Below are 93110 nucleotides of genomic sequence, written 5' to 3'. Positions count from 1 at the left end.
ACATTAGTTAGGGCGGTAGTAGAAGTACGGGCGACAGCACCAGGAATATTGGCAACGGCATAGTGGAGAACACCGTGTTTTTCATAGACAGGTTCATCGTGTGTTGTCACACGGTCAGCTGTCTCGATAACACCACCTTGGTCAACGGCAACATCAACGATGACAGAGCCTGGACGCATTTGTTTGACCATCTCATCTGTCACCAATTTTGGCGCTTTGGCACCAGGGATGAGAACCGCACCAATCACTACATCAGCATCTCTTACACTTGCTTCGATGTTAAATGAATTGGACATAAGAGTCTGGATTTGGTTTCCAAAGACCTCTTCTAGGACTGAGAGACGTTTGGCACTGATATCAAGAATGGTCACTTGAGCACCGAGTCCCAAGGCGATGCGGGCAGCATGTGTACCAACGACACCACCACCGATGATGGTTACTTTCCCTTTTGGAACACCCGGTACACCACCAAGTAGGACACCAGAACCACCAGCTTGCTTAGTAAGGAAGTGAGCTCCGATTTGAACAGCCATACGACCTGCAACCTCACTCATAGGAACGAGGAGCGGTAGTTGTCCTTGATTGTCACGAACAGTTTCATAAGCAATTCCTGTTGTTTTGGCTGCTAACATAGCTTCTGCTAATTCTGGCGCAGCGGCCATGTGCAAGTAGGTGAAGAGAAGAAGATCGTCGCGCAAATAACCATATTCAGAAGCTAGTGGTTCTTTTACTTTCACGACTAACTCGGCAGCCCATGCTTCAGCAGCAGTAGCGACAATCTCAGCTCCTTGCTTTTGATAGTCCGCATCAGTAAATCCTGAACCGAGACCAGCATTTGTTTCGATGAGGACACGATGTCCACGACTGACTAAACTGTGGACGCCAGCAGGAGTGAGGGCAACACGGTTTTCATTATTTTTAATTTCTTTTGGGATTCCGATTAACATAGAGATAACCTACCTTTCAATTGACGGTCTTGTTTTAGTTGTCACATTCCAGTTCATAAATCAAAAATGTGATGGTTTTATTGTATATGAAACCGCTTCAAAAATCAAGAAAAACTTGTCATCCAAATTTATTTATGCTAGACTAGTGAGAATCAAGCTCTAATGGAGGGAAAAGTATGGAATCAATATTTGTGAAATTTGCTCAGTATCCATCTATAGAAACGGAGCGTTTATTGCTCCGACCTGTAACCTTGGACGATGCAGAAGCTATGTTTGAGTATGCCTCAGACAGAGAAAATACACGCTATACTTTTCCAACAAATCAAAGCTTAGAAGAAACCAAGAACAACATCGCTCAGTTCTACTTGGCTAATCCCTTGGGACGGTGGGGAATCGAACTAAAAAGCAATGGTCAGTTTATTGGAACTATTGATTTGCACAAGATTGATCCTGTTCTTAAGAAGGCAGCTATTGGCTACATTATCAACCAAAAGTATTGGAATCAAGGATTGACGACAGAAGCCAATCGTGCCGTGATTGAGCTGGCTTTTGAGAAGATTGGAATGAACAAGTTGACCGCACTTCACGATAAGGACAATCCTGCATCTGGAAAGGTCATGGAGAAATCAGGCATGCGTTTTTCACATGCAGAACCATATGCTTGTATGGACCAGCATGAAGAAGGCCGAATCGTTACAAGAGTTCATTATGTCTTTACTAAAGAAGACTATTTTGCAAATAAGTAAGCAGTTGAAAAGATTTTTCAGCTGTTTTTTTCTTTCTCTTACGAATAATTTAAGAGAGGAGAAAATATGGAAGCAATTATCGAGAAAATCAAAGAGTATAAAATCATCGTCATCTGTACTGGTTTGGGCCTGCTTGTTGGCGGATTTTTCCTACTAAAACCAGCTCCACAAACACCTGTCAAAGAAACGAATTTGCAGGCAGAAGTTGCAGCTGTTTCCAAGGATTCATTGACTGAAAAGGAAGTCAAGAAGGAAGAAAAGGATGAATCTCCTGAACAAGATCTAATCACAGTAGATGTCAAGGGTGCTGTTAAATCGCCAGGGATTTATGATTTGCCTGTAGGTAGTCGGGTCAATGATGCCGTTCAGAAGGCTGGTGGCTTGACAGAGGAGGCAGACAACAAGTCGCTCAATCTAGCTCAGAAAGTCAGTGACGAGGCTCTTGTCTATGTTCCAAGCAAGGGAGAAGAAGCAGCTAGTCAGCAGGCTGCCTCTGGAACGACTCCTTCGACAAGTAAAGAAAAGAAGGTCAACCTCAATAAAGCTAGTCTGGAAGAACTAAAGCAGGTCAAAGGCTTGGGGGGAAAACGAGCCCAGGATATTATAGACCATCGTGAGGCAAATGGCAAATTCAAGTCGGTAGATGAATTAAAGAAAGTCTCTGGTATTGGCGCTAAGACCGTAGAAAAGTTAAAAGACTATGTTACAGTGGATTAAGAATTTCCCTATCCCCCTAATCTATCTGAGTTTTCTGTTACTCTGGCTTTACTATGCTATTTTCTCAGCCTCCTATCTCGCACTACTAGGTTTTGTTTTTCTGTTAGTATGCCTCTTTTTCCAATTTCCTTGGAAATCTGCTGGAAAAGTTTTAGCTATTTGTGGAGTTTTTGGATTTTGGTTTCTGTTTCAAACTTGGCAACAGACACAAGCTAGTCAGAACCTAGTGGATTCTGTTGAGAGGGTACGGATTTTGCCTGACACTATTAAGGTCAATGGAGATAGTCTGTCCTTTCGGGGCAAGGCTGAGGGTCACACCTTCCAAGTTTACTATAAACTCCAGTCCGAGGAAGAGAAAGAGCTCTTTCAGACCTTAACAGACCTTCATGAGATTGAACTAGAAGGAAAAGTTTCGGAGCCTGAAGAGCAGAGAAATTTTGGTGGATTTGACTACCAAGCCTACCTGAAGACTCAAGGGATTCACCAGACACTGACTATCAAGAGCATCCAGTCACTTAAGAAGATTAGCAGTTGGGATATAGGAGAAAATCTGTCTAGTATACGTCGAAAGGCTGTAGTTTGGATCAAGACGCACTTTCCAGACTCTATGCGCAACTACATGACGGGGCTCTTGCTGGGACATTTGGACACGGACTTTGAGGAGATGAATGAACTTTATTCTAGTCTTGGTATTATCCACCTCTTTGCCTTGTCGGGTATGCAGGTGGGCTTCTTTATGGATGGTTTTAAGAAACTTTTATTGCGCCTGGGATTAACTCAAGAAAAGTTGAAGTGGCTAACTTATCCCTTTTCTCTTATCTATGCAGGTTTGACAGGATTTTCAGCTTCGGTCATTCGCAGTCTCTTGCAAAAGTTACTGGCCCAACATGGTGTTAAGGGTTTGGATAATTTTGCCCTAACGGTCCTTGTCCTCTTTATCATCATGTCTAACTTTTTCCTAACTGCAGGAGGAGTCTTGTCCTGCGCTTATGCTTTTATCTTGACCATGACTAGCAAAGAAGGGGAGGGACTCAAGGCTGTTGGCAGAGAAAGTCTGGTCATTTCTTTGGGAATATTGCCTATTCTATCCTTCTATTTTGCAGAATTTCAGCCCTGGTCTATCCTTTTGACCTTTGTCTTTTCCTTTCTGTTTGATGTGGTCTTCTTGCCACTTTTGTCCATCTTATTCATTCTGTCTTTTGTTTACCCAGTCACTCAGTTTAACTTTATTTTTGAGTGGTTGGAGAACATCATTCGCTTGGTATCACAGCTGGCAAGTAGGCCTCTAGTTTTTGGTCAACCCAATGCGTGGTTTTTGATTCTCCTCTTAGTTTCATTAGCCTTGCTATATGATATGAGGAAAAACATTAAAAGACTAGCAGTATTCAGTCTCTTTATTGTGGGGCTCTTTTTCTTGACCAAGTATTCACTGGAAAATGAAATCACCATGCTGGATGTGGGGCAAGGAGAAAGTATTTTTCTACGGGATGTAACTGGGAAAACCATTCTCATAGATGTGGGTGGCAAGGCAGAATCTGATAAGAAAATTGAGGATTGGCAAGAAAAAGTGACGACCAGCAATGCCCAGCGCACCTTAATTCCCTATTTAAAAAGTCGAGGAGTAGCCAAGATTGACCAGCTGGTTTTGACCAACACAGACAAGGAACATGTTGGAGATTTGCTGGAGGTGGCAAAGGCTTTTTATGTAGGAGAAATTATAGTGTCAAAAGGCAGTCTGAAACAGAAGGAATTTGTAGCGGAACTACAAGCGACTCAAACCAAGGTGCGCAGTGTGGCAGCAGGGGAGAACTTGCCGATTTTTGGCGGTTACTTAGAAGTCCTATCTCCAGGGAAGATTGGAGATGGGGAGCGTGATGGTTCCCTGGTTCTTTATGGAAAACTCTTGGATAAACACTTTCTCTTCACAGGAAATTTGAAAGAGAAGGGAGAGAAGGACTTGCTGAAGCATTATCCAGACCTAGAGGTGGATGTCTTGAAAGTAGGCCAGCATGGTTCTAAAACCTCATCAAATCCAGCTTTCCTAGAAAAAGTCAAACCAGAAATTACTCTCATTTCAGTTGGAAAGAGCAATCGTGAGAAACTCCCCCATCAGGAAACCTTGACACGACTAGAAACCATCAAGAGTAAGATTTACCGAACCGATCAGCATGGAGCTATTCGCTTTAAAGGATGGAATAGTTGGCGAATTGAAACGGTTCGATAAGATAGACAAAGTTTTTAAAAAATTGACTTTTTATCTTGACAAGGGATAGAAAACTTGGTATCATATAAAAGTTGAGAAAAGCAGAAGTGAGAGCTTCTCGCCTTGTGACATCAAGTTGCCTGGCCCTACGGATGAAAAGTTTCTAAGAAACGCTATCATAACGTGCGGGCTTGTATTATTACGAGTCCGCTATTGTTTTTCTCTAATAATAAAAAAGAGGTGAAAACCATAGCAAAGCAAGACTTATTCATCAATGATGAAATTCGTGTACGTGAAGTTCGCTTGATCGGTCTTGAGGGAGAACAGCTAGGCATCAAGCCACTCAGCGAAGCGCAAGCATTGGCTGATAGTGCAAATGTTGACTTAGTATTGATTCAACCCCAAGCAAAACCACCTGTTGCTAAAATTATGGACTACGGTAAGTTCAAATTTGAGTATCAGAAAAAGCAAAAAGAACAACGTAAAAAACAAAGTGTTGTTACTGTGAAAGAAGTTCGTCTGAGTCCAACTATTGACAAGGGTGACTTTGACACAAAACTTCGCAATGCACGCAAGTTCCTTGAAAAAGGAAATAAAGTTAAGGTATCCATTCGCTTTAAAGGGCGTATGATCACCCATAAAGAGATTGGTGCAAAAGTTTTAGCCGAGTTTGCTGAAGCAACACAAGATATTGCGATCATCGAACAACGAGCTAAGATGGATGGACGCCAAATGTTCATGCAGTTGGCGCCAGCAACTGACAAAAAATAATTGTCAGAAAGTTAAATAAAGGAGAAAAAATCATGCCAAAACAAAAAACACACCGCGCATCAGCTAAACGTTTCAAACGTACAGGTTCTGGTGGACTTAAACGTTTCCGTGCTTACACTTCTCACCGTTTCCACGGAAAAACTAAGAAACAACGTCGTCATCTTCGTAAAGCATCTATGGTGAATTCAGGAGATTTCAAACGTATCAAAGCGATGCTTACTCGCTTGAAATAATAGCCTAACAGTAAGTAAACAATTCTAGGAAATATTTGGAGGAAATAAAACATGGCACGTGTTAAAGGTGGCGTTGTATCACGCAAACGTCGTAAACGTATTCTTAAATTAGCAAAAGGTTACTATGGAGCTAAACACATCTTGTTCCGTACTGCAAAAGAACAAGTAATGAACTCTTACTACTATGCATACCGTGACCGTCGTCAGAAAAAACGTGACTTCCGTAAATTGTGGATCACTCGTATCAATGCGGCAGCTCGTTTGAACGGACTTTCATACTCACAATTGATGCATGGTTTGAAATTGGCTGAAATCGAAGTTAACCGTAAAATGCTTGCTGACTTGGCTGTTAACGATGCAGCAGCTTTCACAGCTCTTGCAGATGCAGCTAAAGCAAAACTTGGTAAATAATGACAAACTGTTTCATTCTTACTCTCGTGATTTTTACCGCAAGAGTAGGGTGAAACTTTTTTATTTTCCTTAAACGATTTTCTATTTTAAAGAGTAAATGACAGATTTTTTCAAAGAAAATAGGATATTTCCTGTATAATAGGAATATCTAAAAAAGATTTGGAGTTAGAAGAAGATGATAGTAGGTATTGATTTAGGAACGACTAATTCATTAGTAGGGGTATACCAAGATGGCCAGGTCAAGCTGATTCCCAATGCTTTTGGTGAGTATTTGACTCCATCTGTTGTGGCTTTAGATGACAATGATGAGATTATAGTTGGAAAAATTGCCAAGGAACGCTTGGTGACCCACCCAGATAAGACGGTTTCTCAGTTCAAGCGTTTTATGGGGACCAAGCATGAGTTGACGCTAGGAAATCGAGCATATAAGGCTGAAGAATTAAGCTCTTTTATCATTCGAAAGTTGGTAGACGATGCAGAGACCTATCTTGGAGAAAAGGTCGAGGAAGTGATTGTAAGTGTACCAGCCTATTTCAACGATGCTCAACGCTATGCGACCAAACTAGCAGGGAAATTTGCAGGAGTTCAGATTGATCGGATTATCAATGAACCTTCCGCAGCGGCTCTTGCTAAAAGATCTATGGTAAACCAAGAAGATCAATCTTTTATTGTAGTCGATTTTGGTGGTGGAACTCTAGACATTTCAGTTGTGGAGCTTTTTGATAATATCGTCGAAATCGTGTCGATTGCAGGGGACAATCGTTTGGGAGGAGAAGACTTCACTACGGCTATTACTGAGGAATTTTTAGTCTCCAATCAATTAACCAAGGATACGATTTCCCGAGAATTTTATAGCAAAATTCTGGTACAGGCTGAAAAGATAAAGCTAGAACTCAATGATAAAGAAGAAGTGAAGATGACGGTTCTGGACCAAGAACAGGAATACACTTTAGACTTGAGCTACCAACGATTTTATGAGCTTTGTCAACCTCTGCTAGCCCGTGTTAAGGCTGTTTTAGACCGTGCCTTGATGGATGCACGTTATAGCTATGTATCATCTGATAACTTTGTTCTTGTGGGGGGGACTTCGAAACTCCGCTTGGTTCAAGACTTTTTATCCTACTGTATCAATCAAGTGGTGCAGGTTTCGGATGATCCTGATCGGATGATTGCGAGAGGTTGTGCCCTTTTAGCAGGAATAAAAGAACGGCAGGGTGAGATACGAGATTTATTACTGTCTGATATTTGTCCTTTTACACTGGGGATTGAGATAGTTGGAGACCGTTTTTCGCCGATTATTGAGCGAAATTCTACCCTACCTGCTTCACGCATCGAACAGTACTATACGGCTGAGTTGGGACAGAGTCAAGTCAAGATAAAGGTCTATCAAGGTGAGATGATGAAGGCATCACAAAACCTGTTTCTAGGAGAATTAGAAGTTCCCGTCCCTGTTAATACTAGAGTAAATGAAAGTTTCACAGTTCGATTTACCTATGATTTAAATGGAATTTTGGATGTCGAAGTGAAAATTGATTCAACACAGGAAGTCTTTAGTCATGTTATTCTCCAAGATAGTGTTACTCTGACAGAAAAGGAAATCAAGGCTAAGCAAGCAGAGTTGACTCGCTATAAGATCAACGCTCAAGAAACAGAGGTTTATCGTTTCTTGATTGAAAAAGCGAATCGCGTGTACAGTATGCTCTTGGGGAGAAGAAGAGATGAGCTAATGGCTGAAACTAGACGATTTGAAGAAGAGGTCAGCCAAGCATCTATGTATCATTTGCCAAAACTCTATCAATCATTTTCAAACTATCTAGACTTCCTAGAGCGAGGACTATAAAAGAGGAGACCTTATGAATATATGGGAAACTTTAGGGATAGAGCCAACGACTGACGTCAAGCTTATTAGAAGGCGTTATGCTGAATTGGTTCGGCTCTATCACCCAGAAGACCAACCAGAAATTTACCAAGAAATTGTTGAAGCTTACCAAAAAGCCTTGACTTATGCGAGGTCTAGAAACACAAGACCAGAAAATAGTCTAAGAAAAGCGAGTGACCCTCAAGAAGCTACTGAACTTGAAGAAGAGGCGAATGAAAAGTCTAACTCTAGTCTCAACTTTGAAACCTTGACTGAAGAAACGAAGACTGAGAACGAAGAGTCTGAAACATCTAGTCTTGATTTCAGTGATTATCAGCAATTGACTGATAAAACCAGCGATTCCTTTAACTTTGAAACCTTTAAATCAGAAGAGAATGAGCAAAAGTCCCCCCTTGACTTTAGTGACTACGATGAGGAAGTTCAGCTAAATGGAGATTCTGAAGAAAGAGCTACGAATATCCTCAACTTTGAAACGTTTGGTGATGAAGAGAACTGTGGGCAAGAAGGAACAACAAGGCCTACTCTTGACTTTAGTGGTTATAATGAAGGAACCTATCTGATCCGAAATGCGATTGAAAGTATTGTTGGAAATGACGGTTATAACCAAGAGGAACAAGAGCATCTATGGCGTCAGTTCTTTCATCAGTATCAATATGATATGGACATTGTTCAATCCGTTTTAGAGGAAATGGACGTTTATATTTTTAACAAACCGGAGCAATTCTCTATCCTCATTCCCTTGCTGGAAGACTATATACCTGACTTCCGACACTGGGGCTATTACTATAAACTGAAGTATTGGAAAGTTAAAAGAGCTATAGCAGAAGAGGAAGGCAGTTCGCTTGAAAACGCCTATGAAGCCACTGAGGAATTCTATTATTCTTATCAACTTTGCCAAGAAATTCTCCAAGATTCTAACAAAGCAAATCAATTGAGCTCTTGGATAGATTTTTTCAAGCACCCCTATCTGAGCTTTATGGTCTTAGATCAAGTAAATCAAAATCGTCAGATAATCAAGAGTGTGCCCGTTTTAACCTATATTCTTGAAAAAAACCGACAAGTCATATTTGAAGAGGATTATCCACTCTTGAATGACTTGGATGATTACTTAGAGGAAGTAAAAGGGGAGCTGGGAGAAAACGTTGACTTTAGTCATTACACTCTAGATAACCCGGAAGAAGTAGAGGCAGCCTTCTATGAGTTGCTCCATGCTCACTATGAAGACGAGTATAAACTTTTACGTGATTGGCAATATCTTTTTGAATCAGTTAAAGATCACACTCTCCTACTTGATTTGTTAGAAAAGGTGGACGTCTATCCTTTAACCAATGCGAAAGTGTTAGCCCTTGTTTTCCAATTTGTGGAGCGTTACAGTGATGAGGAATCAAATCCTTACCTGAAAAAACTTCATTTCTGGAAGAGTATCCATTCTTATCCTTCAGTAGTAGAGGAGTACGCACTAGATAAAAAAGAAAATTTTGATTACTGGTACAATGAAGGTTATCTCTATATGGATAAGCTCACTAAGAGCGATGAAGATATCAATGATTGGGAGAAGTGGAGAAGCTACTTTAAAGGAAGACCACGCATTCTAACGATTTTGCTTCAACAGATCTATAAGGAGTACCATCGTTTTACAGATGGCGAGCTCCTAAGATATGTTTTAGCTCCTTTTCCTACTTCTAAAATGGCTCCCCAAATGATGACGGAGGAGACAGACCAGAAACTAGAAGAGATGACAGTTTATGCTTATGAACTTAGTCATCCAAAGGCTAAGCACTCTTATTTGGATTGGAAAAAAAGACAGGTATTTAATAATAAGTTTCTTCAGATTTTCTCTGGCCTCTTTACGATTGCGAGTTTGCTACTCAGTATTATAGAGCGACCTGGTTATAATTCATGGGTTCATGCTGGTATGTTTTCACTCTTTTACGTCTATATGCTAAAATTGAGGAAAACACCGATTGAGGAAGGAGTGACTGCTAGAGGAGAAAAACGGAAATTCTACTACAGCCCCCATCCATGGTTCCTACTAATCTTGCTATTGACCCTCGTCATTCCATCCTTACCGTTTGGTCTCATTGGTGCCCTTATGTTCATTACATTTTTCAGCTTCATCGATGGTTTCCAAGTGAGTCAGGGGCTGAAATGGGATTATTCTTTGGATAAGCTGATTCCTATCGGTATCTTTCTTTCTGCTGGTTTTCTTTCTGCTTTGGTAAATCGAAGCCAGACTATTTCAGGAGTTGCCATAGCTTACTTCCATATTTTTGCAATCCTTGTGATTTGCTTGTCTTTTACAAGATTTAGTCCTGGATTTCCACCATCTCTGAAGAAAATTTTCATACCAGCAATCTTGGGGCTCCTACTCTTTCAAACGTTGCCCTACATTCACAGCCGTTTAGATAACTTTGATCCAACTATTCTACGAAATGAAACACTGGCTATAACTGTTATCCTCTTGTTAAATGGAATTGCCTTGTCTTATTTTACAAAGGAACAAGGCTTCATGATTGGTGTGAAGAAGGTTTTTATGATTTATGGCTTGCAGATCTTTATTTTCCTAAGAAGACTGTTCCGGATCCTATTTGCACCAAATTCAGTTTTCGGTAATAACTATCATTACAAAGACTTACTACTCATGAACAGCGAATTTACGTTCTACTTCCTTGAGGGGCTTTTTATCCTTATCCTGCTTTTCCTTATTCGCAATATACGCAAGGAAAATCGTAAAAGTGCTGCTTAGAATGAAAGCTTAGAGAAGAGGACTCTAGTTCAAGTTTCTAGTAAATTTTCCTGAATAAAGGTATAATAGAACTATTAAAATGAAAGAGGTAATGAAAATGGCTTCAAAAATGCTACACACTTGCTTGCGAGTAGAAAACCTTGAAAAATCAATAGCTTTTTATCAAGATGCTTTTGGATTTAAAGAATTGCGTCGCAGAGATTTTCCAGATCATGCTTTCACCATTGTCTATCTAGGACTTGAGGGTGATGACTACGAGTTGGAATTGACCTATAACTATGACCACGGCCCTTATGTGGTAGGAGACGGCTTTGCCCATATCGCTCTCAGCACACCTGACCTTGAGGCTCTTCATCAAGAACATAGTTCCAAGGGCTATGAAGTAACAGAACCAAAAGGTTTGCCTGGAAATCCACCAAACTATTATTTTGTCAAGGATCCAGACGGCTATAAGGTCGAAGTCATTCGTGAAAAATAATCCCAGGAAGTCAGGTAGAACGTTCGTTTTCTACTTGACTTTTTTTCCTTGAAAGAGTATACTAATACAAATTTAACCTTTAAGGGGAGTCCAGAGAGACTCACAAGGTGTCAGATAAAAGAATAGTACAATTTTCTAGAGGAGACTTTTTGAGTGTGCTCTATCGTTTTGTACGATTTTAACTGAGGCCTTGCTAATGCAAGGCCTTTTCTTTATCTGGTCCCCTTAAATTTAAGGAGGAAAAGTCATGAATCCCACATGTAAGAAGCGTTTGAGTGTCATTCGTTTGGAAACCATGAAGGTGGTCGCACAAGAGGAAATTGCGCCAGCAATCTTTGAATTAGTCCTAGAAGGGGAAATGGTTGAAGCCATGCGAGCAGGTCAATTTCTCCATCTGCGTGTGCCTGATGATGCCCATCTCTTGCGCCGCCCCATTTCGATTTCGTCTATTGATAGGGTAAGAAAGCAATGCCACCTCATTTATCGTATTGAAGGAGCTGGGACAGCCATTTTTTCAACCTTAAGTCAGGGGGATACTCTTGATGTGATGGGACCTCAGGGGAATGGTTTTGACTTGTCTGATTTAGACAATCAGAGCCAAGTTCTCCTCGTTGGTGGGGGATTGGTGTTCCGCCCTTGCTTGAGGTGGCCAAGGAATTGCATGCGCGTGGAGTGATAGTAGTGACAGTCCTCGGTTTTGCGACTAAGGATGCTGTTATTCTCGAAACCGAATTGGCCCAATATGGTCAGGTCTTTGTAACGACAGATGATGGTTCTTATGGCATCAAGGGAAATGTGTCAGTCGTCATCAATGACTTAGACATTCAATTTGATGCTGTTTACTCCTGTGGGGCTCCTGGAATGATGAAGTACATCAATCAAAAATTTTATAATCACCCAAGAGCCTATCTATCTCTGGAATCCCGTATGGCTTGTGGGATGGGGGCTTGCTATGCCTGTGTTCTAAAAGTGCCAGAAAGTGAGACGGTTAGCCAACGCGTCTGTGAAGATGGTCCTGTTTTCCGCACAGGAACAGTTGTATTATAAGGAGAAAGTCATGACTACAAATCGCTTACAAGTTTCTCTACCAGGCTTGGACTTGAAAAATCCCATCATACCAGCATCAGGCTGTTTTGGTTTTGGCCAAGAGTATGCCAAGTACTACGATTTAGACCTTTTAGGCTCCATTATGATCAAGGCAACGACACTTGAACCGCGTTTTGGCAATCCAACTCCCAGAGTTGCAGAGACACCTGCCGGTATGCTCAATGCAATCGGTCTGCAAAATCCTGGTTTAGAAGCTGTTTTAGCTGAGAAGTTGCCTTGGCTGGAAAGAGAGTATCCTACGCTTCCCATCATCGCAAATGTTGCAGGCTTTTCAAAACAAGAGTACGCTGCCGTTTCTCGAGGAATTTCCAAGGCAGCAAATGTAAAAGCTATCGAGCTCAATATCTCTTGTCCGAATGTGGATCACGGCAATCATGGACTTTTGATTGGGCAAGATCCTGACTTGGCTTATGAAGTGGTAAAAGCGGCTGTGGAAGCCTCTGATGTGCCAGTTTATGTCAAGTTAACCCCTAGTGTAACGGATGTTGTCACCATCGCCAAAGCCGCAGAAGATGCAGGAGCAAGTGGCCTAACCATGATCAATACTCTAGTCGGTATGCGATTTGACCTAAAAACCAGAAAGCCGATCTTAGCAAATGGAACAGGTGGGATGTCTGGTCCAGCAGTTTTTCCAGTAGCCCTCAAACTCATCCGACAAGTGGCTCAAACAACAGACCTGCCCATTATTGGAATGGGGGGAGTGGATTCGGCTGAAGCAGCGCTAGAAATGTATCTGGCTGGGGCATCTGCCATCGGAGTTGGAACAGCCAACTTTACCAATCCATACGCCTGTCCTGATATCATCGAATATCTACCAAAAGTCATGGATAAATATGGCATTAGCAGTTTGGAAGAATTAGGCAAGGAAGTCAAAGCCAGTCTGAGATAAGCTAGTCTTTCCTTATCGTCAACAAGACATAGAATCTTCATCAATTTGTAATATTTCCGTCGGTTAACTATGTTACAATAGGGATTATAAAACGTTATTGGAGCATTTAAATGAAACGATGGAAAGTGGCCCTAGTAAGTGCTGGCTTGTTGGGGTGTTTTTTTACTGTAGTAGAGACAGCAAAAGCAGAAGAGGGAACTTGGCAAGGAAAGACCTACCTCAAAGCAGATGGGAAACCAGCAACAAACCAATGGATCTTTGACCAAACGCAACAGGCTTGGTTTTATTTAACAGCTGATGGAAATCGAGCTGAGAACGGCTGGCTGACAGTTGGTGGTAAGGATTACTATTTTAACGAGACCGGAAAATTAGTCACAAAAACATGGGTTGGCCAGTACTATGTGACTGAAAGTGGTGCTAGGGTCAAGAATCAATGGGTGTTTGACCAAGAAAAACAATCCTGGTATTATCTCAAGTCGGATGGTCAAAAAGCTCAAAATGAGTGGATTCAACAAGGTCAGGAAAAATATTACCTTAAAGAAGGCGGGAAAATGGCCAAAGATGAGTGGATCACTCAAGGGGAGAATCAATACTACATCAATTCACAAGGTAAAATGCTAAAAAATGCTTGGCTTGGTAAGAACTATATATCAGAAAATGGTAATAAGGTTAAACAAGCCTGGATTTATGATGACAACTATAGCAGTTGGTTCTACCTTCAACAAGATGGTACCTATGCTGAAAATGGCTGGTTAACTATAGATGGGAAGGACTACCATTTCAAATCAGGCGGTTATCTTTCTACTGAGCGCTGGATTGATCGTTTCTATGTTGCGAAGAGTGGAGCTAAATTGAAATCGGAATGGATCTTTGATAAGAATTATGATTCTTGGTTTTACTTGAAAGCAGACGGAACCTATGCCGAAAAAGGCTGGGAAACGATCAAAGAAAAAGATTACCATTTCAAATCAGGCGGTTATCTTTCTACCGAGCGCTGGATTGACCGCTTCTATGTTGCTAAAAGTGGAGCTAAACTGAAATCGGAATGGCTCTTTGATAAGAATTACGATTCTTGGTTTTACTTGAAGGCTGACGGAACCTATGCTGAAAAAGGTTGGCAAACCATCAAAGGCAAGGATTACCATTTCAAATCTGGTGGCTACCTCTCTACGGAAACGTGGATTGACCGCAGTTATGTGACGAGTAGTGGAGCAAAAGCTGGCAAAGGGTGGCTCTTTGACAAGAATTATAACTCTTGGTTCTATATCAACTCTGATGGAAATTATGCCAATAAAGAATGGCTCTGGGATAATGGTTACTACTATCTCAAATCTGGTGGTTATATGGCTGCAAGTGAGTGGGTGTGGTACAAGAACAATTGGTTCTACCTCAAGTCAAATGGAAAGATGGCTGAGAAAGAATTAATCTACGATTCATCCGACCAATCATGGTACTACCTTAAATCAGGCGGTTATATGGCAAGAAATGAAACTGTGGATGGTCATACCTTGGATGCTTCTGGTAGATGGCATGTCGCGGATAAAACCAAATATTACAAAGTTAAACCCATCACAGCCTATGTCTATAGTGCATCTGGAGAAATCTTGAGTTACATTAACCAAGGAAGCATTGTTTCACTGGATAGTTCGACTCGAAAAGGTGGCCGACTTGCAGTTTCGATTTCTGGCTTGTCTGGCTATATGAATCAAAGTGATTTGACAGCAGTGGATGAAGGAAGCGAGTTTATCCCTCATTATACTAGTGATGGGAAATTCCTCTATCATGAACTCTCTCCTTATACGAGTATCAAAGTAGCTCCACACACATCTGCTATGGTTATTGGTAAGAAGTACTACTCAACTGATGGAGAGCACTTTGATGGCTTTACCATTAAAAATCCTTTCCTTTATAAAAACTTGAGAGAACCAAGTAATTATAGCGCAGCTGAGTTGGATAAACTGTATTCGCTGATGAACTTGCAGGATAGTCCTCTAGCAGGTAAAGGAGCGACTTTCAAAGAAGCTGAGGAACGCTACGGTGTCAATGCCCTTTACTTGATGGCGCATAGTGCTCTTGAAAGTGCTTGGGGTCGCAGTCAAATTGCCAGAGATAAGAACAACTTCTTTGGTATTGCTGCTTATGATACTAGCCCATATCTCTCAGCCAAGAGTTTTGATAATGTGGATAAAGGAATCCTCGGAGCGGCCAAGTGGATTCGTGAGAATTACATTGACTATGGCAGAGACCACCTTGGAAATAAAGCAACTGGAATGAATGTTCGCTATGCTTCTGATCCATACTGGGGTGAGAAGATAGCCAGCATCATGATGACTATCAACAGCAAACTTGGTGGGAAAGACTAATCAAAAGAACTCAACGGTAACTACTGAAAAGTGGTTATCGTTTTTGTTTTGGACATTGGAGGAGAAATAGTATAATAACAGTCTCTTTAGTCTTGAACAATTAACAAAATGATAGTAAAATGTAAGAGGAGATATTAATCTAATTACTATATAAAAAGGAGGTTTTTATGAAAAAGCTACTATCCTTCTCCATTGCCTTACTTTCAATCACAACACTAGTTGCTTGTTCTGGACATAAGGCGGAATCAAAGGTCCCAGAAGAAAAAATTGAACAGAAGCAAATCAAGTTTGATGAGAAGTTGTTTAAAGAAGCTGGACTTTTGCCTTTTAAAAATGAAAAGCAGCTAGAACTTGGGGAATTGGATTCTAAATCACGCGCAACGGGTGCTCATATTCAACTTAAGGACAGTGATGAGCCAACTGAGAAGAGAGAGTCCAAGTTGACTTATGATCCAGTTGGATGGCACAATTATAAATTCTTTTATGGTGATGGTAAAAAAGAAGCTTGGTTGATGAGTAGAGGTCATCTGATTGGCTACCAGTTTAGTGGATTAAACGATGAAAAAAGGAATCTGGTTCCTATGACTAACTGGCTCAATGCTGGAAATTATTCTGGAACAGATGACCAAAACCAAAGTAGCATGCTTTATTATGAAAATCGATTGGACTCTTGGTTGGCCAATCATCCGAACTACTATCTTGACTACAAGGTGACCCCAATCTATCAGAAAGATGAATTGATTCCGAGACAAATTGAATTGCAGTATGTGGGAATAGATGAAAATGGCAAACTCTTGGAAATCAAATTGGGTGGTAGTAAAGAAAAGATTGATCAGTATTCAGTGACGCATGTTGTTTTAGACAATGTTTCAGCTAATGCGGAAATCAATTACTTGGATGGTACGGCTAAAAATACAGTTGAAAACAAAGAAGAAAAAGCTAAAAAAGAAGCTGAAGAAAAGGCTAAGAAGGAAGCTGAGGAAAAAGCCAAGAAAGAAGAACAGGAAAAAGCTCGTCAAGCCGCACAAGAACAGGAAGAAAGCCAAGAATCAAACTCGCAATCAACAAATTCAGGTGGCTACTTTAGAGATAGAAACGGAAGATGGCACAGACCAAATGGTAAATTCGCTTCCAAGAAAGAAATTAGAGAAGCCGGATTACAGTGGTAGGAAGAATTTAGTAGATATACAGTCAAAAAGCCGTTGGAAAACGGTTTTTTGTTATAATTAAATGAAGAATGTAGCATTAAAGGAGAACATCATGACATTTGAAGAAATCCTGCCTGGATTAAAGGCCAAGAAAAAATATGTACGAACTGGTTGGGGAGGGGCTGAAAACTATGTCCAACTTTTTGACACCATTGAACAAAACGGGATTGCACTTGAAGTGACGCCTTATTTCCTCATCAACGTGTCAGGAGAAGGGGAAGGTTTTTCCATGTGGAGCCCGACACCTTGTGATGTTTTGGCGACGGATTGGGTAGAAGTGCATGACTAGACGTGTATTGATTACGGGAGTAAGTTCTGGGATTGGTCTGGCTCAAGCTCGTCTATTTTTAGAAAAAGGTTATCAAGTTTACGGGGTGGATCAGGGTGAAAAGCCTGACTTGCAAGGTGACTTTCACTTTTTACAGAGAGATTTGACCTTGGACTTGGCACCTATTTTTGACTGGTGTCCTTATGTGGATGTTTTGTGCAATACTGCAGGAGTTTTGGATGAATACAAACCACTTTTGGAACAATCAGCCCAGGAAATTCAAGAGATTTTTGAAATCAACTACATAACTCCTGTTGAGCTGACTCGACATTATTTGATACAAATGCTGGAAAATAAAAAAGGGATCATCATCAATATGTGCTCGATTGCTTCGAGCCTAGCAGGTGGTGGTGGTCATGCCTATACCTCGTCTAAGCACGCCTTAGCTGGTTTTACCAAGCAGTTGGCTCTAGACTATGCTGAAGCTGGGATTCAGGTCTTTGGTATCGCTCCAGGTGCTGTCAAGACAGCTATGACCGCTGCGGACTTTGAACCAGGTGGCTTGGCGGACTGGGTGGCTAGTGAAACACCCATCAAACGCTGGATTGAGCCAGAGGAAGTAGCAGAAATTAGCCTTTTCTTAGCAAGTGGAAAAGCGAGCGCCATGCAAGGACAAATCTTGACAATAGATGGTGGTTGGTCGTTAAAGTAGGAGGAGTTGGATGGAAATCAAAAAACACTTTGGAGTCTATGCTGTTTGCTTTGAAAATGGGAAATTACTCTGCATTGAAAAAACGAGAGGCCCTTATCAACATCGTTATGATCTACCCGGTGGTAGTCAGCAACTTGGTGAAGGATTGACAGAAACGCTGATTAGAGAAGTTATGGAAGAGACGGGATATAAGCTAAAGGGTTACGCTAATCCTAGGATTTATGATGTGCTGGTTCAAGAAGAAGGGCAAGACTTTGCAGTACATCATATCATGGCCTTTTATGATATTGAGATAAACGAGAAGGAAGCTCAAGTTACGATTTCGGATGCTGTATCTGATGGTGCGAATGATTCACTCGGATATATTTGGATGGATATTCAGAAAATCACAGAAGAAAATGCATCACCATTAGTCTTGAAGGTTAAAGCAGAGTTATTGGGATTTCCAGAATTAGATATGACAAGCTATAGAAATTGGAAAGTGAAGTAAGGGGATAATGGAACTATTTAAAACATGGAAGAAAAATATGGTTCTCTATGGTCTTAAATCTCAAATCGGAACTGTCTACCAAAACAGTGATAGGACAACAAGCTTTTATGATGTTGGGAATTTTCTATACCTAGCAGGGGAGTTGAATTCCAGATTTTGGGAAGATTTTGTTAGAAAATATGGTTTAGATTATAAGATTATTATTTCAGAAAATACTAATTGGCAAGATTTTCTGCATCGGAAGGTGGAGCTAAATTCTTTTACTCGCTATTCTTTTAAAGATAAGGCAAATTTTCAAGTTGAATTTCTAAATGATCTAGTTACTCATTTAGAGGAAGGTTACAATATTGTGCCTATTGATAATCATATTTATAACTGCTTTTCTGAGGAAGAATGGTCACAAGATTTACAGGGGGATTTTGAGTCCTATCAGGATTTTGTTTTAAAAGGTGGATTTGGCTTTGTGGTTTTTAAAAATAGTGAACTGATTGCTGGGATTTCCTCAGGGTTAGTTTACCGTGGAGCAGTTGAAGTGGAAGTTGCAACTAGACCAAACGAACAAGGAAATGGCTTTGCTAAGAAGCTTGGTGCTGCAATGATTCTAGAGAGTTTAAATAGAGATATGTTTCCTCTTTGGGATGCTCATAACGAGGCTTCCAAAAAAGTAGCAGAATTTTTAGGATATGAGTTAGTTGAACCTTATGAAGCTTTTGAACTAGAGGAAAGTTTCATATAATGATATTTGACATTGTATCTTTTAAGACGAGGTGAATGGCTATGAAAAACCAGTTAGCTCTTAGTGGCGAGAAAATCGCTGAAAAAGTTTACCCACAACTATTTCATCAGGTTGGTATGATTCGTGGGGAATATTTGTTGAGAGAGCTTAATCAAAACATCCTATTAGCAAGTTGCCAGCAATTTGTAAAAGATTATCTAGATACCATTTGCTCCTTGTACTCAGATGAAGAGGTTTGGTATCGTTTCTCAGAGTTAACAAATACAGAAGCTAATTGTTTAGAGGGGACTAAAGAGCATTTTGATGAAAATCATCCCTTGTTTGGATATAGAGGGATAAGGCGTTTGCTGGCGTGTCCGAATGAATTTCAGGCTGAGTCAAATGTCGTTACAGAAGTTTATCAAACAAATCCCAATTTGTCTGTTATTTTTCCTTTTGTCAATGATGCTGACCAATTAAAACAAGCTATTAGAGTATTGCGTGAGCATGGTTTTACTGGAAAAGTCGGCACAATGATTGAGTTACCGTCAGCTTATTTTGACTTGGACAGGATACTGGAAACTGGTATTTCAAAGATTATAGCTGGAATGAATGATTTGACTTCTTTTGTTTTTGCGACTGTGAGAAACAGTCAATGGCATGATATGGAAAGCCCAATAATGTTAGATATGCTAAGACAGATGCAGGATAAAGCAAGGATGAAAAAGATTGACTTTGCTGTAGCAGGCTATCTGAATGCTTCTTTCATACAAAAAATGAATCAGATGGGTATCAAATGCATTATCCACTATAGTTCTATTCCGGAGATTTTTGATTTAGAGATTGACCATCCAGACCACCTCAAACGTGTAAAAGAAGTAAGTAAAAAATTACAAAGGAGTACCCATGACACCGCAAGAAATGTGGAATGCCTATAAGCAAATTAACCCCTCAATTGGAGATGAGATAGATGCCTGGGCTTTTGGAGTGGAAGCCGATACCTTGGCAGGTTTGGTTTTAAAAGGCGAAAAGACAGCAACTGCCTCAGCCTACGACCTCTATGCAATAGAAGACGAACCTCTTCCACAAAAAGGGACCTTCGATGTCATTTTAGATAGTCAAAATCAGGCTGTCTGCATTGTTGAAATTACAAAGGTTTCCGTTCAATCTTTCAATCAAGTTTCCGCTGACCATGCCTTTAAGGAAGGTGAGGGAGACAAGTCTTTGGCCTACTGGCGTCAGGTTCATGAGGACTTTTTCACCGAGTGTCTGAATGAAGCAGGCCTGACTTTTACGCCTGACAGCAAGGTCGTGTTGGAAGAATTTCGCAAGGTCTACCCACTGTAGACTGCAGAAGGAAGAAAGTTTTGGAAATCGCCGTCCAATCCTTTTTTCTTAGGCAAAACATGATATAATAAGTTTGTTTGAAGAAGAGCAGCAACTCTTAAACTTAGAATAGGAGAAAACTATGCAAGCAGTTGAACATTTTATTACGCAATTTGTTCCTGAACATTATGATTTATTTTTAGACTTGAGTCGTGAGACCAAGACCTTTTCTGGGAAGGTAACAATCACTGGTCAAGCACAGAGTGATCGTATTTCCCTGCACCAAAAAGACTTGGAAATCGCTTCTGTAGAAGTTGCGGGTCAAGCTCGTCCATTTACAGTTGACCATGACAATGAAGCCCTTCATATCGAATTGGCTGAGGCTGGTCAAGTTGAATTGGTCATCGCTTTTTCAGGAAAAATCACAGACAATATGACAGGGATTTACCCTTCTTACTACACAGTTGATGGTGTCAAGAAGGAGGTCTTGTCTACCCAGTTCGAGAGTCATTTCGCGCGCGAAGCCTTCCCATGTGTGGATGAGCCTGAAGCAAAAGCAACTTTTGACCTTTCCCTACGTTTTGACCAAGCAGAAGGTGAATTGGCCTTGTCAAACATGCCTGAAATCGATGCTGAAAACCGCAAGGAAACAGGCATCTGGAAGTTTGAGACAACACCTCGTATGTCTTCTTACTTGTTAGCCTTTGTTGCAGGTGACTTGCAAGGGGTGACCGCTAAAACTAAAAATGGTACCCTCGTAGGTGTCTACTCAACCAAAGCTCACCCATTATCCAACCTTGATTTCTCACTGGACATCGCCGTTCGCTCTATCGAGTTTTACGAAGATTACTATGGAGTTAAGTATCCAATTCCTCAATCACTTCACATCGCCCTTCCTGACTTCTCAGCTGGTGCTATGGAAAACTGGGGTCTTGTGACCTACCGTGAAGTTTACTTAGTTGTGGATGAGAACTCAACCTTTGCTAGCCGTCAACAAGTTGCCCTAGTTGTAGCACATGAGCTTGCCCACCAATGGTTTGGAAACCTCGTGACTATGAAATGGTGGGATGACCTTTGGCTTAATGAAAGCTTCGCTAACATGATGGAATACGTCTGTGTGGATGCCATCGAGCCAAGCTGGAATATCTTTGAAGATTTCCAAACAGGTGGAGTACCTCTTGCTCTTGAACGTGATGCGACGGATGGCGTACAGTCTGTTCACGTCGAAGTCAAACATCCAGATGAAATCAATACGCTCTTTGACGGTGCTATCGTCTATGCTAAAGGAAGCCGCCTCATGCATATGCTTCGCCGTTGGCTAGGTGATGCTGATTTCGCTAAAGGCTTGCATGCTTACTTTGAAAAGCACCAGTACAGCAACACCGTCGGTCGTGACCTTTGGAATGCTCTCGGACAAGCGTCAGGCCGTGATGTTGCAGCCTTCATGGATTCTTGGTTGGAACAGCCTGGATATCCAGTTCTCACTGTCAAAGTTGAAAATGATGTCTTGAAGATTTCACAAAAACAATTCTTCATCGGTGAGCACGAAGACAAGAACCGTCTCTGGGTGGTGCCACTCAACAGCAACTGGAAAGGTCTGCCAGACACACTCGAAACTGAAAGTATCGAAATCCCTGGCTATGCAGCTCTTCTTGCGGAGAACAAAACAGCTCTTCGTCTCAACACGGAAAATACAGCCCACTACATTACAGACTACCAAGGAGACTTGTTAGAAGCAGTATTGACTGACCTTGTTGACCTGGATAATACCAGCAAACTGCAAATCGTCCAAGAACGTCGTTTGCTTGCTGAAGCAGGGCACATTTCTTATGCGGACTTGCTCCCAGTCCTTGATAAACTTGCTAAGGAAGAGTCATACCTTGTGGTTTCAGCTATTTCTCAAGTGATTTCAGCTCTCGAGCGCTTTATCGATGAAGGAACGGATGCTGAAACAGCCTTCAAAGCACTAGTTGCTAAATTGGCGCGTCACAACTATGACCGTCTTGGTTTTGAAGTTAAAGATGGAGAATCAGATGAGGACGAATTGGTTCGTCAGTTGGCCGTTTCTATGATGATTCGCTCAAATGATGCAGAAGCTAGTCAAGCCGCTAGCCAAATCTTCTCGGCTCACAAGGAGAATCTTGCAGGACTACCAGCAGCTATTCGCTCACAAGTTCTGATCAATGAGATGAAACATCATGAGACTAAAGACTTGTTAGCACTTTATCTTAATACTTATACTCACGCAACAGATGCTGTCTTTAAACGTCAGTTGGCAGCAGCTCTTGCATATAGTAAAGATGTGGACAATATCCAAACCTTGATTGCTGCTTGGAAGGACAAATTTGTGGTCAAACCACAAGACTTGTCTGCTTGGTACTTCCAGTTCTTAAACCATCAAGCAACTCAAGAAACTGTTTGGGTATGGGCGCGCGAAAACTGGGATTGGATTAAGGCAGCTCTTGGAGGAGATATGAGCTTTGATAGCTTTGTTATCCTTCCTGCTCATGTATTTAAGACAGAACAACGCTTGACGGAATACAAGGAATTCTTTGAGCCACAACTTTCTGACCTTGCTCTTAGCCGTAATATCGGTATGGGAATCAAGGAAATTGCAGCGCGTGTTGACTTGATTAAGCGTGAAAAAGCTTCAGTAGAAGCTGTTGTAGCCCAATATGGCAAAGCTTAATTCGTTCGAAATGTAAACCAAAACTCAACTTTCTATCTGAAAAGAAGAGAGAGTTGAGTTTTTTTTAAGGCAATTTTGGTATAATAATCATAACAAGGAGGAGTTTCTGATGATAAAAATCTTATTAGTAGAAGATGACCTGGGCCTGTCAAATTCAGTATTTGACTTTTTAGACGATTTTGCAGATGTCATGCAGGTTTTTGATGGAGAAGAAGGTCTCTACGAAGCTGAAAGTGGCGTCTATGACTTGATTTTGCTGGATTTGATGTTGCCGGAAAAAAATGGTTTCCAAGTCTTGAAAGAATTACGTGAAAAGGGGATTACGACACCAGTTCTGATTATGACTGCAAAGGAAAGCTTGGATGACAAGGGACATGGTTTTGAGCTTGGAGCGGATGACTACCTCACCAAACCTTTCTACCTAGAAGAACTTAAAATGCGGATCCAAGCCCTTCTCAAACGTTCAGGTAAATTTAATGAAAACACTTTGACCTATGGGGGCATTGTCGTCAACCTTTCTACAAATGAAGTCAAAGTGGAAGATACACCTGTGGAACTACTCGGGAAAGAGTTTGAGTTATTGGTTTACTTTCTTCAAAATCAAAATGTTATTCTTCCTAAGACGCAAATTTTTGACCGTCTATGGGGATTTGATAGCGATACGACGATTTCCGTTGTAGAAGTCTATGTCTCAAAAGTTCGTAAGAAATTGAAGGGAACAGCCTTTGCTGAGAATCTTCAAACTTTGCGTAGTGTCGGGTATATTTTAAAAGATGTTCAATAAACTAAAAAAAACATGGTATGCAGATGATTTCAGCTATTTCCTTCGAAACTTCGGAGTGTTCACGCTGATCTTCTCTGCTATGACCTTGATTATCCTCCAGGTCATGCACTCGAGTCTCTACACTTCTGTAGATGAAAAACTCCAAGCTCTTAGTAGCAGTCCCCAAGCGGTTATCCAGTTAGCCCTGAATCGGGCAACTGAGGAAGTCAAGGATATTCAACCAGCAACAGCGGATGCCAGCAAGGCTGAAGTCAAACCCAATGTCAGCTCCAATACGGAAGTCTTGCTCTTTGACAAGGATTTTAACCAACTCTTATTGGGGAATCGATTTTTAGGCTTGGATAAGATCAAACTGAACAAGCAAGAGTTGAATCATATTCGCCAAATCCAAGTTGTCAATAGCTACGGTCAGGAAGAAACCTATCGGATGATCTTGATGGAAACCAATTCTTCCTCTGTCTCAAGTAACGTCAAATATGCGGCGGTTTTAATCAATACCAGCCAGCTCGAGCAAATCAGTCAAAACCACGAGCATTTAATTGTTGTGGTCATGGCTAGTTTCTGGCTCCTGTCTTTAATTGCCAGTGTTTACTTGGCACGTGTCAGTGTCAAACCCTTACTGGAAAGTATGCAAAAGCAGAAATCCTTTGTTGAAAATGCAAGTCACGAACTGAGAACGCCTTTGGCCGTTTTACAAAATCGTTTAGAAAATCTCTTTCGAAAACCAGAGGCAACGATTATGGAATCCAGCGAAAGTATCGCTTCGAGTCTTGAAGAAGTTCGCAACATGCGCTTCCTCACGACCAATCTTCTCAACCTTGCACGTCGCGATGATGGAATTAAACCAGAAATAGCAGAAGTATCACCACAGTTCTTTAAGACGACCTTTGCTAACTATGAGTTGATTGCTTCTGAAAATGATCGTATTTTTGAGTATGAAAATCGGATTTATCGTCCCTTCATGACTGATCAGTTGCTCCTAAAACAGCTCATGACCATCTTATTTGACAATGCCATCAAGTATACAGAAGAAGATGGGAAAATTGAGTTTGTAGTTCATGCTACAGATCGTCACCTCTATCTAACAGTAACGGATAATGGAATTGGGATCTCAGCTGCTGACAAGAAGAAAATCTTTGACCGATTTTATCGTGTAGACAAGGCGAGAACCCGTCAGAAAGGTGGCTTTGGTCTTGGACTATCTTTGGCCAAGCAGATCGTAGATGCCTTGCGAGGAACGATTACCGTTAAAGATAACAAGCCTAGAGGAACAATTTTTGAAGTTAAGATTGCTATTCAATCTCCTTCAAAACGTAAGAATAAATAAAAAAGACAGTTATAGAACTGTCTTTTTTGATAACAAGAAAAGAGGTTAGTAGTAGTACCAACCTTTATTTTGAAAATTTTCGTTTCATTATCTTTCGTTGAAGTTGTAAAAGGGCGAAACTAAGCCCCATTGCAGCGATAAAGGATAAAGCTGTATTCAATTTTATAGCTAAAAAGATAAAACTAAAAAGTGCCATAAAAATACAGAAACAAGCGATATTTACAAAAAATAAAATCTCTTTTAGGTTAGGGCCGACTGGGGCTTCAGGTGTGTAATCTTGGTAAAGCGGAGTTTGTTTCGATTCGGGAGCTTGTTCAAACTCATAAGCTTCTAATTTTCTTGCGGACATGATTCTCTCCTTAACAGTACATAACTATTTTATCATTTTTTATGCAGAGAATTATTACAGGATTGTTACAAAACTACTAAAGTCCCTTTTCATTTAGAAAGGATAGCTGATTTTTGAGAAATGTGGTATAATTTTTCTTATGGAAAAGATTATCATTACAGCAACTGCTGAAAGTATTGAACAAGTTGAACAACTACTCGAAGCTGGCGTAGATCGTATCTACGTCGGTGAGAAAGATTTTGGCCTTCGTCTGCCAACGACCTTTAGTCATGACCAATTGCGTGAAATTGCTAAGTTGGTTCATGAAGCAGATAAGGAATTGATTGTTGCGGTCAATGCCCTCATGCACCAAGATATGATGGACCGTATCAAGCCTTTCCTTGATTTCTTGGAGGAAATCAAGACAGACTATATTACTGTTGGAGATGCAGGCGTTTTTTACGTAGTTAACCGCGATGGCTATTCCTTTAAGACTATCTACGATGCTTCAACCATGGTGACAAGCAGTCGTCAGATTAACTTTTGGGGACAAAAGGCTGGCGCATCTGAGGCTGTTTTGGCGCGTGAAATCCCATCTGCTGAGCTATTCAAGATGCCTGAGATTTTGGAAATTCCTGCTGAAGTGTTGGTTTATGGAGCTAGCGTAATCCACCATTCTAAGCGTCCGCTCTTACAAAACTACTATAACTTTACGCATATCGATGATGAAAAGACGCGTAAACGTGACCTCTTCTTAGCAGAGCCGAGTGACCCAGAAAGCCATTATTCCATCTTCGAAGACAATCATGGTACCCACATCTTTGCCAACAATGACCTTGATTTGATGACCAAATTGACAGAATTGGTGGAGCATGGTTTTACTCACTGGAAACTTGAGGGACTTTATACACCAGGTCAGAATTTTGTAGAAATTGCCAAACTCTTTATCCAAGCTCGTAGCTTGATCCAAGAAGGGAATTTCAGCCATGACCAAGCCTTCTTGTTAGATGAGGAAGTGCGCAAGTTACACCCTAAAAACCGTTTCCTCGACACAGGATTCTATGATTACGATCCTGATATGGTTAAATAGAACACGAAAACCCGAAATAAAAATGTTCGGGTTTTTCAAGTGTATTCATGAAATAAAAACGGATACATGTTATAATAAAAGTAGCTCTTTAATGGAGGTGTTTAAGTGGAGAATCTGAAAAAGATGGCAGGTATCAAGGCTGCTGAGTTTGTCAAGAATGGTATGGTTGTCGGACTGGGAACTGGCTCTACTGCCTACTATTTCGTAGAGGAAGTAGGCCGTCGGATCAAGGAAGAAGGTTTGCAGATTACTGCTGTAACGACTTCTAGTGTGACCAGTAAACAGGCTGAAGGACTTAACATCCCACTCAAGTCGATTGATCAAGTGGATTTTGTCGATGTGACGGTTGACGGGGCGGATGAAGTAGATAGCCAGTTTAACGGAATCAAAGGCGGAGGTGGTGCCCTTCTGATGGAGAAGGTTGTGGCGACGCCCTCAAAAGAATACATTTGGGTGGTAGATGAAAGCAAACTGGTAGAAAAACTAGGTGCTTTTAAATTGCCTGTGGAAGTGGTTCAGTATGGGGCAGAACAGGTCTTTCGTCAGTTTAAGCGAGCTGGCTACAAACCAAGTTTCCGTGAAAAAGACGGCCAACGTTTTGTGACTGATATGCAGAACTTTATCATAGACCTAGCCTTGGATGTCATTGAAGATCCAATTGCCTTCGGGGAAGAATTGGATCATGTCGTTGGTGTCGTAGAGCACGGCTTGTTCAACCAAATGGTGGATAAGGTCATCGTAGCAGGACGAGATGGTGTTCAGATTTTAACTGCAACAAAAGCAAGATAACTAAAATAATAAGGAGACAGACTATGTCAAAATTTAATCGTATTCACTTGGTGGTACTGGATTCTGTGGGAATCGGTGCTGCACCTGATGCCAATAACTTTGTCAATGCAGGGGTTCCAGATGGAGCTTCTGACACACTGGGACACATTTCAAAAACAGTTGGTTTGAATGTGCCAAACATGGCTAAAATTGGTCTTGGAAATATTCCTCGAGAAACGCCGCTGAAGACTGTACCATCTGAAAGCAACCCAACAGGTTATGTAACGAAATTGGAAGAAGTATCTCTTGGTAAGGACACAATGACTGGTCACTGGGAAATCATGGGCCTTAACATTACAGAGCCTTTCGATACTTTCTGGAACGGATTCCCAGAAGAAATCTTGACAAAAATCGAAGAATTTTCCGGACGTAAGGTCATTCGTGAAGCCAACAAACCTTACTCAGGAACAGCTGTTATCGATGATTTCGGACCACGTCAAATGGAAACAGGGGAGTTGATTATCTATACTTCAGCTGATCCTGTTTTGCAGATTGCTGCCCACGAAGATATCATTCCTTTGGATGAATTGTACCGTATCTGTGAATACGCTCGTTCGATTACCCTTGAGCGTCCTGCCCTTCTAGGTCGTATCATTGCCCGTCCGTATGTTGGTGAACCAGGTAATTTCACTCGTACAGCAAACCGTCGTGACTTGGCTGTATCTCCATTTGCACCAACCGTTTTGGATAAATTGAACGAAGCAGGTATCGATACGTATGCTGTTGGTAAAATCAACGATATCTTTAACGGTGCGGGTATTAACCATGACATGGGCCACAACAAGTCAAACAGCCACGGAATTGATACATTATTGAAGACCATGGGACTTGCTGAATTTGAAAAAGGATTCTCCTTCACAAACTTGGTTGACTTTGATGCCCTTTATGGCCACCGTCGTGATGCTCATGGTTACCGTGATTGCTTGCATGAGTTTGATGAACGCTTGCCTGAAATTATCGCTGCTATGAGAGAGGACGATCTTCTCTTGATTACTGCGGACCATGGAAATGACCCAACCTATGCTGGAACTGATCACACTCGTGAATATATTCCATTGTTGGCCTATAGCCCTGCCTTTACAGGAAATGGTGTCATTCCAGTTGGACATTTTGCAGATATCTCAGCGACAGTCGCGGATAACTTTGGTGTTGAAACCGCCATGATTGGAGAAAGTTTCTTAGATAAATTGGTATAAGATGACGCGCTATGCTTTATTGGTAAGGGGCATTAATGTCGGTGGGAAAAATAAAGTTGTCATGGCGCAACTTCGTCAAGAACTGACAGAGTTGGGACTGGAAAAGGTTGAAACCTACATCAACAGTGGCAACATTTTCTTTACTTCGACAGCTCCCAAAGCCCAATTGGTTGAAAAGTTAGAGACTTTCTTTGAAGTCCACTATCCATTTATTCAGAGCTTTTCTTTACTGAGTCTTGAGGACTTTGAAGAGGAACTTGAAAATCTGCCTGAATGGTGGACCAAAGATTTGGCACGAAAGGATGTGCTCTTCTACACGGAGAGCTTGGATGTGGATCAAGTCATCGAGAAAGTGAACAGTTTGGAACTGAAAGATGAAGTGGTTCATTTTGGAAGACTTGGGATTTTCTGGGGGAAATTCTCTGAGGAATCCTACTATGCAACTGCCTATCATAAGTACTTGCTCAAGATGCCTTTTTATCGCAACATCACCATTCGCAATGCAAAAACTTTTGACAAAATCGGTCAAATGCTAAAAAATAATAAAGGAGACACAGAATGACATTTTTAGATAAGATCAAAGAAACAGCTACTTTCCTGAAAGACAAGGGAATCCAAGCGCCTGAGTTCGGTCTAATCCTTGGATCAGGACTTGGAGAATTGGCGGAAGAAATCGAAAATCCAGTTGTAGTAGATTATGCAGACATTCCAAACTGGGGCCGTTCGACAGTAGTTGGTCACGCTGGAAAATTGGTATATGGTGAACTTGCAGGCCGCAAGGTCTTGGCTCTTCAAGGTCGTTTTCATTTCTACGAAGGAAATCCTCTGGAAGTCGTGACTTTCCCAGTTCGTGTGATGAAAGTTCTCGGATGTGAAGGTGTTATTGTAACCAATGCAGCTGGTGGTATTGGCTATGGACCTGGTACCTTGATGGCAATCTCAGACCATATCAATATGACGGGACAAAACCCATTGATGGGTGAAAACTTGGATGATTTTGGTCCACGTTTCCCTGATATGTCTAAAGCCTACACACCGGAATACCGTGCAACTGCCCATGAAGTGGCTAAAAAACTCGGTATCAAGCTTGATGAAGGTGTCTATATCGGTGTTACCGGTCCGACTTATGAAACACCTGCAGAAATTCGTGCCTATAAGACATTGGGAGCAGATGCAGTTGGTATGTCTACTGTTCCTGAAGTGATTGTGGCAGCCCACTCAGGCTTGAAAGTCCTTGGTATTTCATGTATTACTAACCATGCTGCAGGCTTCCAAGAAGAACTCAATCATGAAGAGGTTGTAGAAGTGACTGAACGTGTCAAAGGTGACTTCAAAGGCTTGCTTAAAGCGATTCTTGCTGAATTGTAATGTCATGAGAGTTCACTTTATTTTTCATGAGACATTTGAGGTTCCAGGCGCATATCTAAAATGGGCTCTAGAACGAGGTCATCACATTACATCAACAAAGGTTTATGAAAAAGAACCTCTTCCTGAAACAATTGACGGGATTGATTTTCTGATTGTTATGGGTGGTCCTCAATCACCTGATGAGGATAGAGAAAACTTCCCATACTATGACCCTAAGGCTGAGCTTGCTTTTATGAAAGAAGCGATTGCTGCGGATATCTATATTGTTGGTGTCTGTCTTGGTGCGCAGCTCCTGTCTGTTGCCTATGGCGCGGAGTATGAGCACAGTCCTGAGCGCGAGATCGGTGTTTATCCTGTGACATTGACGATGCAAGGCCTAACAGATCCTCATGTCAGCTTGCTCGGAAAAAACATAGAAACCGGCCACTGGCATGGTGATATGCCAGGGCTGATAGAGGATGCTGTTGTTCTTGCGACGAGTCAAGGTTGTCCACGTCAGATTATTCGCTTCAGTCCGAAACATTATGCCTTTCAGGCTCATTTGGAATTTGATCCAGACGCAGTAGAACTTTTAATTACTGCGGATGGTGAGGAGAAATTAAGAGAGCAAAGTGAAAAGTTGCCTTTTGTTCAAACACCAGAAGAATTACGTGGAAACGATTATTCTGAAATGAATGCAAAACTGTATGCATTTTTAGATTCATTGGTAAACTAGGAACTACAGAAATCCAGAGTATCTGAGTTATAGTCAAACTCGGGCTAACTATTCTGCAAAATATTTAAATTTAAAATCAAGAAAGAAAGGAATTGAACCCACCCTAAAAGCAGTGGGAAAAAGATAGTTGGTCTAGCGAGCATCGCTCACTGCACCCAACTCCTATTTTCCCTTCGCTTTTTGACGGGTTTGGTATCTTATATTATGTCTATCCATATTGCTGCTAAGCAGGGTGAAATTGCTGATAAAATTCTTCTTCCCGGGGATCCTCTTCGTGCGAAATTTATTGCGGAGAATTTCCTTGAAGATGCTGTTTGTTTTAACGAAGTGCGTAACATGTTTGGTTACACTGGTACTTACAAGGGTCACCGTGTATCGGTCATGGGAACTGGGATGGGGATGCCATCCATTTCGATTTATGCGCGTGAGTTGATTGTGGACTACGGTGTAAAGAAATTGATCCGCGTGGGAACTGCTGGTTCTTTGAATGAAGATGTCCACGTCCGTGAATTGGTTTTGGCGCAAGCAGCTGCAACCAACTCAAACATCATCCGCAACGACTGGCCACAGTATGATTTCCCACAAATCGCTAGCTTTGATTTGCTAGACAAGGCCTACCATATCGCTAAAGATCTTGGTATGACCACCCACGTTGGGAACGTTTTGTCATCAGATGTCTTTTACTCAAACTACTTTGAAAAGAACATTGAGCTTGGTAAATGGGGAGTTAAAGCTGTAGAAATGGAAGCAGCAGCTCTTTACTATCTTGCTGCCCAACACCATGTTGATGCGCTAGCTATCATGACTATTTCTGATAGCTTGGTTAATCCAGATGAAGACACCACTGCAGAAGAACGCCAAAATACCTTCACCGATATGATGAAGGTTGGTTTGGAAACCTTGATTGCAGAGTAAAATGTAAGAGAAAATCCTGATTTCAAGTGAGATCAGGATTTTTTCATAGATGCGATTTTTTCTGGGTCTGGTGTAACGCGGAGGGTCTTTTGTCCTGTGTAGGTTACAAAGCCAGGTTTTCCACCAGTTGGTTTGTTGAGTTTTTTCACTTCAATCATATCCACCTGCACGAGATTTGACAAGCGCCCTTTGGAGAAATAGGCAGCCAGTTCTGCCGCATCTGTTTTAACTTCATCAGATGGGTCAAGATTTCCTGATATGACGACATGGCTTCCAGGGATGTCCTTGGCATGGAACCAAAGTTCCTCCTTGCGGGCCATTTTAAAGGTTAGTTCCTCGTTTTGAAGATTGTTTCGACCGACATAGATAATGGTCTTCCCATCGCTTGCCAGATACTGTTCTGGTTTTTTGCGTTTCTGGATTTTTTCGCGTTGTCTTCTACGGATAAAACCGGTTTGGATCAATTCCTCACGGATTTCAGCGATTTCCTCCAGCCCAGCTTGGTTGAGAACCGTTTCCACGCTTTCCAGATAGAGAATGGTAGCCTTGGTTTCCTCAATCAGCTCAGTAAGGTATTTGACAGCTTCTTTGAGTTTCTGGTAACGTTTAAAATAGCGTTGAGCATTCTGGCTGGGAGTCAAGGCCTTATCAAGCGCAATGGTGATAGGTTGATTGGTGTAGTAGTTGTCCAAGGTAACCTGATCTTGGTCATTAGGCACTTGGTGGAGGAAGGTTGTCAACAATTCCCCTTTTTGGCGAAATTCCTCAGCATTGTCTGTTGCCAGTAACTCTTTTTCTTGTTTTTTCAGCTTATGTCGATTTTTCTGAAGTTCATTTTCAACACGACGAATCAGTTCACTGGCTTGCTGTTTGACACGGTCCCGTTCAGCCTTGTCCTTATAGTAGGTGTCAAGCAAGTCAGAAAGACTGGAAAAAGGCTCTCCTAAATGATTGGCAAACGGAACTGGACTGAAGGAAGTCTCTGTTAAGCATGGTTTGGTTTTTTGACTGAAAAAGTTACGGAAAGTGGACAGTTTATCATGAACCAATAGGCTTTCCAGTTCGTTTGCCGTATCACGACCTAAACCTTGAAAGAGACTTTGAAGATTTCTTGCTGTTAGTTCTTGGGTTTGCAGAATTTCAAAGAGCTTTTCATCCTTGACAGTAAAAGGATTGAGAGACTCGGTGCTTGGCGGAGCAATATAGGTCGATCCTGGTAGCAAGGTGCGGTAGCTATTTTGTGAAAAGCCAACGTGTTTGATGACTTCAAGGATTTTATGGCTACTTTTATCGACTAGTAGAATATTGCTGTGTTTGCCCATAATCTCGATAATCAAGGTAGCCTGAATGTGGTCCCCAATCTCGTTTTTATTGGAAACGGTGATTTCCACAATACGATCATTTTCCACTTGCTCAATCGACTCAATCAGGGCACCCTGCAAATACTTTCTCAAAACCATGATAAAAGTCGAAGGTTGGGCTGGATTTTCAAAAGTCGCTTGGGTCAGCTGGATGCGCCCAAAAACGGGATGGGCAGAGAGGAGCAGGCGATGACTTTGGCGATTGCTGCGGATTTGCAAGACCAACTCTTGTTCAAAAGGCTGATTGATTTTCTGAATGCGACCATTGACCAACTCGCTTCGCAATTCCTCAACCATGTGGTGTAAAAAAAATCCGTCAAATGACATCGTTCTCTCCTTGTGATTGTATTCCATAGTATTATATCAAAAAGGTAGAATAAAATCATGGAAATGTGGTATAATAAAGCCAAGTAAAGAGAATCGAGAAGTACATGTATATTGAAATGGTAGATGAAACTGGTCAAGTTTCACAAGAAATCTTGCACCAAACCCAAGAAATTTTGGAATTTGCAGCCCAAAAAATAGGAAAAGAAGACAAGGAGATGGCAGTTACTTTTGTGACCAACGAGCGTAGCCACGAACTCAATCTGGAGTACCGTGATACCGATCGTCCGACAGATGTTATCAGCCTTGAGTATAAACCAGAGTTGGACATTGCCTTTGACGAAGAGGATTTGCTTGAAAATCCAGAATTAGCAGAGATGATGTCTGAATTTGATGCTTATATTGGGGAACTGTTCATCTCTATCGATAAAGCGCATGAGCAGGCTGAGGAATACGGTCACAGCTTTGAGCGTGAAATGGGCTTCTTGGCAGTACACGGCTTTTTACACATTAACGGCTACGATCACTACACTCCGGAAGAAGAAGCGGAGATGTTCGGTTTACAAGAAGAAATTTTGACAGCCTATGGACTCACAAGACAATAAACGAAAATGGAAAAATCGTGACCTTGTATCCAGTTTAGAATTTGCTCTTACAGGAATTCTGACTGCTTTCAAGGAAGAACGCAATATGCGAAAACATGCAGTGACGGCTCTAGTAGTCATCCTTGCAGGTTTTGTTTTTCAGGTGTCACGAATTGAATGGCTCTTTCTCCTAATGAGCATTTTCTTGGTAGTAGCGTTTGAAATTATTAACTCTGCTATTGAAAATGTTGTGGATTTAGCCAGTCACTATCACTTTTCCATGCTGGCTAAAAATGCCAAGGACATGGCAGCAGGAGCCGTGCTAGTAGTCTCTCTTTTTGCTGCAGTGACAGGTGCACTTATCTTTCTCCCACGCATTTGGGATTTATTATTTTAAACTATAAGAGGAAATTATGACATTTAAATCAGGCTTTGTAGCCATTTTAGGGCGTCCCAATGTTGGGAAGTCAACTTTTTTAAATCACGTCATGGGGCAAAAGATTGCCATTATGAGTGACAAGGCGCAGACAACGCGCAATAAAATCATGGGGATTTACACCACAGATAAGGAGCAAATCGTCTTTATCGACACACCAGGGATTCACAAGCCTAAAACAGCCCTTGGAGATTTCATGGTGGAATCTGCCTACAGTACCCTTCGTGAAGTGGATACTGTTCTATTCATGGTGCCAGCTGATGAGCCACGTGGTAAGGGCGACGACATGATTATCGAGCGTCTGAAAGCTGCCAAGGTTCCTGTGATTCTGGTGGTGAATAAGATTGACAAGGTTCATCCAGACCAGCTTTTGGCTCAGATTGATGACTTCCGTAACCAGATGGACTTTAAGGAAATTGTTCCTATCTCAGCCCTTCAGGGAAATAACGTTTCTCGACTAATCGATATTTTGAGTGAAAATCTAGAGGAAGGTTTCCAGTATTTCCCAGCTGATCAAATCACAGATCATCCTGAGCGTTTCTTGGTTTCAGAAATGATTCGTGAGAAGGTTCTTCATTTGACACGTGAAGAGATTCCACACTCAGTTGCCGTAGTGGTTGACTCTATGAAACGGGATGAAGAGACAGACAAGGTTCACATCCGTGCAACCATCATGGTGGAGCGAGATAGCCAAAAAGGCATTATCATCGGAAAAGGTGGCGCTATGCTCAAGAAAATTGGGACTATGGCCCGTCGTGATATCGAACTCATGCTAGGGGATAAGGTTTTCCTAGAAACTTGGGTCAAGGTCAAGAAAAACTGGCGTGATAAAAAGCTAGATTTGGCTGACTTTGGCTATAATGAGAAAGAATACTAAGTAGAGGTGGGCGCATGCCTGCTTCTTGTTTTTACAGAAGGAGGACTTATGCCTGAATTACCTGAGGTTGAAACGGTTCGTCGTGGCTTAGAAAAATTGATCTTGGGAAAGAAGATTTCTAGCCTAGAGATTCGTTATCCCAAGATGATTAAGACAGATTTGGACGAATTTCAAAGGGAAGTGCCTGGACAAGTAATTGAGTTCATAGGGCGCCGTGGAAAATATCTACTTTTTTACCTAACAGACAAAGTCTTGATTTCGCATCTACGGATGGAGGGCAAGTATTTTTACTATCTGGATCAGGTTCCTGAACGCAAGCATGCTCATATTTTCTTCCAGTTTGAGGATGGTGGTACGCTTGTTTACGAGGATGTACGCAAGTTTGGTACGATGGAACTCTTGGCGCCAGACCTTTTGGATGCCTACTTTATTTCTAAGAAACTAGGCCCTGAGCCCAAAGATCAGGACTTTGATTTGCAGGTCTTTCAAGCTTCCCTAGCCAAGTCTAAAAAGCCTATCAAATCTCACCTTTTAGACCAAACCTTGGTAGCTGGCCTTGGTAATATCTATGTGGATGAGGTTCTTTGGCGAGCTCAGATTCATCCAGCTAGACTTTCCCAGACTTTGACGGCAGAAGAAGCGTCAGCTATTCATGACCAGACCATTGCTGTTTTGGGACAGGCAGTCGAAAAGGGCGGTTCCACCATTCGCACTTACACCAATACCTTTGGGGAAGACGGAACCATGCAGGATTTTCATCAGGTCTATGATAGGACTGGGCAAGCATGTTCGCGCTGTGGGACAGTCATTGAGAAATTCCAGCTCGGTGGACGAGGAACTCATTTTTGTCCTCAGTGTCAAAGGAGGGGCTGATGGGAAAAATCATCGGAATCACAGGAGGAATTGCCTCAGGTAAGTCAACTGTGACAAATTTCCTAAGAGAGCAAGGCTTTCAAGTAGTCGATGCTGACGCAGTCGTCCACCAACTACAAAGACCTGGTGGACGTCTTTATCAGCTCTTGGTTCAACACTTTGGGCAGGAAATCATCCTCGAAAATGGAGAACTCAATCGCCCTCTCCTAGCTAGTCTCATCTTTTCAAATCCTGAGGAGCGGGAATGGTCTAAGCAAACCCAAGGAGAGATTATTCGTGAGGAATTGGCTGCACTGAGAGACCAGTTAGCTCATACAGAAACGGTTTTTTTCATGGATATTCCCCTGCTTTTTGAACAGGACTACAGTGCTTGGTTTGATGAGACATGGCTGGTTTATGTGAACCGTGATGTTCAGGTGGAACGTTTCATGAAACGGGATCATCTTTCTAAGGAAGTAGCAGAGTCCCGTTTGGCCGCCCAGTGGTCTTTAGAAGAAAAGAAAAAATTGGCGAGCCATATATTAGACAATAATGGCAGTCGTGATCAGCTTGTGAGTCAAGTAATGAAGTTACTTGAAGGAGGCGATAGCTGTGCAAGAGATTAGTTGGAAAGAGAATCTTCGTGTCGCCTGGTTCGGTAGTTTTCTAACGGGAGCCAGTATCTCCTTGGTCGTTCCCTTCATGCCTATCTTTGTAGAGCAGTTGGGAATTGAAGGAGACCAAGTTGCTTTCTATGCTGGATTAGCCATCTCAGTTTCGGCTGTTTCAGCAGCTCTAGTTTCTCCTATCTGGGGTATTCTTGCTGACAAGTACGGTCGAAAACCCATGATGATTCGAGCGGGTCTTGCCATGACCATCACTATGGGAGGTTTGGCCTTCGTACCCAATATCTATTGGCTACTCTTTCTGCGCTTGCTCAATGGTGTATTTACTGGTTTTGTCCCCAATGCAACAGCCTTGATTGCTAGTCAGGTACCTAAAGATAAGTCTGGAGCGGCTCTGGGGACTCTATCTACAGGTGTTGTTGCAGGAACACTGACGGGTCCCTTTGTTGGAGGCTTTATTGCTGAAATTTTTGGCATTCGTAATGTCTTTTTATTGGTCGGTGCTTTCTTATTTTTAGCTGGAATCCTAACCATTTTCTTTATCAAGGAAGATTTTCAGCCAGTGGCTAAGGAGAAGGCCATCCCAACGAAAGAAGTATTTTCTTCTTTCAAGTATCCTAGGCTCTTAGTAAACCTATTTTTGACGAGCTTTGTCATTCAATTTTCAGCTCAATCAATTGGCCCCATTCTGGCTCTCTATGTGCGGGACTTAGGGCAGACTGAGAATCTCCTCTTTGTATCAGGATTGATTGTATCCAGCATGGGATTTTCTAGCATGATGAGTGCTGGAATTCTAGGAAAACTTGGCGATAAGGTAGGGAATCATAGATTGTTGGTCGCAGCGCAGATTTATTCCGTCATCATTTACCTCCTTTGTGCTCATGCAACCAGCCCCCTTCAACTTGGCTTGTATCGTTTTCTCTTTGGTTTGGGAACAGGTGCTCTCATCCCGGGAGTTAATGCCCTTCTTAGCAAAATGACTCCAAAATCAGGTATTTCAAGGATTTTCGCCTTCAACCAAGTCTTTTTTTACCTCGGTGGAGTGATTGGACCTATGGCGGGATCCGCAGTTGCAGGATATTTGGGCTACCATGCTGTCTTTTATGCGACAGCAGCCTGTGTAGCTTTCAGTTGTTTATGTAACATAGTGCAATTTAGATCATTATTAAAAGTAAAGGAAATCTAGTGCGAGTAAAAATCAATCTCAAGTGCTCCTCTTGTGGCAGCATGAATTATCTAACCAGTAAGAACTCCAAAACTCATCCAGACAAGATTGAGGTGTTAAAATATTGTCCAAAGGAAAGAAAAGTAACTTTACATCTTGAATCTAAGTAGAATTTATGGTAAAATAATAGGGATTTTAAGGAGTTTGATATGTATAACCTATTATTAACCATTTTATTAGTATTATCTGTTGTGATTGTGATTGCGATTTTCATGCAGCCAACTAAGAACCAATCCAGCAATGTATTTGATGCCAGCTCAGGTGATTTGTTTGAACGTAGTAAAGCGCGTGGTTTTGAAGCTGTGATGCAACGTTTGACAGGTATTTTAGTCTTTTTCTGGCTAGCCATTGCCTTAGCATTGACAGTATTATCAAGTAGATAAGAAATGGGCGAGACTAGGTCTTAGCCTATTTTTATTTTGAATGATGTTTACTAAAGTTATCACTCAAAAAAATTTTAAAAATCTAGAAAGAAAACATGAAAGATAAAATTAAAGAATATTTGCAAGAGAAGGGGCGAGTAACGGTAAATGACCTGGCTCAGGCTCTCGGAAAGGATGGGTCCAAGGATTTCCGTGAGTTGATTAAAACCCTGTCTCTGATGGAAAGAAAGCACCAGATTCGTTTTGAAGATGATGGTAGCTTATGTCTGGACCAAAAGAAGAAACATGAAATTACCCTCAAAGGGATTTTTCATGCCCATAAAAACGGCTTTGGCTTTGTCAGTCTAGAAGGCGAAGAGGACGATCTTTTTGTAGGAAAAAACGATGTCAACTATGCCATTGATGGTGATACCGTAGAGGTGGTCATCAAGAAAGTTGCTGACCGCAACAAGGGAACAGCTGCCGAAGCTAAAATTATTGATATCTTAGAACACAGCCTGACGACAGTTGTCGGGAAAATCGTTCTGGATCAGGAAAAACCTAAGTATGCTGGCTACATTCGTTCAAAAAATCAGAAAATCAGCCAACCGATCTATGTGAAGAAACCAGCTATCAAGTTGGAAGGTACTGAAGTTCTCAAGGTCTTTATCGATAAATACCCAAGTAAGAAACATGATTTCTTTGTTGCTAGTGTCCTTGATGTGGTGGGGCACTCGACTGATGCTGGGATTGACGTTCTTGAAGTCTTGGAATCCATGGATATTGTTTCAGAATTTCCAGAAGCTGTTCTCAAGGAGGCAGAAAGTGTACCAGAAGCTCCGTCTCAAAAGGATATGGAAGGTCGTCTGGACCTGAGAGATGAGCTTACCTTTACCATTGACGGTGCGGATGCCAAGGACTTGGACGATGCGGTCCACATCAAGCCTTTAAAGAATGGCAATATCGAACTCGGAGTTCACATCGCGGATGTTTCCTACTACGTGACTGAGGGTTCTGCCCTCGACAAGGAAGCCCTTAACCGCGCGACTTCTGTCTACGTGACAGACCGTGTGGTGCCAATGCTTCCAGAGCGTTTGTCAAACGGCATTTGCTCTCTCAACCCTCAAGTAGATCGCTTGACCCAGTCTGCTATTATGGAAATTGATAAACACGGTCGTGTAGTTAATTACACCATTACACAAACAGTGATCAAGACTAGTTTTCGGATGACCTATAGCGCTGTTAATGATATCTTAGCAGGTGACGAGGAAAAAAGACAAGAGTTTAAGAAAATTGTTCCTAGTATCGAGCTTATGGCTAAGCTTCATGAAAGGCTAGAAAGCATGCGTGAGAAGCGTGGTGCCCTCAATTTTGATACTAATGAAGCTAAGATTCTAGTGGATAAAAAAGGCAAGCCAGTTGATATTGTTCTTCGTCAGCGTGGTGTTGCTGAGCGGATGATCGAGTCCTTCATGTTGATTGCCAACGAAACGGTTGCCGAACACTTTAGTAAGCTGGACCTTCCTTTTATCTATCGGATTCACGAGGAGCCCAAGGCTGAAAAGGTTCAGAAATTCATTGATTACGCTTCGAGCTTTGGTTTGCGAATTTATGGGACTGCTAGTGAGATTAGCCAGGAGGCTCTTCAAGACATCATGCGTGCTGTTGAGGGAGAACCCTATGCGGATGTATTGTCCATGATGCTTCTCCGTTCTATGCAACAAGCTCGCTATTCAGAGCACAATCACGGTCACTATGGTCTTGCTGCTGATTATTACACTCACTTTACCAGCCCTATTCGCCGTTATCCTGACCTTCTAGTCCATCGAATGATTCGAGATTACGGCCGTTCCAAGGAAATAGCTGAGCATTTTGAGCAAGTGATTCCAGAGATTGCAACCCAGTCTTCCAATCGTGAACGTCGTGCCATCGAGGCCGAGCGTGAAGTCGAAGCCATGAAAAAGGCTGAGTACATGGAAGAATACGTGGGTGAAGAGTATGACGCTGTTGTATCCAGCATTGTCAAGTTTGGTCTCTTTGTCGAATTGCCAAATACAGTCGAAGGATTGATTCACATTACCAATTTGCCTGAATTTTATCATTTTAATGAACGTGATTTGACTCTTCGTGGGGAAAAATCAGGAACAACTTTCCGTGTAGGACAGCAAATTCGCATTCGGGTTGAAAGAGCAGACAAGATGACAGGAGAGATTGATTTCTCTTATCTCCCAAGTGAGTTTGATGTTATCGAAAAAGGCTTGAAACAAGCTGGCCGCAAAGACCGAGGACGTAGCTTTGGTCGTCGTTCAGAAAAGAAGGAAGACAAGAAAAGACAAGGTCATTCTAAAGAGAAGCCTAAGCATTCACAAAAAGATAAGAAGAAAAAAGGCAAGAAACCTTTTTACAAAGAAGTAGCTAAGAAAGGAGCCAAGCATGGCAAAGGGCGAGGGAAAGGTCGTCGCACAAAATAAAAAGGCGCACCACGACTATACAATCGTAGATACGCTAGAGGCAGGGATGGTCCTGACTGGAACTGAAATCAAGAGCGTTCGAGCTGCTCGAATCAATCTCAAGGACGGCTTTGCCCAAGTAAAAAATGGGGAAGTCTGGCTGAGCAATGTTCATATCGCCCCTTACGAAGAGGGCAATATCTGGAACCAGGAACCAGAACGCCGTCGTAAACTCCTGCTCCATAAGAAGCAAATTCAAAAATTGGAACAAGAGACCAAAGGGACAGGAATGACCCTTGTTCCCCTCAAAGTCTATATCAAAGATGGCTACGCTAAACTCCTTTTAGGACTTGCTAAAGGGAAACATGACTATGACAAACGAGAGTCAATCAAGCGTCGTGAACAAAACCGCGACATCGCGCGTGTGATGAAAGCTGTCAACCAGCGTTAAGAAGAGGAAGTAAAATGGAAAAATTAATTGCCTATAAACGGATGCCCTTGTGGAATAAACAGACCATGCCTGAAGCAGTTCAGCAAAAGCACAATACTAAAGTCGGCACTTGGGGAAAAATTACTGTCTTGAAAGGGGTACTCAAGTTTATTGAGCTGGCTGAAGATGGTGAGGTTCTAGCTGAACACCTCTTTGAAGCAGGAGCAGATAACCCTATGGCACAACCGCAAGCTTGGCACCGAGTAGAGGCATCCACAGATGATGTAGAATGGTACTTGGAATTTTATTGTAAACCTGAGGATTATTTCCCTAAGAGATACCAGACAAATCCAGTCCATTCAGAGGTCCTAGAAGCTATGCAAACGGTGAAACCAGGAAGAGCCTTGGATTTGGGTTGTGGTCAAGGACGTAACTCTCTCTTTCTTGCACAGAATGGTTTTGATGTGACAGCTGTGGATCAAAATGAATTGTCCCTTGAAATCTTGCAAAGGATTGTGGAACAAGAGGATCTAGACATGTCTGTCGGACTTTATGATATCAATTCAGCCAGCATTAGCCAAGACTATGATTTTATCGTATCAACTGTTGTTCTGATGTTCTTACAAACGGACCGTATTCCAGCTATTATCCAAAATATGCAGGAGCACACCACGGTCGGTGGTTATAACCTTATCGTCTGTGCTATGGATACGGAGGATTATCCTTGCTCAGTCAACTTTCCATTCACCTTTAAAGAAGGGGAGTTGGCGGACTACTACAAGGATTGGGAATTGGTCAAGTATAATGAAAACCCAGGACATCTGCACCGTCGTGATGAAAATGGTAATCGCATTCAACTACGCTTTGCGACTATGTTAGCCAAAAAAGTCAAGTAAATCAAACCTATACCAGCGAATAGAAACCACTTTGCAAGGTTTCTATTCGTTTTTGTTTGAGTTGGTTGATTGGGGTAAGCAGGATTTTATGCTATACTAGAAGTAGGAAATCTGAGCAGTAGGGCTGTATTGCTGATATTCTCAGCGCAAGAAAGTCTTTATGATGGAGGTGGTCGAATGACGAGTCTTTTGGTAGAATTGTATGATCGGCATGTATTGGAAAAGAATGTCTACCAAGCCTTTATCAGTGATTGTGACGAGATTCTTTTTCTATCTTTGACGAAAATAAGCAATGAAGAGAAGCTATCTCTCCGTCAGTTTATCATGGAAGAGGTGCCTCATATCCAACGAGTGACCTTTCGTCAGTTATCCTTAGAACAACTAGCAGACCAGTTAGATTATTGTCTAGCAGGCTATGACCAAGTCCTTCTCGATGTTTTTGGTGGGGATTCGCTACTAGCCTTATCTCTCTATCAATACGGCTTGGATCGGCAGCTCCCCATCGTTGCCATGGATGTCGAGCGAGGAAAACAATACAAGTGGGTAGCCGGCCAGTTAGAAAAAGAAGATTTGGACATTCCAACACTAAGCATCCAACAGCTGATAGCCTTACGTGGTGGAAAAATGCTCAAATCAAAACGCCCTATCCACTCAGCTCAGCAAGTTGCAGCCATCAAAAAACTAGCCAGCTCTGCCATTTCCAATCCCACCCACTGGTATCAAGTGACCCAATTTTTCTCCTTAGCTAAGACCAATGACCTTCATGCTGAAACTGAAAAGATACTGGAAAACAACGGCAAGTATTATCACTATCCAGAATCCCTCATCCCTTTACTTGTGGAAGCGGGGATGCTTTGTATTGAAAGCGAGGACAAGGAGCGAGTAGCATACAGCTTTCCAAGTCAAGAAGCTCAAGTCTTTTGTCGCAACAAGGGGCATATTTTAGAGGTATATCTCTATCTCTTGGCGCTTGAGTCTCAGCTGTTTGATGAGTGCATGATAGGCGGTGAGATTGATTGGAATGGCATCTTTCCAGAGGCAGACAATGTTCAAAATGAGATTGATGTCATTCTGAGAAAGGGACGCTCGATTACCTTTATCTCTTGCAAGATGACGGATTTATCAGTTGAAGCCATCAACGAACTAGAAGTCTATGCCAATCATTTTGCTGGGGAAAGTTGCCTCAAGTTAATTGTCTGTACGGGGAAAATCAATCCCGTTTATGCCAACCGCTGTCAAGAATACGGCGTGCTGGTCATTAGAAGTGAGCAGATTCCCAATCTCATACCCATGCTAAAAAAATATTCTAAGAGACAAAAAAGATAAGAAATAATATCATGAAAGGCTGGAATTCCAGCTTTTTTTAACTTCTTTTTCGAATAAATGAGAAAAGGAGGTAGACCATGTTTGTAGCCAAAGATGCCAAGGGAATTTTGGTGAATGCCCTTGAAAAAGATGTGACCAAGCAAGCTTATACTTGCCCAGCCTGTGGGGGTGGACTACGATTACGTCAGGGACAGAGTATTCGAACGCATTTTGCCCATGAAAGGTTAAGAGATTGCATCGCTATTTTCGAGAATGAAAGTCCAGAACACTTGGGCAACAAAGAGACCCTTTATCACTGGGCCAAGAAAGACAGTCAGGTCTCCTTAGAATATAGCCTGCCCGAGATTCAGCAGGTTGCGGATGTTCTTGTCAATGAGAAATTAGCTCTGGAGGTCCAGTGCAGTCCCTTGTCTCAAAAGCTTTTAGGCAATAGAAGTCAAGGCTACCGTAGCCAGGGCTATCAGGTTATCTGGCTACTGGGAGAAAAGCTCTGGTTAAAAGAGCGATTAACACAACTGCAAAGGGGATTTCTCTATTTGAGTCAAAATATGGGTTTCTTTGTTTGGGAACTGGATCTCAAAAGGAAAATTTTGAGACTCAAATATCTTTTGCATCAGGACCTACGTGGCAAGCTTCATTTTCAGGTCAAAGAATTTCCCTATGGCCAAGGAAATCTCTTGGAAATTCTACGATTTCCTTATCAAAAACAAAAACTACCTCGTTTTGCAGTTGTGCAAGATTCCACTATCTGTCACTACATTCGCCAACAGTTGTACTATCAAACGTCCTACTGGATGAAGAAGCAGGAGGAAGCTTATCATCGAGGAGACAATCTATTAAACCGTCAACTGGATGACTGGTATCCCCAGGTCAGACCGATAGAGTCAGGTGATTTTTTGCAGATTGAAACGGATTTGACTAGCTATTATAGAAATTTTCAGGCTTACTATCAAAAAAATCCGAAAAATAATCGCCAAAAGCTCTATCCACCAGCTTTTTATCACTTATATTTCTCAAAAAATGTGGTAAAATAGAAAGGATGGAGGAATCTTATGGTATTACAACGACATGAAATAAATGAAAAAGATACATGGGATCTTTCGACAATCTACCCAACAGACCAGGCTTGGGAAGAAGCCTTGAAAGATTTAACTGAAAAAGTACAAACAGCAGCCCAGTATGAGGGGCATCTCTTGGATAGCGCAGACAGTTTGCTTGAGATTACAGAATTCTCACTTGACTTGGAACGCCAAGTTGAAAAGCTTTATGTCTATGCACATATGAAAAATGACCAGGACACGCGTGAAGCCAAGTATCAAGAGTACTATGCTAAGGCAATGACCCTATACAGTCAGTTAGAACAAGCCTTTTCATTCTATGAACCTGAGTTTATGGAGATTAGCGAAGAGCAGTATACGGCCTTCCTAGAAGCTCAACCAAAACTCCAAGTTTACAAACACTTTTTTGACAAGCTCTTGCAAAAGAAAGACCATGTTCTTTCGCAACGTGAGGAAGAATTGCTTGCTGGAGCAGGAGAAATCTTTGGCGCTGCTAGTGAAACCTTCGCTATTTTGGACAATGCGGATATTAGCTTCCCATACGTGCTTGATGACGAAGGCAAGGAAGTGCAACTCTCACACGGTACATACATTCGTTTGATGGAGTCTAAAAATCGTGAAGTGCGTCGTGGTGCCTATGAAGCCCTTTATGCGACATATGAGCAATTCCAACACACTTATGCTAAGACCTTGCAGACAAATGTTAAGGTGCAAAACTACCGTGCCAAAGTTCGCAATTATAAGAGCGCTCGCCATGCAGCCCTCGCAGCAAACTTTGTTCCAGAAAGTGTCTATGACAATCTAGTGGCAGCAGTTCGCAAACATTTGCCACTCTTGCATCGATATCTTAACCTTCGTTCTAAAATCTTGGGTATTTCTGATCTCAAGATGTACGATGTCTACACTCCACTGTCTTCAGTAGAATACAGTTTTACCTACGAAGAAGCCTTGAAAAAGGCAGAAGAAGCTTTGGCGGTTTTAGGTGAGGATTACTTGAGCCGTGTCAAACGTGCCTTCAGCGAGCGTTGGATTGATGTCTATGAAAATCAAGGCAAGCGTTCTGGTGCCTACTCTGGTGGTTCTTATGATACCAATGCCTTTATGCTTCTCAACTGGCAGGACAATCTAGACAATCTCTTTACCCTTGTCCATGAAACAGGTCACAGTATGCATTCAAGCTATACTCGTGAAACTCAGCCTTATGTTTACGGGGATTACTCTATCTTCTTGGCTGAGATTGCCTCAACGACTAACGAAAATATCTTGACAGAGAAATTGTTGGAAGAAGTAGAAGACGACGCAACGCGCTTTGCTATTCTCAATAACTTCCTAGATGGTTTCCGTGGAACAGTCTTCCGTCAAACTCAATTCGCTGAGTTTGAACACGCTATCCACCAAGCAGACCAAAATGGAGAAGTCTTGACAAGTGATTTCCTCAATAAACTCTACGCTGACTTGAACCAAGAGTACTATGGACTCAGCAAGGAAGACAATCCTCAGATCCAATACGAGTGGGCGCGCATTCCACACTTCTACTATAACTATTATGTTTATCAGTATTCAACTGGTTTTGCAGCTGCTTCAGCCTTGGCTGAGAAGATTGTTCATGGTAGCCAAGAAGACCGTGACCGCTATATCGACTACCTCAAGGCTGGTAAGTCTGACTATCCACTCAATGTTATGAGAAAAGCGGGTGTTGATATGGAAAAAGAAGACTATCTTAACGATGCATTTGCAGTCTTTGAACGTCGCTTAAACGAGTTTGAAGCCCTTGTTGAAAAATTAGGACTAGCTTAAGATGGTAGAGTCTTATAGTAAAAATGCCAATCACAATATGCGACGTCCCGTCGTCAAGGAAGAAATCGTAGAACTCATGCGCCAGCGTCAAAAGCAGGTGACAGGTTCTTTGAAAGAATTGGAGACCTTCGCTCGCAAGGAAAACATTCCCATTATTCCCCATGAAACGGTCGCGTATTTTCGATTTCTCATGGAGACTATACAGCCTAAGAACATTTTGGAAATTGGGACGGCAATTGGTTTTTCAGCCCTCTTGATGGCGGAACATGCGCCAGATGCCAAGATTACAACCATTGACCGTAATCCAGAAATGATAGGCTTTGCAAAGGAAAACTTTGCCCAGTTTGACAGTCGTAAGCAAATCACACTCTTGGAGGGAGATGCAGTCGATGTTTTATCTACTTTGACAGAAACTTATGACTTTGTCTTTATGGACTCAGCCAAGTCCAAGTACATCGCCTTTCTGCCTGAAATCCTCAAACATTTGGAAGTCGGTGGAGTGGTGGTCTTGGATGATATTTTTCAAGGAGGAGATGTTGCCAAGGACATCATGGAAGTCCGCCGAGGTCAACGCACCATTTACCGTGGTTTGCAAAGACTTTTCGACGCAACTTTGGACAATCCAGGTCTAACAGCAACTCTAGTTCCGCTTGGGGACGGCATTCTCATGCTACGAAAGAGTGTAGCAGAAGTAGAGCTTCCTGAGAGCGAATGATTTTCAGAAAAATTTAAGAAATTATAGTAAAATAGATAAGGTAACACTTACCGTAAAAGGAGTAAAAATGAAGAAAAAACTTATGGCAGGAGCCATCACACTTTTATCAGTAGCAACACTTGCAGCTTGTTCAAACAGTTCTGAAGGAAAAGATTTGATCAGCATGAAGGGCGATGTGATTACAGAGCATCAATTCTTTGAAGAAGTAAAGAACAATCCAACTGCACAACAAGTCTTGCTCAATATGACCATCCAAAAAGTATTTGAACAACAATATGGGTCAGAAGTAACGGATAAAGATGTGGATGACGCTGTTGCTGAAGAACAAAAGAAATACGGCGATAGCTACAACAGCGTGCTTCAACGTGCAGGTATGACACCTGAGACTCGTAAAGCTCAAATCCGTACCAGCAAATTGGTTGAATTAGCGGTTAAAAAGGCTGCAGAGAGCGAGTTGACAGACGAAGCCTACCAAAAAGCTTTTGAGTCTTACACACCAGATGTAACAGCTCAAATCATCCGTTTGGATAATGAAGACAAGGCAAAAGAAGTGCTTGAGAAAGCTAAAGCAGAAGGTGCAGATTTTGCTCAGTTGGCAAAAGATAACTCTAACGACGACAAGACCAAAGAAAATGGTGGAGAAATCACTTTTGACTCTGCTTCTACAGAACTTCCAGAACAAGTCAAGAAGGCAGCCTTTGCCTTGGATGTGAACGGGGTTTCTGATGTGATTACAGCTACTGGAACACAAGCCTACAGTAGTCAGTTCTACATCATCAAAGTAACGAAGAAAACAGAAAAATCTTCTAATATAGAGGATTACAAAGAAAAATTGAAGACCATCATCTTGACTCAAAAACAAAATGATTCAGCCTTTGTTCAAGGAGTAATTGGTAAAGAATTGCAAGCAGCAAACATCAAGGTTAAAGACCAATCATTCCAAAACATCTTCACCCAATACATCGGTGGTGGTGACTCAAGCTCAAGTAGCAGTTCTTCATCTAACTAAGAAAGCAAAAAACAAATCTCAAAAGAGATTTGTTTTTTTTATACCTGATACTAGAAAATGAGTAAAATTCGAAGGATTAAAGGATAAGAGTTTTTTTCTTTCTGAAAAAGTGGTATAATAGCAATCAAAACTAGAAAATAAAACGGAATTGGGAACAGAAGTGTCTGTTCCTATTAGAGTGGTGAATATGAAAATTAGTAAAAGGCACCTACTAAACTATTCCATTTTGATTCCTTACTTCCTTTTATCGATTTTGGGGCTGATTGTGGTGTACTCGACAACGAGTGCAACCTTGATCGAAGAAGGAAAAAGCGCTTTTCAATTGGTGCGTAACCAGGGAATCTTCTGGGTAGCTAGTTTGATTCTGATTGCCTTAATCTATAAATTAAAATTAGGTTTCCTAAGAAATGGGCGTCTCATCTTTATCGTAATGATTGTGGAGATGGTTCTTTTAGCTCTGGCGCGACTGGTCGGAACACCTGTCAATGGAGCATATGGATGGATTTCTGTAGGACCTGTAACGATTCAGCCTGCGGAGTACCTTAAGATTATCATCATCTGGTATCTGGCACATCGATTTTCAAAGGAACAGGATGAGATTGCGGTTTATGACTTCCAGGTTTTGACACAGAACCAGTGGCTACCTCGAGCCTTTAACGACTGGCGTTTTGTTTTGCTGGTTCTGATTGGTAGCTTGGGAATTTTCCCCGACTTGGGAAATGCGACCATCTTGATCTTGGTGGCGCTCATCATGTATACGGTAAGTGGGATTGCCTACCGTTGGTTCTCGACCATTCTGGCTCTCTTAGCAGGGAGCTCAATGTTAGTCTTGTCTGTCATTCGTCTCGTTGGGGTTGAAAAGTTCTCTCAAATTCCTGTATTTGGTTACGTTGCTAAACGTTTCAGTGCCTTCTTTAATCCCTTTAATGACTTGGCGGGGGCAGGACACCAGCTCGCAAATTCCTACTATGCAATGGTAAATGGTGGCTGGTTCGGACTTGGATTAGGAAATTCTATCGAGAAGCGTGGTTATCTACCAGAAGCCCATACAGATTTCGTTTTTTCGATTGTCATCGAGGAGTTTGGATTCGTTGGAGCCGGTATGATTTTGGCTTTACTCTTCTTCTTGATTTTGCGAATCACCTTGGTTGGTATTCGAGCCAAGGATCCCTTTAACTCCATGGTTGCTATTGGTGTCGGAGGGATGATCCTAGTTCAGGTTTTTGTCAATATCGGTGGGATTTCAGGGTTGATTCCTTCTACAGGGGTAACCTTCCCCTTCCTTTCACAAGGTGGGAACAGTCTATTGGTATTATCTGTAGCCATCGCGCTTGTACTAAACATTGATGCAAGTGAAAAACGTGCCAAACTTATCAGAGAATACGAAAATCAAACCGATGAAAGTCTGTAAGGATTGAATGGAAAGGAAAGTATATGTCTCTTCAAAAATTAGAAAACTACAGTAATAAAGCAGTCGTCCAAGAAGAAGTCTTGATTCTGACTGATTTATTAGAAGATATCACAAAAAATATGCTAGCGCCAGAAACCTTTGAAAAGATTATCCAGTTGAAGGAATTATCAACTAGCGAGAATTATCAAGGGCTCAATGACCTAGTGACCAGTCTTTCGAATGAAGAAATGATTTACATTTCACGCTATTTCTCTATCCTTCCACTTTTGATTAATATCTCTGAGGATGTGGATTTGGCCTATGAAATCAATCACCAAAACAATGTGGACCAAGACTATCTAGGGAAACTATCTACAACGATTAAGATGGTAGCTGAAAAAGAAAATGCAGCTGAAATTTTAGAAAAGTTAAATGTCGTTCCTGTCTTGACCGCCCATCCAACGCAAGTACAACGCAAGAGTATGCTGGATTTGACCAACCATATCCATACGCTTTTGCGCAAGTACCGTGATGTCAAACTCGGCTTGATTAATAAAGAAAAATGGCACGCAGATCTCCGCCGTTACATTGAAATTATCATGCAAACGGACATGATTCGTGAGAAGAAACTGAAGGTAACCAACGAAATCACCAACGTGATGGAGTATTACCAAAGTTCTTTCCTGAATGCTGTTCCGCGTTTGACAGCTGAGTATAAAAAATTAGCTAAAGAACAAGGTATCGAGCTCCAACATCCAAAACCGATTACTATGGGGATGTGGATCGGAGGAGACCGTGATGGAAATCCTTTCGTAACTGCGGAAACTCTCAACAAATCAGCCTTGACTCAGTGCGAAGTCATCATGAACTACTATGATGAAAAGATTTATAATCTTTATCGTGAATTTTCACTGTCAACCAGCATCGTGAATGTCAGCGACAAGGTCCGTGAGATGGCGCTGAAGTCACAAGACAACTCGATTTATCGTGAAAAAGAACTCTATCGCCGTGCCCTTTTTGACATCCAAGCTAAGATGCAGGCAACCAAGGCTTATTTGATTGAAGACAAGGACCTTCAGCCTAGATATGCCACTGCAGATGAATTTTATCAAGATTTGTTGGCCATTCGCGACTCTCTCCTTGAGAACAAAGGAGAATACCTGATTTCAGGAGAATTTGTCGAGTTGATGCAAGCTGTCGAAATTTTTGGTTTCTACCTTGCTTCTATTGATATGCGCCAGGATTCTAGTGTTCACGAAGCCTGTGTGGCTGAATTGCTAGCATCAGCTGGTATTAACGACCATTATAGCGACCTTTCTGAAGACGAAAAATGTGCCCTCCTCTTAAAAGAGTTGGAAGAAGATCCTCGTATCCTCTCAGCGACTCATGCTGAAAAGTCAGAACTGCTTGAAAAAGAACTCTCTATCTTTAAAGCTGCGCGTAAGTTGAAGGACAAACTAGGTGAAAATGTCATTCGTCAAACCATCATTTCTCACGCAACAAGTGTATCCGATATGCTCGAGCTAGCCATTATGCTTAAGGAAGTCGGCTTGGTGGATGCCCAAAAAGCCCGCGTTCAGATTGTTCCCCTCTTTGAAACGATCGAAGATTTGGATCATTCGGAAGAAACCATGAGAAAATATTTCTCTCTACCTTTGGCTAAAAAATGGATTGCTTCAAAAGACAACTACCAAGAAATCATGCTTGGCTACTCTGATAGTAACAAAGACGGTGGTTACCTGTCATCGTGTTGGACTCTCTATAAAGCTCAACAACAACTGACTGCTATTGGAGATGAATTTGGCGTTAAAGTCACTTTCTTCCACGGTCGTGGTGGTACTGTGGGTCGTGGTGGTGGACCAACTTATGAAGCTATCACATCTCAACCACTCAAGTCTATCAAAGACCGCATCCGTCTGACTGAGCAAGGAGAAGTCATTGGAAACAAATACGGTAACAAAGACGCTGCCTATTATAACCTTGAAATGTTGGTTTCTGCAGCCATTAACCGTATGATTACCAAGAAGAAGAGTGATACCAATACGTCAAATCGTTACGAAGCTATTATGGATCAAGTAGTGGACCGTAGCTACGATATCTATCGTGATTTGGTCTTTGGAAATGAACATTTCTATGACTATTTCTTTGAATCAAGTCCAATCAAGGCTATTTCAAGCTTCAATATCGGTTCGCGTCCAGCAGCTCGTAAGACCATCACTGAAATTGGCGGTTTGCGTGCCATTCCTTGGGTCTTCTCATGGTCACAAAGTCGTGTCATGTTCCCTGGGTGGTATGGTGTGGGATCAAGCTTTAAAGAGTTTATTGATCAAGATCCAAAGAATATCGAGTTCCTTCGAGACATGTACCAAAACTGGCCTTTCTTCCAATCTCTGCTTTCCAATGTGGACATGGTCTTATCTAAGTCTAACATGAACATTGCTTTTGAATATGCCAAGCTCTGTGAAGACGAAGAAGTACAAGCTATCTACTACACCATTTTAGATGAATGGCAGTTGACTAAGGACGTTATTTTAGCTATCGAAGGTTATGACGAACTCTTGGCAGAAAACTCTTACCTAAAAGACAGTCTAAACTATCGTATGCCTTACTTTAATATCCTGAACTACATCCAGTTGGAGTTGATCAAACGTCAACGTCGCGGCGAATTGTCGGCTGACGAAGAAAAACTGATCCATACAACTATTAACGGAATTGCAACTGGTTTACGTAATTCAGGCTGATATTCAACAAACTTCCTCTTTTTTCAAGGGGAAGTTTTTGAATTGTTTAAAAAATTCTAAAAATAGCCTTGACAAGTAGTTGAAAAATGATATAATTTAAACATTCAGAAAGTAATCATGCTCATTTTTTTAGAGAGTCTGTGGTTGGTGAAAGCAGATAGATGAAATTGATGAAATTGGGCTGAATGTACTTAAGAATTTGAAATCATAAAAATTCGGTGAGCACACCTTACAGTGCAACTCGTTATTGCGAGAAAGAGCGATAGGGATATTCCCTATAATTGAGGTGGCACCGCGCATCGACGTCCTCACACAAGTTTTTTGTGTGAGGATTTTTTTATGGGAGGAAAGATTATGAAATTTAAACGATGGCGTCGCTTGTTTTGAGTGAAAAGAGTATTATACAAGTGATTTAAAAGGAGAAAGAATATGAAAAATAAACGTTTAATTGGAATTATCGCTGGATTAGCAGTATTGGTGGTGGCTAGCTTGATTTATTCATCTATGAACAAGCCATCAGCTAAGGAAGAGCAAAAGGTCGCTAAGGTTGGTGTCCTTCAATTTGTTAGTCACCCATCCTTGGACTTGATTTATCAAGGGATTCAAGATGGACTAGCTGAAGAAGGCTATAAGGACGATCAAGTAAAAATCGACTTTATGAACTCTGAAGGAGATCAGAGCAAGGTTGCAACCATGAGTAAACAATTGGTAGCAAATGGAAATGACCTTGTTGTTGGGATTGCGACACCAGCAGCTCAAGGACTTGCTAGTGCTACAAAAGACCTACCTGTTATCATGGCTGCTATTACAGACCCAATCGGTGCTAACTTGGTCAAAGATTTGAAAAAACCAGGTGGCAACATCACAGGGGTATCAGACCACAACCCAGCTGAACAGCAAGTGGAATTGATTAAAACCCTCACACCAAATGTCAAAACAATCGGAGCTCTTTACTCAAGTAGCGAAGATAACTCAAAAACACAGGTAGAAGAATTCAATGCTTATGCTGAAAAAGCAGGTTTGACAGTCGAAACCTTTGCCGTTCCTTCGACTAACGAAATTGCTTCAACAGTCAATGTTATGACAAGCAAGGTCGATGCGATTTGGGTTCCAATTGACAACACCATCGCATCCGCATTCTCAACAGTTGTTTCAAGCAACCAAACAGCTAAAAAGCCAATCTACCCAAGTGCTACTGCCATGGTAGAAGCAGGTGGATTAGCATCTGTAGTAGTTGACCAACACGATCTTGGAGTGGCTACTGGTAAAATGATTGCCAAAGTTTTGAAAGGTGAAAAACCAGCTGATACGCCAGTTAATGTCTTTTCAACTGGTAAGTCAGTGATTAACAAAAAACTAGCGCAGGAACTTGGTATCACCATTCCTGAGTCCGTTCTAAAAGAAGCAGGACAAGTGATTGAATAAAGATAAAGGAGGAGCTGGACACATCTCCTCCCATTTTTACTAAAGAAAGAAATGAGTGAAAGATTATGATAGTATCCATTATTTCTCAGGGGATGGTCTGGGCGATTTTAGGTTTGGGAATCTTTATGACTTTTCGAATTTTGAATTTTCCAGATATGACTACTGAAGGTTCTTTTCCTCTTGGGGGAGCAGTAGCTGTAACCTTGATAACACAGGGAGTCAATCCATTCTTAGCGACCTTAGCTGCAGTAGGAGCGGGATGTCTAGCTGGAATGGCGACGGGACTTTTGTATACCAAAGGAAACATTCCAACCCTCTTATCAGGAATTTTAGTTATGACTTCCTGTCATTCCATCATGCTCATGATTATGGGACGTGCCAATCTGGGGCTTCTTGGAACCAAGCAAATTCAGGATGTCTTGCCTTTTGATTCGGATTTCAATCAACTGCTGACTGGATTAATCTTTGTAGCTCTTGTAATTGGTCTCATGCTCTTTTTCCTTGATACTAAACTAGGTCAAGCCTACATCGCTACCGGTGACAATCCCGATATGGCTCGTAGCTTTGGTATCAATACAGGACGTATGGAACTCATGGGCTTGGTTCTCTCAAATGGGATTATCGCGCTTGCAGGAGCCTTAATTGCTCAACAAGAAGGATACGCGGATGTTTCTCGAGGAATTGGCGTGATTGTCGTAGGGCTTGCTAGCTTGATTATTGGTGAGGTTTTATTCAAGAGTTTGACCTTGGCAGAGCGACTCATGACCATCGTTGTAGGGTCTATTGCTTATCAGTTCCTCGTTTGGGGAGTGATTGCTCTTGGGTTTAATACAAGTTATCTTCGTTTGTACAGCGCCTTGATTTTGGCAGTTTGCCTCATGATTCCAACCTTCAAAAGTAAATACCTGAAAGGAGTCAAGTTTAGCAAATGACAGCAATTGTAGAATTAAAAAATGCTACCAAAGTCATCACGAATGGCTTTGACGAGGAAAAAATCATCCTAAATGATGTTTCTCTTGAAATTTTCGAACATGATTTCATTACCATTCTAGGGGGAAATGGAGCTGGGAAGTCAACGCTTTTTAACACTATTGCAGGTACCTTACCTTTAACAAGTGGAAGTATCCGTATCATGGGCGAGGACGTGACGCATTTTTCACCTGAAAAGCGGGCTAAGTACTTGTCTCGTGTCTTTCAGGATCCTAAAATGGGTACGGCTCCTCGTATGACGGTGGCGGAAAATCTCTTGATTGCCAAGTTTCGTGGTGAGAAGAGAGGACTCCTTCCTAGGAGACTTTCAAGCCATAGGGAAGAGTTTCAGGCTACCATTGAAAAAGTGGGAAATGGTCTTGAGAAACATCTGGACACTCCGATTGAGTTTCTATCAGGCGGTCAACGCCAGGCCTTGAGTCTCTTGATGGCAACACTAAAACGTCCTGAACTCCTTTTATTGGATGAGCACACAGCTGCCCTTGACCCAAAAACAAGTGTGGCCTTGATGGAATTAACAGATGACTTTGTCAGCAAGGATCATCTGACAGCCTTGATGATTACCCACCATATGGAGGATGCACTAAAGTATGGCAATCGTCTGATTGTCATGAAGGAAGGTCGTATTATCCAAGACCTCAATAAAGAAGAAAAAGCTAAGATGAAGATTTCCGATTACTATCAATTATTTGAATAGATGAGTCATATTTTCATCAAAAATAGTGAAGAGAAACTTAGAAGCATTAAAGTGTTTCTGAGTTTTTTATCTCCTCTTTCTATCTAGAAAAATAAGGCAAAGAGAATTACGGAAAGCGTATGAAATGGTTTACTTTTTTTCAGAAATAAGCTATACTAGTTTACGTGAAACTATGATAAGATGGAGGTATTGTGTATGGTTGACAAGCAAGTCATTGAAGAAATCAAAAACAATGCCAACATTGTGGAAGTCATAGGTGATGTGATTTCTTTACAGAAGGCTGGACGGAACTATTTAGGGCTCTGTCCTTTTCATGGTGAAAAGACCCCCTCTTTCAACGTTGTGGAAGACAAGCAGTTTTATCACTGTTTTGGATGTGGGCGTTCAGGAGATGTCTTTAAGTTCATCGAAGAATACCAAGGTGTGTCCTTCATGGAAGCCGTTCAGCTCTTAGGAGAGCGCGTCGGTATTCAACTGGCTACGCCGGTACAGTCTCGTCCTCAACAAACTTCACCTCATCAAGCTCTATACGATATGCATGAAGAAGCTGCCCGTTTTTACCATGCCATCCTCATGACGACAAAGATGGGAGAAGAAGCAAGGGCTTATCTCTACAAACGCGGATTGACAGATGATGTTCTGAAGCACTTCCAGATTGGACTAGCTCCAGCAGAGAGAACTTATCTCTATCAACGTTTGGCTGACAAGTTTGAGGAAAAGGATTTATTGGATTCGGGCTTGTTCTACCTGTCAGATGGCAATCAATTTTATGATACTTTTTTTGGACGGATCATCTTTCCTTTGACCAATGACAAGGGGCAGGTTATTGCATTTTCAGGTCGTATCTGGCAAGAAACGGACAGTCAGACTGCCAAATATAAAAATAGTCGCTCGACTGCAATTTTTAACAAGAGTTACGAATTGTATCATTTGGACAAGGCAAAAAAGGGAACAGGTAAGATTACAGAGCTCTATCTGATGGAAGGCTTCATGGATGTGATCGCAGCCTACCGTGCTGGTATAGAAAATGCTGTAGCTTCCATGGGAACAGCCTTAAGCAAGGAGCATGTTGATCACCTCAAACGCTTTACCAAAAAAATTGTTCTCAGCTATGATGGCGACAAGGCAGGGCAGGCAGCAACAGCCAAGGCTCTAGAGGAGTTAAAAGACTTTTCAGTGGAGGTTGTTCGGGTACCTGATGCCATGGACCCAGATGAGTATTTGCAAAAGAATTCTGCTGAAGACCTGGCTTACCTTTTAACCAAGACTCGGATTAGTCCTATAGAGTTCTATATTCACCAACTCAAGCCAGAAAATAGTGACAACTTGCAGGCGCAAATCGAGTTCATTGAAAAGATTGCGCCCCTAATCGCCAAAGAAAAGTCTATCACTGCCCAGAATTCTTATATCCACATTCTAGCAGATAATCTACCTTCTTTTGATTACCAGCAGGTGGAGCAGATTGTAAATGAAAGTCGGATTGTCCAAAGGCAGGAAAGAGTTAAAGAGGAGCAACCTCCAGCAGCGATTAGTTTACCTGTGACGCGGCAACTGACAGCAGTCATGAGAGCAGAGGCTCATCTCCTCTATAGGATGGCTGAGAATCCAGCTGTTTTGAATGATTATCGATTAAGAGAAGATTTTTTCTTTGATACCCCAGAATTTCAGATTCTTTACGAATTATTAAGTGAGCAGGGAGAAATCGGCTCAGAGGAGCTTTCTCATCAGACGCCTGAGGTTGAAAATGCTTGGTACCACGTGCTTAGTCTGGATTTGCCAGCTGAGATGTCGCCTCAGGAGCTAGCGGAAGTCGAAGCGACTCGAAACCGTGCCCTCCTCAACAAGGACAACTTAAGAATTAAAAAGAAAGTGCAGGAAGCTAGTCATGTAGGAGATACAGACACAGCCTTGGAAGAATTGCAACGATTGATTTCCCAAAAGAGAAGAATGGAGTAATAATGGCAACAAAACAAAAAGAAGTAACGACATTTGATGTGCAAGTAGCAGACTTTATCCGTAACCACAAAAAAACAGGAACAGCAACAGACGACGAAATCAATTCAAGTCTGGTTATTCCTTTTACCTTGGATGCTGATGGGATTGAAGACCTTTTGCAACGGATTCAGGATGCTGGAATTTCTATCACAGATAATGAAGGAAATCCAAGCGCGCGTGTGCTTAGTGCAGAAGAAGAACCAGAACTCAGTGATGAGGACTTGATTGGCTCAACTTCGGCTAAGGTCAATGACCCAGTCCGTATGTATTTGAAGGAAATCGGGGTCGTTCCTCTCTTGACCAACGAAGAGGAAAAAGAATTGGCCCTAGCAGTTGAGGCTGGTGATATTGAAGCCAAACAACGTCTTGCAGAAGCCAACCTTCGTTTGGTGGTTTCTATCGCTAAGCGCTACGTAGGGCGTGGCATGCAGTTTCTTGACTTGATCCAAGAAGGAAACATGGGCTTGATGAAGGCCGTTGACAAGTTTGACTATTCAAAAGGATTTAAGTTTTCAACTTACGCAACTTGGTGGATTCGTCAGGCAATCACTCGTGCCATCGCTGACCAAGCCCGCACTATTCGTATCCCTGTTCACATGGTAGAAACCATTAATAAATTAGTTCGTGAACAGCGGAACCTCCTTCAGGAATTGGGTCAAGATCCAACTCCTGAACAAATCGCTGAGCGTATGGATATGACACCTGACAAGGTCCGTGAAATCCTAAAAATCGCTCAAGAACCAGTATCACTTGAAACACCGATTGGTGAAGAGGACGATAGCCATCTTGGGGACTTTATCGAAGACGAAGTGATTGAAAATCCAGTAGACTACACAACTCGTATCGTTTTGCGCGAGCAGTTGGACGAAGTCTTGGATACTCTAACAGATCGTGAAGAAAACGTCTTGCGCTTGCGTTTCGGGTTAGATGATGGTAAAATGCGTACCCTTGAAGATGTTGGGAAAGTCTTTAACGTGACTCGTGAGCGTATCCGTCAGATCGAAGCCAAGGCTTTGAGAAAATTGCGCCAACCAAGTCGTAGCAAACCCCTTCGTGATTTTATTGAAGACTAAGAGTGAGGAATAACATGGCTTATACAGAAGAGCAAATTGAAACGATCAAAACACGCATTTTAAATGCTTTGGAAGAAGTCATCGACCCTGAGTTGGGGATTGATATTGTCAACCTAGGTTTGATTTATGAAATTCGATTTGATGGGGAGACAGGTCACACTGAGATTGATATGACCTTGACAACTATGGGCTGCCCACTGGCTGACCTTTTGACAGACCAGATACACGATGCGATGACAGATGTGCCTGAGGTAACTAATACCGAAGTTAAATTGGTCTGGTATCCAGCTTGGACGGTTGAGAAAATGAGCCGATACGCGCGTATCGCCCTAGGAATTAAATAAAGTGTAAGAAAAATGCGAGAGACGATTGGAAAATAAGGTAAATTTATCCTTTTTCCTTTGGTCTCTTCTTTCTTTTGCTGATTTTCTGGAAATAAAATGGTATAATGAATGGTATGGAAAACGAAAAATTGCGTATTAATATGCTAAGTTCAAGTGAAAAAGTAGCTGGTCAAGGAGTGTCAGGAGCTTATCGAGAATTGGTTAGTCTCCTTCACCGTGATGCCAAAGACCAGTTGATTGTTACGGAGAATCTTCCTGTAGAGGCAGATGTAACTCATTTTCACACCATTGATTTCCCTTATTATTTATCTACTTTCCAAAAGAAACGTTCTGGGAGAAAAATTGGCTATGTGCATTTTTTGCCTGATACGCTTGAGGGGAGTTTGAAGATTCCATTTTTCCTAAAAGGAATTGTCAAACGCTATGTTTTTTCCTTTTACAACCGAATGGAACACTTGGTGGTGGTCAATCCCATGTTTATCGAGGATTTAGTGGCTGCTGGTATTCCGCGTGAAAAAGTAACTTATATTCCAAATTTTGTAAACAAAGAAAAATGGCATCCATTACCAGCTGAACAAGTTGCACAACTCCGGAAGGAAATGGATCTCGCGGAAGATCAGTTTGTCGTAATCGGTGCGGGTCAGGTTCAGAAACGTAAAGGAATTGATGATTTTATCCGTCTTGCTGAGGAATTGCCAGAAATTACCTTTATTTGGGCAGGTGGTTTTTCATTTGGTGGGATGACAGATGGTTATGAACGCTATAAGAAGATTATGGACAATCCACCCAAAAATCTTATTTTTCCCGGAATTGTGTCACCGGAACGGATGCGGGAACTTTACGCTATGGCGGATCTATTCTTGCTACCAAGTTACAACGAATTATTCCCTATGACCATCCTAGAGGCCGCTAGTTGCGAGTCTCCGATTATGTTGAGGGATTTGGATTTGTATAAGGTTATTCTTGATGGGAATTATCGTGCTACAAGTGATGTTTCCGAGATGAGAGAAGCAATCCTAGAATACAAGAATGACCCTGAAGCTTTAAAAGGCTTGAAAGAAAAAGCTCGCGAAATCTCCAAAGAGTACTCTGAGGAGCATTTGTTGGAAATCTGGTTAAAATTTTATCGAGAACAGGCTGCTTTGGGCAAAAAGTGAGGTAATTTATGCGAATTGGTTTATTTACAGATACCTATTTCCCTCAAGTTTCTGGTGTGGCGACCAGTATTCGGACTTTAAAAACGGAACTTGAAAAGCAAGGACATGCTGTATTTATCTTTACAACAACGGATAAGGATGTGAACCGCTATGAAGATTGGCAAATTATTCGTATCCCAAGTATCCCTTTTTTCGCTTTTAAAGATCGTCGCTTTGCTTATCGTGGTTTTACTAAGGCGCTTGAAATTGCCAAGCAGTATCAACTCGATATCATTCATACCCAGACAGAATTTTCCCTTGGTTTGTTAGGAATTTGGATTGCTAGAGAATTGAAAATTCCAGTTATTCATACCTACCATACCCAGTATGAAGACTATGTGCATTACATTGCTAAGGGCATGCTAATTCGTCCGAGTATGGTAAAATATTTGGTTCGTGGCTTCCTTCATGATGTAGATGGTGTGATTTGCCCCAGTGAGATTGTTCGTGACCTTTTATCTAAATACAAAGTCAAGGTTGAAAAGCGTGTCATCCCAACTGGAATTGAGCTGGCTAAGTTTGAACGACCTGAGATAAAAGAGGAAAACTTACTAGAGCTTCGCTCGAAGTTAGGTATTCAGGAAGGCGAGAAAATGTTGCTGAGTCTTTCTCGTATCTCCTTTGAGAAGAATATCCAAGCAGTCTTAGCTGCCTTTGCGCAGGTTTTGAAAGAAGAAGACAAGGTGAAGTTGGTTGTTGCTGGAGACGGACCTTATCTGGATAGTCTGAAAGAACAAGCAGGGAAATTAAACATACAAAAACATGTGATTTTTACAGGTATGATTGCTCCAAGTGAGACAGCCTTGTACTATAAAGCAGCTGATTTCTTTATTTCAGCATCTACGAGTGAAACTCAGGGTTTAACCTATCTAGAAAGTCTAGCCAGTGGAACGCCTGTTATCGCTCATGGTAACCCCTATCTTGAAAATCTGATCAATGATAAAATGTTTGGTACCCTATATTATGGAGAACGAGAGCTTGCAGGAGCTATCCTTGAAGCCTTGATCGCTACTCCTGATATGTCTGAACAAAAGTTGGCGGATAAGTTGTACGAGATTTCGGCTGAAAATTTTGGGAAACGAGTTCATGAGTTTTACCTTGATGCCATTATCTCAAATAACTTTGAACATGAGTTACATGATGGACAACCTGTCACTCAACGCTTCTTAAAAACGATTCTCTATCTACCTCAACAGGCTGTTACAAGCCCAGTAAAAGAATCCAAGCGTATTTTAAGAGCGTCTCGAAAACAATTGTCTAGCATCAGAGATTATTGGAGAGACGAATTCAAATAATAGAATAAGAGGAAGAAATAATGAAAAAATTAATGAGAAGTGGCAAAGATCAAAAAATTGGTGGAGTATGCGCAGGAGTTGCTCATTATTTTGATATCGATCCAACAATTGTTCGTGTCATTTGGGCTGTTCTTGCATTTTGTTATGGGACAGGAGTCCTTGCTTATATCATTTTATGTTGATTGCACCAGTTTCAACAGACTATTAAATTAGAATTATATAGAAAAAGGAGAAGTTATGGCTTTTGGAGATAACGGAAAACGTAAAAAAACTTTGTTTGAAAAGGTGACACTTGTTGTCGTGCTCATCATGTTGTTTGTAACCCTTGCTGGTATCTTTGCAACTGCGCTTGGAGCTTTTAGTAGATTCTAAGCAAGCTACGAGGATAGAAACAATAACTAATGACTGGGTTCTCCCCAGCCTTTTTAAAGTGAGAAGAAAATATGAGTATGTTTTTAGATACAGCCAAGATTAAGGTCAAGGCTGGTAATGGTGGCGATGGCATGGTTGCCTTTCGCCGTGAAAAATATGTCCCTAATGGCGGTCCTTGGGGTGGTGATGGTGGACGTGGAGGAAACGTTGTTTTCGTGGTAGACGAAGGCTTACGTACCTTGATGGATTTCCGCTATAACCGTCATTTCAAGGCTGATTCCGGTGAAAAAGGAATGACCAAAGGAATGCACGGACGTGGTGCAGAAGATCTACGTGTTCGGGTACCACAGGGGACTACTGTACGTGATGCAGAAACTGGCAAAGTCATTACAGACTTGATTGAACATGGTCAGGAATTTATCGTGGCTCATGGCGGTCGAGGTGGTCGTGGAAATATCCGTTTTGCCACTCCAAAAAATCCTGCACCTGAAATCTCTGAGAATGGAGAACCAGGACAAGAACGTGAGTTACAACTGGAATTGAAGATTCTAGCGGATGTTGGTCTAGTCGGTTTCCCATCTGTCGGAAAGTCAACTTTGCTCAGTGTCATCACTTCAGCTAAACCTAAAATCGGTGCTTACCACTTTACGACGATTGTCCCTAATTTGGGTATGGTTCGTACGCAGTCAGGTGATTCTTTTGCAGTAGCTGACCTTCCAGGTTTGATTGAAGGAGCTAGTCAAGGTGTTGGTCTTGGAACCCAGTTTCTTCGTCATATCGAACGTACACGAGTTATCCTCCATGTCATCGATATGTCAGCTAGCGAAGGACGTGATCCTTATGAGGACTACCTTGCTATCAATAAGGAATTAGAATCCTATAACCTTCGTCTCATGGAACGTCCTCAGATCATCGTTGCCAACAAGATGGATATGCCTGAAAGTCAGGAAAATCTTAAAGCCTTCAAGGAAAAGTTGGCAGCAAACTACGACGAGTTTGAGGAACTTCCAGCCATCTTCCCTATTTCTGGATTAACCAAGCAAGGTTTGGCTACACTTTTGGATGCGACAGCTGAATTGTTAGACAAGACTCCAGAATTTCCGATTTATGATGAATCCGATATGGAAGAAGAGGCATACTACGGCTTTGATGAGGAAGAAAAAGCCTTTGAGATTAGTCGTGATGATGATGCGACATGGGTACTTTCTGGTGAAAAACTCATGAAACTCTTTAACATGACCAACTTTGACCGTGACGAATCAGTTATGAAGTTTGCCCGTCAGCTACGTGGTATGGGAGTTGACGAAGCCCTTCGTGCGCGTGGAGCCAAAGATGGCGATTTGGTCCGCATCGGTAAATTTGAGTTTGAATTTGTAGACTAGGAGATTGATATGGGAGATAAACCGATATCATTCCGAGATGCAGATGGAAATTTTGTTTCTGCAGCAGATGTATGGAATGAAAAGAAACTAGAAGAATTGTTTAATCGTCTCAATCCTAAACGTGCTCTTCGATTGGCACGTACAAAGCAAGAAGAAACACAGTCAAAGAAATAAAAAATTCCCGTAATCTTTTGATCACGGGATTTATTTTATTCACTAAAGAAAAATGGTGGCGCATATTTTTTAAGACTTTCAAAACAAGCTTGCGCTTTTGTAGCATCTTCACAGATAATCATGCAGACATCGTCTCCACAAAGGGTGGCAACGACATCTGGAAAGTCTAAGGAATCAATTACAGATCCAAATGATTGGGCTAAACCGGGTAAAGTTTTCAAAATAACCTGGTGTTGCACAGGACGCAACATAACAAGAGCATCTTCCATATAATTTTCAAGACGTTTTTCCCACTTGGAGATAGATCCTGTATTTAGCACATAATAAGAATTATCCTCTTCGCGCACTTTTGAAAGGTTCATGGTTTTGATATCGCGTGATAAGGTAGCCTGAGTAACTTGGATATCGTTTTCGGCTAACAAGGCTTGTAATTCCGCTTGAGTGTGGATTTTGTTTTTTGAAACGAGGGCGCGGATAAGTTGGTGTCTGTGTTCTGATTTGTTCATATGTATTAATAACTCCTTTATGAGGGGATGGTGATAGCGGACTGTGCTAAATCAACAGTCAAGTGATAGTCTGTATTGTCTCGAATTGTAATCTCAAAGTCTGTTGTGTAGAGAACCAAACGGAGAGTATCTCCTTCTTTAAGTTTGTAGATAGTTGGTTGAAGCTCTAGCTTGAAGTCCATCCATTCATTTGGTTGGATTTCTTCAATCGTCAAGAGGTTGGTTCGATTTTGAAGATTGAGGTAACCTTTGGTGATGACACGTTGGGCATTTGGGGTGAACGGCAGTTCACAGAGATTTTCTAGCATGTGGTAACGACCATTATCAATGGTTCTAGCACTTAAAACAGCTGGATAAGGCTGCAGATATTTCTTTTGTCCAAGTTCTAACAGTTGGGCTGACAATAAGCCCTTGTTCGTACTCGATTTGACACGAAGCTTCAGCTCCACTCGCCCATTTAAGTGGATGTCTTTAGTCACCGGAAGGTCAATGGTGATTTGATTAGCTTTTCCTTGGTAAAGTTCTGTGTTGAAGGTCTGGTAAGTCTTTCCATAACGATCAAAATCTTTTTGATCATACTGGTTTTGAATCACTTTTTCTTCAGTTCCAAGTGAGAAAGTATGCAGTTTATCCTGCTTGCCAAAGTCGTCAAGACTCTGCCATGTTTGAGGTTTGGTATTGTCCTGCCAGATGACAGTCGGAAGTTGATAGCCTGAGTCAAGTTCTAACAATTTCTTACTTAACAAGGCATTCATGGACTCTCGGAAGTCAATCGACTGCCAGTTGTTCATATAGATATGGGCACCATGATGGAAAAAGAGGTGCTTATTGATATGGCTAGGAAGGGCATGAAGCATCTGGTAAACATGAAGAGGTTTGACGTTCCAATCCTGAGAACCATGTGTAAAGACGATTTCAGCTTGAACCTTGTGAGCATTGAGCAGATAGTTGCGGTCATGCCAAAACTGATTGTAGTCACCAGTTTTGCGATCTAATTGTTCTTTTACCTTCTCTAAGTTTGCCTGATGAACTCCATTACCACGAATATAATCACCAGCCAGGAGGTTACGGGAGTAGGTCAATTCAGCAAGTGAGTCAAAATCCTCACCTGGATAGCCCCCTGGGCTAGTCACTAGACCATTTTCTCGATAGTAGTTGTACCAAGAGGAAATACCTGCTTCTGCAATGATGACTTCTAAGCCATCAACACCAGTGGTGGCGAGACCATTGGACATGGTACCTAGATAGGAAATACCTGTTGTTGCGACTTTGCCGTTTGACCAGTCAGCCTTGACTTGGCGCTTGCGCGTGTGGTCCGTGAAAGCACGGCAACGGCCATTAAGCCAATCAATGACATTTTTATATGCCTCAATCTGCTGGTAGTCCCCATTGGTCATGAGCCCTTGGGAATCCTTGGTACCAACACCCGATACATAGAGATTAGCAAATCCACGTGGGAGGAAGTAGTCATTTAGAGTATATGAGCTATTGATATGGGATAGCTTTTCTTCAGCTTCTGAGACGATTTCTGCTGGACCATGAGGTTCGACTAAATTCAGCTTAGGTTTCTCAAGTTCAATGATGTGGGGCGGTTTGACCTCAAGCTCTCCTTCCATTTTGTAGAGAGCCTTGTCACTGGCTTTATCGTTGGTCCCTTGGTGATAAGGGCTGGCAGTCATAAGAACAGGTACTTGACCATCGTAAGATGGGCGAATAATGCTGACTTTGACTAAATCAGGAAGTCCGTCTTTATCAGTATCCACACAGCTCTCGACATACACGACTTCACGAATGACATTGTGAGTAGAGAAGGTTGCCAAGCTCTTACCGTTAAAGTAGTGGTAGTGATTATCTTCTGGAATGAGTCCATCACTAACAAGCTGGTCGATGAGCGTGTTTCCTTTTTTCGTTCGCGTATTGAGCAACTGATAAAGATTTTCAATGAGATCCCCATAAACAATAGGAAAACCGGTTTCTTTACGGAACTGTTCGGCATCCTCAAAGTCAACAAGATAGCTAAATCCTAAAAGTTGAAAAACTACTGTGTAGAAAATCTCCGCAGTTAACTCACGGTCTGACTGGAAAAAGGTTACTAAATCGGTTTCTTTATCCGCAGCCAAAGTCGACAAGGCATAATCCGTGTTAGAATAAGTGAAAAAACTCCAACGAATGAAGTCTTCAAACTGCTTTTTTAAGGACAGTTGAGGTGACAGCTTTAAACCAAGACCTTCTAATTCCTCAAATCGTTGAGAACTAGTGGTTGGTTGATAGCTGAATTGATTAAAACGCATGTTTCTCTCCTTTGAAAACAAACTAAATTTATTATATCAAAAAATAGGGAAAAATGGAATAAATAAACTTAAATGAAATAAATTTCTTAAACCAGCATATCTATTTGGTAAGTTATTATAAAACGCTGAATAAATACCATAGAAGTAAGCCTTTTTCTAGAGATTTTTATATGTAAAACTGCATATAACTCCTATCTTTATTATACTTCGTTTGGTATAAATATATCTAAATTCACATTTAAAAATATTATATAATATTAACTTTTTGTTTCTTTTCTCTGAGAAATGAAGAATTTAACAGTAAGGAGAGAAGAAGTTTGTAACTGATGATGTTGAAAAGAAAGCATCCGAGTTGCTTCAATATCCAACTTAAAATGGTATAATAGTAGTAAAACGAAAGCAAGGAGGAGAAGAAATGATTGCGCAGCTCGACACCAAGACTGTTTATAGTTTTATGGAAAGTGTGGTCTCGATTGAAAAATACGTTCAAACGGCTAAAGAGTATGGCTATTCTCACCTTGCTATTATGGATGTGGATAATCTCTATGGAGTCTATCACTTTTTAGAAGTGACCCGTAAGCATGGCATTCAACCTTTAGTTGGACTAGAAATGAACTTGATTATAGACGAGAAGGAGATTTCTTTCCGTTTTCTAGCCTTATCCACTAAAGGTTATCAAGAGTTGATGAAGTTATCCACTTTAAAAATGACTGGACGAAAAAACTGGTCTGACTTTACCCCCCACCTCGAGGATGTTGCTATTATTGTTCCCTATTTTAATGGGGTCGAACAGCTGAATTTAGGGCATGATTATTTTATCGGTGTCAGTCCAGATACTCCTCAAGAAGTCTTTACCAGACCCATTCTTCCCCTCTATCAAGTCAATTCGTTTGAAAAAGAAGATCTACAGGTTTTACAAATCTTGTCAGCGGTCAAGGACAATGTCAGCCTGAGAGAAGTGGATGTACATTCACAACAGGGGATTTTTTTACCTGCCTCAGACTTGGAAGCACGTTTTATGAATCGCTTCTCTCAGGCGCTTGCCAATCTTCAAGGTCTGATAGAGAATGTTGACTACCAGATCGACCCGAGTTTAAAACTCCCTCGCTTTAATCCTGAAAGACCAGCAGTAGAAGAACTTCGAGAGAGGGCTGAGCAAGGGTTGAGTGACAAGGGACTAACCTCAGCTATCTATCGTGAGCGGCTGAATGAAGAGTTGGCTGTGATTCATGATATGGGCTTTGATGACTATTTTCTTGTAGTTTGGGATTTGCTTCGTTTTGGACGTTCCCAAGGCTACTATATGGGTATGGGGCGTGGTTCTGCTGTGGGTAGCTTGGTTGCCTACTCACTTGACATAACAGGGATTGATCCGGTTGAAAAGAACTTGATTTTCGAGCGCTTTTTAAATCGTGAGCGTTACACCATGCCTGATATTGATATTGACATTCCTGACCTTTATAGGCCGGAGTTCATTCGTTATGTTCGTGATCGGTACGGTAGTCAACACGTGGCACAGATTGTCACTTATTCGACCTTTGGGGCAAAACAAGCAATTCGTGATGTTTTCAAACGCTATGGCGTTCCAGAGTACGAATTAACCAATATTACGAAAAAAATCAGTTTCCGAGATACGCTAACGACAGCCTATGAAAAGAATTTACAGTTTAGGCAGGTCATCAATAGTAAGATTGAATATCAAAAAGCTTTTGAGATTGCTCGAAAGATTGAAGGGTATCCTCGTCAGACCTCTATCCATGCCGCTGGGGTCGTTATGAGTGACCAAGACTTGACGGACTACATTCCTCTAAAATATGGTGAGGATATGCTGATCACTCAGTATGATGCTCATGGTGTTGAAGCCAATGGACTTCTAAAAATGGATTTCCTAGGTCTGCGTAACCTGACTTTTGTCCAAAAAATGCAGGAATTACTTGCTGAGTCAGAGGGTATTCATCTGAAAATCGAAGAGATTGATCTGGAAGACAAAGAAACCTTGGCCCTCTTTGCTGCTGGAAATACCAAGGGGATTTTCCAATTTGAACAACCTGGCGCCATTCGACTCTTGAAACGAGTTCAGCCGCAAGTCTTTGAAGAGGTAGTAGCCACAACCTCGCTCAACAGACCAGGAGCTAGTGATTATATTGATAACTTTGTCGCTCGGAAGCACGGCAAAGAAAAGGTGACAGTGTTAGACCCTGTCTTGGAGCACATCCTTTCATCAACTTATGGTATCATGCTCTATCAAGAGCAGGTCATGCAGGTAGCTCAACGCTTTGGAGGTTTCAGTCTTGGTAAAGCCGATATTCTCAGACGAGCCATGGGTAAGAAAAATGCTAAAGAGATGCATTTGATGAGGGAAGATTTTATCACAGGAGCTATGAAATTGGGGCATACAGAAGAAAAGGCCAACCAAGTTTTTGCAGTGATGGAAAAGTTTGCGGGCTATGGATTTAACAGATCCCACGCCTATGCCTACTCAGCACTGGCTTTCCAGCTAGCTTATTTCAAGACGCATTATCCTGCTATTTTCTTTCAAGTCATGTTGAATTATTCAAGCAGTGATTACATTGTAGATGCATTGCAGATGGGCTTTGAAGTAGCTCCCTTAGCAATCAATAGCATTCCCTATCATGATAAGATTGCCCAGAAGAAAATCTATCTTGGTCTAAAAGCCATTAAGGGTATGCCAAGAGATTTTTCTTACTGGATTATCGAAAATCGTCCCTTCTCAAGTATTGAAGATTTCGTCACACGTCTCCCCAAGAATTACAAGAAACTATCGCTTTTGACTCCTTTGGTTGAACTAGGGCTCTTTGATGAATTTGATAAGAACCGCCAGAAAATCCTAGTAAACCTACCAAACTTATTTGTCTTTGTTGAGGAGTTAGGAGGTCTCTTTGCGGATACAAACTATAGTTGGACTGAGGCTGATGATTTCACTGAGGCAGAGAAATTTTACAAAGAGCAGGAACTGATTGGGGTAGGTATCAGTGCCCATCCTCTCCAAACTCTTGCCAAACAAGCCCTATATCCGACCACACCAATCACTAATCTAACCGAGGGAGCTCAAGCCACTCTCCTAGTTGAAGTTCAAAAGATTAAAGTGATTCGAACCAAGAAAGGCGAGAGTATGGCCTTTCTACAGGTTCATGATAGTAAGTCTCGGATGGATGTAACTGTATTTTCAGACCAATATAGAAAATTTGCTTCCATTTTATCCGAAGGGAAATTTTACTACATCAATGGCAAAGTTCAATCTCGAGATGGTCGTCTGCAAATGATTGCACAAGATTTGAAAGAAGCAGTGGCGGAACGATTCTGGATTCAAGTTAAAAATCATGAATACGATAAAGAGATTTCAAATATCCTAGAACAATACAAAGGCCCAATCTCTGTCATTATCAGGTATGAAGAGGAAGGAAAAACGATTGTTTCTACACAACATTTTGTAAGAAAAGATTCTGCTCTACAGGAAAAATTAGAGGGAATTGCTATGAAAACGATTTATCGTTAAAAATACGGAAAATAGAAGAATTTTCGATTTAAATGTGGTATAATCAGTAAGAATGTTAAAAGAAAAAGGAGCATAAACCAAATGAAACGTATTGCTGTTTTAACTAGTGGCGGTGACGCCCCTGGTATGAACGCTGCCATTCGTGCAGTTGTTCGTCAAGCAATCTCAGAAGGAATGGAAGTGTTTGGTATCTACGATGGATATGCTGGCATGGTTGCTGGTGAAATCCATCCCCTAGATGCAGCTTCAGTAGGGGACATCATTTCGCGTGGTGGTACTTTCCTTCACTCAGCTCGCTATCCAGAGTTTGCCCAACTTGAAGGTCAACTTAAAGGGATTGAGCAATTGAAAAAACACGGTATCGAAGGAGTCGTAGTTATCGGTGGAGACGGTTCTTATCACGGAGCTATGCGCTTGACCGAGCATGGCTTCCCAGCTATCGGACTTCCAGGAACTATTGATAACGATATCGTAGGCACTGATTTCACAATTGGATTTGATACTGCAGTTACGACTGCAATGGATGCTATCGATAAGATTCGTGATACATCATCAAGTCACCGTCGTACTTTTGTTATTGAAGTAATGGGACGTAACGCTGGAGACATTGCTCTTTGGGCTGGTATTGCAACAGGTGCCGATGAAATTATCATTCCTGAAGAAGGTTTCAAAATGGAAGACATCGTAGCTAGCATCAAAGCTGGATATGAGCACGGTAAAAAACACAATATCATTGTCCTCGCTGAAGGTGTCATGTCAGCAGCTGAATTTGGAGAACAATTAAAAGCTTCTGGAGATTTGAGTGATCTTCGTGTAACTGAGCTTGGGCATATTCAACGGGGTGGCTCACCAACTGCTCGTGACCGTGTCTTGGCTTCACGTATGGGAGCGCATGCTGTTAAATTGCTTAAACAAGGTATTGGTGGCGTTGCTGTTGGTATCCGCAATGAAAAAATGGTTGAAAATCCAATCCTTGGAACAGCAGAAGAAGGTGCTTTGTTTAGCTTGACAGCTGAAGGTAAGATTATTGTTAATAATCCTCACAAAGCGGATCTTGAACTTGCTGAACTCAATAAGAGCTTGTCCTAAGCTTTGTTAAATTAGTCACAATTAAGACCGAGTGGTCAGAAATAAAAAGGAGTCTCATAAATCATGAAAAAACGTGTTAAAATCGTTGCAACATTAGGTCCTGCGGTAGAAATCCGTGGTGGTAAAAAATTCGGTGACGATGGTTACTGGGGTGAAAAATTAGATGTAGAAGCATCTGCTAAAAACATTGCAAAATTGATTGAAGCTGGAGCAAACACTTTCCGTTTCAACTTCTCACACGGTGACCACCAAGAACAAGGTGACCGTATGGCAACGGTTAAACGTGCAGAAGAAATCGCTGGTCAAAAAGTTGGTTTCCTTCTTGATACAAAAGGACCTGAAATCCGTACAGAATTGTTTGAAGGAGATGCAAAAGAGTACTCATACAAAACTGGTGAGAAAATCCGTGTTGCAACTAAACAAGGAATCAAATCAACTCGTGATGTGATTGCATTGAACGTTGCAGGTGGTCTTGATATTTACAACGACGTTGAGGTTGGTCGTCAAGTATTGGTTGACGATGGTAAATTGGGTCTTCGCGTTGTTGCTAAAGACGATGCAACTCGTGAATTTGAAGTAGAAGTTGAAAATGATGGTGTAATCGCTAAGCAAAAAGGTGTAAACATCCCTAACACTAAGATTCCTTTCCCAGCACTTGCTGAACGCGATAACGACGATATTCGTTTTGGTCTTGAGCAAGGAATCAACTTCATCGCGATTTCATTCGTTCGTACTGCAAAAGACGTTAACGAAGTTCGTGCAATCTGTGAAGAAACTGGTAACGGTCATGTTCAATTGTTCGCAAAAATTGAAAACCAACAAGGGATTGACAACTTGGATGAAATCATCGAAGCTGCTGATGGTATCATGATTGCTCGTGGTGACATGGGTATCGAAGTACCATTCGAAATGGTTCCAGTTTACCAAAAAATGATTATCACTAAAGTGAACGCAGCAGGTAAAGTTGTTATCACAGCAACGAATATGCTTGAAACAATGACTGAAAAACCACGTGCAACTCGTTCAGAAGTATCAGACGTATTTAACGCTGTTATCGACGGAACTGACGCAACTATGCTTTCAGGTGAGTCTGCAAACGGTAAATACCCACTTGAGTCAGTAACAACAATGGCTACAATCGACAAGAACGCTCAAACTCTTCTTAACGAATACGGACGTTTGAACTCAGATTCATTCGAACGTAACTCTAAGACAGAAGTTATGGCTTCAGCTGTTAAAGATGCTACAAACTCAATGGACATCAAATTGGTTGTAACACTTACTAAGACTGGTCATACAGCACGTTTAATCTCTAAATACCGTCCAAATGCTGACATCTTGGCATTGACATTCGACGAATTAACTGAACGTGGATTGATGTTGAACTGGGGTGTTATCCCAATGTTGACAGAAGCTCCATCATCAACTGATGATATGTTTGAAATTGCTGAACGTAAAGCAGTTGAAGCAGGTCTTGTTCAATCTGGTGATGATATCGTTATCGTTGCAGGTGTACCTGTTGGCGAAGCAGTTCGTACAAACACAATGCGTATCCGTACTGTACGTTAATAAAATCTAAAAAGCCTATCCTATCAGCTTATCGGCTTGTTGGATAGGCCTTTTTTGTATAAAGGAGCAAAGTTCTTTTAATCAGCAAGAATAAATTTTCTGAGAGAACCATTGTTCAGGGATTTTTATGATACTTATTAATACTCATTTATAATCAAAAAGCATATAAATTTTTAACAGATATATATATATATATATTATAGTTTTTAGGAATATCTCATTACTTTCCTGTAGAAAGCAATGTCTATGAGAAACGGTAAATTCACAAGGATATACTTGGGCTATGATATTATTCAATCAGGATTCTAATAAAAGTGCACTTTGATTTTAATCTAGTATAATCGGATTTTGAATTAGATTTAAAGTTGGGAATAGGTTACTTTTGACCTCTTTTCTCTTCTAGGATACACAGTAAGTCAGTCGTGTTTGGTCATTTTTAGTTGTTCATGATGAATTCGGTGAGGGATAGTTAAAATTTCCGCAGTAACTCTCCTAGTATTGGGCAATTAGTCCAACAGTTTTAGGCCTATTATCAAATGAAATCATGCGCTCTAGGGGAGATTAGGTTGTTAATCTTTAGATAGGCTGGGTGCTTAACTTCATTATAGAACTATCATTTCCCGAGGGAAATGATAGGACCTAAATTACTGAGAATTACCAAAAAAGAGAAGGCATTTAATTTAATCAAGAAGAATGGGAAAAAATGGGAAATTATGGTATAATGGAATGAAAAGACCTTTTTAGTAAATTTTGAAAGAGTAAAACATGAGAAAAATTGTCATCAATGGTGGACGTCCATTGCAAGGTGAGATCACCATTAGTGGTGCTAAAAATAGTGTTGTAGCGCTTATTCCAGCTATTATCTTATCAGATGATATTGTCACTTTAGATTGTGTTCCAGATATTTCAGACGTTGCTAGTCTTGTCGAAATCATGGAAATTATGGGGGCGACCGTTAAGCGTTATGATGATGTCTTGGAGATTGATCCTAGAGGTGTTCAAAACATTCCAATGCCTTATGGCAAGATTAATAGCTTGCGTGCTTCTTATTATTTCTACGGAAGTCTTTTAGGTCGCTTTGGTGAAGCTACAGTTGGACTTCCTGGTGGATGTGATTTGGGGCCTCGTCCAATTGACCTTCACTTAAAAGCCTTTGAAGCCATGGGTGCCAAGGTCAGCTATGAGGGAGATAATATGAATTTATCTGCCCAAGGTAAGGGGCTTCATGGCGCAAGTATATACATGGATACCGTCAGCGTTGGAGCAACGATTAACACCATGATTGCTGCGGTTAAAGCTAAGGGACGTACTGTCATTGAAAATGCGGCCCGTGAACCGGAAATTATCGATGTTGCTACCCTTTTGAACAACATGGGGGCCCATATTCGTGGTGCAGGGACCGATATCATCATTATTGATGGTGTCGAGAAACTTCATGGAACACGTCACCAAGTCATTCCAGACCGTATCGAAGCTGGAACCTATATTTCACTTGCTGCAGCGGTAGGAAAAGGCATTCGTATTAACAACGTTCTCTATGAACACTTAGAAAGCTTTATCGCCAAACTAGAGGAAATGGGCGTTCGTATGACGGTCTCAGAAGACAGTATCTTCGTTGAAGAACAGTCTGATTTGAAGGCTATTAATATCAAAACAGCTCCCTATCCAGGGTTCGCAACCGATTTGCAACAGCCTATAACTCCGTTATTGCTGACTGCTCAAGGTCGTGGAACTATTATTGATACGATTTATGAGAAACGTGTCAATCATGTCTTTGAGTTAGAAAAAATGGATGCCGATATTACGACTACAAATGATCACATTATCTACAACGGTGGTCGTAACTTACACGGGGCTAGTGTAAAGGCTACAGATTTGCGAGCTGGTGCTGCACTTGTCATCGCTGGCTTGATGGCTCAAGGCCAGACTGAAATTACGAATATTGAGTTTATCCTTCGTGGGTACTCAGATATTATTGAAAAATTGCGTAGTCTTGGAGCGGATATTACACTCGTTGAAGACTAAGCCGTTGAGGTGATTATGAATATTTGGACCAAATTAGCAATGTTTTCTTTTTTGAAACGGAGCGCTTGTATTTGCGTCCTTTCTTTTTTAGTGACAGTCAAGCGTTTTTCGAGATTGCTTCAAACCCTGAGAATTTGCAGTTTATTTTTCCCAGCCAAGCAAGTTTGGAAGAAAGTCAGTACGCACTTGCTAACTATTTTATGAAGAATCCTCTAGGTGTTTGGGCAATTTGTCTCCAAGGAAATCAGGAAATGATTGGCTCCATTAAATTTGAAAAGATTGATGAAATCAAAAAAGAAGCAGAAATTGGTTATTTCTTAAAAAGGATTCTTGGTCACAAGGTTATATGACAGAAGTAGTTACCAAGCTTTGTCAGCTTTCCTTTGAAGAATTTGGTTTAAAACAATTATCCATCATCACTCATCTGGAGAATCAAGCTAGTCAAAAAGTAGCCTTAAAATCGGGCTTTAGCATCGTCCGACAGTTTAAGGGAAGTGATCGCTATACACGAAAAATGAGGGACTATCTTGAATTTCGATATATAAAAGGAGAATTCAATGAGTAAACACCAGGAAATCTTGTCCTATTTGGAATCGTTGCCAATTGGGAAAAGAGTTAGTGTTCGCAGTATTTCCAATCACCTAGGTGTTAGTGACGGAACAGCCTACCGAGCTATCAAAGAAGCTGAAAATCGTGGCATCGTTGAAACTCGACCGCGTAGTGGAACCATACGAGTTAAGCCAAAGAAAGTGGCTATTGAACGGCTAACCTATGCTGAAATTGCTGAAGTTACTTCCTCTGAAGTTTTAGCCGGCCAGGAAGGGCTAGAGAGAGAGTTTAGCAAATTCTCCATTGGGGCTATGACAGAGCAAAATATCCTGTCCTATCTCCATGATGGCGGTCTTTTGATCGTAGGAGACCGCACTCGCATTCAACTTTTGGCGCTGGAAAATGAAAATGCAGTCCTCGTTACGGGTGGTTTTCATGTCCAGGACGATGTTCTTGAGTTGGCTAATAAAAAAGGGATTCCAGTTCTAAGAAGTAAACATGATACTTTTACAGTAGCGACCATGATTAACAAAGCCCTCTCAAATGTTCAAATCAAAACCGATATTCTGACAGTCGAAAAGCTCTATCGTCCCAGTCATGAGTATGGTTTTTTGAGAGAAACGGATACAGTCAAAGACTATTTAGACTTGGTCCGTAAGAATAGAAGTAGTCGTTTCCCAGTCATTAACCAACACCAAGTGGTTGTTGGGGTTGTTACTATGCGTGACGCAGGAGATAAATCCCCCAGCACGACGATTGACAAGGTGATGACACGTAGTATCTTTGTAACAGGCTTAGCGACCAATATTGCCAATGTCAGTCAACGAATGATTGCAGAAGACTTTGAGATGGTTCCTGTTGTCAGAAGTAATCAAACCTTACTCGGTGTCGTAACACGACGAGATGTCATGGAAAAGATGAGCCGTTCCCAAGTTTCTGCTTTGCCGACTTTCTCAGAGCAAATCGGGCAAAAACTCTCTTATAATCATGATGAAGTCGTCATTACTGTTGAGCCCTTCATGCTGGAGAAAAATGGGGTCCTTGCTAATGGTGTCTTGGCTGAAATTCTCAACCATATGACCCAAGACCTCGTTGTGAATAGCGGACGTAATCTCATCATTGAGCAGATGTTGATTTATTTCTTGCAGGCTGTGCAGATAGATGATACTCTGCGGATTCAGGCTCGGATTATTCACCATACGAGACGCTCAGCTATTATTGATTATGATATTTATCATGGGCATCAGATTGTTTCAAAAGCAAATGTTACGGTTAAAATTAATTAGAATCTAGGAGAAAAAATGATAACTTTAAAATCAGCACGTGAAATCGAAGCCATGGACAAGGCTGGTGATTTCCTAGCAAGTATCCATATCGGCTTACGTGATTTGATTAAGCCAGGCGTGGATATGTGGGAAGTTGAAGAGTACGTTCGTCGACGTTGTAAAGAGGAGAATTTCCTTCCTTTACAGATTGGTGTGGATGGCGCTGTCATGGATTACCCCTATGCCACTTGTTGCTCTCTCAATGACGAAGTAGCTCACGCTTTTCCACGTCATTACATCTTGAAAGATGGCGATTTGCTCAAGGTTGACATGGTACTGGGTGGTCCGATTGCCAAATCCGACCTCAATGTATCTAAACTCAACTTCAACAATGTTGAACAAATGAAAAAATACACCCAAAGTTATACTGGTGGTTTAGCTGACTCATGTTGGGCTTATGCGGTTGGTACACCGTCTGAAGAAGTGAAAAACCTTATGGACGTAACCAAGGAAGCTATGTATGTAGGAATTGAGCAAGCAGTTGTCGGCAATCGTATCGGTGATATTGGTGCAGCCATTCAAGAATACGCTGAAAGTCGCGGTTACGGTATCGTTCGTGATTTGGTTGGTCATGGTGTTGGTCCAACAATGCACGAAGAGCCAATGGTTCCTAACTACGGTATTGCAGGCCGTGGACTCCGTCTCCGTGAAGGAATGGTACTAACCATTGAACCCATGATCAATACTGGGGACTGGGAAATTGATACAGATATGAAGACTGGCTGGGCTCATAAGACTATAGATGGCGGCCTGTCTTGCCAATATGAACACCAGTTCGTGATTACCAAAGACGGTCCTGTTATCTTGACTAGTCAAGGTGAAGAAGGAACGTATTAAAAAAAGGAGCTAAGCTCCTTTTTTTTGTGTGTCAAATTTAGTCAAAATAAATATGCGTAGCAGACTTCTTACAAATTTATTCTTTTGTAGTAAAATAGGATTAGAATTTTGAGAAAGTAGGTAATTCGTTGGAGTCGATTATATTTCTAGTATCCGTTTTTTTAGCCGGTATCCTGTCCTTCTTTTCACCCTGCATCTTTCCTTTGCTACCTGTCTATGCTGGTATTTTACTGGATGATCAGGGAAATTCGAAAAGCTTTCGCTTTTTTGGAAGAGACGTTGCATGGTCGGGCTTAATTCGGACCTTGTGCTTTATTGCAGGAATCTCCCTCATTTTCTTTATTTTAGGATTTGGAGCTGGATTCCTAGGGCACATGCTCTATGCAGACTGGTTTCGTTATGCTATGGGAATAGTCATTATTCTTTTAGGACTTCACCAGATGGAAATCTTGCATATCAATAAACTGGAGGTTCAAAAGACAGTCACCTTCAAACAATCAAAGTCTAATCACTATCTGTCAGCCTTTTTACTTGGGATAACTTTTAGTTTTGGTTGGACCCCTTGTATCGGCCCCGTTTTAAGTTCGGTTTTGGCTCTGGCGGCTTCAGGTGGAAATGGTGCTTGGCAAGGAGCCGTGTTAACATTAGTATACACATTGGGAATGGCCCTTCCTTTCATTGTTTTGGCCTTGGCTTCGGGCTGGATTATGCCCTATTTTAGTAAATTAAAACCCCATATGATTCTACTAAAGAAAATCGGGGGAGCTTTGATTATTTTGATGGGATTATTATTAATGCTAGGGCAATTAAATGCCTTATCAGGAATTCTTGGATAAAAGGAGAAAAAATGAAAAAAGTTATTTTTGCTGGATTGAGCCTCATGTCTCTATTCTTATTGATTGCCTGTGGTGAAAAAGAGACCAAACAGACAAGCAGTCCCAAACAGCCTGCTGTACAACAAATCGCAGTCGGTAAGGATGCACCAGACTTTACCTTGCAGTCTATGGATGGCAAAGAAGTGAAGTTATCAGACTATAAAGGGAAAAAGGTCTATTTAAAATTCTGGGCTTCTTGGTGTGGACCATGTAAGAAAAGCATGCCTGAGCTGATGGAATTAGCTGCCAAACAAGATCGAGACTTTGAAATCTTGAGTGTTATTGCACCAGGTCTACAAGGTGAAAAAACAGTTCAAGACTTTCCAAAATGGTATCAAGAACAAGGCTACAAGGACATTCCAGTTCTATATGATACGCAAGCAACTACCTTCCAAGCCTACCAAATTCGTAGTATTCCAACAGAATACTTGATTGACAGTCAAGGTAAAATCGGAAAAATCCAATTTGGTGCTATTAGCAACGCTGATGCAGAATCGGCTTTTAAAGAAATGAAATAAAGAAAAAATCGCGATTATTCGCGATTTTTTTTTATAGTTTTTTCATTGATGAAGCGGATAAATTGATTCCACCAAACCTTCAAAAAGAAGGCTTTTTCTACTTTCTTTTCAGAAACCATTTCAAAAGATGGTTTGTCGGAAGTGAGATAGCCCTGGCCGACCAAATCCTGATCATCATAGGTCAGAGTACCAACAACCTTGCCTTCTTCCAATGGAGCCATTTCTGATGTTGATTTCGGTGTGAATTGGAGGGCTGGTGTAGTACCGCTTCCGATGCGTTGGACGATGGAAATATCTGACTTAGCGACAGCTGTCACATTATCTTCTTTACCATCCAGAACTGTTACTTTACTATCGTTGTAAGCTTCACCTTTCTGAACGACAGTTTTTAAGGCAAAGTTTGCAGAAATATAATCTAAAAGTGCAGAAGTTGCAGTAAAACGCGCATAAGGGTTGGTATCTTGTTGATCTGCATTCAAAACAACCGTAATAATACGCATCCCTTTCTCAACAGTTGTTCCAACGAATGAAGCGCCAGCTTTATCAGTAGTACCTGTCTTTAGTCCATCAATACCACCACGATAGGCTGGCATTCCCTCCAACATATAGTTGGTTGAGTGGATTTCAAGTCCTGCAAAGGTAGAAGTTGGTTTTTTGGTGATTTCCAAAACTTGAGGATAATCTCGTATGAGGTTACGAGCGACGATTGCAACGTCGTAGGCACTCAACTTGTTTTCATCGTCTTTTTTAGAACCAGGATAGATATTATCGCCAAGGGTCTCATTATTTAAACCAGTAGTGTTTACAATAGTTGCATCTTGAATTCCCCATTCAAGAAGTTTAGCCCTCATCTTGTCTACAAAGTCTTTCTCAGAACCAGCAATCTTTTCTGCTAGCGCAATCGCAGCGCTGTTCGCGCTGGATACCATTGTAGCCTCTAATAGTTGTTCAACAGTATAATTTCGAGCTTCCATAGGGACGTTACTCGCCTCAGAATTAGTTGTAAGTTTGTAAGGATAGTCCGAAATATCAACAGGTGTAGATAGGCTGATGGTTCCTTGTTCCAAGGCTTCATAGACCAAATAGACTGTAACAAGTTTGGTAATAGAAGCAATTTCTACAGGCTGATTTGCATCTTTCTCGTAGAGGATTTTTCCAGTTGTAGCTTCGACAGCAATGGCATGTTTAGCAGCAACATCAAACTCTTGAGCAGAAACAGTAGAAGCTGTTCCAAAAATAAATAGTGTCATTAAAGATAGAATTACTTTTTTCATATTAGCTTTATTTTATCATAAAGAAAAAAAATATTCTCGCTTTTATACTAAAGCCATCTTATCTTTTTCAGAAATATGGTAAAATAGAGAGAAGGAGGATACCGATGTTCCGTAGAAACAAGTTATTTTTTTGGACAGCTGAAATTTTATTATTAACCCTGATTTTCTATCTTTGGAGAGAGATGGGAGCGATTATTACTCCCTTTGTGACGGTTGTGAATACCATCATGATTCCATTTTTGTTAGGCGGATTTTTTTATTATATAACAAATCCAATCGTTACCTTCTTGGAAAAGAGATGTAAGGTCAATCGTTTAATTGGTGTACTTCTTACTCTTTGTGCTTTAATTGGTGCTATCGTTGTAGGGGTCGTTTATCTCTTGCCAATTTTGATTAATCAGTTGACTAGCTTGATTATCTCTAGTCAAAATATCTACAGCAGATTGCAAGACTTGATTGTTGATTTGTCCATGAATCCAATTTTCCAGAATATTGATATTCAACAAACAATCCAACAGTTAAATCTTTCTTATGTGGATATTTTGCAGAATATCCTTAATAGCGTCAGCAACAGTTTAGGAAGCGTTCTTTCAGCCTTGTTTAGTACAGTTCTGATTCTCATTATGACCCCTGTATTCTTGATTTATTTCTTGTTGGATGGTCATAAGTTGCTACCAATGTTGGAACGTACTGTCTTAAAACATGACAAATTGAATCTTTCTAGCCTTTTAACTAATCTCAATACAACCATAGCACGTTATATCAGTGGAATTGCGATTGATGCGGTTATTATTGGATGTTTAGCCTATATTGGTTATAGCGTTATCGGATTAAAGTACGCCCTAGTTTTTGCTATTTTCTCTGGAATCGCAAATTTAATTCCTTATGTTGGTCCAAGTATTGGTTTAATTCCAATGGTGATTGCCAATGCGTTCACGGATCCTCATCGTATGTTGATTGCAGTTGCTTATATGCTTATTATTCAGCAGATTGACGGAAATGTTCTCTATCCACGTATCGTTGGAGGAGTTATGAAAGTGCATCCGATTACGATTTTGGTGCTTCTCTTATTGTCAAGTAATATCTACGGTGTCATAGGGATGGTCGTAGCAGTACCTACTTACTCCATTTTTAAAGAAATTACTAAGTTCCTAGCGAAATTATATGAAAACCATAAAGAAGCTAAAGAACTGGAAAAAACAGAATCAAATTAAAATCAGGGAAACCTGATTTTTTTGATGAAAAGACTATCGCCAAACAAAAAGAAGTTTGAATTCATATTGCCATAAAGAAGCAGAAGAACAGGATTTGATAAGATTTAGATTAATTGACAAAATATGTGTAAAACACTTGCAATTTAGCAGAAATTTGATAAAATAGTAAGGAAAGTTAGACTGTATTGCCTACTGTCTATCTATAAAATATATTTTATTGGAGGCTTTTACTCAAATGGCAAAAGAAAAATACGATCGTAGTAAACCACACGTTAACATTGGTACTATCGGACACGTTGACCACGGTAAAACTACTTTGACTGCAGCTATCACAACTGTATTGGCACGTCGCTTGCCTTCAGCAGTTAACCAACCAAAAGACTATGCGTCTATCGATGCTGCTCCAGAAGAACGCGAACGCGGTATCACTATCAACACTGCGCACGTTGAGTACGAAACTGAAAAACGTCACTACGCTCACATCGACGCTCCAGGACACGCGGACTACGTTAAAAACATGATCACTGGTGCCGCTCAAATGGACGGAGCTATCCTTGTAGTAGCTTCAACTGACGGACCAATGCCACAAACTCGTGAGCACATCCTTCTTTCACGTCAGGTTGGTGTTAAACACCTTATCGTCTTCATGAACAAAATTGACTTGGTAGACGACGAAGAATTGCTTGAATTGGTTGAAATGGAAATCCGTGACCTCTTGTCAGAATACGACTTCCCAGGTGACGATCTTCCAGTTATCCAAGGTTCAGCTCTTAAAGCTCTTGAAGGTGACTCTAAATACGAAGACATCATCATGGAATTGATGAACACTGTTGATGAGTACATCCCAGAACCAGAACGTGACACTGAAAAACCATTGCTTCTTCCAGTCGAAGACGTATTCTCAATCACTGGACGTGGTACAGTTGCTTCAGGACGTATCGACCGTGGTACTGTTCGTGTCAACGACGAAATCGAAATCGTTGGTATCAAAGAAGAAACTCAAAAAGCAGTTGTTACTGGTGTTGAAATGTTCCGTAAACAACTTGACGAAGGTCTTGCTGGAGATAACGTAGGTGTCCTTCTTCGTGGTGTTCAACGTGACGAAATCGAACGTGGACAAGTTATCGCTAAACCAGGTTCAATCAACCCACACACTAAATTCAAAGGTGAAGTCTACATCCTTACTAAAGAAGAAGGTGGACGTCACACTCCATTCTTCAACAACTACCGTCCACAATTCTACTTCCGTACTACTGACGTTACAGGTTCAATCGAACTTCCTGCAGGTACTGAAATGGTAATGCCTGGTGATAACGTGACTATCGACGTTGAGTTGATCCACCCAATCGCCGTAGAACAAGGTACTACATTCTCTATCCGTGAGGGTGGACGTACTGTTGGTTCAGGTATGGTTACAGAAATCGAAGCTTAATTCGATTAAGTTCCCAGAAGAACAATTATTTAAGTCAGACACTAAAAGAATCTTGCCTTGCAAGGTTCTTTTTTTCTTCTTCTTACTCTATTTAAAGTGCTTCTACTCTAGCAGTATAATCGTTTTTTTGGTATAATAAAAGTTATGGAAATCGAAAAAACCAATCGTATGAACGCCCTTTTTGAATTTTATGCTGCGCTTTTGACAGACAAGCAGATGAACTATATTGAACTCTACTATGCTGATGACTACAGTCTTGCTGAGATTGCTGAAGAGTTCGGTGTCAGTCGTCAAGCTGTTTATGATAATATCAAGCGGACAGAAAAGATTCTAGAAGATTATGAGATGAAATTGCACATGTATTCGGACTACATTGTCCGCAGTCAGATTTTTGACCAGATCTTGGAGCGCTATCCCAAGGATGATTTTCTGCAGGAGCAGATAGAAATTTTAACAAGCATTGATAATAGAGAATAAGAGGAAGAAAAATGGCATTTGAAAGTTTAACAGAACGTTTACAGAACGTCTTTAAAAATCTACGTAAAAAAGGAAAAATATCTGAGGCTGATGTCCAAGAAGCAACCAAAGAGATTCGTTTGGCCTTGCTTGAAGCCGACGTTGCCTTGCCTGTTGTAAAGGACTTTATCAAGAAAGTTCGTGAACGTGCAGTCGGACACGAGGTCATTGATACCCTCAATCCTGCCCAACAGATTATCAAAATCGTTGATGAGGAACTGACAGCCGTTTTAGGTTCCGATACGGCTGAGATTATCAAGTCATCAAAAATTCCAACCATTATCATGATGGTCGGTTTGCAAGGGGCTGGTAAAACGACTTTTGCTGGTAAGCTGGCTAATAAACTCAAGAAGGAAGAAAATGCTCGTCCCTTGATGATTGCGGCAGATATTTATCGTCCAGCAGCCATCGATCAGCTGAAAACACTTGGACAACAAATAGATGTTCCTGTTTTTGCACTTGGAACAGAAGTGCCAGCTGTTGAGATTGTTCGCCAAGGTTTGGAGCAAGCGCAAGCCAATCACAACGACTATGTCTTGATCGATACGGCAGGGCGTTTGCAAATCGATGAACTTCTCATGAATGAGCTTCGTGATGTTAAAGCCCTGGCCCAACCAAATGAAATCCTACTCGTCATTGATGCCATGATTGGTCAGGAAGCGGCTAATGTTGCTCGTGAATTCAATGCTCAGTTGGAAGTGACTGGTGTCATCCTTACCAAGATTGATGGGGACACTCGTGGTGGTGCGGCTTTGTCTGTTCGTCACATCACTGGTAAACCTATCAAGTTCACTGGTACGGGTGAAAAGATTACAGATATCGAAACCTTCCACCCAGACCGTATGTCAAGCCGTATCCTTGGTATGGGGGATATGCTGACCTTGATCGAGAAAGCTTCTCAGGAATATGATGAACAAAAAGCCCTTGAAATGGCTGAGAAAATGCGTGAAAACACCTTTGATTTCAATGATTTCATCGATCAATTGGATCAGGTGCAAAATATGGGACCAATGGAAGACTTACTCAAGATGATTCCAGGTATGGCCAACAATCCAGCCCTTCAAAATATGAAGGTGGATGAGCGCCAGATTGCGCGCAAACGTGCCATTGTGTCTTCCATGACACCTGAGGAGCGTGAAAATCCTGATTTGTTAAATCCAAGTCGTCGCCGCCGTATCGCTGCTGGTTCTGGAAATACCTTTGTCGAAGTCAATAAATTTATCAAGGACTTTAATCAGGCCAAACAGCTCATGCAAGGTGTCATGTCTGGGGATATGAACAAGATGATGAAACAAATGGGAATCAATCCCAATAACCTTCCAAAAAATATGCCAAATATGGGAGGGATGGATATGTCTGCCCTTGAAGGCATGATGGGACAAGGTGGAATGCCGGATATGTCAGGTCTCGGAGGAGCAGGCATGCCAGATATGAGCCAGATGTTCGGTGGTGGACTTAAAGGTAAAATCGGTGAATTTGCCATGAAACAGTCTATGAAACGCATGGCCAACAAAATGAAAAAAGCGAAGAAAAAACGCAAATAAAAAAGGAAAGCAGAAGTGCTTACCTTAAAAAGAACTCTGAATCGGATTCAGAGTTCTTTTGTGTTTGATTGGTTTATTCCCACTCAACGGTTGCAGACTCCTTGAGAATCGCTATATAATAGGCTTTTTAAGGAGTTAGTAATTCTTTGGTGGGGTTTTTGGTGGGAATGTTATTTTGAAATTGATTGGTTCCCGTTGAAATGTACTAAGCTAGAAGATGGGAAAGAAACATTAATAATTCCGACCATTTCATTAGTGATAGCTTCATCAGCGCCATCCCATAGATGCGAGTAGTGTTTCAAGGTGATTTCAGGAGAAGAGTGTCCTAAACGTTTTGATAGAATAAGTACATCAGCATTTAATTCATTAATTAGCAGTGATGCATGGCTGTGACGGAGCCCCTTCGCTTGGATAGGCTTTACGTGAGCTATCTTGGCGTACCTTTTAATAATCCTTGAGATTGTAGATTTCAACATAGGTAAGCCATCGTATGAAAAGATAAAATCGTTCTCGTGTCCTAGTCCAATCTTTTTTTGAGCTTCACGCCATTTTTTTAACACATCAATAGTATCTTTATCTAAACTAATCATCCTTTTCCCGTCTTTAGTTTTCGTATAGGAATTACGAGTCCATTCTTTTTGTTTTTAACAATAAGCATATGATGAACTCGTAGGCGTTGCTTATCAAAGTCAACATCATTCCATTGAAGGGCACAACCTTCATTTACACGTACGCCAGTCATGAAATATACCCAAATCATCACGAAGTTTAAATGTTCATATACATCTTCAATGTAAATTTGCGAAATAACAGCTTCAAATTCACTCTTAGTCCAATATGGGACATTACTTTTTCCTTTAGGAATTGCATTAGATTGCTTAGAAATGTTTTTTTCCACATATCCCATTTGCAAAGCATAGTCTAATGATTTCCTAAACATGCCAAAGATGAGGCTAGCATATCCTTGTGAATATCCGGCACCATTCTCATCTTGACTAGTCAGTAACCATGTTCGAAACTTCTGGACTTGTTCGAGGGTAATCGAACGAAGTGTAGTGTCACCAAAACGATCACAAAGCTGTAAAAGGTTTTTCTCTCGAACTGAAAATGTGCTGTGCTCAACTGTTGTTCTGTAATATGGAATATAATGTTCTTCCATAAATTGCCGATATTTCATACGGTAGTTAGAATAACCTTGAGATTGATGATATTCATATTTCAGTCGGGTTAATTCCTTATTTGCTTCTGCAGCAGAATTAAATCTATATTTCTTATATTACGAAATTGGGGAATATAGTTTTCATTCCCCCGTTTCTGAGAAAATTGCTGAAAAGAAAACTAATTTAGAAATTCAAGAAATCGACGAAAATTTTAAAACTCATGGCTCTAAGATTGAAGGATTGCTGTCAATGCAATTTGTAAAAAAAGTCTTGGAATTACTGCAAAGCGAAGATTATACAATTGTGAATCTATTGTAAATAAAAACGCACCATTTTTGGTGCGTTTTTATTTTTTGTGCTATAATAGAAATAAATAAAAGGAGGAGTTACATGATTGGAGAAAATATAAAATCGTTACGTAAAACACATAAATTAACCCAGCCTGAGTTTGCAAAGATTGTTGGTATTTCTAGAAATAGTCTGAGTCGTTATGAAAATGGAACAAGTCGAGTTTCGACAGAATTAATAGATCGTATCTGCAAGAAATTTAATGTTTCTTATATCGATATCGTAGGGGAGGAAAAAATGCTCACACCAGTAGAAGATTATCAGTTAACTCTGAAAATTGAAGTGATTAAAGAGCGAGGGGCGAATATCTTAGCGCAACTTTATCGTTTACAAGATGAACTAGAAATTGCATTTGATGATGCTAATAATCCTTGGGTTCTAATGAGCGATGATCTTTCTGATTTGATTAACACGAAGATTTATCTTGTAGGAACTTTTGAGGATGTAGAGCGATACAATGGCTATTTGGATGGCATTGAACGTATGCTAGAACAAGCTACTCATCTGGTGGTGGCTTAATGAAACTAGAAGAATTTAGTCAAGATGATTTTGAACGAGCATCCAAACGACTCGTTCGTTCTTTAACTCGTGGTAAAACAACTTCGTCTCAGCCCAAGGCCATCTTGCTAGGTGGACAAAGTGGTGCTGGTAAAACAACGATTCATCGTATTAAACAAAGGGAATTTCAAGGCAATATCATTATCATTGATGGAGATAGTTATCGTTCTTTTCATCCGAACTACCTTGACCTACAGGAAAAGTATGGAAAAGACAGTGTGGATTATACCAAAGTATTTGCGGGAAAAATGGTTGAACATCTCGTAGATGAATTGAGTAAACAAGGTTATCATTTGTTAATAGAGGGCACCTTGAGAACAACAGAAGTTCCTAGAAAAACGGCACAATTATTGATAACTAAAGGATATCAAGTCTCACTTGCACTAATTGCGACCAAGCCAGAATTGTCCTATCTCAGTACCTTGATACGTTATGAAGAGCTCTATGCTATAGATCCTAGTCAAGCTAGAGCGACTCCCAAAGAGAACCATGATGGAATTGTAGAACATTTAGTTGATAACTTACGAGAATTAGAAAATGTTCAGCTATTTAATCAAATTCAAATTTACCAAAGAGATCAATCGTGTGTTTATGATTCGCAAGTAGACGAAACCTCAGCAGCAGAAGTTCTACAAGCATGCCTCTTCGGAAAATGGAGTAAGGTGGAGGAAGAGATGCTGAAGGTGGGACAGGAACGGTTGAATTCATTAAATATCAAGTAGTTTGATTTTTTTTTAAAAATATTAGGGGAAGTTATGGAATTTAAAAAACTAGTAATTGAAAATTTTCGTAATTTTAGTTCTATTGAGATTGATTTGTCAAATAAAAATGTAATATTTGGAATGAATGATTCAGGAAAAACAAATCTCTTATTCGCAATAAGATACCTCTTGGATAGAACTATCAGAAATAAAGGTTTCATTAAATCAGATTATCATAAACATGATACTAGTAGACCTATAAAAATACAACTTGAACTTGATTTGTCTGATAGAAAAATGGAGGGAGATGAAGAACTACTAAAAACTTCACATTCTCGCCTTCTAATTTCAACGGTAGCTGGAGCAAGAAATAACTCTAGCTTAGACACATTCTTTATCTCATTAGAAGCAGTTTACAATGAGAAAGAGTTATTTGGAAATCCGGTATTAAGCTGGGGTTCAACACTAGATAATTTAGTTGAAGTCCCCCAATATGGTACAAGAAGTGACATTGATAAAATATTTCAAATAGTTTATGTAAATCCCGCTATAGAGTTAGATTCCTTTTTTAAGCGAAATAGAAGGTTATTGTTCTCTGATGATTCTAAAACTGGCGAGGATGTAAAGCTTGAGGAAGAGATTGAGAATAATATTGAAAAGCTAAATGAGAATATTTCTAACTTACATTTAATCACTCGTGTTCAATCACAGTTGACTGAAGCCTATAAAAGTTATCGTAAAGAAAATTTAGAAATTAAAATTCAATCAGAAATATCCATCTCAGGATATTTAGATAATCTTACGCCATACATTAACTGGAATGATGATACTAACAATTATCCAACATCGGGAGACGGTCGTAAAAAACTTTTATCATATGCTATTAATCATTTGATTTCAGAAAAACAATATAGCAACAAGGTAATAATTTATTTAATTGAGGAACCAGAGAATAGCTTACATCGTTCAGTTCAAATTTCTCTTTCAAAACAACTTTTTGTTCAGAATATTTATGAATACTTTTTTCTAACAACTCATTCAGCCGAAGTTCTTTATGAAATGGATAATACTCAACTCATTAAGATAACCAATCAACAAGATGCAACGGGGCAATCAGTCTATTACACAGTTCCTGATGAATTTTCAAATTTAAAGAAAAAATTAAATAAATCATTGGCACAGTCAATCTTTTATGATAGGATTCTTTTGGTTGAAGGTCCATCAGAATATTATCTATTTTCTGCTATTTTTGAATATATAAGTCCCGATTTCGAGTCTGATGGAAAATACTTATTACAAGTTGATGGAATAAATTTTAAACCTTATTCAGAGCTATATAGAGCATTAGGAATTGATATTTGGATTAAAACTGATAATGATTTAAAAGCTAGTCGTGGTGATAAACATGTGTTTTCTCCTATTGGTTTGAATAGGTGTATTGACTTGCTTGATCAAAGTGTGACTCCTAGATTAGATAATTATCGTATAGATTTCTCTTCCAAAGATGAGAGAAAACAGAATATAAAGTCTAAAAAAGAAGAACTATATTCGACTAACCAGAGTCTAGTATCTCAATTAAATGCAGAGGGAATATTTATATCAGAAGTTGATTTAGAAAATGACTTGGCTCAGGTTTTATCCGATAGCGAGAGGAGTGGAATGAGTGAATTTGATTTTGTAAATTGGTTACAAAGTAGTAAACAGTACAACATGTTGGAATATATAGATAATTATCTTACTACAGAGATTGCGCTTAAGATTGTGGAGTCAGGAAATTTTAAAGTTTTGGCGGAGTTCTTAGACTATGAATGATATTGTTACACATGACGAGGATGTTAAAAAAGAATTATTGGAACACCAAGGGAATATTTTAGTTTTAGCGAACGCAGGTTCGGGAAAAACAACTTTTTTAACTAAAAAGCTTAAAAGTGATTCTGAACGGTTAAATAATTATCAAAAATTAGCAGCAATAACTTTTACTCGAAATGCAACGGAGGAAATAAAGCAAAAATTAGTTGATATTTCGGACAACGTTGTTGTATCGACCATCGATTCGTTTTTAGATAAAGAAATAATCCTTCCTTTTCTTAATCAGAAATACGAAATTCAAACATCTGTACAGTTTAGCTTTCGGATAGAACATAATTTTAGCCACTATAGCACTGGCATAAAACAAATATTGCAAGATGGTATTTTTGGGACTTACGACTTTCCTACTTCTAAACACGGCAAGAATTTCAAATGTGAAGTTGCTTTAGATATTTTGAAGACAATAGATTCTGCGTCGGAATATATAAAATATAAATTTAATACTTTGTATATTGATGAATTTCAGGATTGCGACCAGTCTATGAATGATTTATTTCTGTATCTAAAAAATGAGTTAGGGATTCCTTTATTTATTGTAGGAGATGATAAGCAATCTATTTATCAGTGGAGAGGAGCGTCGCCCAAATATATAAACAATTTATGGGAAACCAAAAATGATTTTAGAAAAGAGAGATTTATTGGGAATTTTAGAAGTCTGCCTAGAATAGTGGATTTCTCTTTAGCTCTGACTCCTGAAGTGACTGTCGATAATATTAGAGAAGAGGGTTCAATTCTATATTTAGAACCTAATCAGGATTACTTAAAAGAAGATGTTATTAAGTACCTTATTGATAATGGGGATATAAATTTACAAGAAAAAAATTATTTTTTAATTGGAATTAATAAAGATATTGAAGAAACTGCGACACATTTGAATGATATTCTTCCAAATAAAGTTGATTACGTTAGAAAAAATCCATTTATAGATTGTACTAACAGTAATTTTTTGCAATCTATGGCTCAATATTACTTTCTTGAAGACTTTTCTGAGTATGATGTATTGAATAATCTTTTTCCTGAATATAACGATGAATTTAGGAAAGAACTTTTAAAAAAATTAAAGAGGCTTCGTCAACGACCTACACAGTCACTTGTTGAAGAAATAGCTTCGTATTTAGATGTTTCACTTACAATTTATGAAGATAAGTTAGAAAGTCAAATACTGCTGGAAGTTTTAAGTAATTTTGATAATAAAAAATTATTTGATACGGGTTTAATGAGTAATAATTTATTAATGACTACTCATGGATCAAAAGGTTTAGCTGCAGATACTGTAGTAATTTTTGTAGAATATTTGATTGATCGCAAACAAGGGTTAAAATTTGAAGATCATTATGTTGCGATTACTAGAGCAAAATCAAAGGTTATTATTATTGATAATCAGACAATTTATATTGATGAAATCAATAGATTATTAAGCAACAATAATGAGAAATTTTCTTTTGAAGATTTTATAGAAAGACGGCATATATGATTAGTTTAAATCAAGATAAATTACAATTTGATATTACAGGTGTTCTAGGTTCTGAAATTAATCAGCACATTGATTTTTATAATACCGGAGTAGAAGAAGCTTATGTGGCAATAAAAAATAAAGATGACAGTACAGCACTGTCCATTTTAAGAATATTAAAATCACAACTAGATATGGAGTATGAGTATTTTGATTCTAAAAGGTTTTGGGATTTTGGTAAATTAAATGATGCTTACAGTTATGTTGATGGTATAAATAGAGCTAGTCGAGCATTGGTGGGAGCACCCAATTATCGAAATATGAAATCTATGCTTTATGACATTCAAGATTATATGACTAGAACAAGATTTGACGATGATAGGTATTATGGAAATGTATTCGCTTTAGCTGTTGACAAATATTTAGATGAGATGACAGCCTCGGAACGTCATTCGCGTTTTGGAATATTCCTTCAAGGGATTAGAACGTTTTACCATCGACCAGGAAAAGGTACAGCAAAACAATGCCTTACTCTATCTAAAGGTCTCGCTCACAAGGATATAGAACCTTTTATATTTATAGAGCATATTGAGAGATATTTGTGATAATTTGTAATGCCCCGTAAACACTTGTAATCGAACACATAGAATTCCTTGTAAGGTTTTGTTTTTATAAAATGTACAAAACAATAACAATTTAAATGGTGTGAACTTTTTGGTAAAATCTAGCTCAATTTGTGTATTTTTAGTGTAAAATTCACACCATTCAAATGAAAGTTATTCAAATTAGATGAAATTGTTCTTACTGAAAACGTGGGAAAACATTGGTTTTAAGCGAATCCTGAAACGTATTCAAATAGAAGTGTTTCCAGCCAGGTCTTAAGAAAGCTCGTAAAGCATCACAATTTAGTAAACGTTAATTCGAGAGAATTACTATACTTACAGAGAGCACCTTTCGAGGTGTTCTTTTTTATATTTTCATACTAAATTGGTGCAGTTGACACAGTTGTTGCGACTTTAGTCGCTTACAAATGTGGCTGCAATCTGACAAAGTCAGTTGCCTCAAAACCTTAATCAATACGATACTATCAACGTTTACAAGCACTCACAGGTTTGCCCTATGGGTGCTTTTTTCGTGTTTTTTGAAATGTCTATCTTACTGTTAGATTTTTATGTATTACTTCAAAAGTTGAAAAAATCATTGAAAGTTCTAATTCTGTACGGAACAGGATTAGAACCTTTTTCATTTGATTTTAAATAATTAGAAAATATGATAAAATAAAATGAGAATATTTTTAAAGTGTTACCCGACTTTATTCGAGGGATCATACTATCCCTTCTTATTTGATGAATTCGTGGTATGCTTTCGCTTGTTTTAATGCAGAAAGTTTTAGAAGGAGGCTACTCAGTATGTCATTATGGGACGCGTTGTTTGGAACCGACACAGAAAAGAAAAGGGAACAATATAAAGCATTGTATAACGACTTGAACAGTCAATTAAAAAGCTTTGAGGAAAAATTAAAAGAGATGGAAGGAAAAGTTGATAGCTATAATAACTCTCGACCTTCAATGAGTACAAGTTTTATTCCAGAGGATTGTTTTTAGTGATAGCGAAGGTCGGGTAAAAGGAAAAGTTGATACTGTGCGAACTAATCAGTCTAGTGATGCAAAAAGCTTATCGAGTGCTGTTGATGCAGCCTATGAACGATATAAATACTATGACCGCTTAGCTGAGGAAGAGCGTAAAGAGCGAGAAGCTGAAGCAAGACGTCAAGCTGAGGAACGTAAAAATAGAAATAAAAGACGGAGGTAAGATTCATGGCGGATTTAAAAATCAAATATAAGGATTTGGAGACAGCTATTAAGCTTTCAAAAGAGATCAATCAAGAATTGACGAACTCTTATCAAACGGTTACTCGATTAAAAACTTATCTCCAATCTGCCAAGTGGTCAGGAAAAACTAAGGTAGCTTTTGAATCCTATTTAGACATTATCCATAAATACCATAAGGATCTAAGATCTATCATGAACGAACATGAAAAAGCAGTCTCCGGTCTGAAAAAATCAATTGATAATTACAATAACTCATCAGAAGTTGCATCAATAAAGGGGTTGTAAATATGTCACATAAAGAAACGTTTTCTATTCATGAACTCCATTATTTGATTGGTGCCTTTGATGGGGAGTTGATGCCCGGGTTGCCCACGCTAGATGATATTGTCACTGCTTCTGAACTCATATGGACGATAGCCAAAGAGGAACTTGAGAAAAAAGGTTTGGTGAATGAGGATGGTTCACTAACAAAAGCAGGGTTTGTCATAGTTGAGACTCTAAAAGAATATTGCTTGGGTAGAACTTTGGTCATTCTAAATAATTTCTATTTCATGCAATGCCGAGACAGTAACTTTTCTATTCTAATCGTAGATACTGGTCAGGGATATCAACTTGTCAAGATTAGTCCTATGAGTCGCTTATTGCTGCTTCAAGACAAGCTCCCATTGGTGACGAGGATTCCTCTGGAAGATGAGGTTGATTTTCTAACTGAAAGAAAGCAACTAACTCCTGATATCGAAACGGCTTTAGCATCAGTTCAAGCGCTAATGGTACAGTATTATCCTTTGGAACAAATGTGCGAGACCAGACACGCAGCATTATTAACAGCTTCGTATCTATTCGTTGAAGAAGAGGGCGAACTATTGGGATTTGATGTAAATCAAGAAGAGTTATACCGCTTTAGCCAATACTATTTCCTTGAGAGATTGTATAGCTGGCTTGCCATTCCGTTTAGGGAGGAGGATTTTGAAAATGGTAGTGACTGAAACGACTGTAATGGGTGGTGGTGGATCTAACGAAATCACCATGAATCCTGATGAAATGCATACAATCATGTCTTACATTACCAACATTGAAATTTCATTTCAAAATAACTTAGCTCCAAAATTAAAGAGCCTATCTGAAACGAAATATTATGAGGGTGGAGAAGCTTCAAAAGCAATGGACCACTATGCTGATATGCTCAATAAAGTGAATGAAGTCGGAGATCTATACCGACGTGCCAATAGTGAGATTTTAAGTATGATGGGGCAAATG

General features: G+C 40.6%; 85 protein-coding genes, 4 pseudogenes and 2 other annotated features. Of the genes and pseudogenes, 82 read left to right on the top strand and 7 right to left on the bottom strand.

All coding sequences use genetic code 11. The annotated features are described in order from the left end of the window. Nucleotides 1-947, bottom strand: a 947-nt coding sequence (ald, locus tag SORDD15_RS03925; protein ID WP_061415663.1) for an alanine dehydrogenase, incomplete at its 3' end; no start/stop codon positions are given. Between the two features lie 176 nt (nucleotides 948-1123). Here ald and SORDD15_RS03920 point away from each other — a divergent pair. From SORDD15_RS03920 to SORDD15_RS03815, 22 genes and pseudogenes are all read left to right on the top strand, one after another. Continuing rightward, nucleotides 1124-1693 carry a GNAT family N-acetyltransferase gene (locus SORDD15_RS03920; RefSeq protein WP_061414566.1) on the top strand — a complete coding sequence of 190 codons (570 nt, stop codon included), beginning with the start codon at nucleotides 1124-1126 and terminating at the stop codon, nucleotides 1691-1693. Between the two features lie 66 nt (nucleotides 1694-1759). Further along, nucleotides 1760-2410, top strand: coding sequence for a helix-hairpin-helix domain-containing protein (locus SORDD15_RS03915; RefSeq protein WP_061414563.1), 651 nt, complete (start codon nucleotides 1760-1762; stop codon nucleotides 2408-2410). After that, nucleotides 2394-4634, top strand: coding sequence for a DNA internalization-related competence protein ComEC/Rec2 (locus tag SORDD15_RS03910; RefSeq protein WP_061414560.1), 2241 nt, complete (start codon nucleotides 2394-2396; stop codon nucleotides 4632-4634). Before SORDD15_RS03915 ends, SORDD15_RS03910 begins: the two co-directional genes overlap by 17 nt. A 72-nt stretch (nucleotides 4635-4706) precedes the next feature. Further along, nucleotides 4707-4838, top strand: a sequence feature (ribosomal protein L20 leader region). A 15-nt stretch (nucleotides 4839-4853) separates the two neighbouring features. After that, a complete protein-coding gene (gene infC / locus SORDD15_RS03905; RefSeq protein WP_000848184.1) occupies nucleotides 4854-5384 on the top strand; it encodes a translation initiation factor IF-3 in 531 nt (176 codons plus the stop codon). Between the two features lie 32 nt (nucleotides 5385-5416). After that, a complete protein-coding gene (gene rpmI / locus SORDD15_RS03900) occupies nucleotides 5417-5617 on the top strand; it encodes a 50S ribosomal protein L35 (protein ID WP_061414557.1) in 201 nt (66 codons plus the stop codon). A gap of 51 nt (nucleotides 5618-5668) precedes the next feature. Further along, nucleotides 5669-6028 carry a 50S ribosomal protein L20 gene (gene rplT / locus SORDD15_RS03895; protein WP_000124830.1) on the top strand — a complete coding sequence of 120 codons (360 nt, stop codon included), beginning with the start codon at nucleotides 5669-5671 and terminating at the stop codon, nucleotides 6026-6028. A gap of 175 nt (nucleotides 6029-6203) precedes the next feature. After that, on the top strand, nucleotides 6204-7868 hold the full coding sequence (locus SORDD15_RS03890; protein WP_061414554.1) for a molecular chaperone HscC: 1665 nt from the start codon (nucleotides 6204-6206) through the stop codon (nucleotides 7866-7868). Nucleotides 7869-7881: 13 nt separating this feature from the next. Further along, the gene (locus SORDD15_RS03885) at nucleotides 7882-10653 is read left to right on the top strand and encodes a J domain-containing protein (RefSeq protein WP_061414551.1); all 2772 of its coding nucleotides are present in this window, start codon (nucleotides 7882-7884) and stop codon (nucleotides 10651-10653) included. Between the two features lie 97 nt (nucleotides 10654-10750). After that, on the top strand, nucleotides 10751-11131 hold the full coding sequence (locus SORDD15_RS03880; protein ID WP_061414549.1) for a lactoylglutathione lyase: 381 nt from the start codon (nucleotides 10751-10753) through the stop codon (nucleotides 11129-11131). A gap of 247 nt (nucleotides 11132-11378) precedes the next feature. After that, a pseudogene (locus SORDD15_RS03875) lies at nucleotides 11379-12178 on the top strand (dihydroorotate dehydrogenase electron transfer subunit). After that, on the top strand, nucleotides 12141-13127 hold the full coding sequence (locus SORDD15_RS03870; protein WP_196756210.1) for a dihydroorotate dehydrogenase: 987 nt from the start codon (nucleotides 12141-12143) through the stop codon (nucleotides 13125-13127). Before SORDD15_RS03875 ends, SORDD15_RS03870 begins: the two are co-directional and overlap by 38 nt. Nucleotides 13128-13237: 110 nt before the next feature. Then, on the top strand, nucleotides 13238-15490 hold the full coding sequence (locus tag SORDD15_RS03865; RefSeq protein WP_081102355.1) for a glucosaminidase domain-containing protein: 2253 nt from the start codon (nucleotides 13238-13240) through the stop codon (nucleotides 15488-15490). Nucleotides 15491-15657: 167 nt separating this feature from the next. Beyond that, nucleotides 15658-16659, top strand: coding sequence for a DNA/RNA non-specific endonuclease (locus tag SORDD15_RS03860; protein WP_061414543.1), 1002 nt, complete (start codon nucleotides 15658-15660; stop codon nucleotides 16657-16659). Nucleotides 16660-16750: 91 nt separating this feature from the next. Beyond that, nucleotides 16751-16987 (top strand): DUF2829 domain-containing protein, encoded by a 237-nt coding sequence (locus SORDD15_RS03855; RefSeq protein ID WP_049479736.1) that lies wholly within the window; start codon nucleotides 16751-16753, stop codon nucleotides 16985-16987. After that, complete coding sequence (locus SORDD15_RS03850; RefSeq protein WP_061414540.1) at nucleotides 16980-17678, top strand: 3-oxoacyl-ACP reductase; 699 nt, start codon at nucleotides 16980-16982, stop codon at nucleotides 17676-17678. The genes SORDD15_RS03855 and SORDD15_RS03850 overlap by 8 nt, the downstream gene beginning before the upstream one ends. Before the next feature lie 10 nt (nucleotides 17679-17688). After that, nucleotides 17689-18168: an NUDIX hydrolase gene (locus SORDD15_RS03845; RefSeq protein ID WP_061414537.1), complete on the top strand. Its 480-nt coding sequence runs from the start codon at nucleotides 17689-17691 to the stop codon at nucleotides 18166-18168. Between the two features lie 7 nt (nucleotides 18169-18175). Continuing rightward, complete coding sequence (locus SORDD15_RS03840; protein WP_061414534.1) at nucleotides 18176-18904, top strand: GNAT family N-acetyltransferase; 729 nt, start codon at nucleotides 18176-18178, stop codon at nucleotides 18902-18904. Nucleotides 18905-18945: 41 nt separating this feature from the next. Then, complete coding sequence (locus SORDD15_RS03835; RefSeq protein ID WP_061414531.1) at nucleotides 18946-19821, top strand: putative PEP-binding protein; 876 nt, start codon at nucleotides 18946-18948, stop codon at nucleotides 19819-19821. Next, on the top strand, nucleotides 19790-20230 hold the full coding sequence (locus SORDD15_RS03830) for an ASCH domain-containing protein (protein WP_061414527.1): 441 nt from the start codon (nucleotides 19790-19792) through the stop codon (nucleotides 20228-20230). Before SORDD15_RS03835 ends, SORDD15_RS03830 begins: the two co-directional genes overlap by 32 nt. A 121-nt stretch (nucleotides 20231-20351) precedes the next feature. Further along, a complete protein-coding gene (locus SORDD15_RS03825) occupies nucleotides 20352-22898 on the top strand; it encodes a M1 family metallopeptidase (protein ID WP_061414524.1) in 2547 nt (848 codons plus the stop codon). A 109-nt stretch (nucleotides 22899-23007) separates the two neighbouring features. Then, the gene (gene ciaR / locus SORDD15_RS03820; protein ID WP_061414521.1) at nucleotides 23008-23682 is read left to right on the top strand and encodes a two-component system response regulator CiaR; all 675 of its coding nucleotides are present in this window, start codon (nucleotides 23008-23010) and stop codon (nucleotides 23680-23682) included. Beyond that, nucleotides 23672-25009: a sensor histidine kinase gene (locus SORDD15_RS03815; protein ID WP_061414518.1), complete on the top strand. Its 1338-nt coding sequence runs from the start codon at nucleotides 23672-23674 to the stop codon at nucleotides 25007-25009. The genes ciaR and SORDD15_RS03815 overlap by 11 nt, the downstream gene beginning before the upstream one ends. A 64-nt stretch (nucleotides 25010-25073) precedes the next feature. Here SORDD15_RS03815 and SORDD15_RS03810 read toward each other — a convergent pair whose 3' ends face one another. After that, complete coding sequence (locus SORDD15_RS03810; protein WP_061414515.1) at nucleotides 25074-25358, bottom strand: DUF3270 domain-containing protein; 285 nt, start codon at nucleotides 25356-25358, stop codon at nucleotides 25074-25076. Nucleotides 25359-25497: 139 nt separating this feature from the next. Here SORDD15_RS03810 and SORDD15_RS03805 point away from each other — a divergent pair, with 139 nt between their 5' ends. The 7 genes from SORDD15_RS03805 (at nucleotide 25498) to deoD (ending at nucleotide 31449) form a co-directional block, all read left to right on the top strand. Then, nucleotides 25498-26427 (top strand): peptidase U32 family protein, encoded by a 930-nt coding sequence (locus SORDD15_RS03805; RefSeq protein WP_061414512.1) that lies wholly within the window; start codon nucleotides 25498-25500, stop codon nucleotides 26425-26427. A gap of 105 nt (nucleotides 26428-26532) precedes the next feature. Continuing rightward, nucleotides 26533-27216 (top strand): ribose-5-phosphate isomerase RpiA, encoded by a 684-nt coding sequence (gene rpiA / locus SORDD15_RS03800; RefSeq protein ID WP_061414509.1) that lies wholly within the window; start codon nucleotides 26533-26535, stop codon nucleotides 27214-27216. Between the two features lie 23 nt (nucleotides 27217-27239). Continuing rightward, entirely contained in the window at nucleotides 27240-28451 is a 1212-nt protein-coding gene (locus SORDD15_RS03795; protein ID WP_061414506.1) for a phosphopentomutase, read from the top strand. 1 nt (nucleotide 28452) lies between these two features. Then, nucleotides 28453-29013: a DUF1697 domain-containing protein gene (locus tag SORDD15_RS03790; RefSeq protein WP_061414503.1), complete on the top strand. Its 561-nt coding sequence runs from the start codon at nucleotides 28453-28455 to the stop codon at nucleotides 29011-29013. Next, nucleotides 29010-29819 (top strand): purine-nucleoside phosphorylase, encoded by an 810-nt coding sequence (locus tag SORDD15_RS03785; RefSeq protein WP_061414500.1) that lies wholly within the window; start codon nucleotides 29010-29012, stop codon nucleotides 29817-29819. The genes SORDD15_RS03790 and SORDD15_RS03785 overlap by 4 nt, the downstream gene beginning before the upstream one ends. A 4-nt stretch (nucleotides 29820-29823) precedes the next feature. Further along, on the top strand, nucleotides 29824-30534 hold the full coding sequence (locus SORDD15_RS03780) for a glutamine amidotransferase-related protein (protein WP_061415660.1): 711 nt from the start codon (nucleotides 29824-29826) through the stop codon (nucleotides 30532-30534). Between the two features lie 204 nt (nucleotides 30535-30738). Further along, nucleotides 30739-31449 (top strand): purine-nucleoside phosphorylase, encoded by a 711-nt coding sequence (gene deoD, locus SORDD15_RS03775; protein WP_025173256.1) that lies wholly within the window; start codon nucleotides 30739-30741, stop codon nucleotides 31447-31449. A gap of 32 nt (nucleotides 31450-31481) precedes the next feature. Here the strand turns inward: deoD and pavA are convergent, their stop codons facing one another. After that, nucleotides 31482-33137, bottom strand: a complete 1656-nt coding sequence (gene pavA, locus SORDD15_RS03770) for an Rqc2 family fibronectin-binding protein PavA (RefSeq protein ID WP_061414498.1) — start codon at nucleotides 33135-33137, stop codon at nucleotides 31482-31484. Nucleotides 33138-33241: 104 nt separating this feature from the next. Here pavA and ybeY point away from each other — a divergent pair, with 104 nt between their 5' ends. From ybeY to SORDD15_RS03620, 30 genes and pseudogenes are all read left to right on the top strand, one after another. Then, nucleotides 33242-33739 carry an rRNA maturation RNase YbeY gene (ybeY, locus tag SORDD15_RS03765; RefSeq protein WP_000275165.1) on the top strand — a complete coding sequence of 166 codons (498 nt, stop codon included), beginning with the start codon at nucleotides 33242-33244 and terminating at the stop codon, nucleotides 33737-33739. Continuing rightward, a complete protein-coding gene (locus SORDD15_RS03760; protein ID WP_061414495.1) occupies nucleotides 33720-34115 on the top strand; it encodes a diacylglycerol kinase family protein in 396 nt (131 codons plus the stop codon). Before ybeY ends, SORDD15_RS03760 begins: the two co-directional genes overlap by 20 nt. A 16-nt stretch (nucleotides 34116-34131) precedes the next feature. Then, nucleotides 34132-35031, top strand: coding sequence for a GTPase Era (era, locus tag SORDD15_RS03755; protein ID WP_000143274.1), 900 nt, complete (start codon nucleotides 34132-34134; stop codon nucleotides 35029-35031). A 48-nt stretch (nucleotides 35032-35079) separates the two neighbouring features. Further along, complete coding sequence (mutM, locus tag SORDD15_RS03750; protein ID WP_061414492.1) at nucleotides 35080-35904, top strand: DNA-formamidopyrimidine glycosylase; 825 nt, start codon at nucleotides 35080-35082, stop codon at nucleotides 35902-35904. Next, nucleotides 35904-36509: a dephospho-CoA kinase gene (gene coaE / locus SORDD15_RS03745; RefSeq protein ID WP_061414489.1), complete on the top strand. Its 606-nt coding sequence runs from the start codon at nucleotides 35904-35906 to the stop codon at nucleotides 36507-36509. The genes mutM and coaE overlap by 1 nt, the downstream gene beginning before the upstream one ends. After that, on the top strand, nucleotides 36496-37695 hold the full coding sequence (locus SORDD15_RS03740) for a multidrug efflux MFS transporter PmrA (RefSeq protein WP_061414487.1): 1200 nt from the start codon (nucleotides 36496-36498) through the stop codon (nucleotides 37693-37695). Before coaE ends, SORDD15_RS03740 begins: the two co-directional genes overlap by 14 nt. Beyond that, nucleotides 37695-37844 carry a 50S ribosomal protein L33 gene (gene rpmG / locus SORDD15_RS03735; protein ID WP_007519517.1) on the top strand — a complete coding sequence of 50 codons (150 nt, stop codon included), beginning with the start codon at nucleotides 37695-37697 and terminating at the stop codon, nucleotides 37842-37844. The genes SORDD15_RS03740 and rpmG overlap by 1 nt, the downstream gene beginning before the upstream one ends. Before the next feature lie 39 nt (nucleotides 37845-37883). Then, nucleotides 37884-38117, top strand: coding sequence for a preprotein translocase subunit SecG (gene secG, locus SORDD15_RS03730; protein WP_000282517.1), 234 nt, complete (start codon nucleotides 37884-37886; stop codon nucleotides 38115-38117). A gap of 95 nt (nucleotides 38118-38212) precedes the next feature. After that, nucleotides 38213-40567 carry a ribonuclease R gene (gene rnr, locus SORDD15_RS03725; RefSeq protein WP_061414484.1) on the top strand — a complete coding sequence of 785 codons (2355 nt, stop codon included), beginning with the start codon at nucleotides 38213-38215 and terminating at the stop codon, nucleotides 40565-40567. Next, complete coding sequence (gene smpB, locus SORDD15_RS03720; RefSeq protein ID WP_001051742.1) at nucleotides 40530-40997, top strand: SsrA-binding protein SmpB; 468 nt, start codon at nucleotides 40530-40532, stop codon at nucleotides 40995-40997. The genes rnr and smpB overlap by 38 nt, the downstream gene beginning before the upstream one ends. A 14-nt stretch (nucleotides 40998-41011) precedes the next feature. Continuing rightward, nucleotides 41012-41872, top strand: coding sequence for an SAM-dependent methyltransferase TehB (gene tehB, locus SORDD15_RS03715; protein ID WP_061414481.1), 861 nt, complete (start codon nucleotides 41012-41014; stop codon nucleotides 41870-41872). 177 nt (nucleotides 41873-42049) lie between these two features. Continuing rightward, nucleotides 42050-43198, top strand: a complete 1149-nt coding sequence (locus SORDD15_RS03710) for a PDDEXK family nuclease (protein ID WP_061414478.1) — start codon at nucleotides 42050-42052, stop codon at nucleotides 43196-43198. 77 nt (nucleotides 43199-43275) lie between these two features. Further along, a complete protein-coding gene (locus tag SORDD15_RS03705; protein ID WP_061414475.1) occupies nucleotides 43276-44232 on the top strand; it encodes a competence protein CoiA in 957 nt (318 codons plus the stop codon). 18 nt (nucleotides 44233-44250) lie between these two features. Further along, complete coding sequence (pepF, locus tag SORDD15_RS03700) at nucleotides 44251-46053, top strand: oligoendopeptidase F (protein WP_061414473.1); 1803 nt, start codon at nucleotides 44251-44253, stop codon at nucleotides 46051-46053. 1 nt (nucleotide 46054) lies between these two features. Next, on the top strand, nucleotides 46055-46768 hold the full coding sequence (locus tag SORDD15_RS03695; RefSeq protein ID WP_081102353.1) for an O-methyltransferase: 714 nt from the start codon (nucleotides 46055-46057) through the stop codon (nucleotides 46766-46768). Nucleotides 46769-46835: 67 nt separating this feature from the next. After that, nucleotides 46836-47777: a peptidylprolyl isomerase PrsA gene (gene prsA, locus SORDD15_RS03690; RefSeq protein WP_000728082.1), complete on the top strand. Its 942-nt coding sequence runs from the start codon at nucleotides 46836-46838 to the stop codon at nucleotides 47775-47777. Between the two features lie 187 nt (nucleotides 47778-47964). After that, complete coding sequence (gene ftsW, locus SORDD15_RS03685) at nucleotides 47965-49188, top strand: cell division peptidoglycan polymerase FtsW (protein ID WP_061414470.1); 1224 nt, start codon at nucleotides 47965-47967, stop codon at nucleotides 49186-49188. Nucleotides 49189-49211: 23 nt separating this feature from the next. Next, nucleotides 49212-51908: a phosphoenolpyruvate carboxylase gene (gene ppc / locus SORDD15_RS03680; RefSeq protein WP_061414467.1), complete on the top strand. Its 2697-nt coding sequence runs from the start codon at nucleotides 49212-49214 to the stop codon at nucleotides 51906-51908. Nucleotides 51909-52004: 96 nt separating this feature from the next. Next, nucleotides 52005-52221, top strand: a binding site (T-box leader). Between the two features lie 116 nt (nucleotides 52222-52337). Continuing rightward, nucleotides 52338-53333 (top strand): tryptophan ABC transporter substrate-binding protein, encoded by a 996-nt coding sequence (gene trpX / locus SORDD15_RS03675; protein ID WP_061414465.1) that lies wholly within the window; start codon nucleotides 52338-52340, stop codon nucleotides 53331-53333. Nucleotides 53334-53398: 65 nt separating this feature from the next. Beyond that, on the top strand, nucleotides 53399-54265 hold the full coding sequence (locus SORDD15_RS03670) for an ABC transporter permease (RefSeq protein ID WP_061414462.1): 867 nt from the start codon (nucleotides 53399-53401) through the stop codon (nucleotides 54263-54265). After that, entirely contained in the window at nucleotides 54262-55020 is a 759-nt protein-coding gene (locus SORDD15_RS03665; protein WP_000125419.1) for an ABC transporter ATP-binding protein, read from the top strand. The genes SORDD15_RS03670 and SORDD15_RS03665 overlap by 4 nt, the downstream gene beginning before the upstream one ends. A gap of 195 nt (nucleotides 55021-55215) precedes the next feature. Then, nucleotides 55216-56976 (top strand): DNA primase, encoded by a 1761-nt coding sequence (gene dnaG, locus SORDD15_RS03660; RefSeq protein ID WP_061414458.1) that lies wholly within the window; start codon nucleotides 55216-55218, stop codon nucleotides 56974-56976. A gap of 2 nt (nucleotides 56977-56978) precedes the next feature. Beyond that, on the top strand, nucleotides 56979-58088 hold the full coding sequence (gene rpoD, locus SORDD15_RS03655) for an RNA polymerase sigma factor RpoD (protein ID WP_000201892.1): 1110 nt from the start codon (nucleotides 56979-56981) through the stop codon (nucleotides 58086-58088). A gap of 14 nt (nucleotides 58089-58102) precedes the next feature. Next, on the top strand, nucleotides 58103-58432 hold the full coding sequence (locus SORDD15_RS03650) for a metal-sulfur cluster assembly factor (protein WP_000331930.1): 330 nt from the start codon (nucleotides 58103-58105) through the stop codon (nucleotides 58430-58432). Nucleotides 58433-58545: 113 nt separating this feature from the next. Next, nucleotides 58546-59589 carry a glycosyltransferase family 4 protein gene (locus tag SORDD15_RS03645; protein ID WP_061415656.1) on the top strand — a complete coding sequence of 348 codons (1044 nt, stop codon included), beginning with the start codon at nucleotides 58546-58548 and terminating at the stop codon, nucleotides 59587-59589. Between the two features lie 8 nt (nucleotides 59590-59597). After that, nucleotides 59598-60923, top strand: a complete 1326-nt coding sequence (locus tag SORDD15_RS03640) for a glycosyltransferase family 4 protein (RefSeq protein WP_061414456.1) — start codon at nucleotides 59598-59600, stop codon at nucleotides 60921-60923. 32 nt (nucleotides 60924-60955) lie between these two features. Next, a pseudogene (locus SORDD15_RS03635) lies at nucleotides 60956-61131 on the top strand (PspC domain-containing protein). Nucleotides 61132-61160: 29 nt separating this feature from the next. Then, nucleotides 61161-61295, top strand: a complete 135-nt coding sequence (locus SORDD15_RS03630; RefSeq protein WP_000863851.1) for a DUF4044 domain-containing protein — start codon at nucleotides 61161-61163, stop codon at nucleotides 61293-61295. A 71-nt stretch (nucleotides 61296-61366) separates the two neighbouring features. Continuing rightward, nucleotides 61367-62677, top strand: a complete 1311-nt coding sequence (gene obgE / locus SORDD15_RS03625; RefSeq protein ID WP_061414453.1) for a GTPase ObgE — start codon at nucleotides 61367-61369, stop codon at nucleotides 62675-62677. Nucleotides 62678-62686: 9 nt separating this feature from the next. After that, complete coding sequence (locus tag SORDD15_RS03620; protein WP_061414450.1) at nucleotides 62687-62851, top strand: hypothetical protein; 165 nt, start codon at nucleotides 62687-62689, stop codon at nucleotides 62849-62851. A 35-nt stretch (nucleotides 62852-62886) separates the two neighbouring features. Here the strand turns inward: SORDD15_RS03620 and SORDD15_RS03615 are convergent, their stop codons facing one another. Together SORDD15_RS03615 and SORDD15_RS03610 are read right to left on the bottom strand one after the other, a co-directional pair. Next, nucleotides 62887-63357 (bottom strand): arginine repressor, encoded by a 471-nt coding sequence (locus tag SORDD15_RS03615; RefSeq protein WP_061414448.1) that lies wholly within the window; start codon nucleotides 63355-63357, stop codon nucleotides 62887-62889. 17 nt (nucleotides 63358-63374) lie between these two features. Continuing rightward, nucleotides 63375-65648: a Xaa-Pro dipeptidyl-peptidase gene (locus SORDD15_RS03610; protein ID WP_061414445.1), complete on the bottom strand. Its 2274-nt coding sequence runs from the start codon at nucleotides 65646-65648 to the stop codon at nucleotides 63375-63377. A 415-nt stretch (nucleotides 65649-66063) separates the two neighbouring features. Here SORDD15_RS03610 and SORDD15_RS03605 point away from each other — a divergent pair, with 415 nt between their 5' ends. From SORDD15_RS03605 to sdbB, 9 genes and pseudogenes are all read left to right on the top strand, one after another. Then, nucleotides 66064-69165, top strand: coding sequence for a DNA polymerase III subunit alpha (locus SORDD15_RS03605; protein ID WP_061414441.1), 3102 nt, complete (start codon nucleotides 66064-66066; stop codon nucleotides 69163-69165). 81 nt (nucleotides 69166-69246) lie between these two features. Continuing rightward, nucleotides 69247-70254, top strand: a complete 1008-nt coding sequence (gene pfkA, locus SORDD15_RS03600) for a 6-phosphofructokinase (RefSeq protein ID WP_061414438.1) — start codon at nucleotides 69247-69249, stop codon at nucleotides 70252-70254. Between the two features lie 63 nt (nucleotides 70255-70317). Next, a complete protein-coding gene (pyk, locus tag SORDD15_RS03595; protein WP_061414435.1) occupies nucleotides 70318-71823 on the top strand; it encodes a pyruvate kinase in 1506 nt (501 codons plus the stop codon). Nucleotides 71824-72588: 765 nt separating this feature from the next. Further along, complete coding sequence (locus SORDD15_RS03590; protein ID WP_061414432.1) at nucleotides 72589-73848, top strand: UDP-N-acetylglucosamine 1-carboxyvinyltransferase; 1260 nt, start codon at nucleotides 72589-72591, stop codon at nucleotides 73846-73848. Between the two features lie 15 nt (nucleotides 73849-73863). After that, nucleotides 73864-74413, top strand: a pseudogene (locus SORDD15_RS03585) (GNAT family N-acetyltransferase). Further along, entirely contained in the window at nucleotides 74406-75683 is a 1278-nt protein-coding gene (spxR, locus tag SORDD15_RS03580; protein ID WP_061414429.1) for a CBS-HotDog domain-containing transcription factor SpxR, read from the top strand. Before SORDD15_RS03585 ends, spxR begins: the two are co-directional and overlap by 8 nt. A gap of 15 nt (nucleotides 75684-75698) precedes the next feature. Then, nucleotides 75699-76559, top strand: coding sequence for a methionyl aminopeptidase (locus SORDD15_RS03575; protein ID WP_061414426.1), 861 nt, complete (start codon nucleotides 75699-75701; stop codon nucleotides 76557-76559). 128 nt (nucleotides 76560-76687) lie between these two features. Next, nucleotides 76688-77395 carry a thiol-disulfide oxidoreductase-associated membrane protein CcdA2 gene (gene ccdA2 / locus SORDD15_RS03570; protein ID WP_061414423.1) on the top strand — a complete coding sequence of 236 codons (708 nt, stop codon included), beginning with the start codon at nucleotides 76688-76690 and terminating at the stop codon, nucleotides 77393-77395. Nucleotides 77396-77406: 11 nt separating this feature from the next. Next, nucleotides 77407-77952, top strand: a complete 546-nt coding sequence (gene sdbB / locus SORDD15_RS03565; RefSeq protein WP_061414420.1) for a thiol-disulfide oxidoreductase-associated lipoprotein SdbB — start codon at nucleotides 77407-77409, stop codon at nucleotides 77950-77952. A gap of 14 nt (nucleotides 77953-77966) precedes the next feature. On the opposite strand, the gene pbp3 is transcribed toward sdbB, so the two are convergent. Beyond that, entirely contained in the window at nucleotides 77967-79226 is a 1260-nt protein-coding gene (pbp3, locus tag SORDD15_RS03560) for a D-alanyl-D-alanine carboxypeptidase PBP3 (RefSeq protein ID WP_061414417.1), read from the bottom strand. 104 nt (nucleotides 79227-79330) lie between these two features. On the opposite strand from pbp3, the gene SORDD15_RS03555 reads away from it, so the two are divergent. The 4 genes from SORDD15_RS03555 to ffh all read left to right on the top strand — a co-directional run bounded on the left by SORDD15_RS03555 (nucleotide 79331) and on the right by ffh (nucleotide 83932). Then, nucleotides 79331-80440 (top strand): AI-2E family transporter, encoded by a 1110-nt coding sequence (locus tag SORDD15_RS03555; RefSeq protein ID WP_061414414.1) that lies wholly within the window; start codon nucleotides 79331-79333, stop codon nucleotides 80438-80440. 235 nt (nucleotides 80441-80675) lie between these two features. Next, on the top strand, nucleotides 80676-81872 hold the full coding sequence (gene tuf, locus SORDD15_RS03550) for an elongation factor Tu (RefSeq protein ID WP_001040720.1): 1197 nt from the start codon (nucleotides 80676-80678) through the stop codon (nucleotides 81870-81872). A 144-nt stretch (nucleotides 81873-82016) separates the two neighbouring features. After that, nucleotides 82017-82349 (top strand): putative DNA-binding protein, encoded by a 333-nt coding sequence (locus SORDD15_RS03545; protein WP_000402066.1) that lies wholly within the window; start codon nucleotides 82017-82019, stop codon nucleotides 82347-82349. A gap of 11 nt (nucleotides 82350-82360) precedes the next feature. Continuing rightward, a complete protein-coding gene (ffh, locus tag SORDD15_RS03540; RefSeq protein ID WP_061414410.1) occupies nucleotides 82361-83932 on the top strand; it encodes a signal recognition particle protein in 1572 nt (523 codons plus the stop codon). Between the two features lie 170 nt (nucleotides 83933-84102). Here the strand turns inward: ffh and SORDD15_RS03535 are convergent. Next, nucleotides 84103-85193 (bottom strand): annotated as a pseudogene (locus SORDD15_RS03535) (tyrosine-type recombinase/integrase); the annotation flags it as partial. A gap of 289 nt (nucleotides 85194-85482) precedes the next feature. Here SORDD15_RS03535 and pezA point away from each other — a divergent pair. From pezA to SORDD15_RS10275, 10 genes are all read left to right on the top strand, one after another. Beyond that, nucleotides 85483-85959, top strand: a complete 477-nt coding sequence (gene pezA, locus SORDD15_RS03530; RefSeq protein ID WP_061414406.1) for a type II toxin-antitoxin system antitoxin PezA — start codon at nucleotides 85483-85485, stop codon at nucleotides 85957-85959. Then, nucleotides 85959-86720 carry a type II toxin-antitoxin system toxin PezT gene (gene pezT / locus SORDD15_RS03525; protein ID WP_061414403.1) on the top strand — a complete coding sequence of 254 codons (762 nt, stop codon included), beginning with the start codon at nucleotides 85959-85961 and terminating at the stop codon, nucleotides 86718-86720. The genes pezA and pezT overlap by 1 nt, the downstream gene beginning before the upstream one ends. Nucleotides 86721-86753: 33 nt before the next feature. After that, nucleotides 86754-88511 carry an ATP-dependent nuclease gene (locus SORDD15_RS03520; protein ID WP_061414400.1) on the top strand — a complete coding sequence of 586 codons (1758 nt, stop codon included), beginning with the start codon at nucleotides 86754-86756 and terminating at the stop codon, nucleotides 88509-88511. After that, nucleotides 88504-90042: a UvrD-helicase domain-containing protein gene (locus SORDD15_RS03515; RefSeq protein ID WP_061414396.1), complete on the top strand. Its 1539-nt coding sequence runs from the start codon at nucleotides 88504-88506 to the stop codon at nucleotides 90040-90042. The genes SORDD15_RS03520 and SORDD15_RS03515 overlap by 8 nt, the downstream gene beginning before the upstream one ends. Then, complete coding sequence (locus SORDD15_RS03510; RefSeq protein ID WP_061414394.1) at nucleotides 90039-90626, top strand: hypothetical protein; 588 nt, start codon at nucleotides 90039-90041, stop codon at nucleotides 90624-90626. The genes SORDD15_RS03515 and SORDD15_RS03510 overlap by 4 nt, the downstream gene beginning before the upstream one ends. 804 nt (nucleotides 90627-91430) lie before the next feature. Beyond that, the gene (locus tag SORDD15_RS10510; protein ID WP_231097627.1) at nucleotides 91431-91625 is read left to right on the top strand and encodes a hypothetical protein; all 195 of its coding nucleotides are present in this window, start codon (nucleotides 91431-91433) and stop codon (nucleotides 91623-91625) included. A gap of 37 nt (nucleotides 91626-91662) precedes the next feature. Next, nucleotides 91663-91833: a hypothetical protein gene (locus tag SORDD15_RS10505; RefSeq protein WP_231097626.1), complete on the top strand. Its 171-nt coding sequence runs from the start codon at nucleotides 91663-91665 to the stop codon at nucleotides 91831-91833. A 5-nt stretch (nucleotides 91834-91838) separates the two neighbouring features. Further along, nucleotides 91839-92138: a WXG100 family type VII secretion target gene (locus SORDD15_RS03500; protein ID WP_061414390.1), complete on the top strand. Its 300-nt coding sequence runs from the start codon at nucleotides 91839-91841 to the stop codon at nucleotides 92136-92138. Between the two features lie 2 nt (nucleotides 92139-92140). After that, nucleotides 92141-92839 (top strand): DUF5081 family protein, encoded by a 699-nt coding sequence (locus SORDD15_RS03495; protein WP_061414387.1) that lies wholly within the window; start codon nucleotides 92141-92143, stop codon nucleotides 92837-92839. Next, a partial coding sequence (locus SORDD15_RS10275; RefSeq protein WP_061415654.1) for a hypothetical protein occupies nucleotides 92826-93110 on the top strand: 285 nt, incomplete at its 3' end. The genes SORDD15_RS03495 and SORDD15_RS10275, both read left to right, overlap by 14 nt.

The sequence above is a fragment of the Streptococcus oralis genome (assembly GCF_001578935.1).
Classification (GTDB): Bacteria; Bacillota; Bacilli; order Lactobacillales; family Streptococcaceae; genus Streptococcus; species Streptococcus oralis_R.
The sequence above is the reverse complement of the archived record's forward strand: the minus strand, read 5'-3'. Positions and strand labels throughout refer to the sequence as shown.

What these genes read in the sequence shown, in the direction of transcription:
- SORDD15_RS03920 (WP_061414566.1), top strand. Translation starts at nt 1,124, where the DNA reads ATGGAATCAATATTTGTGAAATTTGCTCAGTATCCATCTATAGAAACG.
- SORDD15_RS03915 (WP_061414563.1), top strand. Translation starts at nt 1,760, where the DNA reads ATGGAAGCAATTATCGAGAAAATCAAAGAGTATAAAATCATCGTCATC.
- SORDD15_RS03910 (WP_061414560.1), top strand. Translation starts at nt 2,394, where the DNA reads ATGTTACAGTGGATTAAGAATTTCCCTATCCCCCTAATCTATCTGAGT.
- rpmI (WP_061414557.1), top strand. Translation starts at nt 5,417, where the DNA reads ATGCCAAAACAAAAAACACACCGCGCATCAGCTAAACGTTTCAAACGT.
- rplT (WP_000124830.1), top strand. Translation starts at nt 5,669, where the DNA reads ATGGCACGTGTTAAAGGTGGCGTTGTATCACGCAAACGTCGTAAACGT.
- SORDD15_RS03890 (WP_061414554.1), top strand. Translation starts at nt 6,204, where the DNA reads ATGATAGTAGGTATTGATTTAGGAACGACTAATTCATTAGTAGGGGTA.
- SORDD15_RS03885 (WP_061414551.1), top strand. Translation starts at nt 7,882, where the DNA reads ATGAATATATGGGAAACTTTAGGGATAGAGCCAACGACTGACGTCAAG.
- SORDD15_RS03880 (WP_061414549.1), top strand. Translation starts at nt 10,751, where the DNA reads ATGGCTTCAAAAATGCTACACACTTGCTTGCGAGTAGAAAACCTTGAA.
- SORDD15_RS03870 (WP_196756210.1), top strand. Translation starts at nt 12,141, where the DNA reads ATGGTCCTGTTTTCCGCACAGGAACAGTTGTATTATAAGGAGAAAGTC.
- SORDD15_RS03865 (WP_081102355.1), top strand. Translation starts at nt 13,238, where the DNA reads ATGAAACGATGGAAAGTGGCCCTAGTAAGTGCTGGCTTGTTGGGGTGT.
- SORDD15_RS03860 (WP_061414543.1), top strand. Translation starts at nt 15,658, where the DNA reads ATGAAAAAGCTACTATCCTTCTCCATTGCCTTACTTTCAATCACAACA.
- SORDD15_RS03855 (WP_049479736.1), top strand. Translation starts at nt 16,751, where the DNA reads ATGACATTTGAAGAAATCCTGCCTGGATTAAAGGCCAAGAAAAAATAT.
- SORDD15_RS03850 (WP_061414540.1), top strand. Translation starts at nt 16,980, where the DNA reads ATGACTAGACGTGTATTGATTACGGGAGTAAGTTCTGGGATTGGTCTG.
- SORDD15_RS03845 (WP_061414537.1), top strand. Translation starts at nt 17,689, where the DNA reads ATGGAAATCAAAAAACACTTTGGAGTCTATGCTGTTTGCTTTGAAAAT.
- SORDD15_RS03840 (WP_061414534.1), top strand. Translation starts at nt 18,176, where the DNA reads ATGGAACTATTTAAAACATGGAAGAAAAATATGGTTCTCTATGGTCTT.
- SORDD15_RS03835 (WP_061414531.1), top strand. Translation starts at nt 18,946, where the DNA reads ATGAAAAACCAGTTAGCTCTTAGTGGCGAGAAAATCGCTGAAAAAGTT.
- SORDD15_RS03830 (WP_061414527.1), top strand. Translation starts at nt 19,790, where the DNA reads ATGACACCGCAAGAAATGTGGAATGCCTATAAGCAAATTAACCCCTCA.
- SORDD15_RS03825 (WP_061414524.1), top strand. Translation starts at nt 20,352, where the DNA reads ATGCAAGCAGTTGAACATTTTATTACGCAATTTGTTCCTGAACATTAT.
- ciaR (WP_061414521.1), top strand. Translation starts at nt 23,008, where the DNA reads ATGATAAAAATCTTATTAGTAGAAGATGACCTGGGCCTGTCAAATTCA.
- SORDD15_RS03815 (WP_061414518.1), top strand. Translation starts at nt 23,672, where the DNA reads ATGTTCAATAAACTAAAAAAAACATGGTATGCAGATGATTTCAGCTAT.
- SORDD15_RS03810 (WP_061414515.1), bottom strand. Translation starts at nt 25,358, where the DNA reads ATGTCCGCAAGAAAATTAGAAGCTTATGAGTTTGAACAAGCTCCCGAA.
- SORDD15_RS03805 (WP_061414512.1), top strand. Translation starts at nt 25,498, where the DNA reads ATGGAAAAGATTATCATTACAGCAACTGCTGAAAGTATTGAACAAGTT.
- SORDD15_RS03795 (WP_061414506.1), top strand. Translation starts at nt 27,240, where the DNA reads ATGTCAAAATTTAATCGTATTCACTTGGTGGTACTGGATTCTGTGGGA.
- SORDD15_RS03790 (WP_061414503.1), top strand. Translation starts at nt 28,453, where the DNA reads ATGACGCGCTATGCTTTATTGGTAAGGGGCATTAATGTCGGTGGGAAA.
- SORDD15_RS03785 (WP_061414500.1), top strand. Translation starts at nt 29,010, where the DNA reads ATGACATTTTTAGATAAGATCAAAGAAACAGCTACTTTCCTGAAAGAC.
- SORDD15_RS03780 (WP_061415660.1), top strand. Translation starts at nt 29,824, where the DNA reads ATGAGAGTTCACTTTATTTTTCATGAGACATTTGAGGTTCCAGGCGCA.
- deoD (WP_025173256.1), top strand. Translation starts at nt 30,739, where the DNA reads ATGTCTATCCATATTGCTGCTAAGCAGGGTGAAATTGCTGATAAAATT.
- pavA (WP_061414498.1), bottom strand. Translation starts at nt 33,137, where the DNA reads ATGTCATTTGACGGATTTTTTTTACACCACATGGTTGAGGAATTGCGA.
- ybeY (WP_000275165.1), top strand. Translation starts at nt 33,242, where the DNA reads ATGTATATTGAAATGGTAGATGAAACTGGTCAAGTTTCACAAGAAATC.
- SORDD15_RS03760 (WP_061414495.1), top strand. Translation starts at nt 33,720, where the DNA reads ATGGACTCACAAGACAATAAACGAAAATGGAAAAATCGTGACCTTGTA.
- era (WP_000143274.1), top strand. Translation starts at nt 34,132, where the DNA reads ATGACATTTAAATCAGGCTTTGTAGCCATTTTAGGGCGTCCCAATGTT.
- mutM (WP_061414492.1), top strand. Translation starts at nt 35,080, where the DNA reads ATGCCTGAATTACCTGAGGTTGAAACGGTTCGTCGTGGCTTAGAAAAA.
- coaE (WP_061414489.1), top strand. Translation starts at nt 35,904, where the DNA reads ATGGGAAAAATCATCGGAATCACAGGAGGAATTGCCTCAGGTAAGTCA.
- secG (WP_000282517.1), top strand. Translation starts at nt 37,884, where the DNA reads ATGTATAACCTATTATTAACCATTTTATTAGTATTATCTGTTGTGATT.
- rnr (WP_061414484.1), top strand. Translation starts at nt 38,213, where the DNA reads ATGAAAGATAAAATTAAAGAATATTTGCAAGAGAAGGGGCGAGTAACG.
- smpB (WP_001051742.1), top strand. Translation starts at nt 40,530, where the DNA reads ATGGCAAAGGGCGAGGGAAAGGTCGTCGCACAAAATAAAAAGGCGCAC.
- tehB (WP_061414481.1), top strand. Translation starts at nt 41,012, where the DNA reads ATGGAAAAATTAATTGCCTATAAACGGATGCCCTTGTGGAATAAACAG.
- SORDD15_RS03710 (WP_061414478.1), top strand. Translation starts at nt 42,050, where the DNA reads ATGACGAGTCTTTTGGTAGAATTGTATGATCGGCATGTATTGGAAAAG.
- SORDD15_RS03705 (WP_061414475.1), top strand. Translation starts at nt 43,276, where the DNA reads ATGTTTGTAGCCAAAGATGCCAAGGGAATTTTGGTGAATGCCCTTGAA.
- pepF (WP_061414473.1), top strand. Translation starts at nt 44,251, where the DNA reads ATGGTATTACAACGACATGAAATAAATGAAAAAGATACATGGGATCTT.
- SORDD15_RS03695 (WP_081102353.1), top strand. Translation starts at nt 46,055, where the DNA reads ATGGTAGAGTCTTATAGTAAAAATGCCAATCACAATATGCGACGTCCC.
- prsA (WP_000728082.1), top strand. Translation starts at nt 46,836, where the DNA reads ATGAAGAAAAAACTTATGGCAGGAGCCATCACACTTTTATCAGTAGCA.
- ftsW (WP_061414470.1), top strand. Translation starts at nt 47,965, where the DNA reads ATGAAAATTAGTAAAAGGCACCTACTAAACTATTCCATTTTGATTCCT.
- ppc (WP_061414467.1), top strand. Translation starts at nt 49,212, where the DNA reads ATGTCTCTTCAAAAATTAGAAAACTACAGTAATAAAGCAGTCGTCCAA.
- trpX (WP_061414465.1), top strand. Translation starts at nt 52,338, where the DNA reads ATGAAAAATAAACGTTTAATTGGAATTATCGCTGGATTAGCAGTATTG.
- SORDD15_RS03670 (WP_061414462.1), top strand. Translation starts at nt 53,399, where the DNA reads ATGATAGTATCCATTATTTCTCAGGGGATGGTCTGGGCGATTTTAGGT.
- SORDD15_RS03665 (WP_000125419.1), top strand. Translation starts at nt 54,262, where the DNA reads ATGACAGCAATTGTAGAATTAAAAAATGCTACCAAAGTCATCACGAAT.
- dnaG (WP_061414458.1), top strand. Translation starts at nt 55,216, where the DNA reads ATGGTTGACAAGCAAGTCATTGAAGAAATCAAAAACAATGCCAACATT.
- rpoD (WP_000201892.1), top strand. Translation starts at nt 56,979, where the DNA reads ATGGCAACAAAACAAAAAGAAGTAACGACATTTGATGTGCAAGTAGCA.
- SORDD15_RS03650 (WP_000331930.1), top strand. Translation starts at nt 58,103, where the DNA reads ATGGCTTATACAGAAGAGCAAATTGAAACGATCAAAACACGCATTTTA.
- SORDD15_RS03645 (WP_061415656.1), top strand. Translation starts at nt 58,546, where the DNA reads ATGGAAAACGAAAAATTGCGTATTAATATGCTAAGTTCAAGTGAAAAA.
- SORDD15_RS03640 (WP_061414456.1), top strand. Translation starts at nt 59,598, where the DNA reads ATGCGAATTGGTTTATTTACAGATACCTATTTCCCTCAAGTTTCTGGT.
- SORDD15_RS03630 (WP_000863851.1), top strand. Translation starts at nt 61,161, where the DNA reads ATGGCTTTTGGAGATAACGGAAAACGTAAAAAAACTTTGTTTGAAAAG.
- obgE (WP_061414453.1), top strand. Translation starts at nt 61,367, where the DNA reads ATGAGTATGTTTTTAGATACAGCCAAGATTAAGGTCAAGGCTGGTAAT.
- SORDD15_RS03620 (WP_061414450.1), top strand. Translation starts at nt 62,687, where the DNA reads ATGGGAGATAAACCGATATCATTCCGAGATGCAGATGGAAATTTTGTT.
- SORDD15_RS03615 (WP_061414448.1), bottom strand. Translation starts at nt 63,357, where the DNA reads ATGAACAAATCAGAACACAGACACCAACTTATCCGCGCCCTCGTTTCA.
- SORDD15_RS03610 (WP_061414445.1), bottom strand. Translation starts at nt 65,648, where the DNA reads ATGCGTTTTAATCAATTCAGCTATCAACCAACCACTAGTTCTCAACGA.
- SORDD15_RS03605 (WP_061414441.1), top strand. Translation starts at nt 66,064, where the DNA reads ATGATTGCGCAGCTCGACACCAAGACTGTTTATAGTTTTATGGAAAGT.
- pfkA (WP_061414438.1), top strand. Translation starts at nt 69,247, where the DNA reads ATGAAACGTATTGCTGTTTTAACTAGTGGCGGTGACGCCCCTGGTATG.
- pyk (WP_061414435.1), top strand. Translation starts at nt 70,318, where the DNA reads ATGAAAAAACGTGTTAAAATCGTTGCAACATTAGGTCCTGCGGTAGAA.
- SORDD15_RS03590 (WP_061414432.1), top strand. Translation starts at nt 72,589, where the DNA reads ATGAGAAAAATTGTCATCAATGGTGGACGTCCATTGCAAGGTGAGATC.
- spxR (WP_061414429.1), top strand. Translation starts at nt 74,406, where the DNA reads ATGAGTAAACACCAGGAAATCTTGTCCTATTTGGAATCGTTGCCAATT.
- SORDD15_RS03575 (WP_061414426.1), top strand. Translation starts at nt 75,699, where the DNA reads ATGATAACTTTAAAATCAGCACGTGAAATCGAAGCCATGGACAAGGCT.
- sdbB (WP_061414420.1), top strand. Translation starts at nt 77,407, where the DNA reads ATGAAAAAAGTTATTTTTGCTGGATTGAGCCTCATGTCTCTATTCTTA.
- pbp3 (WP_061414417.1), bottom strand. Translation starts at nt 79,226, where the DNA reads ATGAAAAAAGTAATTCTATCTTTAATGACACTATTTATTTTTGGAACA.
- SORDD15_RS03555 (WP_061414414.1), top strand. Translation starts at nt 79,331, where the DNA reads ATGTTCCGTAGAAACAAGTTATTTTTTTGGACAGCTGAAATTTTATTA.
- tuf (WP_001040720.1), top strand. Translation starts at nt 80,676, where the DNA reads ATGGCAAAAGAAAAATACGATCGTAGTAAACCACACGTTAACATTGGT.
- SORDD15_RS03545 (WP_000402066.1), top strand. Translation starts at nt 82,017, where the DNA reads ATGGAAATCGAAAAAACCAATCGTATGAACGCCCTTTTTGAATTTTAT.
- ffh (WP_061414410.1), top strand. Translation starts at nt 82,361, where the DNA reads ATGGCATTTGAAAGTTTAACAGAACGTTTACAGAACGTCTTTAAAAAT.
- pezA (WP_061414406.1), top strand. Translation starts at nt 85,483, where the DNA reads ATGATTGGAGAAAATATAAAATCGTTACGTAAAACACATAAATTAACC.
- pezT (WP_061414403.1), top strand. Translation starts at nt 85,959, where the DNA reads ATGAAACTAGAAGAATTTAGTCAAGATGATTTTGAACGAGCATCCAAA.
- SORDD15_RS03520 (WP_061414400.1), top strand. Translation starts at nt 86,754, where the DNA reads ATGGAATTTAAAAAACTAGTAATTGAAAATTTTCGTAATTTTAGTTCT.
- SORDD15_RS03515 (WP_061414396.1), top strand. Translation starts at nt 88,504, where the DNA reads ATGAATGATATTGTTACACATGACGAGGATGTTAAAAAAGAATTATTG.
- SORDD15_RS03510 (WP_061414394.1), top strand. Translation starts at nt 90,039, where the DNA reads ATGATTAGTTTAAATCAAGATAAATTACAATTTGATATTACAGGTGTT.
- SORDD15_RS10510 (WP_231097627.1), top strand. Translation starts at nt 91,431, where the DNA reads ATGTCATTATGGGACGCGTTGTTTGGAACCGACACAGAAAAGAAAAGG.
- SORDD15_RS03500 (WP_061414390.1), top strand. Translation starts at nt 91,839, where the DNA reads ATGGCGGATTTAAAAATCAAATATAAGGATTTGGAGACAGCTATTAAG.
- SORDD15_RS03495 (WP_061414387.1), top strand. Translation starts at nt 92,141, where the DNA reads ATGTCACATAAAGAAACGTTTTCTATTCATGAACTCCATTATTTGATT.